Source organism: Vogesella sp. EB (assembly GCF_001037925.1).
GTDB classification, from domain to species: Bacteria; Pseudomonadota; Gammaproteobacteria; order Burkholderiales; family Chromobacteriaceae; genus Vogesella; species Vogesella indigofera.
On the sequence record NZ_LFDT01000007.1, the window covers coordinates 1 to 109,393 of the forward strand.

A 109,393-nucleotide genomic window follows, 5' to 3' on the forward strand; every position below is an offset into this window, starting at 1 on the left:
CAGCTGGGCCTGCGCGCCGACGTGCAGGCGGCGCGGGAACGGGTCGAGGCCAGCCGCGGCAACGTCGCCGCGGCGCGTGCCGACTTCTATCCCGATGTCCGCCTCAACCTGATGGCCGGGCTGTCGGCGCAGGAGCTGGGCGACCTGTTCAGCCCCGGCGCACGCGTGCTGCGGCTGGCACCGGCGCTGACACTGCCGCTGTTCAGCAACGGCGAGCTGAACGCGCGCCTCGACAGCCGCAGCGCCGAGCTGGAAGCCGCCATCGCCAGCTACAACCAGACGCTGCTGAACGCGATCCGCGACACCGCCGACCACAGCAGTCAGCTGGCACGACTGCGCCAGGCCGAGGCCGCCAAGCAGCAGGCGCTGCTCGCCCGCCGCGACAGCGTCGCCAAGGTGCAAAGCCGCGCCAGCGCCGGTCTGGCCACCCCCGCCAGCCTGCTGGCGGAGCAGCGCCAGCTGACCCAGACCCGCCTCGCCGCGCTCGAACTGCACACCCAGCGCCTGCAAAGCCAGGCCGCCCTGATCCGCACGCTGGGCACCGCCCCGGCGGCCGCCCGCTGAATTCCGGAGCAAGAAGATAATGAACAACACCACCCCGACTACCGCCCCCAATACCGCCCGCCGCACCGCCCTCACCCGCCTGAGCGTGGCGCTGGCCATCGCCGGCCTCGCCGCCGGTGCTTACTGGTTCCTTGCGCTGCGCCACCACCAGGCCACCGACGACGCCTACGTCGCCGGCAACCTGATCCCGGTATCGTCGCAGGTGGCCGGCAGCATCGTCGCCATCCACGCCGACGACACCCAGAGCGTCAAGGCCGGCGACCTGCTGCTGACGCTGGACCGCAACGACGCGCAGCTGGCCTACGCCCGCGCCGCGGCCGAACTGGCGCAGGCGGTGCGCCAGACGCGGCAGCTGATCTCGGTCAGCGGCAAGTCCGACGCGCTGGTGGCGCAGCGCGCGGCCGATGTCGCCCGTGCCGAGGCCGATGTCGCCCGCGCCAGCGGCGATCTGGCGCGCCGCGAGGCCGCCGCCCGCGATCAGGCCATCGCCGGTGAAGAACTGCAGCACGCCCGCGATGCGGCCAACAGTGCCCCGCATCGCACTGACCGCCGCCCGCGCCGCGCTGAAGGTCGGCGAGGAAGAGCAGCAGGCCAGCCGCGCGCTGGTGCTCAGCGACAGCGCCGAGCAACAACCGGCGGTGGCGCGCGCCGCCGCCGCGTTGCGCGAGAGCTATCTGGCGCTGGCACGCACCGAGATCCGCGCCCCGGTCGCCGGCCAGATCGCGCGCCGCAGCGCGCAGCCGGGCGCCCGCATCCAGCCCGGTACCCCGCTGCTGGCGGTGGCGGCGCTGGACAGCGCCTGGGTCGACGCCAACTTCAAGGAAGGCCAGCTGCGCGAGCTGCGCATCGGCCAGCCGGTCGAGCTGCACGCCGACCTGTACGGCGATGATGTCACCTATCACGGCACGGTCGCCGGCCTCGCCGCCGGCACCGGCAGCGTGTTCTCGCTGCTGCCGGCGCAGAACGCCACCGGCAACTGGATCAAGGTAGTGCAGCGCGTGCCGGTACGCATCGCGCTGCAGCCGCAGGAGCTGCAGCAGCACCCGCTGCGTCTCGGCCTGTCGATGTCGGTCAGCGTTGACACCAGCCAGCAGGACGGCCCGCTGCTGACCGCCGCCCGCCGCAATCCGGCGCTGAGCACCAGCGTGTTCGAGCGCCAGCTGGCGCAGGCCGACCAGGCGGTGGCCAAAATCATTGCGGCCAACCTTGGCCGCTAAGGGAGCGTGATCATGTCGCATCCCCCACTGGAAGGACGCTCGCGCACGCTGGTCACCCTGGCGCTGTCGCTGGCCACCTTCATGCAGGTGCTGGACACCACCATCGCCAACGTGGCGATTCCCACCATCGCCGGTGATCTGGGCGCGTCCACCAGCCAGGGCACCTGGGTGATCACCTCCTTCGGCGTCGCCAATGCCATCTCGGTGCCGATCACCGGCTGGCTGGCCAAGCGCGTCGGCGAGGTGCGGCTGTTCCTGCTGGCCACCATCGGCTTCGTGATCAGCTCGTGGCTGTGCGGCCTGGCGCCGAGCCTGGAACTGCTGATCCTGTTCCGCGTGCTGCAGGGCCTGCTGGCGGGGCCGATGATCCCGCTGTCGCAAAGCCTGCTGCTGCAGAGCTATCCGCCGGACAAGCGCGCCATCGCCATGGCGCTGTGGACGATGACCATCATCGTGGCGCCGATCTTCGGCCCCATCCTCGGCGGCTGGCTGTCGGACAACTGGCACTGGAGCTGGATCTTCTACATCAACATCCCGATCGGCGCCGCCGCCGCCGCGCTGGCCTGGCGCGAGCTGCGCCATCGCGAAACCACCATCCTGCAGCTGCCGATCGACAAGGTGGGGCTGATCCTGCTGGTACTCGGCGTCGGCTGCCTGCAGATGATGCTGGACCGCGGCAAGGAGCTGGACTGGTTCCACTCCGGCGAGATCGTGCTGTACGGCATCATCGCGCTGCTGGCGCTGTCCTACCTGGTGGTGTGGGAGCTGACCGACCAGCACCCGGTGATCGACCTGTCGCTGTTCCGCGACCGCAATTTCAGCGTCGGGGTGATCTCGGTCAGCGTCGGTTTCATGCTGTACTTCGGCGCCATCGTGCTGATGCCGCTGCTGATGCAGACGCAGATGGGCTACACCGCCACCGAAGCCGGCCTCGCCACCGCACCGATCGGCATCCTGCCGGTGCTGCTGTCGCCGCTGATCGGCAAGAACGCGCACAAGCTGGACATGCGCTGGGTGGTGACCTTCAGCTTCCTGATGTTTGCCGCGTGTTTTTACTGGCGCTACAGCACCTTCAATCCGGCCATGGATTTCGCCAGCGTGGCGTGGCCGCAGTTCGTGCAGGGTTTTGCCATCGCCGGCTTCTTCATGCCGCTGACCACCATCACCCTGTCCAACATGAAGCCGCAACAGCTGGCCAGCGCTTCCAGCCTGTCCAACTTCATGCGCACGCTGGCCGGCTCCATCGGCGCCTCGCTGACCACCTGGCAGTGGGAACACCGCGAAGGCTTGCACCATACCCAGCTGACCGAACACGTCAGCCTGTATGACAGCGCCACCCGTGACACGCTGGCGGCGATGCAGCAGGCCGGGCTGAGCGCCGAGCAGGCAGCGGCGGTGATCGCGGGTGACATCAGCCGCCAGGGGCTGTTCATCGGTGCCAACGAGGTGTTCTGGCTGGCCACGGTACTGTTCCTGCTGCTGACCGGGCTGGTCTGGCTGTCGCGGCCGCCGAAAGCGGCGGCCGGGGTGGTAGTGGTCGACGCCGGCCACTGAGCGGCATCAAGGTTGGCCGCAAGCACGACCGGCAACACCAATGAAAACAGGGCATGGTGATCACCATGCCCTGTTTGCCTGACTGCCCAGCTATGGCTTAGCGGCGCTTAGTGGCTGAGGTGCACCAGCCGGTCCAGCAGGCCCATCACCTCTTCGGACGACTGTTCCATGGTCGCCAGCGCCTGCGATGCCGCGCTGTAGTCGGCGGCGTAGAACGCCTGCAGTGCCGCCTTGCCGCTTTCGTGCACCCGTGCGTGCGGTGCTTCCAGCTGGCCGTAGCTGGTCTGGTCGCGGCATTGCTGATGGCCGCGGCCCTCGTAGTACCACTTGCCGAGACGGCAGTGGGTGTGGCCGGACAGCTGGCCGGCGTCCAGGGTGTGGTAGCCGATGAAAGCCTTGTAGATCTCCATCTTGTAGACGACGTGATCCAGCTTCACTACTTCCATGAAGCTGGCGTTGGTGCCGGCGGTGATCGCCTTCGCCATCTGCTCGCTGCCGTCGACCAGTTTCTTGATCGCCACCGCGATTTCCTCGCCGGTGTGGCGATACTTCTCCGCCTGCTCCGCCGCCTCGCTGACCTGCTGCTTGGTGTCGCTGGACGCCTTCTCCACGTCGCCCACCAGGCTGGCGATTTCGTTGGTCGCCTGCGAGGTGCGCTCCGCCAGCTTGCGCACTTCGTCGGCCACCACGGCAAAGCCGCGGCCCTGCTCGCCGGCGCGCGCCGCCTCGATCGCCGCGTTCAGCGCCAGCAGGTTGGTCTGGTCGGCCACGTCCTTGATCAGCTGCACGAACTGGCGGATTTCGCCGGTCTTGCTGTTGAGGGTGTCCATCTGCCGCGCGGTCAGCTGCTGCGCGTTGGCGATGTCGCTGAAGCTGTTGGCGAGGGTGTCGACCACGTTGCGGGTGTGGTCGAGGCCGGCCGCGGTGTCGGTGGCCAGGCTGAAGCAGCCTTCCATGTCCTCGGCCAGCTTGCTGAAGCTGCCGCGCAGCTGCGCGACACCGTCACAGAACTGCCCGAACGGCTGGCGGTAGCTGTGGCGCTTTTGCTGGGCGAGCTCGTTTTCGCGGCTCAGTTGTTCGCAGTTGCCCAGCGCCTGGCGCGCCTGCTCCAGTTGCTGCTGCAGTGTCGCGCGCTCCTGATCCAGGGTGGCGAGGCGTTCTTCCAGTGCGGCGATCTTTTTCTTGCTGTTGCCAAACATGTTTATGTTATCTCCAAGTCCCGGATGCGGCGCAAACTCGCCGCAATGGTGTGACGACAGGTCATCGGCCAGCCCTGCGGCTGGCCAACCCGTGAATATTACCGCCTGGCCGCCGGCTTGACGATGGCTTTCCGGACGGCATGGCGTACGGATTTCCGGATGCCGCCGCGGCAGCGGTTCGGTTTTGCGATGACCGGCGGCGGCAAGTGCTTGTTATCGCAGCCGCTTGTCACTGGCACGAATAGTGCAAGGCAGGAACACCGCAACGGTGCGCCTGGCGCGCCATGTTAAGCGCGGGGTGCAACAAAAATGGCACCCCGCCGTGCCGCAATTTTGCTGACGCCGGCCATGGCCTGTGTTAGAACCGGAATCCTGTCATCCCATGTTGGCCGCAACGCTTTTTTCCGCCATGTCTGTCCGTATCCGCAAACCGCTGTTCCTGAGCTGCCTGTTGCTGGGGCTGGTGCTGCTGTGCAGTACGCTGACCTACCAGTTTTCGGTGCAGCACGGCATCGACGCCCTGCGCGAGCAGGGCAACCGCCAGCTGGAGCTGCACACCCGCGGCGTGGAAAGCGAGATCGAACGCTTCGTGTGGCTGCCCGGCCTGCTGCAGCTCAACCCGGTGACGCTGCAGCTGCTGCAGTCGCCGGACGCCAGCCACCAGCTGGAGGTCAACCGCTACCTGGCGGCGATGAACGAGCGCAGCGGCACGCTGGCGGTCTACGTGCTGGACAGCGGCGGCCGCGTGCTGGCGTCCAGCAACTGGCGCCGCAGCGACAGCTATGTCGGCGAAGACCTGTCGTTCCGCCCCTACTACACCGACGCCATGGCCGGCCGCCCCGGCCGCTTCTACGGCATCGGCAGCACCATCGGCGAGGCCGGCTACTACCTGTCCAGCCCGCTGCGCGTCAACGGCCGCATCGCCGGCGTGGCGGTGGTCAAGGTCCGTCTCGGCCAGCTGGAGGCCGGCTGGCGCAAGGCCGGCGCCGACGTGTTCATCGCCGATGAAAACGGCGTCATCATCCTTGCCTCCAAGCCGCGCTGGCGACTGAACGTGATCCACCCGCTGTCGCAGGAGCGGCGCAACCAGCTGGCGCAGAGCCTGCAATACCACTGGGCGTCACTGCCGCTGCTGCAGCTGAAATCGCGGCGCACGCTGTCGCCGGGGCTGGACCGCTGGGAGCTGTCCGACCCCGACGTCGCCGCGCCGGAAGGCCGCCTGTTCCTGGCGCAGTCGCGCACCCTCAACGACACCCGCTGGCAGCTGACCCTGCTCAGCCCGCTGGCGGCGGTGAAGGCGGCGGCGTGGACGCACGCGATGCTGGCGGCCACCATCGTCGCGGTGCTGACGCTGCTGCTGATCGCGTGGAACGAGCGGCGCAAGGTGATCGCCACCCGCCTGTCGGCGCGCGAGGCGCTGCAGGCGGCCAACAGCGAGCTGGAACGCCGCATCGAAGAGCGTACCGCCGACCTGTCCGCCAGCAACGAGCGCCTGCTGGCCGAAATCCGCGAGCGCGAACTGGCAGAGCAGACGCTGCGCAAGGCGCAGAACGAGCTGATCCAGGCCGGCAAGCTGGCGGTGATCGGCCAGATGTCGACCAGCATCGCCCACGAGCTGAACCAGCCGCTGGCGGCGCTGCGCACGCTGTCCGGCAACACCGTCAAATTCCTCGCCCGCGGCGCCTACGACACCGCTGCGGCCAACCTCAAGACCATCGGCGAGCTGGTGGAGCGCATGGGCAAGATCACCGGCTCGCTGCGCTCCTTCGCGCGCCGCTCCGAACACGCCGATGGCCAGGCGCGACTGGAAACCGCGGTCGACGCTGCGCTGTTCCTGCTGCAGCCGCGGCTGTCGCGCCACCCGGTCACGGTGCAGCGCGAATTCGACGACGTGCTGCTGGCCATCGACCAGACGCGGCTGGAGCAGATCCTGGTCAACCTGATCGGTAACGCGCTGGACGCGCTGCAAGGCGTGCCCGCCGCCTGCGTGCGGCTGAGCGGCCAGCGCGACGGCGGCCGCTACCAGCTGACCGTGGCCGACAACGGCGGCGGCCTGCCGGAGCAGGTGCGCCAGCATCTGTTCGAACCCTTTTTCACCACCAAGCCGCAGGGCAGCGGGCTGGGACTGGGGCTGACCCTGTCCGCCAGCCTCGCCGCGGCGGCCAACGGGACACTGCAGGCACAGCCGCTGCCACAAGGCGCCGCCTTCGTGCTGCAATTGCCGCTGTGCCCGGAACAGGAACTCCATCATGTCTGAAGCATTGCGCGTCCTGATCGTAGAAGACGATCCCCATGTCCTGCTCGGCTGCCAGCAGGCGCTGACGCTGGAAGACATCCCGGTCACCGGCGTCGCCAGCGCCGAAGCCGCGCTGCCGCTGATCGACGGCCAGTTCCCCGGCATCGTGATCAGCGACATCCGCCTGCCCGGCATCGACGGCCTGACCCTGATGCAACAGCTGAAGGCGCAGGACCGCAGCCTGCCGGTGGTGCTGATCACCGGCCACGGCGACGTCAGCATGGCGGTGCAGGCGATGAAGGACGGCGCCTACGATTTCATGGAAAAACCGTTCTCGCCGGAGCGGCTGGTGGAGGTCGCCCGCCGCGCGCTGGAGCAGCGCCGGCTGAGCCTGGAGGTGGAAAGCCTGCGCCGCCAGCTGGACGGCAAGCAGACGCTGGAACAGCGCCTGATCGGCCGCTCCGCCGCGATGTGCCAGCTGCGCGAGCTGATCCTCAACGTCGCCGACACCGGCGCCAACGTGCTGATCAACGGCGAGACCGGCACCGGCAAGGAGCTGGTTGCCAGCTGCCTGCACGAATTCAGCCGCCGCCAGCAGCACAACTACGTGGCGATCAACTGCGGCGGCCTGCCGGAACACCTGTTCGAGAGCGAAATCTTCGGCCACGAGGCCAACGCCTTCACCGGCGCCGGCAAGCGCCGCATCGGCAAGATCGAGCACGCGCACAAGGGCACGCTGTTCCTCGACGAAGTCGAGACCATGCCGATCAACCTGCAGATCAAGCTGCTGCGCGTGCTGCAGGAACACAAGCTGGAACGCCTCGGCAGCAACCAGATGGTCGATGTCGACTGCCGCCTGATCGCCGCCACCAAGGAAGACCTGGGCGAGCTGTCGCAACAGGGCAAGTTCCGCGCCGACTTCTACTACCGCCTCAACGTGGTGACACTGGAAATCCCGCCGCTGCGCGAACGGCGCGAGGACATTCCGCTGCTGTTCGAGTGCTTCTTGCAGCAGGCGGCGCTGCGCTTCGACCGCGAGCCGCTGGAAGTGGACCGCAAGACGCTGTCGCGGCTGATGGCGCACGACTGGCCCGGTAACGTGCGCGAGCTGCGCAACGTCGCCGAACGCTACGCGCTGGGGCTGCCTGCGTTCAAGGACAGCGGCGACGGCCACAACTCGCCCAGCCTCGCCGAGTGTGTGGAGGCCTATGAAAAGAGCCTGGTCGTGGAGGCGCTGCGCCGCCACGGCGGCAACCTGACCCAGGCCAGCGCCGCGCTGGGCACCCCGAAGACCACGCTGTTCGACAAGGTGAAGAAGTACGGGCTGCAGGGCAGCAACTAAGCCCCTGCCCCTACCCGCCGCCACAAAAAAAAGGCAGCCCGTCCACGGGCTGCCTTTTTCGTGCGCTCAGCCTTGCGGCCAACGTTGGCCGCAAGCCGGCAGCGTTCAGATGTCTTCGTCCTCGATCACCAGGTCGCCGAAGTCGGCGTCGTTCAGCGGATCGCCCAGCCCGGCGGCGACCAGGTCTTCGCGCGTCAGCAGGAACACGAAACCGTCACCGCTTTGCGTTTCCATCCACATGAACGGCAGGCTCGGGTAGGCCGCTTCCAGCACGTCGCGGTTGTGGCCGATCTCGACCAGCAGCACACCCTGCGGATTGAGCAGGCGCGCCGCGTTCTGCAGGATGACGTGGGTGGCATCCAGCCCGTCTTCACCGGAGCCCAGCGCCAGTTCCGGCTCGTGCAGGTATTCCGCCGGCAGCGCGTCCACCGATTCGGCGTCGACATACGGCGGGTTGGAGATGATCAGGTCGTACGGCTCTTCCAAGCCTTCCACCAGGTCGCTGTGGATCAGCTGGATGCGGTCTTCCAGACCGTAGTTCTGCACGTTGATGCTGGCCACTTCCAGCGCGTCCAGCGAGATGTCGACGGCGTCGATGTCGGCGTCCGGATAGTGGTGCGCCAGCTGGATTGCCAGGCAGCCGGAACCGGTGCACAGGTCCAGCGCGCGGTGTACCAGTTCCGGGTGTTCGATCCACGGCTCCAGCTGCTCGCCCAGCAGCTCGAAGATGAAGGAGCGCGGCACGATCACGCGCTCGTCGACGTAGAAGTTGAACTCGCCCTGCCATGCCTCGTTGGTGAGATAGGCCACCGGCACCCGCTCTTCGGCGCGGCGTTCGATCATCGCCACCACCTGCTGCACCTCGCGTGGCAGCAGCTGGGCGTCGAGGAAGGGTTCCAGGCGATCGATCGGCAGCTTCAGCGTCGACAGGATCAGGTAGGCCGCCTCGTCGTAGGCATTGCTGGTGCCGTGGCCGTAGGTCAGCCCGGCATCGGTAAAGCGCGACACGGCAAAGCGCAGCAGGTCGCGGACGGTTTGAAAAGTGCTGGCAGCTTCGGCGTACATGGCATTCCCTTTAAAAAGCCGGCGGCACGAGCGCGTCGTGCCGCCTTGATAATGCGAAAGGTTGGCCGCGGCCAACCTTGGTCTGATCAGACCGCCATCGTGGCGGTCAACTGGCGGCGATTATCGCTCAGAACGGCAGCGCTGCGCTGGTTTCCTTGGCCAGCACGCGGCGGAAGTCGTTCTGGATGCGCTCCAGCGCCGCCTGGTTGTCGGCCTCGAAACGCAGCACGATCACCGGAGTGGTGTTGGAGGCGCGCATCAGGCCGAAGCCGTCGGCGTATTCCACGCGCAGGCCGTCGATGGTGATGATGTCCTCGGCGCCGTCGAACTGTGCCGTCTGCTGCAGGCGTGCGATCAGCGCATGGTTCTCGCCTTCCGCGGTCTTCAGGTTCAGCTCCGGCGTCGACAGCGCGTTGGGCAGCGCATTGAGCACTGCCGACGGATCGGCGACCTTGGACAGGATTTCCAGCAGGCGCGCGCCGGCGTACAGGCCGTCGTCAAAACCGTACCAGCGCTCCTTGAAGAACACGTGGCCGGACATCTCGCCGGCGAGGCCGGCGTCCGGGTTGGCTTTCAGCGCCGCCTTCATGAAGCTGTGGCCGGTGCGGTTGATCATCGGCACGCCACCGGCGGCGGTGATCGCCGGCGCCAGCAGGCGGGTGCACTTCACGTCGTAGATGATCTTGCTGCCCGGCTGTCGCGACAGCACGTCCTGCGCGAACAGGATCAGCTGGCGGTCGGGCCAGATGATGCTGCCGTCCTTGGTGACCACGCCCAGACGGTCGCCGTCGCCGTCGAAGGCGAGGCCGATCTCGGCGTCGGTGTCACGCAGCGCGCGGATCACGTCCTGCAGGTTTTCCGGCTTGGCCGGATCGGGGTGGTGGTTGGGGAAAGTGCCATCCACCTCGCAGAACAGCTTGTGCACCTCGCAGCCGAGACCGCGGAACAGCTCCGGCGCGAAATCGCCGGCCACGCCGTTGCCGCAGTCGACCACCACCTTCATCGGCCGCGCCAGCTTGATGTCGCCGGTGATGCGATCGAGGTAGGCGTCGACGATGTCGTGCGTGCTGTAGCCGCCGTGGCCGTCGGCAAAGTCGTTGTCGACGATGCGCTGGTACAGCTTCTGGATCCAGTCGCCGGCGAGGGTGTCGCCGTCCAGCATCATCTTGAAGCCGTTGTAGTCCGGCGGGTTGTGGCTGCCGGTGACCATCACGCCGGAGAAGGTTTCCAGCTGGTAGGCGGCGAAGTACAGCATCGGCGTGGCGACGCGGCCAACGTCGATCACGTCGACGCCGGCGGCGCGGATGCCGTCGGACAGCGCATGGCATAGCTCGGCGCCGGACAGGCGGCCATCACGGCCGACGCAGATGGTGCCGACCTTGCGTTCGCGCGCTTCAGAGCCGATGGCGCGGCCGATCAGGCGGGCGGCGTCGGCGGTGAGGGTGTCGCCGACGATGCCGCGGATGTCATAGGCCTTGAAAATGGAGGGAGAGATGGTCATTGCTCAAACCCGATCAGGAGTAGAAGGTTGGCCGCAACCGCCGGCGCGCTGCCGGCGGCCGGGAAGTTCATTATAGCGACTGGCTCAGCTGTACCAGCGCGTCCAGCTTGGCGCGCGCCGCGCCGCTGTCGATCACGCTGCGAGCCAGCGCCACGCCATCGGCGAGGCTGGCCGTAATGCCAGCGGTGTAGATCGCCGCCGCGGCATTGAGCAGCACGATGTCGCGCGTCGGGCCGGACTGGCCGTCGAGCACGGCCAGCAGCATGGTTTTCGACTGCTCGGCGCTGTCGGCGCGCAGCGCGGCCAGTGGCGCGTGGGCGATGCCGAAATCGGCCGGGTCGATGCGGTATTCGCGGATGGCGCCGTCCTTCAGCTCGGCGATGCTGGTATAGCCGGACAGGGTGATCTCGTCGAGGCCGTCTTCGCCGTGCACGATCATCACGTGGCGGCTGCCCAGCTCGCGCAGCACGCGCGCCTGGATACCGACCAGATCGGGGTGGAACACGCCCATCACCTGGTTGGGGGCGCCGGCCGGGTTGGTCAGCGGGCCGAGGATATTGAAGATGGTGCGTACTGCCAGCTCGCGCCGCACCGGCGCCACGTACTTCATCGCGCTGTGGTAATTGGGCGCGAACATGAAGCCGACGCCGATGTCGTCGATGCAGCGGCCGACCTGCTCCGGGCTGAGGTTGAGGTTGACGCCGAGCGCCTCCAGCACGTCGGCGCTGCCGGAGCTGGACGACACCGAACGGCCGCCGTGCTTGGCGACGCGGGCGCCGGCCGCCGCCGACACGAAGGCGGCGGTGGTGGAGATGTTGAAGGTGTGGCTCTTGTCACCGCCGGTACCACAGGTATCCACCAGCCGCGTGGTGTCGCTCACCGGCACACGGGTGGCGAACTCGCGCATCACCTGTGCCGCGGCGGCGATTTCCGACACGCTTTCCGTTTTCACGCGCAGGCCGATCAGGATGGCGGCGATCAGCGTCGGCGGCACTTCGCCGCGCATGATCTGGCGCATCAGGTCCAGCATTTCATCGTGGAACAGTTCGTTCTGGTCGATCAGGCGATTGAGGGCGGCCTGCGGTGTGATCATCTTCTTTATCTCCGGCGTCTGCGGCGCTGTGCGGTTTAGGCGAATTCTTTCAGGAAGTTGTCCAGCATCCGGTGGCCGTGCTGGGTGAGGATGGACTCGGGGTGGAACTGCACACCCTCGATCGGCAGCGTCTTGTGGCGCACGCCCATGATCTCGCCATCATCGGTCCAGGCGGTGATCTCCAGGCACTCCGGCAGCGACTCGCGCTCGATCACCAGCGAATGGTAACGGGTGCAGGTCACCGGGTTGGGAATGTCGCGGAACATGCCGATATCGTGGTGCGACACCGGCGACACCTTGCCGTGCATCAGCTGCTTGGCGTGAATGATCTTGCCGCCAAAGGCCTGGCCAATGCTCTGGTGGCCGAGGCAGACGCCCATGATCGGCAGCTTGCCGGCGAAGTGGTGGATGGCCGGCACCGAGATGCCGGCTTCGTTCGGCGTGCACGGGCCGGGCGACAGCACCAGGTACTGCGGCGCCAGCGCCTCGATTTCTTCCAGCGTGATTTCATCGTTGCGGAAGACCTTGACTTCCTGTCCCAGCTCGCCGAAGTACTGCACGAGGTTGTAGGTGAAGGAGTCGTAGTTGTCGATCATTAATAGCATAATGGCATTAAACCTTTGATTTTAAAGGGCGTCGCTTCTTTATGCGCTATTTTGATACCCGCTTTGATACCCGATATTTTTACTGCTGGGCTGGCTGGAATCGACAAGCAACAATCGCGCCGTCCTGAAATTCTGAGCACCAGTACCTTACCACAAACAGTGCGAAAATCATGAGGCGCGATACCCAAGCCGATACCCGATCAGGCTGCTTTCTGCTGCCTTTCGTTGATCCACTCCACCACTTTGGATTCCAGCCAGCCAACACGATTCAGGCCAAGGCTCATCTGCTTCGGGAACTCACCCGCCTTGATCCGGCGGTAGATAGTAGGGATGGACAGGCTTGTCCGTGTGGCCACCTCTTGGATGGTCAGAATGCGGTCTTCAGTCATTGGTATGTGCTCCACGTAAAAAAGGCCATCATCAGGCGGCCATGCTTGCTTCATTCTTCAGTCTGGCCTCAGCCAAACCATCCTCTCTAACTCAGGCTTGCAGTGTCGTTCTTGGTGAAGCCGACTCCCCGCTGCCAGACGGTGACACCGCCCAGCACCAGACGCACGGCGCCACGCTTGCGAGCTTCCGTGACGCGGTTGTAGAGCTTGCGGCCAACCTTGTTGCGGTGCCGCTGGCGGCAGACCTCGCGACCCAGCGTGGCCGGCTTGGCCGCGTCCTTGCCCGGGTCGTGCACGAACACGCGGCAGGCTGGACAGCTGACGCCGGCGGACTCGTAGCGCCAAGCGGCGATGTGAATCAGCTGGCGCTCACGCAGTGCCTTCAGCAGGTGTTGCATGGAGCGTAGGTCGGTAATGCCGAGCTGGGCCTGCAGCTCGGTGCGGGTCAGGCCGGCCGGCGCCTGCTGGAGCAGCTGCAGCGCGCGGCGTTGGTTGGGACCGAGACGGGCGGTGTTCATGGTTCACCCCCGTCGCTCTCAACCAGATCGTCCGGGTAGCACGAGCCGGTACCGCCGCACTCACCGCAGGTTCCGGACTCGTAGCCGCCGCCGGCTGGCAGCAGACCACCAATCATCCCGTGTCCGTTGCACGCTTCGCACAGTGGCACGCGGCGTGGCGTGATGTGGTGGTCGGCGTATTCCATGTAGGCGGGGATCATGCGGCACCGCCTTTCGCCTCGGCGATGGCTGCGCGCCCTTGCTCCCACCAGTCCGGTCCAGTACCAGCCTTGTATGCCTGCCGGCCAACAGCCTTCTCCAGCGCTGCCAACAGCTGGTCGCGCTGCTGCTCCACCTCCAGCCGCTTCTGGTTCTCGGCGGTTAGCGTCAGCTCAAGGTCGGTGGCTGGGCTGGGTGATGCCTCACCGGCGATGGCGCGGCGCAGCTTGTGGTATTCCTGCTTTCCGATAACAAGGCATGTTCCCTTGCCGGTAGCCTTTCCGCCATGCGCGTGCCATTCATCGTTAATTTCGCCTTCCTGCATGATGCGCTTTGGCGTTGTTGCGGCAGTCTTCATGCCGTTCAGCATGTCGATTGCCTTGCCAACAATGTGCATCATCTGGTGCGTCGCGCCAGCCGTCGGAACTGGGAGCTTATTTATCCATTTCTGGTGGCTCTCCAGTAGGGTCACCACTTCCATCAGTAGCTGCTGGTTCACCGCCTGCGCGCCGTGTTGGGTCTGGTCGCTCATGCTGCCTCCCGCACCATCTGGATCACGTTGTCGCGGCTGCCGGCCGGCAGATTGGCCAGCACCAGAGCGGCTTCGAGTTCGCGGATGCGCGCGTCAGCCGCGGCGAGCTGTTGTTCGGTCAGGTCTACGCGCTCTTCCAGAGCATCGGCGGACACTCTCAAACAGCCACACTCATACTGCAGGGCTTCAATCTGGCGGCTCTGGCCAGCCAGCAGTTCGGCCACCACAGGATGAATAGGGATGATTTTGGTGATGTTTTTCATGCTGCGTCCTTCACAAGAGAAAGGCCGCACTGGGCGGCCTGGGTAATGTTGTCGATGGCTTCGCGGATCCGCTTGGCCTTGTCTGGTGAGATTGTTCTGGCCAGCTGCAACCCATTCACCATCAGCCGCAACCGTTCCAGTCCTGCCCGTCTGGCGTCGCCGTAGACTGGGTAGGCATTCGACCGGACGAACACCGGGCCGATGCTACCGACGTCCGGGAAGTGGTAGCCAGCGGCCATGTGCCAGCCGTCGGTGTCACGGGCAAAGCCAAGCCGCAGGACATAGCCCGGCATGGGTTCAGCGCGTATCCAGTGGCAGTCTGCGGGGTGGTAGGCGTTGGGGTTGTTGCTCAGGCGTGCCAGCGGCAGGGCCGGCGCGTCGTCTGCGGTGAACAGGTCGAGCTGGCTGGGCATGGTCGGTGTCCTAGTCGATTACGATGCCAGCAGCACCGTGCGGCCACCGCGGATGTCCATCGGTGACACGATGCCAATCTGCTCCATACCCTCGATCAGCCGTGCCGCGCGGTTGTAGCCGATGCGCAGATGGCGTTGGATTGAGGAGATAGATGCCCTGCCCGTTTGCATCACGGCCTGGCAGGCATCGTGGAACAACGGGTCACCCTGGCCATCGTCACCGGTTGCCGCTGACGAGGTGCGCGACACACGGCTGGATTGCTGATCACCACCGAACAGGTCCGGCTGGGCCACCACGTGCACCTCGACCTCTTCCTGCAGCAGCTCGGCCAGAACGGCGCATTCGTCCTTGCTGGGCTGGAAGCTGCACTGCCACGTCAGCTGGATCTGGAAGCCATCCACCGGCTCGATCTGGAACTTGCTGACACGGACGCCATGGAAACGGCAACCGGCAATATCCAGCTCGCAGTCCTGCACCTCGTGCTTGTACTTAAGCGGTTCCAGCATCTGGTTACGGACAGCACCGGTATCGGGCAAGAACAGGAACCCTTCGAGCCCATCGTCAAAGAAGCTCAGAGCCGCACTTCCGGTTTTCGCCGTTAATTTGAGGTCCAAAGCGAGGGTTTTTTCCTCGTCCGGACCTTCCTTGCGAGCGTTGAAGTGTTTGATTTCTGCTTGGCCTCGGTATTCAAAAGAGGACATCTGCTCTACTCCTCGATAGCTGCAATCCGCTCCAGATGGTGTTTCTGTAGCGTGCTGATGTGAATGCCCATGCCGTACGATTTGTAGCGGCTCTGCATGTCGGTGATGAAATTGCGATCCCAGTCGCGGGTCGCGTTGAGTTCGGCGTCGGCCAGCAGCTTTTCCAGTCGCTTCTGCGTGTAGCGCTCGCTGGCCGGCCGACTATCGATCGGGCCGGCCATGGGTCACGCCGCCTTCTGCTGCTCGCCGGTGGCCACTGTGCGGATATGTGCCACCAGCGCCCGGCAGATTGGAATGAAGTCGTCTTCGTGGAACAGCCGCGCCGCGCCTTCCTGCGTGGCGGCGAAGCCCAAGCTGGCCAGCAGCTGTACCGACACGCTGAAGCCCAAGCGCTCGTTGATCATGCCCAGGCGCAGGGTCGGGGCACCGCGCGGCGCTGCGTCTTCCTGGTTGGCCGCAACGGGCGGCTGGGCGAATAGATCCGGCGCCGCCTCTTCCAGCACAGAAGCTGCAGGTACTGCAGGCGTAGCAGGTTGTGCAGCCTTGGCCGCAGCCGCGGCGGCTGTGGCAGCTTCCATCGCCTCACGCTGCTGGCGTTCGCGTTCTTCACGCTCACGCTCGGCCTGCTGGTGAGCATCAAGGCGCGACTTGATCAGCAGGGCCAGATCGTCTGGCGACTTGTACACGATCAGCGCCTCGTCGGCGAACAGGAACAGGTGGCCTGCAGCTAGGGTGCGCAATGTTTTAAGGTTGGCCGCCAGCTTGTCGGCGATGGCATTGGCCTCCACCTTCAACCGCGCCAGCTCGGTGCCAGCCGCATCGCGCAGGCTGGCCAGCGTGCGCTTACCCTTGATTGCGCCGGCAAAGTCGCCGGCCATCGCCGGCATGTAGGCCTTGCCGATGGTGGCGTTCAGGCTGACCACGTGCGCTGTCAGCTGCTGCTTGGCGTCCAGGATGATGCTGTCGCGGATGGCGTCCTTGCGCTGTTTCACCAGCTTTTCCAGATCCAGCCGCACCTTGCGCGCCTCGGCGCTGATGTCGTCGATAGCCTTGAACAGCTGGTCGATGCTGGTGGTCTGGCTCAGTGCGTGTTCCTTGGCTGCGGCCAGACGCGCCTCCACCTCGCCGCACCACTTCACCGACTGCTCGGCGTCGGCAAAGTCCTGGTCAGTCTCCAGCGTGCGGTTCACGCTGCGGATAGCCGTCAGCGCCGTTTCCTTGAACTCGGACAGGTTGGAGGCCGTCACCATGCCGGTGACCTCGATGCGCAGCGCCGGCAGGGTCTCGGGCGCCTTGCCGGTCAGGTTGGCAGGTTGTTCGGCATCTGGCTTGTACTCGGCCAGATCCTGAGCGAACTGCTTCCAGCCTGCCAGCAGCTGGTCACGGCGCTCCGGTACCGACTCATACCAGCAACCCAGCGTCTTGCCTTCCGTACCGTCCGAGGTGGTGAAGTACGCACGCTTGGCGCCAGATACCAGCAGCTGTTGCTCCAGCTGCGCCCAGTAGTGCGGCTCAAGGTCGTTCGCCTTCACGGTGGCGGCCAGGCTCTCGTTCCACAGCTTGTTTTCCCAGATCACGTCTTCCAGCATGGTGATGCCGTCGAAACTGGCCAGCAGCGGCAGGCCTTCCACCTCCTGCACGCCGGTGGCCGGGTAAAGGTCTTCGCCAATCAGCTCTTCAATCAGTGGGCGGGCCTGTGCTTCGGCTTCATGGCCGGCATCAAACAGGCGCTGCTTGGCTGCATCGACCTCTTCAGCCACACCGCTGGCTTTCGCACGCAGCAGCTCGGTGCGAGTGGTGTACTTGCTGACGCCCAGCATGGCCGCGGCCTCGCTGGCGGTGAAGTATTTGGCGCGAGTGGCCAGCCATTCCGGCGAGCCCTGTACCAGGTCAAGCGTTTTCATAGGTCTTCCCTTCCTCGCCGCCGCATGCACGCAGGCGGGTTTCTTGTTCGTCGGTCATGGTGTTGCGGGATTTGATCTTGGCGATGACGTCGTCTGCTGAGCGGCGCCCGCTTTCGATCAGGCTCTTCCACTGCTCGAAGTTCTCTTCGAACTTGTCAGCCGGATACGGCTCCAGCGCCTTGGGCACCACCTCGGCCTGTGGCGTGATGTCCTTTTCGCGGATGCGCTCGGCGTCGTCCTCGTCGCTGATGCCGCCAAAGCCGAAGGCCATGCGGGCGCACTGGATCATGGCCTTGTGGCGCAGCATCCGGCGCGGGTGCGACTGCCACGGGCCGCCGCCGGTCTTCTTGCACTCGGCCATGTACTCGGTGATGCGGATCGGGCGGGTGCGGTCCTTGCGGTAGATGACGCAGGTGCAGCTCTGCTCGCCATCCATTTCAAAGTCCATGCCGTCAAACTGGGGATGCTCGTTGATGATGCGTGCCCAGCCGTCCACCCCCACCACCGGCACAATTCCGCCGTTCTTGTCAGGGAAGGCGTAGATCTCCTTGGTCCAGGGATTCAGGCCAAACTGGTTGGCTACGATCAGCAGTGCGGTCATTTGCGCATCGGTGACCTGCCCCTTGAATGCGGTCTGTTTCAATGTGGTCAGCAGTTCTTCGCCGCCATCCAATTTGAAGCGCTGGGACAGCTGGCTGGTCAGCGTGGTAAGTGCGGTGCTCATGTTTTACTCCATGAAAAAAGCCGCACGGTGGCGGCCTGGTCGGGTTGCTGTTCGGCAGCTGTCATGCTGCCTCTTTCTTCACTTGGACTTCGGCGACCAGATCAACCCACTCACGGGCGGCCTTGGCCAGGTTGGGATACAGCGCGCTGACCACCGGATCGTGGTCAAACGCGGCGCGGAGAAGCTGCTTGCCGACGAAGGCGTGGAACTCGGCCAGCAGCGCTTCGCTGCCGGCGTCGTGCAGGCTTTCCACGAAGCTGTCCGCCAGCTGGGCGCGGCGCTTCTCGTCTTCCAGCAGCAGGTCGGCTTCGGCCTCGATGGCAAGGATCAGGCACTCGTCGCGGCCCTGTGCGGCCAGGTACTGGCCAAGGCTGGCGACGACGGGGCATGGGGTCGTTGCGGTATTCATGGCAATTGCTCCACGGCTTGGGCGATGCCCATCACGACAAAGAAAATGGTCAGCGCCAACAGGCTGCGCACGACCGACATCACTAAGGCCTTCATCACGCACTCACCTTGACTGCTTGGCCGCCACCCTTGACCAAGCGCAGGGCCGGCACCAGGCGAACCACGGGACGGCGGCGATCGCGCATGGCCACTAGGCCGGTGGCTTTCTCTACGGCCTCGATTGCATCCGGGCTGCTGGCGCAGGCGGGGTGCAGAATGATGCGGGCTACAGGCTGACGAGCTGGACAGCTACGCCCCTGATTGCAGTCGCCGGTGCACGGCGGGCACGATTTGAGTGACATAGCTGCCTCCAGAAAAAAGAAGCCCCGCACATGGCGGGGCAAGACACAACATCGAGGAGAAAAGGTTGGCCGCTTACGGCGGCCAGTCGTGCAAGCCGTTGGTTCAGGCCGCTCTCGCCTGTGTCCTACACCGAAACGCACTGCACTTCTTGGGCGATGCGCTTCGGTGTTGGGCCTCGATCTGAAGCCCGGTGCTACGCCATCAACACCCCTACCCTTCCCCTACGTCTTGGCTCCCCGAGCCCTCCCGCTTGCCACCCTCCGCTTCATCGCGCAGCACCGCTGGCCGTATCCGGGTTGTGTGCTGACGGTTGCCGCTCAATCGCAGTCTGCTTGCCTGCAGCGCTGCGCCGGTGAACGGTTCCGTATTCGTGGGTTGTTTAAGATCGTGCACGGTGTTGCTGTGCTGTTAGGCGAATATTAGGCATTGCCTTTCTTTTCGTCAATAGCCAATGACTAACTTTTATGAAAGTCGTTGCCTAACAGGGGCCAACAAAGAGAGGTAAAGGCTTACAGGGTGTTGCGTGGACAACAAAAAACCCGCCGAAGCGGGTTTTTATTGCGGCAAGCATTTCAGGGCTGGGGCTTAAACCCCCGATAAATCCAGCGAATCGTTATGGCTGAGGACCACATCGCGACGATAAAAGCAGTAGCTGCCCACATGTGGGTTGGGTTTCCATAATCCTCGAAGGTGTACTGTGCACCAATCCAAAATGCAATCACAGCAATGGCCGCCCCTACTCTCCTAAACCCACTCGCAGGAAGCGAGGCATGCCTGTAGTAGGCAAGCATTGAGACCAGCGGTAGGACCGACATGCCGGCAAGAAAGTAGAGGTTGCTAGGGTAAGGCATCCGATATGCGACAAACCCACACCCTGCCAGAGATAGCAGCAGCGCAATGACCGATCTGGACCACAAGGGAATTACTCTGATCTTCATTGCAACAAAGTTCAGTGCCATAGCGACCAACAGGCTGAGGAACGTAGCCATCAGCAGGGCGCCAAACACAACACCATTATCATATTCCATGCCTAGCTCACTATCATTAGCTTCATAGGTCATTCATCTTGACGGAGACTCCTGCCATTACTTCCGTGTGCACTGCATCACAACCTTTGCCCCGGACTTCTCTTCAGCTGCAGTGCGCAACATGCCGGCGATTGCACTCTGGCACGCCTCCTCAGATATGGCATCCATTACGAAAGTAGACGCCAAAACTGGGTTGTATGTAACCGCTCTCCATGCAAGCGTCTCAGCGACACTCTGCCTTGAGCACCGAGCAAACGACTTGTACTCCGCATCAACATTCGCAACCATAAAGTTGCAGCCACGCTCACTTGCCATGTCTACCTGCAAGAGTACCGTATCATTCAGCGGGCTAACCATCTGGTAGTACCGCCCGCCACTAAGCCCACCCATGGTCGCGCACCCAGTCATCGCCACGACCACCATCCCTGCCAATACCATCTTTTTCATACCGCTAAACCTCCCCGAGAAATAGCTTCTATCCACCACAAATCGACTCGCAAGGAATCCCGTCCTTGTCACCATCCAGCCGGCCAAGCCCGCACTGCTTCAGGTAGAAGTACGCCTCGTCACAGCTAGTCATCTGGCGGCAAACCGTCTTGCCACTGCAGCTGTACTTGCCACCCTGCTGCTTGTTGGCCGCCTTGATAATCGGATCCTGCGGCACCGCGGCCTTCGCCGTAGCGCCGCCGTGGCGCCACTTGCTCGGTTCGATCGGATTCGGGTCTGTCCACAACCCGGCGCGGTTGGCGCGCGCCTGCTTTTCGGCAGCGAAATAGGACTGCTCACGCGCGTACTGGGTGTAGACCCAAGCCATGCCGGCCTTCACCTGGACGAGATTGGCGTCCACACCGCCCACCGCCACCCGCGCTACGGTGCGGCCGTACTTGTCGGTCGTCTCCGGCTGCAGAGTCACCTGCTTGCCATACACCATCGCTGACAGTGCTTGTTTCGACCGCTCGCCGAACGGTTGATTTTTCTCCGGCGCGTCGATCTGCGCGAGGCGGACCTTGATCTGCTTCTTCTCGGACGTCAGGCAGGTGACCGTGTCGCCGTCGGAAACGCCGACGACCCGGCAGGAAATATCAGCGGCCATGGCAACGTTGGCCGCAAGGAGGGCCATCAGGAAAGGGATCAGCTTCATGGTGGGTGTCTGTGCTGCAAGTGGGAAACCTGCATTATATGACTTTTGCGTAGTGATGTCGGGGCGTAAAAAAACCCGCCGGGGCGGGTTTCTCTATCAGGCCATGATCGGATGGTCGTGATCATTTCCTTGTGCATCATGAACAGAAATTTTCAAACCAAGTGTTTTGAATACTCCTGCCAACGTGTGCAGGGTAGGGTTTCCACCGGGGCTTAGAGCTCGTGAAAGGCTTTCTCGCTTTACACCTGACGTTTTGGCTACCTTGCTGATGCCTTTCGCCTCAACAACAGCGCGAAGGGCAAGAAGAAGCTCATCTTCAGTGTCGCTTTCCTCAAAGGCAGCTTGCAGATACTCGACCATAAACTCATGGTCGCTCGCCAGTTGTTCGCGAAGCCACTCATCATGGCTACGGCTGGTCATGGTTCTCTCCTGGAGTGATAGTCGCGCAAGAAATCAACCGCGCGATCTATGTCTCGGTCTTGGGTGCCTTTGTCTCCGCCACATAGCAGGACAATGATCTTGCTGCCGTCTCGCAAAAAGTAGAGACGATACCCTGGACCAAAGTCTAGTCTTGCTTCGAACACACCTTCTCTCGTGTGCTTGTGATCACCAAGATTTCCCAGCTTGAACCGGTCAATGCGCTGAACGATTCTAGCCATTGTCTTCTTGTCCAGACCCATAAGCCAATTAGCAAATGGGTCTGCGCCGTTTTCTTGAAGGTAGTGTTCGACTGTCAGCATATCACGTGATCTAAAGGTCACAAATTTATAGTTTCAATCGCAACGATTGATTACATTGTTGCCACGCACAACTACAAGCAAGCCATTAACTGGCTTACTTCACAAATTAAAACTCACCGACACCACCAGCCCCACCACATGTAGTGCATCCGGATCCTCCGGCGACACGGTCAGATCCTTGTAGACGTCCTGGTTGTCCGATCGCACCAACACCGACCCGTCCATCTGCGCGAATAGCCGCTTCACGTAGCATTGCGTGCCGCGGCAGATCACGTGCACCTTGCCGTTGGCGATCTCTGACGTGCGGTGCACGATCAGGCTGGCGCCGTCCGGGATCGTCGGCTCCATGCTGTCGCCGGCGGCCACGATCGAGAACAGGCTGTCCGGCTTGAAGCCGTTCTTCATCGCCCAACCGCTGCGGCAGTAGTTCGGCGTGCCCTCAGTGTCGATCTCGAACACGGGCTCACCGCTGCCGGCCGACGCTTTCACCCGGTAGCGCGGGATGGCAAAGACTTCGTGCTGGATGTCATCGTCGGACTCCACGACCACCACGGGGCGCTGTGGGGTGGTGATGGCTGGGCCGAGTGCAGATTGAAAGGAATCGCCGCCACGGCCGATTCCCCAGTGATCTGGACCAACAACGTCCGAGAAGTAGGAAATTAGGCTGTCGATATGCGTCTTGCTGATGCGGCCAGTCTTCAGCCATCCCTGCACTGATGGCGGCTTCACGCCAAAAGCTCGCGCGACGTCAGCTTTACTGACGCCTTTCATTCTGATGGCCTCGGCTAGTGCCTGGCCCAATCGTTCACCGTTATGCATTGGCTAATTATCACTATCACATGCCACATTAGCCAATAGCTTGCATTATTGTTAGCCATTGACTTATAGTGTGGGCATTACAGACATGGAATGCCCGAAATGACTAATTCTGCACTTGACCGTGCCTGGAAAATCGCCGGCAGCAAGGCCGCGCTTGCAAAGCTTGCAGGCGTGAAGCCCCCAGTTATCCAGCAGTGGCTAAAAGGTGAGCGCCCCATCCCGCCGGCGCGATGTGTCCTTATTGAAAAAGGCACTGGTGGCGCCGTAACGCGCCAAGAGCTGCGCCCTGACGACTGGCTGCAGCTGTGGCCAGAGCTGAATAAGGCTGCATGAGTTCAGGCTACACCGTTCTCGATACCGCATCTGCATAACGAAAGGCGTCCACTCATGAGCCAAAACCCCTACAGCCACATCACTGCATCCGCCCAGGCCATCGCCAAGGGCTACCACAACGGTATCGCCGGGCTGGCACTGGCGATGCACAAGAACCCGACGATCTTCGCCAACAAGCTGAACCCGAACTGCGACACCAATCAGCTGACGCTGGAAGAGGCCGCAGAGATCACCGATCGCACGCAGAACCCGGCCATTGCCGACGCACTGGCGGCGCTGGTGGGCCGCGTGACTGTCGCCCTGCCCTGCGGCCAACCTTCCCTGCGCGAGCTGTCCCGCGACTTCTGCCACCTGGCCAAGGAGTGTGGCGACGTCGGCCAGCAGATCAACGAATCCGAGCATCCGGAAAGCGAATGGGGTGAGCAGCTGAGCCCGTCCGAGCGCAAGCGGATCGCCAAGGAGCTGCGTGATCTGCTGTCGGTGACAGCCGGGCTGTTGCAGCAGGTGGAGGGGTGAGCATGGAGATCCGAGAAATTCGTCATGGCCACCTGTTCTGCGGCCTCGGCGGTGGCGCCAAGGGCTTCAACAAGGCGCAGCCGCGTGTCGGTAACCTGCAAGCACGCTTTCGCTGCCTCGGTGGTATCGACGTCGACGCGGCTGCCATCCGCGACTTCGACCGCATCGTCGGTGTGCCAGGTACCGTCATGGACCTGTTTGACCGCTCGCAGTACATCGACTTCCACGGCAAGGAACCGCCAGCAGACTGGAGAGAGGCCACGCCGGCCGACATCCGCCGCGCCATGGGCAATGAAAGCCCGCACATCTGGTTTCTGTCCGCCCCCTGCAAGGGTTTCAGTGGCCTGCTGAATGAATCGCGCAGCAAAACTGCCAAGTACCAGGCGCTGAATCGCCTGACCCTGCGCGGGATCTGGCTCGCCCTAGAGGCCTATGCCGACGATCCGGCCGAGCTGATCGTGTTCGAGAACGTGCCACGCATCGCCAACCGCGGCCGGCACCTGCTGGACCAGATTGGCGGCCTGTTGCGCGCCTACGGCTACGCCGTGGCCGAGACTACACACGACTGCGGCGAGATCGGAGGCTTGGCACAAAGCCGCAAGCGCTTCCTGCTGGTTGCCCGACACATCGAGAAGGTCGCTCCGTTCCTGTACGAACCGGAGAAAAAGCGCCTTGAGGCTGTCGGCACCGTGCTCGGCCGCATGCCGATGCCTGGCGACCTTTCCTGCGGCCCCATGCACCGCGTGCCCTCGCTGCAGTGGAAGACTTGGGTGCGGCTCGCCTTTGTCGAGGCTGGCGGCGACTGGCGCAGCCTGAACCGGCTGGCCGTCGAGGATGGTCAGCTGCGCGATTACCTGCTGGTACCAGAGTACCGATCCGGCTACCTCGGCGTGAACGGCTGGCACGAGCCGGCTGGCACGATTGCCGGCCGCAGCGGCCCTTCCAATGGTGCATTCTCCATCGCTGACCCACGCACCCACATGGCCGAGTACAGCCAGTACGGCGTGTTGCCCTGGTCCAGCCACTCCGGCGCAAGCAGCAGCCAGTCGGCGCCAGGTGGAGGCAAGTATTCGGTCGCCGATCCACGTGCAGAGAAGGTGCGTCACAACAACGTGTTCCGTGTCGTCAGCTTTGACCAAGCCGCTGGCACCGTCACGGGCGGTCACGGCCCGAGCTCAGGCGGACAAGCAGTCGCAGACCCCCGCCCGGGCTGGAATCGTCACGGGGGCAACCTCGCGGTGATGGATTGGGCCGAGCCGTCGAATACGGTGATCGCCGGCGGCAAGGGAGTGCAAGGCGGCTGGCTGTCGGTAGCGGATCCGCGTACCGGACTGAATCGTCGCGAACGCGGCGATCACTACCTGACCGGCGGCCATTACGGCGTACTGGGTTGGGATCAAACAAGCGGTGCGGTTTCGGCTGCCGCCGGCCACGACAACGGCCGCTGGAGCGTAGCCGACCCGCGCATGCCAGAGCCGAACGAGAAGCTGCAGTGCGTTATCCGCTCGCTGGATGGCACTTGGCACCGGCCATTTACCACGCTGGAGCTTGCCGCGCTGCAAAGCCTCATCGAGCCAGAAGAGTACCTGGAGCTGGATGGTCTGAGCGACAGCGACTGGCGTGAGCGCATCGGCAACATGGTGCCACCCGAAGCGGCCACCGCTATTGCCGAGGTGATGGGCACCACCCTGCTGCTGGCCTGGTCTGGCGAAACCTTCGTTCTGTCGGCCACGCCGATCTGGGTGCGGCCGGTGGCAATGGCACTTTCGGTGCAGGGGGCGGCATGAGCAAGAAGACCAACGTCTGGATGCCGCTCTACATCGCCGATTACCTGGCGGATACGACGCGGCTGACCACCGAGCAGCACGGTGCCTACCTGCTGCTGATCATGGACTACTGGCGCAACGGCGCGCTGCCGGACGACGACGGCGCGCTGGCCAACATCACCCGGCTGACCATGCCGCAGTGGAAGAAGCACCGTGCAGTCATGGCTCGGCTGTTCCATATCGAGGCTGGAGAGTGGCGCCACAAGCGGATCGATAGCGAGCTGGTAGCAGCTGCAGCGAATGCTACCAAGCATGAGGAACGAGCCAAGAAAGCAGCTGCTGCACGATGGGGTAAGGATAGCAAAAGCAATGCTCCAAGCAATGCTACAAGCACACCTCAAGCAGAGCTTGATCAATGCCCATCACCATCACCATCACCTTCACCTAAACCCACTACGTCACCTAGCGGTGACTTCGTGGGTGAGCGGCACACGCACAACCCAGATGGCCCGGTTGGCATCCTGGTGCCAGACGATTTCGAGCCCTGCCGCAAAGCTGCAGCCACCGCCAACACCCTTGGCCTGGTACTGACGCTGGAGGTCGAACGCTTCACTGCGCACTACCAGTCCCGCAGCGAGGTACGCCGCGACCTGCAAGCTTGGCAGGCACAGTTTCGCAAGTGGCTGCTGGACCAGCAGCAGTTCAACGCTGACCGCGACAAGGTCACGAACGCCAGGGCGCAGGCTGCTGCCCGCTCTGGCAACACCCGCCAAGATGCCACCGCCGCAGCCTGCGACACGCTGGGCGTTGGCAGCCAGTACCTGACCGGAGGAAAGACCCATGCACAAATCGCCGATTAGCCAGGCCACCGTGGCCAACATCTTCCGCGTTCTGCGCGGCCGCTTCGGCACTGCCTTCGTGGACAAATTCCGCAGCGGTGTCCGCGTCGAAGATGGCCCGTTCGCAGGCAAGGACGCCGGCCTGCTGGAGACCATGGACGTGTGGGCCAATGAGCTGGCCGGTCTGTCGATGGCTGACATCGAGCACGGCCTGTCGATCAAGTTCAAGTTCCCGCCCAGCTGTGACGAGTTCGTCCAGGCCTGCGTGCAGCGCGACTACTCCGCCCAAGCACACAACACCGTGCCCGCCCTGCCGCCGGTAGCCATCACCGAGCTTGACCGCCAAGCAGCCAGGAAGCACATGGCCACGGTCACCAGCACCGTGCGCAGCATGAGCTTCCCGCAAGGCAACGCCAAGCGCGTGGACTGGGCGGAACGGATCGCCCGTGATGTGGCCGCCGGCAACTACACCGGCGGCGCCTACGGTGCCCGCATGGCGGCAGAAGCGCTGTTGGATGCGCGCAAGCCGATTCCGGCCTCGCTGGTGAAATTCCTGCCGAATCCGAACAAGCAAGACAGCTCGGAGGCCGCATGAGTAACGTCGTGAAATTCAAGGTGCCGGGTACGCCGGTCGGCAAGGGCCGGCCACGTGTATCCACCCGCGGTGGCAAGTTCGCCCGCATGTACACGCCGGAGAAAACCGCCAGCTACGAGAACCTGGTCGCGCTGGCTGCGCAGGAAGCCATGGTTGGCCGCAACCTGATCGACGGCCCTGTCGACGTGGAGCTGGTGATCCTGCTGCCGGTACCGGCCAGCTGGTCCAAAAAGAAGCAGGCAGCAGCCCTGCAAGGCCAGGTATACCCGACCAAGAAGCCGGACATCGACAACGTCGAGAAGGCGATCTTCGACGCGATCAACGGCGTGGTATGGCACGACGACGTGCAGGTCTGCGACGTCAGCAAGCGCAAGCGCTACGCTGAGGTGCCGGGTGTACACGTGGTGGTGAAGCCAATTGAAGGCGCGCTGTTCGCGGCCTGATCAGACGACAAGGGGGATGATCATGATTGAACCTGCAGCAGCCCTGCAGCACTGGGCAAAATGGGCGGTCGATACCGGCAACTGGCGCCAGACCTGCGCCGGCATCGAGAAGCACTACGCCAACAACCCGGAGCGCTATGTGCATGCCGACGATGCCGAAAAGCGCTTCCGCTTCAAATACGACCAGCGTACTGGCGAACTGGTGGAACGGCTGGTGAACACCTTGCCCGATCAGGAAAAGCTGGTGCTGCGCGCGCGCCATGTGCACTTCCCGCATCTGGCTGACGATATCGTCGCCCGCCGACTTGCCATGTCCGCCCGAGCGTTCGACACCACCCTGCTGGCGGCCACCGTTCGCTTCGGCCGGATCTGGCGCGAGTCGCACCGGGTGGCAGCATGAAGCGGCCCCGCGGACACGGGCTGGCGCGGAAGCTGGCCGATGTACTGGCGGATGCGCCGCGTCCGATGCTGCTGGGTGAGCTGGAAGCGGCGCTGGATTTCGAGCACCAGCCGGCCGAGATCATGAGCGTGCTGGTGAAGCTGCGGCGGGCTGGGAAGGTGACGACCAACCTTCAGGAGCGCGAGGGGCCAGGACGAAGAGTTGCCAGAGCGTACCACCTGACCCAAAATGCGCTTCAAATCTGAAACGCATAGGAGAAGAATTATGGATGAAGTACGCAAGCGCCTCGGTCTGAAAGAATCTGACCAGATCAAGCAAGTCTCGCGCCGCGATAAAGGCCATCTTGGGCAGACCGAGGAGTGTACCTACGACATCCTCTCCGAAACGGGTGAGCTGATTTGTAAGGCCCGCGTTGAAGAGCATCAGCCAGTAGGGAAACTTCGTGCAAAGCCAACATTTTCCTTGGTACGGCTGAATAAGGATGGCGGCTCACCTGAGCATCTTGGCAGCTGGCAGAACGGCTAAATTCGGCATATATGCCAACGCACCCCATGACATCCAGTAAAACCAAGGGTGTGCTATCTTGACGTCGTGGTGGTCGAGCTATGCCCACCGGAAACTCAGCCCACCCCGCCATGATGCGGGGTGTTTTTTTGCGACACCACATGAGGCTTTGAACGTGCTCATGTGCCGAACCAGCCCCGCCAGAGAGCGGGGCTTTTTGCTTTCTGCTGGGTTGGCCAGCAGGCCGTGAAACCTGACTGGTTTTCCAAGGCACCACTTCACGCCGAGGAGGCGAAAGCCTCATGGCACTGACCGCAAAGCAATCTCGATTCGTTGACGAGTACCTGATCGATCTGAACGCTACGCAGGCGGCGCTGAGAGCCGGCTACAGCAAGCGAACAGCCGGCCAAATTGGTGACGAGAACCTTAAAAAACCTGAAATCCAGAAGGCTATCCAGCAGCGCATGCAGGAGCGCCAGGCACGGACACAGATCAGCGCCGACATGGTGCTCAGGCGCTGGTGGGAGATTGCCACGGCTGACCCGAACGAGCTTGTGTCGTATCGGCGCGTCTGCTGCCGGCATTGCTTTGGGGTTGGCCACAAGTACCAGTGGGCGGATGAGCTGGAATATCAGCGAGCCGCCCAGCAGGCCGAGAAGGATGCCGCCGAGGCAGATCGCCACGCCGTACCGCCGAGTGATGAAGGTGGTTACGGCTTCGACAGAACCCTGCGACCCCACCCGAAATGTCCGGAGTGCAAAGGCGAAGGCCACGGCGAGGTGTTTGTGAACGACACCCGAGACCTGCCAGCAGCAGCCAGGCCGCTCTATGCCGGCGTGAAGGTCACCAAGGATGGGCTGGAAGTGAAGCTGCAGGACCAGGGCAAGGCACTGGAGAACGTGGCGCGGCATCTGGGCATGTTCAACGACAAAAAAACGCTGCTTGGCCCTGACGGCGGCCCAATACAGATGGTTGGCCGCATTGAGCTGGTGAGTATGGATGACGACGGCGAGGATTAAGCTACCCAAGAAGCTGATACCGGTCTTTTCCGGACAGGCTGACGTTCGTGGCGCTTACGGCGGCCGCGGCTCAGCCAAGACACGCAGCTTCGCCAAGATGGCCGCCGTGCGCGGCTACATGTACGGGATGAGCGGCGTCAGCGGCATTCTCCTGTGTGCCCGGCAGTTCATGAACTCGCTGGAGGACTCCTCGCTTGAGGAGGTCAAGCGCGCCATCGAAGATGAGCCGTTTCTGCGCTCGTATTACGAGATCGGCGACAAATACATCCGCAGCAAGGATGGCCGCATCGCGTTTGCCTTTGCCGGTCTGGATCGCAACATCGCGTCCATCAAGTCGAAAGGCCGCCTGCTGCTGTGCTGGGTGGACGAGGCCGAGCCGGTCACCGACGAAGCGTGGTCGACGCTGATCCCGACCCTGCGCGAGGAAGGCGAGGACTGGAACGCCGAGCTGTGGGTGACGTGGAACCCCAAGCGCAAGAATGCTCCGGTTGACCGACGCTTCCGTTTCTCCACTGACCCGTTGGTCAAAGTGGTACAGCTGAACTGGAAGGACAACCCGAAGTTTCCCGAGAAGCTGGAGCGTGAGCGCCAGCGTGATCTGCAGGAGCGGCCAGACCAGTACGGCCATATCTGGGAGGGTGAATACGTGCAAGCCGTCGAGGGCGCCTACTACGCCGCCAGTCTGCTGCTGGCCCGCGAGCAAGGCCGTATCGGCCGTGTTGCCGCTGACCCGCTGATGACCATCCGCGTGTTCTGCGACATCGGCGGTACCGGAGCCCGCGCCGACGCCTTCACCATGTGGGTGGCGCAGTTCATCGGCAAGGAAATCCGCATCCTGGACTACTACGAGGCTGTCGGCCAGCCGCTGGCCTCGCACCTAGTGTGGATGCGCAGTCGTGGTTATACGCCGGACAGAGCGCAGATCTGGTTGCCACACGACGGGGACACGCAGGATAAGGTGTTCGACGTCTCGTACAACAGCGCCCTCACCTCCGCCGGCTACACGGTGACGGTGGTGCCCAATCAAGGCAAGGGCGCGGCCAAGGCTCGTATCGAGGCTGGCCGCCGGCTGTTTCCGTCCATGTGGTTCAACGAGCCAACGACGGAGGCCGGTATCAGCGCACTGGGCTGGTACCACGAGAAGCGGGACGAGGCGCGCGGCATTGGCCTTGGCCCTGAGCATGACTGGGCCAGTCATGGCGCTGACGCCTTCGGGCTGATGTGTGTAGCTTATGAAGAGCCAAGAACCTCTGTTGATGACAGCGAAGACGCCTATAACGGCGCCGGCGGGTGGATGGGATGATGGAAAAAGATAATGACGTGGTTTCGCGCTGCAAAAAAGCGCTAGAAAAGTCGGTGGAGTCGGACAGCCACAACCGTGATGCCTGGCTGGAGAACCTTACCTTCGCCCGCCTTTCCGAACAGTGGCCGGAACAGATCAAGAAAGAGCGTGAGCTTGAGCGCCGCCCTTGCCTGACCATCAACAAGCTGCCGGCCTTCATTCGTCAGGTGGTGAATGACTGCCGGCAGAATCGCCCTTCCATCAAGGTGCATCCGGTAGATGATCGCGCCGACGTGGATACCGCCGAGGTGATCAACGGCATCATCCGGCACATTGAGCAGTCCAGCGATGCCGACGTGGCCTACGACACCGCCGTCGATCTGTCGGCCAGCTGCGGCTATGGCTACATCCGCGTGGATGTGGACTATGCCTATGACGACACCTTTGACATGGACATCAAGATCGATGCCGTGGTGAACCCCCTGCTTGTTCATCGTGACCACAGCTCCAGCAAGCACGACTCCAGCGACTGGAGCTATTGCATTATCGAGTCATGGATGAGCAAGGAGGAGTTCGAGCGCAAATATCCAGGTAAAGCGGAGCGCAGTTTCGAAGGCCTCAGCAGCGACTGGTACAACACCGACGATGGTGTGATGGTGTGCGAATACTGGGAGCGGAAGGAAGAGGCTAAAACCGTGCTGATGCTGAGCGATCAGCAGGTGCTGGACGAGGACGCTTACCTGTCCAACCTAGAGTTTTTCGAAGCATCCGGCCTTGCCATCGTTGATGAGAGAACGGTTCGCAGCTTTAAGGTGGTGCAGTACATCATCGGTGCTGATGAAGTGCTGGAAACCAACCCGTGGGCGGGTCGCTATATCCCCATCGTGCCGGTGTATGGCGAAGAGGTAAACAAAGAAGGTAAGCGCTACTTCCGCGCCCTAATCGAGGATGCCAAAGACCCGCAGCGCATGTACAACTACTGGCGCACGGCGATGACCGAGACGGTGGCGCTTGCTCCGAAGGCACCATTCATTGGCCCCAAGGGCGCATTCGAAAGCGACAAGGGGAAATGGGCGTCCGCGAACACCAAGAACCACGCCTACATCGGATACGACGGTGGTATCGCACCACAGCGACAACCGCCGCCATCACCCGACGCCGCGGCTATGCAGTTGGCCGCAACTGCCAGCGAGGACATGAAAGCGGTAATGGGGCTATACGACGCCAGTCTGGGCGCCCGTTCGAATGAAACCAGTGGACGCGCCATCATGGCCCGTCAGCGTGAGGGCGACACCTCCACCTTCCATATCATCGACAACCTGACCCGGGCGATTCGCCACGTCGGCCGCATCGTGCTGGACCTGATTCCCCATGTGTACACCCGGCCGCGCATCGTGCGCATCATTGGAGCAGACCAGCAGCCAAAGTCAGTGCCAGTGAATCAGCAAGTGCCGGACAAGCAGGCAGATGGCGGCATGCGGGTATACGACCTGACCAAGGGCAAATACGACCTGACCGTAACGGTTGGCCCGAGCTTCAACAGCAAGCGCGAGGAAGCCGCCACGCAGATGATCGAGTTTGTGCGCGCCTACCCTGCGGCTGCACCAGTGCTGGGGGACCTGCTGGCCAAGAATCTGGATTGGCCGGAAGCGCAGGAGATTGCCAAGCGACTGCAGGCACTATTGCCGCCGCCAGTACAAGGCCAGAATCCGCAGCTCACACAGATGCAACAGGCCATCCAGGTTTTGCAGAGCAAGCTGCAACAGGCTGAGCAGGACAAGTCGATGGAGGCACGGAAGCTGGACATCGACGCCTACAACGCTGAAACAAACCGGCTCAAAGCGATGGGCGGCGCAATGACACCGGAAATGGTGCAAGGACTGATCATCCAGACCATGCAGCAATTGATGGCCTCGCCGGACGTTTTGCCACCGCAGCAACCGGCACCTGCTCCACAGATGCCACCGCAGGCACCGCCGCCTGCCGGCATGCCGCCACCACAGCCGCCGCAAGGCGGTTTTTTCATGCAGCCACCCAGCCCGTCCGTGTGACGGGTTCTCTTTTTCAAGGACTGACACATGGACGAAATGACCAATCCCGACGAGGAAGTCATCGATCAAGCTGCCGGCGCAGCCGACGACGGCCAAGCAGGCGACAGCTTCGACAGCGGCGAAGTCGAAAACAATGCCGATGATGGCGAAGGCCAGACCGGCGAAGAAGGTGCCGAGGGCGCGGAGGTCGATACCGAGGAAGTCGAGATCGACGGCAAGCGCTATGCCGTGCCAAAGGAGCTGAAAGACAAGATCCTGATGCACGGCGACTACACCCGGAAGACGCAGGAAGTTGCAGAGCAGCGTCGCGTACTGGAACAGGAGGCTCAAGAGTTCGGCCATCGCCAGGAACGCATCATGTCTCACATGCAGGAGCATGCGCAGCTGATTGCCATTTCTGAGCAACTGGCACAGTACGACCAGATCAACTGGCAGGCACTGAACCAGGAAGACCCGCAGCAGGCACAGGCGCTGTTTTTCCAGCGCCAGCAGCTGCAAGAAGCTCAGCAACAGCTGGGTGCAAGACTCTCACAAGCAGAACAGCAGTTTGCCCTCGAAAAGCAGCAGGAAACTGCCAAGCGAATCGAACAAGGTCGCGCGGTTCTGGCGAAAGAGATTCCAGGCTGGAACCCGGAAATGGCCGGGAAAGTTCGCAGCTTTGGCGTGCAAGTGTTTGGCAGCGAAGAGGCAATGAGCAAGAGCCTCGATCTGGCAGACCCGCGCAACATCAAGATGCTGCACCTGGCGCGCATCGGCTTTGAGGCCCAGCAGAAGGCTACCCAGAAGCCAAAGCCCGCCCCCGCCAAACCGGTAACCAAGGTGTCGTCTGGCTCCAATGCGGTACAGAAACCGCCCGAGAAGATGACCGATGCCGAGTGGTATCGCTGGCGTCAAAGCCAGAAAAAATCGTAAACCAATGCCCGCCTTTATGGCGGGCTCTTTCGTTTGGAGAACCTGAAATATGGGCAACACTGTACTGACTCACCAGATGATCGCTCGCGAAGCCGCCGCCATGCTGATGGAGGCTTCTCCGTTCATCGGCAATATCAACCGTGGCCGCGAGGAAGACTTCGGCAGCAACACCCGCGGCTACAAGGCTGGCGACACCGTGAAGGTGCGCATCCCGCCGGCCAGCAAGGTGTTTGACGGCGCCACCTTCGCCGGTGGCGGCAACGCCCCGGATCAGACCGAAACCTACATCAACCTGACCGTCGACACGCAGAAGCACGTGCCGCTGACCTTCACCACCAAGGAAAAGGTACTGAACCTCACTGAGTTCAAGGACCGTTTCCTGCGCCCCGCCATGGAAACACTGGCCTCGGTGGTGAGTGCCGACCTGATGGCCAAAGCATATCTCGGCATCCCGAACCTGGTTGGTACTGCCGGCAGCTTGCCGACCACCATGAAAACCTTCGGCCAGGCGCGTGCCAGCCTGGAGCGTTACCTAGCGCCAACCGACGGCAACCGTACCGCGATCATCTCCAGCGACGTCAACACCGAGATGGTAGATAGCTCCAAGGCGCTGTTCAATCCGAACAAGCGTATCGCAGACCAGTACACCACCGGCGTTCTGGGTGATGCCCAAGGCCTGCACTTCTTCGAGTCGCAGTCCCTGCCGACCCACACCAACGGCAGCAAGGTGGCCGGCGTAACCATCAACGGTGCCAGCCAATCTGGTAACACGCTCAACATCGGCGGGCTGACTGGTGGCGACACCATCAAGAAGGGTTCGGTATTCACCATCGCCGGTGTGTATGCGATGAACCCGCTGTCCGGCGTGGCTTACCCGCAGCTGCGTCAGTTCGTCGTAACGGCAGATTTCACCGCCGCCGGCACCACTGGTTCGATCAGCATCTTCCCGGCCATTGGCGCGGTTGCACCGGGCGCCACGGTGTCGGCCACTCCTGCAAACGGTGCTGCACTGACTTTTGTGGGTGCTGCCAGCACTGGCTACCGCCAGGATCTGGTGTTCCAGAAGGACGCCTTCGCCGCAGCCTTCGTACCGCTGCCGGTGATTGCCTCCTGCGAGGGCTACACCGCCCGCGCCGGCGACATGTCGGTACGTGTGATGACCTTCGGCGACGGCAAGTCCGACCAGGAGCATACCCGCATCGACGTTATGTACGGCTTTGCCACTGTTCGTGGTGACCACGCCGTGCGCGTCACCGAGTAACCAACCTGCCCCGCTTCGGCGGGGCAGCCCACTTCAGGAGACTGACATGTCCGAAGTCCAGGAATACCCGAAGGCTCTCTACAAAGGCGACGAGTTCAAGATCGTGCCCGACAAGGCCGCCGAATCGAACGCCCGTAAGGATGGCTTCAAGGGTTATCACGAGCAGGAAGCCGAACAGTCCGGCGGCAAGACGCAGGCGCGCGGTAGCCGCAAGCCTGACGACAAGCAGGAACAGTCCGGCGGCCAGGTAGCTGGCGCCGGTGAACAACAGCAACCTGGACAGGGTGAATAACCATGAGCGTGTCGACGTATGGCGAGCTGAGCAACCTGATCGTCCAGCGCTTGGCACGTTCGGTTGCCCCTGAACGCATTGCCGAGTTTGTGCTGCTGGCCGAGGTGCTGCTGAACCGGAAGCTACGCCTATCCGGTATGCAGGCAGTAGCACCGCTGGTCATTGCTGCCAACGCCAACACAGCGGCGGTGCCGACTGGCTTTCTTGCGGCCCAACGTCTGACACTGGAAGACGGCAGTGAAGTGCAGCCGGTTTCTCTGGACGCCATGACTTTCCGGACGCTGACCGGGCAGCCGGCAACATTCACGGTTACTGGCGATGTGGGCTTTCAGTTCGACATCAAGGCCAACCGCGATTACACCGGCACCCTGCGCTATTACAAGCGCCAGTCTCTGGATACTGCGAACAGCGCCAGTACCAACTGGCTACTGGTTAATGGCCCAGATTGCTACCTATACGCGGCACTGGTTTCGGCGAACGACGCTTTCAAAAACCCATCTGGTGTGGCAACAGCCACGGACTTTCTGGATGCGGCCGTTCGCAGCCTGGAAGAATCCGACAAGAAACAACGCAACGAGAGTAACGATGTGCTGGGCTGCGATGTGGCCCTGTGCGGTTTGCAAGGCTCATTCTTTGGTGGCTGACATGCTGGTACCGCTCAACAACTTCGCGCCAGACCTTGATCCGACCACGCCAGGCATCATGGTGGACTGCGACAACCTGCTGCCGACGCTCAAGGGCTACCGCGCGGCGCCGTCGCCGGTCAGTTTGGGCATGCCGGCGCTGACTGCCGCCTGCCGCGGCCTGATCGTTGTGCGCAAGCTGGACAACACCTGGCGCATTTTCGCCGGCACGGGTGCGGCGCTGTATGAGGCAACCGGCAACACCTGGACCGATCGCTCCAAGGTCGGCGGCTACAGCAACCCCGCCGAATCGCGCTGGCGCTTCGCTCAGTTCGGCAACGTCACGCTTGCGGCCAACCGCTCTGACCCGATGCAGCAGGCGCTGGACGCTGGCTTTGATGACGTGTCGACGGCACCAACAGCAGCGATCATCGAGACGGTGGCCGGCTTCGTGATGGCATTCGACACCGTGGATGGCACCTACGGTGACCGGCCGGATGGCTGGTGGTGCTCTGCCCTGCGCAATCAGGCTGACTGGACGCCGGCCATTGCTACCCAAGCCGCCAACGGTCGGTTGCTGGACACGCCCGGGCCGGTGCGTGCCGGCCGGCGCCTTGGCGCCGATATTGTCGCCTACAAGGAGCGCTCCATGTACCTGGGGCGCTATGTCGGCCCGCCGGTAATCTGGACCTGGACGCTGATCCCGGGTGAGATCGGCGCACTGTCGCAAGAAGCGGTGATCGATATCGGCACGGCGCACGTTTTTCTTGGCGCCGACGACTTCTACCTCTTCGACGGCACGCGGCCAACGCCGATTGGCGCATCGCTGCGCGAGTGGTTCTTCGCCGATCTGGATCCGGCCTATCAGTACCGCGTGCAGTCTCTGCACGACCGCACCAACGCCCTGGCGTACTGGTTCTACCCCACCGTCGGCAGTGACGGGGCGCTCACCAAGTGGGTGGCGTACCACTACAAGGCAAACAAGTGGGGGTGCGGCTCTCTCGCGATCGAGGCGGCCAGCGAGTACCTGAACGGTGCCATCACCTTCGATTCCCTGGGCGACCTGTTTGCCACCTACGACGACATCCCACCCATCGCCTACGACTCTCCGTACTGGACGGAGTCATCGGCACTGATGTCGGTGGTCAACAGCAGCCATGCCCTGCAGTCACTAGAGGGCACCGCCGGTACCGCCACGTTAACGACCGGCGATCTTGGTGATGACGAGGTGTTCACCACGCTGACCAGGGTGAGGCCGCGCTTTATCACCGCTCCGGCCAGTGCAGAGCTGGATCACTTGGTGCATGACACGCTGGATGCGGCACCGACCCAGGTTGAGAGCTCTGCACTGAACGGCGGCAAGTTTGACGCGCTGTGGTCTGCCCGCTGGCACCGGCTGCAAATCACCACCTCTGGCGACATGGAAATCATGGCGCTGGCGGCACAGTTCCAGGAGGACGGCAGCGAATGAACCAGCTACCTGAGCGGCCAATGCTGCCGCAGACCACAGACCAGAAGTGGCCGGAACGGCTGACCTTCCAGTTGACGATGCTGCTGGCTGACATCAACCGCTCCGTCAACCGGTTAACCGGCGGTCGCATGGTGGCGGTGCTGGCACTGGATGCGGCGCCGACGGCTGGGCTGTGGGGGATTGGCGACGAGGTGCGCAACAGCAACCCGCAGGAGTTGGGCACACCCGGCAGCAAATACATCCTGCGTGGCTGGATCTGCACCGCCGCGGGTGAGCCAGGCACCTGGAAAGAACAACGAACTTTGACAGGTAACTGAACATGGCGACGAACAGTAGCTTTCTGACTGGCAATTACCAGGCCGCCAGCGCGCCCAATACCGTTGGCTGGGGTGCAGCGCCCACCGACATCAAGAACCTGCCCAATGCCCTGATGCAACAGGGCTGGAACATGGCGTCGCAACCCTATCAGCAATACGGTGGCGACCGTCTGGCCAACTTCTCCGGCGAGCAGAACAAGGCCATGGACATGATCACCAATCGCGCGACGAATGGTGATCCGACGATGCAGGCCGGCGCCGGGATGGTGCAGAACACGCTGAACGGCCAGTACATGAGCCCGGACAGCAACCCGTGGCTGAAAGGCACCTACGACGCCATGGCCGGCCGCATGTCTGACGCCTACGCCCGCGGCACAGGCGCCCAGACCATGGCGCAATTCAACAACGCCGGCGCCTACGGCGGCAGCGCCATGCAGGAGGTGCAGCAGGCCAACAATACTGCCTTCGCCGACTCGCTGGGCCAGCTGGCCAACCAGGTGTATGGCGACAACTACCAGCAGGAACGTGGCCGCCAGCTGCAGGCCGGCCTGATGGCGCCGACCTACGGCAATCAGGCCTACACCGACGCCGCGGCACTGCAAGGCGTTGGCGCGGCCAAGCAGGCGCAGGATCAGTCCAAGCTCGACATGAACTACAGCGACTGGCAGAACGCCAAAAACTGGGGTTACACCGGCTACGACATGTTGAGCGGCATGCTCGGCAGTTCCAGCAATGCACAGCAGCTGGCGCAGAACGCCGACCAGTTCAACCGACAGAACAGCGGCGGCAGCAATGCGGCCAACTGGATCGGCGGTGGCCTGGGGTTGCTTGGCACGCTGGGCAACACCAACGTCGGTGGTTCGTCGTTGCTTGATCATGCATGGAGTGGCCTCTCCAGCCTTTGGGAGTAAGCGATGAAAAAGACAGCCAAACAGCTGGCCGCCGCCGGCCGGGGTGGCGACACACGCCTTGCCCACCTGACGCCTGGCGAGGTAGTTGTACCTCGGAAGATCGCCCCGCTGGCACTGGGGCTATTGAGTGAAGCCGGCATTAATCCGGAGCGTTACCAAGTTGGCCGCAAGGCCAACTCGCGCAACCCGGCAACAGGCTTGCTGGAATTCCGCTACGACGACGGCAGCTCACCGGAAAGCGATGATGCCGGCGACACTGCGGACGATGCTGGATCGCAGAACAGTCAAAGCGACATCGATGCTGCCAAATCCATGATGGACACCAACAATGCCCAGCTCGGCTACGCCAAGGGTGTCGGCGAAATCTCGCCCGGCACGCTCGGCCGCATGCGTGACAACATGCGCGAATCCGGGTACCGCGGTACCGGCATCAGCGACACCATGGGCAAGATGGGTGTCGGCTACTTCGACCGAGCCAAGCAGCTCGGCTATGGCACGGCGCTGGGTTCTGCCGGCGCCAGCGCGCTGAACAAGCTCGGTGCGCTCGGTGCCGGCATGCTGATGGGACCTGGCGGCGCCATCCTCGGCGGCACACTCGGCACCGCGCTCACCGCCGACAACATGAACCAGTGGGGCGAGCAGTTTGCCCGTAGCGTGGTCGGCGGCATCGCCGGGCCGATGGGTAGTGCGCTGGCCGGGTCGCAGTTGGCTCCGCTTGGCAGCATGGCTGCGCAGAAGCTGGCCAGCAAGGCTATGGATTACGCCATGGCAAACCAAACGCCCGGTGTGCCAGGCGGTCGGCCTGCGGCCACGCAAGCTGACGGCCGCCAAGGCGGTATCGCCGGTCTGCTGGATGCTGATAGCTACCAGTCCGCGCCGGCCACGGCCATGGCGGCCAATGCTGGCTACAGCTACACGCCCGGCGCAGTGACTAGAGCGGCGTGGGATCCGGTGCAATGGGGTAACCAGTACGACCCACTGAGGGGGTGATATGAACCTGATGGAATTGAACGACTACTTCCGCCGCGATGCGGGGAAGTCGCCCCTGATGGGCTTGCTGGACGACTCCGGTTACAGCCTGGCACAGCCAGAGGTTGGCCGCACTCTGGAACCCGCGGCACCAAACTTCGATTTCTCGCCGAACGAGAAGCAGAACAAGCAGGCGTTGTTCTCGTCGCTGGCCAACATGGGCGCCGCGATGCTGGCCAACAACCGCGGCAACTTCGGTCAGTCGCTTGGCCACGGCCTCGCCGCGCAGCAGCAGGGCTACCGTGGCGCGCTTGATCGTGCATCGGACGAGAACGTGCAGCAGTTCAGGACCGGCATGCTCAAAGATGACTGGCAGGCCAAGCAGCAGGAGCGCCAGCGCCAGGCGGCACTGCGCCGCGGCCTGTCTGAGCTGCCACAGGGTGCGGACTACTGGAGGAACGCTGCCGAGCTGTACGCCAGCGCCGGCGACATGGAAACCGCCCTCAAGCTGCAAGAATACGGTTCCGGCGGCAAGCCGACTGACGCCCAGAAGAACTTCCAGTTCCTGATCGACAACGGCGTCGACCGGAAGCAGGCGATGCAGGTGTTCACGCCGTTCGCACCGACACCGATGCAGTACTTCCCCGGTAGTGACTACAAACCGGCTGTCGTGTTCAACCCGGGGAATGGGCAGTTCACTGCCACAGAGGCGCCGCCAGCGGCAGAGGCACCTGATCCGCTGGCGCCATGGAGCAACCTGCCACCGCAAAAGGCGGACGCCATGAAGCCGCGGGTGTACGAGCAGGCGAACAAGCAGCTGGAAGAGCTGCGCAACCAAGTTGCCCAAGGCCGCACCACCATGACAGACCTGAACCGCTTTGGCCAACTCAACCAGGAGCAGGCCACTGGCGGACTGCTGGACAAGGGGCTGCCGGACTGGATGACAACCGATGACCAGAAGCAGGAAATGCTGGCCATTCAGTCACGCCTCGCACCACAAGTGCGGCCGGCCGGCTCCGGCTCGACGTCAGATCGCGACCTGCAGCTGTACCTGCAGTCACTGCCCGGCATCGACAAATCCGGGAACGTAAACAAGTCCATCCGTGAGCAGTTCGGCAAAACCCTCAGCGCGGCCGAGAAAAAGCTCGCCGCCGCCGAGCAGTACCTTGCCGAGCGTGGCCACCTGAACGGCTTCGATCAGTTCTACGCAGGGCAAGGCAAGGCACCGGCTGCCGGCGGTCAGCCTACACGACAGGCAGGAGCGTCGATTCCACCATCCGCCGTCGACTACCTGCGTCGCAACATCAAGCTGAACCCTCGCCTGGCACAGCAGTTTGACGCCAAGTACGGCCAAGGCGCGGCCGCATCAATTATGGGGCGCTGACATGAAAAGCTTCAGAGACCCCGGCTATGACCAGCTGGAGCAAAACCTCGCGCCGGACATGGCGGGGTTCTTGCGCACCATTCGTGTTAACGGTGAGCGCAGCAACGCGGATCAAGTCAGCTCCGCCGGCGCGCGATCGGTTTACCAGATCATCCCGGAAACCCGGGCACGCATCATCAAGCAGGCCGGCTTCGACCCGTGGGCATCGCCACAGAATGCCGTGCGCGGTGCCGCCATTGTGGCCAAGGATGCGATGCGCTGGGCAAAGGGCGATCCGGTGCGCGCGGCCGGCTACTACCACGCCGGCGGCAACACCGCCCAGTGGGGGCCAAAGACGGCTGCGTACATGCAGCGCACAGGGGGCAACATGAATCCGTTCGACCAGTTCGACACCAAGCAGACGCCGGTGGCCAACCCGTTCGACCGCTTCGACGGCACAGATCAGAAGCCAGCACGCAAGCCGATGCGGATCATCGACAACGCGAAGCCGGACAAGAACCTGCTGGACGAATACAGCCTGCCGGAACGCGCCATTATTGGCGCCGGCAAGGCCGCAACCGACTTCCTGCACGGTATCGGAATCGGTGACTCGCTGGGGCTGGTGCGCGGCGACGAGAAGGCGGACAAGCAGCTGATGAGCGATCCTGCCGCAATCACCGGCAACATGCTGGGGCAAGCCGGCATCATGTACACCGGCGGCAAGGCGTTGCAGACGCTGGGCACCGGTGCGCAGTTGCTGACCAAGGGGCGCGACCTGACCAAGGTTGGCCAGCTGGTACAAAAAGGTGGCCAGCTGCTGCAGAAAGGCGGCAACGCCGTGATCAACCCCAGCACCTACAAACAGGCAGCGCTGGTCGGCGGTGGCTACGGCTTGGTGTCGCAACCGGGCGGTATTGACCAACGCCTGATCAACGCCGCGGCGGGCGCCGCCGGCGGCACTGCGGGGCTGGCTTTTGGCCGTGGCCTCGGTAACGTTGGCCGCAAAGTGAAAGGCGCCTTCACGCCGTCGCAGCAGGTTGAGACCACCCTCACCACCCAGCTGCAGGCCAAGGGCATCGACTTCAACGCCCTGCCCCGTGCCATCCAGCAGCAGCTGGTGAAGGCCGGCAAGCAGTCGCGAGACCTCGGCAACCTGGATACCGAGCAGCTGGCACGGCTGGCCGACTTCGAAAAGCTGGGCATCAAGCCGACCCGCGGCTGGCTGACCCGTGATGCCAAGGACTGGTGGACGGAGAACAACCTGAACACCGTCGACAGCCAGCTGGCCGCCCGCTACAAGGACGCCAACCAGGCGCTGCTGGAAGGGGTGCGGGATGGCACCAGCCAGGCTACAGACTACGACCTCGGCAACCGGCTGCAGGACACCTTATCCGGCTACGATGCCATGCTGAAAAGCAACGTGGATCAGCTGTACGGTGCCGCGCGCAACGCTGCCGGTCGTGACCTGCCGCTGGACCCGCACCGCTTCGTGAACGATGCCACCATCGAGCTGGACCAGCAGATGCTGGGCAGCAAGCTGCCGGCGGATACGCTTAACTGGTTCCAGAAGGCCACCAGCGGCAAGGAGCCGTTCGACATGGGCACCGCGCTGCAGCGACTGCAGGCGATCAATGGCCGGCTGTCCAGCACCAGCGACATGGCCGAGGCCAAGGCGCTCGGCATCGTGAAGAAGCACCTGACCGATGCCATCGACGGCTACGGCGGCACCGGTACCGGCAACCTGCCGCGCGTCGGCGGTGATCAGCAGCAGGAACTGGCCGCCGCCTTCCGTCAGGCACGCACGGCCGCGGCGGATCGCTTCCGCTTTCAGGAATCGAACCCGCTGGTGGATCAGGTATTGAAGGGGAAATTCACGCCAGAGAAGCTGCCAGACATGCTGGGCAGCATGAAGGTGGATGACCTGAAAGGGCTGGCCGCACTGGAGTATCAGCGCGGCATGCCGCTGCTGTCGACGCTGCGGGACGCGGCCAAGGTGTATGTGCGGGATGCCGCAACTCTGCAGGCGGAAACCGGCGGCAGCTTTACGGTGGCCGGCCTGCGTCGTGCGCTGGATCGCATCGGGCCGGAGAAAGGCAAGATCCTGTTCGGCGCCGATGGGTGGGATCAATATCACCGGATACTCACCGCCGCCGGCAACATCCACAACGCGCCAATCAAGCCGGCAGGGTCCAGCACGGCGCCGAACATGCTACGTCTGCTGTCGCAAACGCCCATCCCTGGCATGCCCTGGATGATCAACGCGACAACGACGGCCGTCAGCAAGGCAAACCAGATGGCCAACGTTGGCCGCGCGCTGAATCCGACGATTCAGCTGCCACCGGTAGCCGGCCAGCTGTCCAGCCGGTTGCCCCTGCTATCGGTGCCCGGCCTGCTGACACTGGAGGAGGCGCAGCGCTGATCAGTCCTCGTCTGCCCTGCTCCACAGCACCCAGCGGCGGATCCGGCTACCGCGCGGCAAGTGTCGCTTGGCCAGCTGGATCAGCCACTGTTCGAAAGACACGATCAGCCACAGGAAGAAGCCAGCGCCAGCAAAGCCGATGGCCTTCTGCATGAAGTTTTCCATTTAACTCCTCTCGGCTGAACGCCGGGACAATGACAAAAGTATAGCCCGCCAATGGCGGGCTTTTGCTTTTTGGGGGAGAGATATGCCAATTCCAGACTCTATCGATGATCTCGATCCGTCTGCAGCGAACAACTCGCCGGGCGGCAGCGAACCGATCGGGCCAAACCTTGACAGTTACCTGCGTGCGCACGCGGCGATCATTCGCCAGGTATCGGATGCCAGCAAGGTGGAAACCCAGATCCACGGCGCCACCAGCAAGGCCACGCCGGTTGATGCCGACGAGCTGCCGATTGCCGACAGTGAGGCATTGTTTGGCCGGAAGAAGCTAACTTTTGCCAGTCTGAAGGCGTGGGTGAAGTCTTTGGTGCAGGCCGGATTGACGATGACAGGGGTACTCAAATTTGCCGCTGGCGGAAGCATCGCATCGGCCGCGACAGTCGATCTGGCCTCAGCAACAGGTAACACAGTGCATATCACCGGCACGACTGGCATCAGCGCCTGGGCCATGACAGCCGGCCAGTTCATGCAGGTGATTTTCGACGGCGCGCTGACGCTGGCACACCACGCCACGAACAACAACTTGCAGGGTGGCACCACCATCACCACGGCTGCTGGTGACCGCGCTTTCCTCTACTACGACGGCACAACCGTCTACGTGTTCCAATACATCCGGGCTGATGGCACGCCTCTGGTAGGCCAGCGGATGACGCTTACGGCTGCAGTTGCGACTACCAGCGGCACGGTGATCGACCTGACCGGCTTCCCGAGCTGGGCAAAGCGCATCACCGTATTGCCCCATAACGTCAGTACCAACGGCAACAACAACTACCTGCTGCAGCTTGGCACACCATCCGGCATCGAGAATACGGGCTACAGCAACAACGTAAATGCAGTAACAGGCAGCAGCATTGTAACTGTGTCTTCTACCAGCGGAATTCTTCTGAGCGGTGCGTCTGGCACGTCAACCTCTGTTAGCGGCGCCATCCGGATGAGGCTTCAGTCAGGGAATGTGTGGGAAATCGAAGGCGACACAATTCGTAATGGCGAGGCGACTAACAACAAGACAGTCGGCAACAAAACGCTGGCCGGCGTGCTGGATCGGATTCGGCTTACCACTACCACGGCTGTTGACACCTTCGACGCCGGCAGCGTCTCTCTTCTGATCGAGGGCTACTGATATGCAGCGCATTGAATTCGACGTAACAACTGGCGAGAAGCGCGTTGTTCAACTGACAGCCGAAGAAATTGCAGAGATCCAGAAAACTGCCGCGGCTATTCCTGCCAACATTCCATCCGAGGTGACACGCTACCAGGCATTGGCTGCGCTCCACCTCGCCGGATTGCTGGGGAATGTGGAAGCAATGATGGCCGACGCCGCGACCGACAAGCTCACAGTTATTGCGTGGCAGAATGCGCAGGCATTCAAGCGCAACAGCCCGATGGTGCTGGATATGGCGCAACAACTTAACCTGACTGATCAACAGCTGGACGACTTATTTATCAGCGCCTCGCAAATCGAATGACCCGCCCAGTGCGGGTCAAATTGTTTCTGGCCCGCCACTCGGCGGGCTTTTTCATTCCAAGGGGGAGTGATGCAGGAAATCCAGGAAGCAGCACACGCCGCGGCGAAGAGCCCGGCATCGTATGGCCTTTTGACCTACTTGTGGGTGTTCGCGCTGGCGCTGCTCGGCGGTGTGGCCGGCGCCATCCGGCGCGCCAGGGCTGACGGCAAGATCAGCATGGCCGAGATCATCGGCGAGCTGGCCATCAGCGCCTTCGCCGGCATCGTCACCTTCTACCTGTGCGAGTGGGCCGGCCTGTCCCAGCTACTGAGTGCGGCGATGGTCGGTATTTCTGGCCACATGGGCAGCCGTGCCATCTTCACGTTCGAAAAAGTGTGGTCCGCCAAACTGGGAGCGACTGCCGATGCTGACCGTTGAGAAGCTAATAGCCATCATGCCCGAAGCCCGGCCGCGCGCCGGGCTTTTTGTTGCCCCACTCAATGCCTCAATGGCGGAGTTCAAGATCATCACCCCGCTTCGTGCCGCGGCGTTCCTTGCCCAGGTCGGGCACGAGTCTGACCGGCTGCGTTACACGCGCGAACTGGGTGGCAGCGATTATCTGGACAAGTACGACACCGGCCGACTGGCGGCACGTCTCGGCAACACGCCACAGAACGATGATGACGGGCAGCGCTACTGCGGCCGTGGCCTGATTCAGATCACCGGGCGGCGCAACTACGAGCTGTGCGGCTTCGGGTTGGGTATTGACCTGATCGCGCAACCTGAGCTGCTGGAACAGCCGGAGTTGGCATGTCGTTCTGCCGCGTGGTTCTGGCACAACGAGAATCTGAACGCTCTGGCAGACAAGCGCGCATTCGACACCATCACCCGTCGCATCAACGGTGGCCAGAATGGCCGAGAAGATCGAATCGCCCTGTACCAGCGGGCGCTGAAGGTGCTGGCGTAGGCCGCAGAAAGGAAACCATGCTCCAGATCATCTACCGCTGGCTGGCACTTCTGGCCCTGGCAGGCGCCCTGCTCGCCTTCGGCTGGGTCAAAGGCGCCAGCCACGTGCAGGACAAGCTGGATGCGGCCAACCTTTCGGCGACCGCAAGAACCGCCATCGTCCGCCAGCGGCAGGCCGAGGCAACCGTCCAGGTACTGACCAAATACGTCGACCGCGTGCGAACCGTACACGCTGCCGGCGAGACCATCATCAAAGAGGTACCCGTCTATGTCCCGTCTGATAGCCCTGCTCTGCCTGGTGGCTTCCGCGTGCTCCACGACGCCGCCGCCCTCGGCGAGCTTCCCGACCCCGCCCGAGTTGCTGATGCGCCCGCCGTCCCCGCTCAAGATGCTGCCGCCACTGTCGCGGCCAACTATCTTACCTGCAGGGAAAACGCCGAGCAGCTGACGGCATTGCAAGCATGGGTGGTCAGTCAGCAGCAGTAGCCTTGCTTGCGGCCAGGGATTCAGCAGGAATGCTGTCGATGTAGTCGGCCCAGGCCTGCATCATGGCGCGGCGTTCAGGCATGTACTCGGCATGGTTGTACGCCGCTTTTACCTTGTTTCTCTCGGCATGCGCCAGCTGCCGCTCAATCACATCAGGCCGATACCCACGTTCATGCAGGATGGTCGAGGCGGTGGCCCTGAAATCGTGACCGGTAACCTCCCCCGAGCCATACCCCATATGCTCCAGCGCCCGGTTGATCGTTGTCGCACTGATCGACGCTTCCGGCCGCCTCACATTCGGGAATAGCAGCTCACCGGCGCCGGTAATACGGTGCAGCTCTTTCAGCAGCGCCAGCGCCTGGGCAGGCAGCGGTACCACATGCATGCGCTTCATCTTCATGCGGCCGGCGGGGATGCGCCATTCCGCTGCTTCAATGTTGAACTCTGACCATGCTGCAAGCCGCAGCTCCGCTGTCCTGGTGAACAGGTACATCAGCAGCCAGATCGCGATGACGGTGGTGCGGTTGCCGTTGTAGGCCAGCAGCTTCGCCTTCAAGTCGGCAATGTCCTCGGGTGACAACGGCCGGCTGTGGTTGATCTCTGGCCGATGCAGCGCGCCCTTCAGCGCGGCGGCAGGGTCGTAGTCAGCACGCAATGTGGAAGCTGCATAGCGGAAGATGGCCGAACACCACTGCCTGACCTGCATGGCCAAGACGATGGCGCCCCGCTCCTCCATCCTCTGCATGACAGTGAGGATGTCCTGGGCACTGACATCACGAATGGGCAGACTGCCGAACGACGGGAAGACGTTCTTCTCCAGGGCGTAGGATGCCTGCTTGTAGGTGTACGGTTTCCACTGCGGCTGTTTCTTCTCCAGCCACTCACGGCCGATGGCCTCGAGCGTGTTTGCGTTCTGCTTGATCTGGCTGGCCTTGGCCGCCTGACGGACATGAGCAGGATGCCGGCCGGACTTCACCAGCTCGCGAGCGGTATCGCGCTCTGCCCGGGCATCCGACAGGGACAGCGCAGGGTACTCGCCGATGGCGAACACGTTTTCCTTCAACTTGCCGGATTCATCCGGCAGCCGATACCGGTAGCGCCACAGCTTTGAGCCGGTAGGCTTTACCTCAAGATATAGGCCGTTGCTGTCTGTCAGCTTGATCGGCTTATCGCTGGGTTTGGTCTGTCTGATTTTGACGTCGGTGAGTGCCATGAAAAAGCGGGTATCGGGATTTGGTACCCGCAAAAATACCCGCTTTTTTCTGATCTGTCATGATACTGGGTGATAGGAGGTGACACAGGAAGCCCAACAAAATCAGGCCTTGTGGCGGGGGTGTGATACGCGGTGATATGGTGTGATACGGCAATGATCTTAATCGATCATCAGTAGCATAGCGGGTCTACAAGCCTTATTCCTGGCGGCTTACGGTGCCGCATCTATGGGTTTTAATCCTATCTTTTATCCTGTTTTGCCGTGGACTTTATGGGAAGTCAGCGCAACAGACTGACAGGATAACATGATGGAATTCAGGCTGCCTCCTGGTGCCAGCATCTCTGGCTAGCGTGAGGTGTGCGACCAATCTCGATTGGACGAGTGAGTCCCTCCTTGATTGATCGTGACGATCCTTTGATTGACCACTACAAGGTGATGTCGCTCAAGGCTTTTGGGCCGTGCCTCTCAGCATGCCCAGTTGAATCTCGGTCTCGGGTAGCGCTGGCGCAAAAAGATGCCGGGTCGTTTTGTATGGAAAGCACTTTTTGTGCAACAAGATCTGGCGCTGGATGCTGTCGACGCAAAATGGCTCTCCGCTGCGCCAGTGGGTGACGACCACTCTGGGATCCCGATAGCCCAGCAGTACGCACGGCAGATAATGCAGCCCCAGCAAAACCGCCGCGCGCGCGCGGTGGTTGCCGTCCATGATGATGCCGGTTTCCCTATCGACGGGAATGGGCGTCGTCCACATGCCCGCCTGGGCGATGGCGGCCGCCAGCCGGTGCACGGCCTCCTCATCGACCTCTTCGGAAGGAAGGAAGAAGTCCACCGGCTTGAGAGCCACACAGTAGGACGGGTAATCACGCATTTGTCTGCTCCCTGGAGATGGTTTCAATGGCTGGCACAAGCACCTCGACCTCCCGCTCAGCGTTGCAGCATGGCCGTCTCCTGGACCACGCCATCGACGATGACGTGACCGGCGCCCTGCGAGCAGCGTTCGATGCGGGCGTCGATCTTGTACACCGCACGCAGCATGTCGACCGTGATCACCTCTTCGCACAGGCCGCTGCCCTGCCCGCTACCGCCGGCGATCACCAGCGCCTGGTCGGCGAAACGCAGGGCCTGGTTGAGATCGTGGATCGCGATGAACACGATCATCCCCTGCTCGCGCGCCAGTTGGCGCATGAATCCGAGCACCTGCATCTGCCGGTGCAGATCAAGCGCGCTGGTCGGTTCGTCCATCAGCAGCACTTCCGGATCGCGCGCCAGCGTCTGCGCGATCGATACCAGTTGGCGCTGCCCGCCGCTCAGCTCCCCGAGGTTGCGAAACGCCAGCGCATCGATGCCGAGCGCGGCCAGGATGTCGTCGATGCGCGCCAGATCCGTGTCGTGCACCGCCCAGGACGGCGTCTGCTGCTTGCGCGCCAGCAGCACCGACTCGTACACCGTCAGCCGCGCGTTGGCACTGATGTCCTGCGGCATGTAGCAGATGCCGTCCCGGCCCTTGCTAGACCCTTCCAGCAGCACGCGTCCGGGGCCGTCGATCAGCCCGGCGATGCGCTTGAACAGGGTGGATTTGCCGGCCGCGTTGGGGCCGATGACCGCCACCACCTCACCGCCCAGGAAGACCGGGGTGGTGATGCCGGAGATGACTTCGTGGCGGCCATAGCTGGCGCCGAGATTTTCCAAACGTAGTGTCACCATGCGTTCTTTTTGCTGCCGAGTATGAGTGAAATGAAGAACGGCATGCCGATGAGCGAGGTGACCACCCCGATGGGGAAGATCGCCCCCGGGATCAGCGTCTTGCTCACCACGGAGCTCGCGGACAGCATCAGCGCGCCGGCCAGCATCGACGCCGGCAGGAAGAAGCGCTGGTCCTCGCCGATCAGCATGCGTGCAATGTGCGGGCCGACCAGGCCGACGAAGCCGATGGAGCCGACGAAGGCCACCGGAAACGCGGCCAGCAGGCTGACCAGGATCAGGGTCTGGAAACGCAGCCGGCGCACGTTCACGCCGAAGCTGGCAGCCTTGTCGTCGCCCAGGCGCAGCGCGGTGAGCGCCCACGCGCGCCTGGCGAAGACCGGCAGCGTGACCAGAATCACCAGGCACACCACGCCGAGCTTGGGCCAGGTGGCCTTGGTCAGGCTGCCCATGGTCCAGAACACCACGGCGGCCACCGCCTGCTCGCTGGCGAAGTATTGCGCCAGCGCCAGCAGCGCGTTGAAGGTGAACACCAGCGCGATGCCGAGCAGCACGATGGTCTCGGCGCTCACGCCGCGGCGCAGGCTCAGCACATGGATCAGCATCGCCGACAGCATCGCCATCAGGAAGGCGTTGAGCGGCACCATGTACTCGGCCGCAGCCGGAAACAGCTTGAGCCCGAATGCCAGCCCCAGGGCCGCGCCGAAGCTGGCGGCGGCGGAAATGCCGAGCGTGAACGGGCTGGCCAGCGGGTTGTTGAGGATGGTCTGCATCTGCGCGCCGGCCAGCGACAGCGCGGCGCCCACCGCCAGCGCCATCAGCGCCACCGGCAGACGGATCTCCCACAGCACCACCCGGGTCTGCAAGGCGGCGCTGTCCGGACGGAACAGCGCGTGCATCACGTCGCCCAGGCTGTAGCTGGCCGGGCCAAGCGCCAGATCGAGCAGCAGGCTCAACAGCAGCAGGATGGCGAAGCCCCCCAGCATCAGGCGCTTCTTCTGCACCAGCCCGCGGTACGTCGCACTCCGGTTGGGGGTGCTCATGTCGGCGGCGCTCATGATTGCCCCTCCTTATCGTGCAGGCTCACGAAATAGCCCGGCTGGTACGGAATCGGCAGGAAGCGCTCGTGCAGCTCGCGGAAGGTGGCATCCGGGTCGAGATCGGCGAACAGCTCGGGGTGGAACCACTTGGCCAGCTGCTGGATCGCCACGAACTGGTACGGGCTGTTATAGAACTGGTGCCAGATGGCGTGGAATGCGTGGTTCCGCTTGGCCGTGATGCCGGCGTAGGCTGGGCGGCTCAGGTAGGCGGCCAACTTGTGTGCTGCTTGCGTCAAGTTGGCCCCCGGTCCCACGCCCACCCAGCTGCCATTCGGCACGAACGCCTCCCAGTTGGCACTGGTCACCACCACCTGCTCAGGATCGGCGGCGATCACCTGCTCCGGGTTCAGCTGACCGAACGTGCCACGGATCGCCTGCTTGGCGACGTTGTCGCCGCCCGCGATCTCCACGAAGCGTCCGAAGTTCTCGTTGCCGAAGCTCAGACAGCAGTCCTCGGTGTAGCCGCCGATGCGCTCGATGAACACCCTGGGGCGCGCAGGCTGGCGGGCCTCGATCACGTCGGTGACGCGCTTGACCTGCTCGTTGTGGAACGCGATGAATGCTTCGGCGCGCTGTTCCTTGCCGAACAGCTTGCCGAACAGACGCATGGTCGGCTCGGTGTTTTCCATCGGGGCGTGGCGGAAATCCACGTACACCACCGGAATGCCGAGCGCGGCCAACTTTTCAATATAGCGCGCGTCTTCGGTGGCGCGCTGGGCCTCGATGTTCATCACGATCACGTCGGGCTTGAGCGAGATCGCCTGCTCGATATCGAAGGTGCCGTCCTCGAAGCCGCCGAAAGTGGGAAGGTCGGCGATCCCGGGAAACTTGCGCAGGTAGGCGCGATAGGTGTCCGGATCGGACTGGATCAGATCCTTGCGCCAGCCGGCGATACGCTTGAGCGGGTTGTCGGTATCGAGCGCGGCCACCAGGTACAGCTGGCGCCCCTCACCCAGGATCACGCGCTGCACCGGCAGGCGTACCTGCACCTTGCGCCCGGCCAGGTCGGTGACCGTGGTGCGCCCCTCGGCAAGCACCGCGGACGCATCCGTCTTGGCCGGTCCCGTCATGAAGAACAGCCCCCCCAGCGCCGCCATCAGGCCGAGCGCCACGAGTACCACCAGCGCCCGTCGGCGTTGAAATAGCATGGTCAATATCCTCAAAAAAATAACTGCTTCATATTGGATTCGTCTCTCGGCATCCCGGGGCCGCCGGAAAACGAAGCGGCGACTACGCGCCCTGCTGCTGAGGCGCGGGCATACGCTCCTTCCGCACCAGCAGCACCGCCGCCACGGCCAGCAGATAGCACGCCGCCACATAGAAGTAGGTGTATTGCAGCCCGAAGCTCTGTGTCAGCCAGCCACCCAGTGCGATGCCGGTGATGGACGAGAACTGTGCGGTGCTCTGCGCCACCCCGAGCACGTAGCCCTGCCCCAGGCTGCCGGCCGACCTGGAGATCAGCGCCATCAGCACCGGCGTGGTCGCGCCAAGCAGCACGCCCCAGGCAAAGTGGATGGCAAAGAAGGCTCCGATGTCGCGCGTGATGCCGGCGGCAGCCGCCAACACCGCGCAGGCCATCGCCACATGGCCGATGCGGCGCAGCGCCAACGGCAAGCTGGCGTGCTCGAAGTAGCGCGCCCACAGCGAGGCGGACACGACGAAACCGAGCGCCAGCAGCCCATAGCACAAGCCCACCAGCCAGTTGCTCACCCCGAACACCGAACTCACGTACAGCGAGAACGGCGTCTGGGTGACCATGCGACTGACCAGCAGGATGCCGGTCACCGCCAGCAGCCCGGCGATCGGCGCGCGACGCCACGCGGAGGAAAGGTCGGCCGGCACCGTGGTGGTAGCAGGTACGGCCCTGGCGGCCGGCGCCACGCTAGGCAGCAACAGCGCCACGGCGGCGGCGCAGGCGGCGCACAGCACGGCGGCGCCGATGTTGATCCAGCGGAAGTTGGCATGGTCCAGGATCAGGCCGCCCATCACCGCACCGGCCAGCGATCCGACGTTGGTGGACACCTGCAGATAGGCGAACAGGCGTGCCCGGCGTGCCGGCGACTCGATACTGACGCCATAGGCCTGCGCTGGCGCGATGAAGCCGGCGCAGGCCCCCTGCACGAAGCGCAAGGCCAGTATGGTCCACACATCCTGCGCGTAGGCCAGCGCCAACTGGGTCAGCGCGAGGCCGAGCAAGGCGCGGATCATCATCAGCTTGTGGCCGAAACGGTCACCGACCCGGCCCCAGAACGCACTGGTAAGCACGATGCCGAGCATCGGTCCGACATAGACGGCGACCCCCGCAAAGCCGAACTCCCAAGCGGAGGGGCTGAGCGCTTTCAGATGCAGCGGCCAGAACGGGCCGCTCATCTCCATGGCCCCCATCGACACCAGTTGAATCACGAACAGCAGGTGGACCAGGCGCGACGCCGGCCTCGATGCGACGACATTCGACATGACTCAAGCCATCCGCAGCGGATTGGGCAGCTCGTGCTGCAGCCGGTAGTCGGCGTACTTGAGCAAGTGCATGCGCAGCACCGAACGGGTGGACCACGGCTGCGCCAGGAAGGCCGTACGCTCGCGCAGCCACAGTTCCGGTTCGACACGCGCCTGGATGGCGTCGAACGCGGCTTCTGTTTCTTCACGCAGGATTTCCCACAAGCGCGTCGGGGCCAGCGAGTATTGACGCGTCAGCAGCAAGGCCACTTCGTGCAGATGGCAGACGAAGCATGCATCCACCACGAACGTGCGTACCGGCTCGATATCGTCGCTGAACACGGTCGGCAAAATTCCCGGATGCACGTAAGGCTTCAGTTCATAACCGCGCGCATTCAGCAGCGGCGCGTAAGTACGGCCATCGCCGAAGTCGCGAATGAGCAAGCTCCTGGGCATACCGTCCGCATCGAACAGCACCGAGGTATTCTGCTGATGCGCCTCGAGCGCAATGCCGTACAGCAGGTAGATGCTCAGCACCGGCCGGGTAACCACGCGCGCATAGAGGCGGAAATAGGCTTCCACCGCCAAGGCAGGGTCATCCGCCGCCCCGGCGCGCTCGATCAGCTCGGTAATGAGCGGGCGGCCGCTAGCCGGCCCGTCGGTCAGCAAGGCCGCCACGGTGATCGGCAGCAGGCCGTCATTACGGTCGAACGCTTCCTTGCTGGCGCGATACGCGACAGACAGGTGGCGGCCGGAGCGATCTTCCTGTTTCACCGCGTGCTTGTAATGGAGCGCCACCTCTTCCGGGAAGATCTCAAGGGTGTGGCCGAAGCCGTTTTCGGCTGCCAGAATGCGCTGGATCACGGCGCTGATGCGCGGCCCCATGTGGATCGACTTGGCCTGCAGGCTGCGCTGTTCGCTGGTCAGCCACAGCGCCATCGGCAACTTGATGAACGGTACCGTGCCCTGCAGCTGCGGCATCATGGTGCGGAACGACATGGTCGGACGCGTTTCGACATCGGGGCCCTCCAGAATCAGGATGCCCTCCTCGATCTCGGTGGCGTACTCCTTGCCTACGAAATGGTCGAGGTGCCAGGAGTGGATCGGCAACGGCAGCCAGTCGGCTTCGTTCAGTCGCCTGGCGTTCAGACCCGCTTTCCAGTCGGCCCACAATGTCGGGAACTGTTCGGCAAACCAGTCGTGGTAGCCAGACACGTGCGGCATTCGCTCAACATAAGCGTGATCCGCATGCAGCGCGGCGATGCGCACGGAAACCGTGGCGTTGAACTCGGGCGACAGCGCCGCCACTTGCTCCGGGTTCAGGTCCGGCTTGGATTTCCAGGTCGGATAGAACGGGTGCCCCTCAAGCGAGCCCCATTGATCGAGTAACACCGCCGCTTCGCCGGTAGCGGCATGCCGGCGCAGATAGTCGGCAAACCCCTTGGCACCGGTCGCGGCAATGCGCTCGGCCAGTTCGGCGTTCCACGCTTCACGGTAGATGCGCGCCAGTGCGTCATTCGCAACGCTGTTGGCCATGTCGGCTTTCAGCCCGGCCACGCCGTCGTCGCTGGGTGCGAAGTCGAAGCTGTCTCGCAGAATGTCGATCAGTTGCGCCGCCGTCTCGATCGCCGTGTGCGCACCCTTGTGTTCGATCAGGGTAATGGCGCCGTGGTTGATGAAGGTGTTGGCCGGCGCCGCGTGCAGGTCATCGAAATAGACCAGCGCCATCCGCTGCCACAGCGGCAGCCAGGCGCCCTGCCCGTGCGGGGCGAACACCAGCATGTCCTTGTCGATGATCTTCTCGGCGAACAGGCAGCGCACCACGCGGCGCAGTGCATTGCGCTCGGCGTTGCATAGCGCGGCGGCTTCGCGTTCGGCGTGGAAGGCATTATCGGATTGCAGTCGTTTCAGATTGGTTTTCATTGGTATCAGGCCGGCCAGGTTTGCGGAAAATAATCGAGGGCGGAACTGCGCAGGCCTCCCATGTAGGCCACGTTCCAGTTGAAGATTTCTTCGATGTACGGCAGCTTGAGTTCCAGACGCCGGCCCATCTCGACCAGCACCGCCAGACCGAACGCGACGTCCTCGTGGAAGGCGCGGTTCTTCTTGTCGATCACGTAGCCGTCCGCGGTTTTCACCATCGGTGCCAGAATCGAGTCGTAAGCCTGATTGCTGCGCAGCACCGACAGCATGGTGCGGGGATCGCGGATCTGCTCCTGATAGGCTTCGACGATTTCCTGCCTGAGCGGCTGCACCGACGACATGTCCACGCCCAGGCGCTGCTCGACCGCCTTGCACAACAGCTGGCTCTCCTCATCGCAGCGTTCAAGGAAATACGCGCCCAGTTCGGGGCAGTCGGTCCACCAGCACAGCGGTTCGGCGAACGGCTTGTCGTGCCACTGCGCATACGGCCCGATCAGACCGTAGACCACCGACGGATGCATGATCGGATTGCCGGGGGTCAGCGTGATTTCCAGGTAGTGCGCGAGCAGTTCCACCGGCGCCGCGTACAGGCGCTGCAGGTGCGCCAGCAGCGCCTGACGCGCAGGCCCGCTTTCACGCTGGTGCGTACCGACGTACAGCGTGCTCTTCGCCCCGCCCATCCGGACCGAAACACCGGGCTGCAGCGCATAGGCGGTATGCGGCACGTCCTTCATGCCCCAGATCACCGCGTTGGGCCGCGCCGCCAGTGCCTTCTCGGCCAGCCAGTCGAAACCGCAGAAACCCGGAATCGCCCCGACGTACACCGGCTTGTGCGTGGGCAGGCTGCCGGCAATCGCGTGCAACAGCGCCGGCCGGGCCTGTGCCGGCACGGTGATGATCACCACGTCGGCATCGGCCAGAGTCGCGTCCGGGTCGCCCGACACGACATCCAGGCGCGCCGACAGCGTTCCGCCTTCTGGCAGCAGCGCGCTGATGCCGGCGTGAGCGTGGCGCTCGATCACTTCCCGGTTGTTCGTGAGCAGCGACACCCGGATGCCGGGCCGTTGCTTGAACAGCACCGCGCTCAGATGACCGGTTCGGCCGCCACCGCAAATGACGACGTTGAGCGGGACCATCATGCGGCGCTCCGTTGCAGCAGGGTCGGCTGCGCATCCTCGATTTCGTCCGGGCTCAACCAGTCGTCCAGTTGCGCCCAGATTTGCGGGTCGAGCAGATTGCGCTCCTGCAACCAGCTCTCGTTGTACACGGTGTGCAGGTATTTCTCGCCACCGTCCGCTACCGCCGCCACCACGTTGCCGCCGATCAAGCCGCTGTGGATGAATTCCAGTGCCTTGTAGATCACGCCGCCGGTGGAGCCGCCGACCAGCAGCCCGGTACGCTGGGCGATGTAGCGCGCGGTTTCGAACGCTTGCGTGTCGGACACTTGCACGCCGAGGTCGATGCAGCTGTAGTCGAGCACCAAGCCGACGGTGTCGCCGGCCGGCGTGCCGGTGCCGGATTGGTAATAAGGATGGCCAGGCTGGCCGAACACGATGGAGCCGGCCGGCTCGACCGCGATGGTCTTGGTGTGCGGGTTGTGCACTTTCAGGCCGCGCGCGATGCCGGTCATCGAACCACCGGTACCGACGCAGCCGACATAGGCATCCACGCCACCCACCTCTTCGATCACCTCGCGCACGAAGTCGGAATAGCCGCCAGCGTTGGCCGCATTGTCCGACTGGTTCATGAACACCGCGCCTGGGATCTGGCTGGCAAGCTCGGCCGCCAGACGCTGGCGCTCCACCACCGCCACCTCGTCCTCGCGGAAGTTGCCTTCGACGTAGCGGATCTCGGCGCCAAGCGCACGCATCACCGCGATCTTGTCCTGCGCGGCGTGGTGATCCACCACCGCAATAAAGCGCAGACCGAACTCGATGGCGGCGATCGCCAGCCCGCAACCGGTGTTGCCGGAGGAGGACTCCACCACCACGCCCCCCGGTTTGAGGCGGCCCGCCTTGAGCGCCGCAATCACCATATTGCGCGCCATGCGGTCCTTGATGCTGCCACCGGGGTTGTTCTTCTCGATCTTGAGCAGCAGCTTGGAATGTTTGGCAGGAATGGAAATGCTCAGAACCGGGGTATTGCCGATCAGATCGGTCACTTTATTCAGAATCATCTCGTTACTCCATTCGATCGTCAGGGGAAACCACCGGCGCACCGGCCGCGTCGTAGGTCACGGTGACGCGGCGCGGCATCGGGTGGCGGTGAAATTCGTTTTCCAGCAGGTCCATCTGGTAGCCGGCGGTGTTGGCGTACACCAGCAGGTCGCCGGCCTGCGGCATCGTGTTGAAAGCGATCAGGCGGTTAGTGATCACGTCGTCGTCCAGGCAGCTGTGGCCCGCGATGTAGGCTCGCACCGGCTGCCCCCCGCTGGCACGGGAAACCAGGATCGGATCGACCAAGTACTCGGACGCGAACCAGGTTTCGCAGGCACTGAAGCTGCTGCCTTCGACGAAGACCACCGGATTGCCGCTCGCCAATTGCTTGACCCGGGTGACCCTGAACACCGACACGGCACTCTGGTCAGCCAGGCTGCGCCCCGGTTCGAGCGCCAGTGTCAGCTGCTGGGTGTTGAGGTATCCGGCAATTGACAAACCATCCACGCAAGGCGCCGCCAGTAGCCTGTCCAGCCACTCGCAGGCGCCCAGGCGCCCGCCGTATGGATAGAACGACTCGGGCACCTTGCCGGTGCGGTAGTCGTCGCCGCTCTGCGCACGCAGGAATGCCTCGTAGGCATCGGCATCGACATAGCGGATCGGCAGGCCGCCACCAATGTCGATGATTTTCGGATCAAGCCCCAGTCCGCGCGCCGCCTCGACGTAGCGGGTCAGTTCTCGCAGCGCCTGCACACGTGGCTCAAAGCCATAACCGCCCAGGTGAAAATGGAAGCCCTCGAAGGAGAACCGCTGCTTCTGCTCTGAAAGGTGCCGCAGACACTGCAACAGCTCATCCCCTCCCATGCCGAAGCGGCTTGCCGACGAGGCGGCTGGCCGGTAGCGCAGCAGCACTCGCGCCACGCTCCCCGGGGCGGCCCTGTGCAGGCACGCCGCCAGCTCCGCCAATTCCTCGGCCGAATCCACCGAGATCAACGCCACATTGGCGATGAGTTCGGCGTGGAATTCGCGGGTCTTGGCAGGGCCGGTAGCGCACAGTCTGGCGGGGGCCACGCCGGCACGCAGGGCGTCCCGCATCTCGTAAACACTGGACACATCCACGCCGATACCGGCCTCTACCGCGGCGCGCACCAACGCCTGCGACTTATTGACCTTGGCCCCGTAAAACACGTCGAAGCGCACCTGATGCTTACGCAATACCGCGCGCAACGCCTCGACGTTCTGTTTCAGGATGTGCGGCCAAACGATATTGAGTGGCGAACCATAGCGTTCGACCAGGTCCAACAGCGACTGCGGCGAGGAATAAACGATATCCGCAACGGCCGGATCCAGGATGGGCCGGAGCACACCGGGCGTCCAAGCCTTCAGGCTCCCGGTTTCGGCCTCAAGCAGCTGAGTATGGCTTTGCATAGTCGACCTCCCCCACCCGGTTCAGAAATCCACCGTAGCGGACAGCTGCAGCGTGCGAGGCGCCCCTTGCGAGAGGGTGCTGTAGGAGGCCACGCCCGACCAGTAATCGCGGTTGAACACGTTCTGAACGCCGGCCCGGAACGTGGTGGGCTTGCCGTCAATCTTGGTGCGATAGCGCGTGCCGACGTCGACCTTGGTCCAGGACGGAAGGCTTTGCGTATTGGCCTGATTGACGTATTGCTTGCCCGTATAGGCCACGCCGCCCGTCAGCGTGAGTCCCGACAGCCACGGCGTGTCCCATTCGGCATTCAGGTTGGCCTGCACCGATGGAACGCCAACCGGCTCTTTGCCGCGGGTTGCGCTGCTGTTGGTCTTGGTCAGCTCGGCGTCGAGCAAGGTGACGCCAGCAAACAGCCGTACCGACTTCGCCACTTCGCCGGCGACATTAAATTCCAGACCACGGTTGCGCTGCTCGGCGTCAACCGCGAACACGCCGTTGGTGAGCTGGCCATTCGGCTTCGTGATCTGGAAAGCGCTCACCGTGGTCATCAGGCCACCGTGATCGATCTTCACCCCGACCTCGTACTGCTTCGACTTGTAGGGTGCGAACACCTCCCCCGAGTTGGATGCCGTCGCCGGCGCGATGTCTCCCTTGCTCAGCCCTTCGATACGGTTGGCGTAAAGCGAGACCTTTTCCCATGGCTTGAAGACGATGCCGAACAACGGCGTCACCGCACTCTTGTCGTAGGAGGACGTCACGGCCCCGGTGGTCGCGTTGAAGTTGTCCGATTCGACCTGCTGCCGGCGCACGCCGACCATGAGCTGCAGACGCTCGTCGAGCATGGATAGCGTGTCGGCCAGGGCGACGCCGGACAGCGTGGTTTCGGACACTTTCGGTACCAAGGACGGCGCGCTCACGTTCTGGCTCGGGCTGTCCACCGGCGAGTAGATGTTCGACAGCACGGCCGTCCCGCTAGTGGAGCCCCGCGCCAACTGGTCACGATAGGTGCTGGCCTGCAGGGTGACCGCATGACGAACCGGGCCGGTATCGAAGCGGGCCCGCGCGCCCGCGTCGGCCGTGAAGCGCTCGATGTCGAACTTGAAGTGCATCGGCGTCGCCGTGGTATCGCCCGCGGCGTTCAGGATCGTCGGCGTCTGATCGGACAGGCGCGATACTTCCGTGTGGGCGGCGCCGACATTGGCAAACAGCGCCAGCTTGTCGCTCAGCTCGTATTCGGTGCGCAACATGGCCGAGCGGTCGTTGATCTTCGACCACGCCCACTGCTGGGTCACGTTGTTCTGGCCGTCCGGCGCCGACGGCACGGCGACGCCGGCGGCGACCAGAAACGGCCGCGACGGCGCGTCGAACTCCTCCTGCTGGCTGATCAGGTCCAGCGTCGCCTTGAAGCGCTCGCCCTGATAGTCGAGCGACAAGGCCCCGACATCCGCGGTGCGGGACTGCTTGTCCACGGCGGTGTCGCCCTGGTGGTGGCTGCCATTGAAACGCACGCCAAACTGCTCATCCGCGCCGAAACGCCGGCTGACATCGAGATGCCCGCCCCCCTGTGTATCCGACGCGTAGTCGGCGGTGAACCGGGTCAGGTCCTGGGCGAGCGCCCGCTTTGGCACCACGTTGATCACGCCGCCGACGCCACTGTTCGGCGACATGCCGTACAGCAGCGCGGCCGGCCCCTTGATCACCTCGACCCGCTCGGCGTACTCGGTGAACACCCGGTAGTTGGGCGCCACACCATAGAGCCCGTCGAGCGCGACTTCCCCCAGATTCCCCTCGCCAATCGGAAAACCCCGGATGAAGAACGAATCGACCACGCCCCCGGTCTGGCTGGCGCGGACGGACGCATCCTTGGCCAGCACATCGGCCACCGTTGCCGCCTGCTGGTCCTGTATCGCCTGCGAGGTATAGCTGCTGATGCTGAACGGCGACTTCATCGCGTCCGCATTGCCCAGCAAGCCCAAGCGCCCCCCACGGGCAACCTGGCCGCCGGCATAAGGCCGGGAAAGCACCCTGGACAGGTCCGCGCTGACCTGCACCGCCGGGAGCTCGGCGACTTCTTCGGCATAGGCATGGCCTGCAAACCCGACCGCCAGCACCCCGGAGAGGGCCAGACGCGTGGCAAAAGCCAGCGGCTTGAGCAGGGATGCTGTTGTGGTAACCGGAGCGGCTGAATGGGAAAGAGATAAAGGAGACTGGGGCTGCATGGCGAGCGATTTCCTGTTTTGTTAAGCGATAACTTTAACTATCGGATGACTGCTCACGACAATAATGCAAATGCAAATGATTTGCAACAACAAATGCATTTCGATTAAAACTGCTGTCAAACAAGATGACTTAATGGTGGGCGTGACGGCAGGAAGCAGTCGCCCAACGCGGCGCAGGCGCTGTGACAAGCGCCGGGCACCAGCAAACCGGCACGAGCCAAGTGCCGTTTGACGGATCATTTCCATGCAGGGAGACGGAAGGTTTTGCGGAAGAAATCGTGTGGAGGGTGCGCGTGTGGATGGCGCCTACAGCCAGCCGCGCGAGTACGAGCAGGCAGAACAGGCAACGCATCGCCGAGGCCGCCGGAGCGACCACTACCGCCAGTCAGACTGGCACTACTGCACAACGCGCCCGATGCGGCACACGGCAAGCAAGCCGTCTCAGGGGCGGCTGGCCGCGCCAGTGCTGGCGACCGCGCTTGCGGCCAACCTTTGAGCAGGCATGGGCAAAACAAAGCGCCGGCAGATGCCGGCGCGGGAAAGGGCAGCATGGCGGCACACGCTGGCGCCACCACGGTGATGGCTCAGACTTACTTGCGCAACTGGCCCAGCGCGCCCTGCAGGTCCTTCAGCACTTCTGCGCCACCGTTGGCCGCAAACTTGTCGAAGGCCGGCTTGGCTTTCTCGCGCATGCGCTTCAGCTCGGCGTCGCTGACCATGTTGATCTTCATGCCTTGCTGGGTCAGGAATTTCACGCTGCGCATCGCCTCGGCGCGGGAATCCTTGCGCTCGAAGGTGCGCGATGCCAGTGCAGCGTCCTGCAGGATCTTCTGCTCGTCGCGGGACAGGCCGTCCCACCACTTCTTGCTGGCGGTCATCACCCACGGGCTGTACACGTGCTTGGTCACCGACAGGTACTTCTGCACTTCGTAGAACTTGCTGGACTGGATGGTGTTGACCGGGTTTTCCTGGCCGTCCACGGCGCGGGTTTCCAGTGCGGTGAACAGCTCGGCGAAGGCCAGCGGCACGGCATTGGCGCCGAAGCTGTTGAACATGTCGATGTACACCGGGTTCTGCATCACGCGCAGCTTGATGCCCTGGAAGTCCTCGAAGCGGGTGATCGGCCGCTTGGTGTTGGTCACGTTGCGAAAGCCGTTTTCCCAGTAGGTCAGGCCGACCAGGCCCTTGGCCGGCAGCCTGGCGATCAGTTTCTGCCCGAACGGGCCGTCCAGCACGGTGTCGGCCTCCTTCTCGTTGGCGAACAGGAACGGCAGGTCGTAGACGCCGAAGTCCTTTTCCACCCCCACCAGCGTGGCGGTGGAGCCGACCATCATTTCCTGCGCGCCGCCAATCAGCGCGTTCTGCATCTGCACGTCGTTGCCGAGGCTGGCGGAGCCGAAGCCCTTCACCTTCAGCTTGCCGCCAGAGCGCTTGGCCACTTCGTCGGCAAACAGCTTCACCGCGCGGCCCTGGTTGCTGTCTTCGGCCAGGCCGTAGCCAAAGCGGATGATGCGCGGTTTGATGTCGGCAGCCAGCGCCTGCGGCGCGGCCAGGGCACCGGCGGTGATCAGGCAGGCCAGCAGCGGTTTGAACAGTGTTTTCATGAGTCTCTCCTCGGTTGTGTTGTTACAGCTGTGATCGGGCTGGCTTGCGCTCAGCGGAAGAACTGGGCGGGAACGGTGACCACTTCCGGCACCGCCACCAGCAGGCTAAGCAGCAGCAGGTAGGTCAGCAGGAACGGCCACACGCCGCGGGTTGCCGATTCCATCGAAATGCGCGCCACGCCGCATACCACGTTGAGCACGGTACATACCGGTGGCGTGATCAGCCCGATGGAGCCGACCAGCACGAACATCACGCCAAAATAGGTGCTATCGATGCCTGCCTGCTGCACCAGCGGCATCATCACCGGCCCCAGCACCAGAATGGTCGGGGTCAGGTCCATCACGATGCCGACTACCAGCAACAGCACCATCATGGCGGCCATCAGCAGCCGCGGCTGCTCCATCAGCGGCCCCAGCATCTCGGCGATCTGTGCCGGCAAATCGGCCAGCGTGATCATGTACGACGACACCAGCGCGGCAGCGCACAGGAACATCACCGTGGCAGTGGTGCGTGCGGCGTGCACGAAGACCGGCTGCAATACCGACAGCTTCAGCTCGCGGTACACCAGCAGGCTGACCAGCAGCGAATACATCGCCGCCACCACCGCCGCCTCGGTCGGGGTGAAAATGCCGAACTTCAAGCCGCCGATGATGATTACCGGCAGCATCAGCGCCCAGACCCCGTCGCGCAGCGCGTAGCGACGCTGTGCCCAGCTCTGCTTCGGTTGCGGAGTGACATTCATGCCGCGCGACACCAGCAGCCAGGTCAGCACCAGGCCGACGCCCATCAGCAGCCCCGGCACGATACCGGCGAGGAACAGCGCGGTAATCGAGGTGTTGGTGGTGACGCCGAAGATGATGAACGGCATGCTCGGCGGAATGATCGGCGCGATGATGCCGCCGGACGCGATCAGGCCGGAGGCCCGCTCCACCGGGTAGCCGTGGTCGCGCATCATCGGGATCAGCAGCGTGGCCAAGGCCGCGGTATCGGCGATGGCGGAGCCGGACAGGCTGGCCAGCAATACCGAGGCGGCGATGGCGACAAAACCGAGGCCGCCGGGGATGTGGCCGACAAAGGCCACCGCCAGATTGATGATGCGGCGCGAGATGCCGCCGGCGTTCATCAGCTCGCCGGCGAGGATGAAGAACGGCACCGCCATCAGCGGAAAGTTGTCGGCGCCGGACAGCAGGTTCTGCGCCACCAGCTGCGCGTCGAAGAAATCGAGGTGGAACATCAGCGCGATGCCGGTCAGCATCAGGGCAAAGGCCACCGGCATGCCCAGTGCCATGCAGGCAAATAGCACGGCCAGAAAAATCACGATCGTCATGGTGTATTCCTTACAGGTCCTGGCCGGTGGAGTGGGTGTCCGGGCTACCGGGGATTTGTGCCTGCGGGTGGCGACGGACGATGCGGTAAAGGTTGGCCGCAATCAGCAACAGCATGGCCACGGCGCACAACAGCCCGGCGCCGGCAAACAGCGCCATCGGGAAGCCGAGCACGGTGGAGTAGGTTTCCAGCCCGATCAGGGTCTGGCTCCAGCTGCCTTGCAGGAACAGCCACAGCGCATACAGCATCAGCAGATGGCTGAGCACGGCACAGCCGCGGCGCCACGCCGGCGACAGCCGCGCCTGCACCATTTCCACGCCGAGGTGCGAGTTCTGCCGCACCGCGAGAATGGCACCGAGAAACACCAGCCACACGAACATCAGCCGCGACACTTCCTCGGCGGCGGCGATGCCGGAATCGAACACGTAGCGCAGCACCACGTTGCCGAACACCAGCGCCACCATCACAACCAGTGCCAAGGCCATCAGCCATTCAACAAGCCGTTCGAGACGGGATAGGCAGTTATGCATGATTGCTCCTCACGACAGTGCAGCCAGCTGCTGCAGGATGTGCCGGACCAGCTCGTCCGGCGGCAAGGTGATGTCGCCGGCAATGGCGCGTTCGTCCGCCGCCGGCGGCTGCAGATCGGCAAACTGGCTGTCGATCAGGCCCAGCGGCATGAAATGGCCCTGCCGCGCCTGCATCCGCTGCCCGATCAGCGCGCGGCTGCCGTGCAGGTGCACGAACACGGTGGCGGCAGCGCCCTCGCGCAGCAGGTCGCGGTAGCGCCGTTTCAGCGCCGAACAGGACAACACCAGCCCGCGGCCATCCGCAGCGGCGGCGGCGAGCTGGTCGCGCAGCGTTTCCAGCCACAGCTGGCGGTCGGCATCGGTCAGCGGCGTGCCCGCCTCCATCCGCGCCACATTGTGCGGCGGATGGAAGTCGTCGCCTTCGACAAAGCCGGTGTCCAGCGCCGCGGCCAGGCGGCGACCGATCTCGCTCTTGCCGCAGCCGCACACGCCCATCACCACAATCATCGGTGCTTTATTCATGTTAGCGTTAACATATTCAGGTTAATGAAAAGCCGCATCGCGCGGCCACTGGTGTCCGGTGCTTGAGCAAAGCGGCACCGGGTGCTAAGGTTGCTCGAAGGTTAGCGCTAACATTCGGCAAGGTAAAGCAGTTTTGATCGTGCAGCGCAACATCGAATCCGGCGATGCAAGCCGCCCTCCCCCTTACAATGGCAGCCCATGAGCGAACGCAAACCCCGCACCGGCCAGAGCCGGACCACCTTGAGCGATGTTGCCAACCATATCGGTGTCAGCGCCATCACCATTTCCCGCGCGCTGAACAAGCCGGAGCTGGTCTCGGAAGCGCTGCGCCAACGCATCGACGACGCCGTGCAGCTGCTGGGCTATGTCCCCAACCGCGCCGCGCGCGCGCTGGCGTCGGCCAAGTCGCACAGCGTGGTGGTGCTGGTGCCGTCGCTGTCCAACACCGTGTTTGTCGACACCCTCGCCGCCATCCACGACACGCTGCACCCGGCCGGCTACCAGATGCTGATCGGCGACACCCGCTACTCGCCGCAGGCAGAGGAAAAGCTGCTGCGCACCTATCTGGAATACAACCCGGACGGCATCCTGATCACCGGCTTCGACCACACCCCGGCAGCGCAGACGCTGCTGCAGACCGCCGCCATTCCTACAGTGCACATGATGGAACTGGCGGAACAGGGCGACAGCCCCTGCGTCGGTTTCTCCCAGTTCGACAGCGGCTACGCCCTCACCCGCTTCCTGCTGGACAAGGGCTATCGCCGCATCGCCTTTCTGGCGGCACAGCTGGATCCGCGCACCCTCAAGCGCGGCGAGGGCTACCGTGCCGCGCTGCGCGAAGCCGGCCTGTACCAGCCGCACCGCGAACTGGCCGAGGCCAGCCCGTCCTCGGTCGGGCTTGGTTCGCGGCTGCTGGATCGCCTGCTGCAGCAGGCGCCGGACTGCGACGCCGTGTTCTGCAACAACGACGACCTGGCACTGGGCGTGCTGTTCCAGTGCCAGCGCCGCCACATCGCCATCCCGCAGCAGTTGGCCATCGCCGGCTTCAACGGCCTGGACGCCTCGGCGTGGAGCAATCCGTCGCTGACCACGGTCGACACCCCACGCTACGACATCGGCAAGGCCGCGGCCGCCATGCTGCTGCAGCTGATGGCGGGCAAGGCACCGGCGGCGACGCGAGTCGATCTCGGCTACCGGCTGCTGGCGCGCGACAGCACCTGAGAACCTGTTCAATGTCTGCTGTGATTGTTTTCAATGGGCCGACACCGCGTTAAAAACGCCTTCGGAATGCTTGTTTATTTCCAGTTAAACGCCGCTTCCTCAGCCGTTTTCGCCTGGTCTCGCGTGAGCGCGCGAGACTTTGAACAGGTTCTGAGCGGCACGCCTTGCCTTGCGGCCAACCTTGGCCGCAAGCGTCACCGACCCTTGCCCCGCCGCCACAGGTAAAGGCCGATCAGCGCGCCGGCCATGTCGGCCACCACGTCGCCCGCCTCGGCGCTGCGGGTCAGCGTCAGGCTGCCCTGCGCCAGCTCGGACAGCAGCGCCCAGCCCAGGCACAGCCACAAGGTTGGCCGCAGCGGCGGCCGCTGGCGGGCGGCGAAGCTGCGCGCCAGCAGCCACGCCCACACCGCGAACAGCAGCGCGTGGCCCAGTTTGTCGAAATGGGGAATCGCCGACGGCGTGCCGGCCGGCTTCAGCAACAACAGGTAAACGGAGAACAGCCACCAGCCGGCGGCGGCCAGACTGCGACGTAACGGGAGCGACAACACGGCTTCACCTCATCTCGATTGCCGCCCGTCGCCGCGCGGCCCTAAGAACGTGTTCACGATCTCGCGCACCCCCGCGAGACAAGGCGAAAACGGCTGAGGAAGCGGCGTTTACCTGGATGTAAACCCGCATGCCGAAGCGGTTTTCAACGCGGTATCGCCCCACGGATATCAGCCGCAGCCGATCGTGAACAGGTTCTAACCCGGCCGGCCTGCCAACGGGCAGACCGGCCCCCTCTCCGCCCTAGTGTGCGACGGCGATCATCTGCACCGCGCGCAGCGCCGACAGTTCGCGGCCGCCGGCGTAGCTGACCGACGACTGCAGGTCTTCCTGCAGCTCGTGCAGCAGGCGGGCGATGCTGCCCTTGTACTCGACCAGGATCTTCTTGCCTTCCACGTTCTTGTACTCGCCCTTGTTGAACTGCGAGGCACTGCCGAAGTATTCCTTGTAGTGCTTGCCGTCGATCTCGACGATCTCGCCCGCCGATTCGTCGTAGCCGGCAAACAGCGAGCCGGCCATCACCATGCTCGCGCCGCAGGCCAGCGCCTTGGCCACGTCGCCGTGCTCGACGATGCCGCCATCGGCAATCAGCGGCACCGATACCGCCGCGGCGCAGTCGCGCACGGTGGCCACCATCGGGCGGTGGAAGCCGGTCTTGTTCTTGGTGATGCACACCCGTCCGCCGGCGATGCCGGCCTTGATCGCGTCACAGCCCCACGCTTCGAGATCGCGCGCCGCCTCGGCGGTGGCGATGTTGCCGCCGATCAGGAAGCTGTGCGGGAATTCGCGCTTGATGAAACGGATCATGCGCTCCGCCTTCACGCACCAGCCGTTGGCCACGTCGAGGGTGATGTATTCCGGGCTCAACCCGGCGGCCTTGAGCCCGGCCAGCTGCTGCAGGGTGTCGCCGTTGACGCCGACGCTGATCGAGGCGAACAGGCCCTTGGCCTGCATGTCGCGCACGAAGGCCACGGCGTCGACATCGAAGCGGTGCATGGTGTAGAACCAGTTGCGGCGCGCAAAGTATTCGCAGGTCTCGGCATCGACCACGCTCTTCATGTTGGCCGCATAGAGCGGCATCGCGAAACGGCGCGGGCCGAACTGCACGGAGGTATCGCACTCCTTGCGGCTGTCTACGATGGTTTTTTTCGGAACGAGATACACATCGCCGTAATTGAGTTCGGTGTTGATCATCAGCTGTCACTCCAAATTGCATTCGGGAAACCATTCGCGGAATGGTGCTGCACCACCGTTCCGGATAGCGGTGCAGGTTTCGGGAGCCCCCAAATAAAAAAGCGAAAGCCGGGCGGCTTTCGCTTGCAATTTTCCCGCCCTGCGGCGCTGTCGGGCGCAGGGCAAACGGTACTGACTATACGCAGCGCAAAATCCGGGCGTCAAGCGTTAATTGTCGAGCCAGGACAGGATCGGACGCCACGCCTCGATGTCGCGCCGCACACGTACCGGTGGCAGATCGAACAGCGTTAGCCCGGCGCCGGCGGCCTGCACGTAGAACTGGGTGTCGCGGATCCAGCCCAGCACCGGCACCTGGTAGCGCGACAGGAAGTTTTCCAGCTCGCGTGCGGAGCGGGTGCGCGGATCGACACGCATGCCGACCACGCCGACAAAGGTCTTTTCCTTGCGCACCGCCTTTTCCGCCAGCAAGGCGTCAAAAAACTCGCTGCTGGCCCACATGTCGAACGGCGACGGCTGGATCGGCACGATGACGCGGTCGACCTTCTTCACCAGCGCGCGCAGCCGTTTGCCGTCCAGTCCGGCCGGGCTGTCGAGGATCACCACCTGGGTGTCCTTCGGCGGCTTGGCCAGACCCTCGATCATCTGCCAGCCCTGGATAGCCGGCGCCGCCGGCGGCCGCTGCGCCAGCCAGCTCAGCGACGACTGCTGCTTGTCGATATCACCCAGCATCACCTTGGTCGACTGCGACGCGTAAAAACCGGCGATATTGGTCGACAGCGTCGACTTGCCGCTGCCGCCCTTGGGGTTTGCCACCAGTATCGAATACGCCATAACACCTTTCACTGTACTTGCTTGCCGGTCGCGGCGACGCCACTACCCGCCGGGCATTTTATGATAAAAGACAGCAGGCCACGCGGCCTCACTACCCCCACCCGCAACAAAGGATAAGCACACCATGCCGTACGACGCCATTTTGCTGGACATGGACGGACTGATGATCGACACCGAGCAGCTCTGTGCCCAGGCCTGGCGCGATGCCGCCAGCGAGCTGGGCACCCGCATCGGCGAGGACACCCTGCACCAGCTGGTCGGCCTCAGCCACCAGCACTGCCTGCGCTATCTGCAACAGCACCCCGAGCTGTCCGCGCACATGCCGGCGCTGGCGCTGCTGAACCGGCAGTACTACCACCAGCAGCTGCAGCACGGCGACATTCCGCTCAAGCCCGGCATCACCGCGCTGCTGGACTGGCTACGGCAGCAGGCGATCCCCTGCGCCGTCGGCACCGCCACCGAAGGACCGCTGGCGCAGCTGAAGCTGCAACGCAGCCAGCTGGCACCCTATTTCCAGCACGTGGTCAGCGCCAGCGACGTCGCCAACAGCAAGCCGGCACCGGACATCTACCTGGCGGCGGCGGCACGGCTGCAGGTGGAACCGGCGCGCTGCATCGTGCTGGAAGACTCGGTGCATGGCGCCAGCGCCGCGCTGGCGGCCAACATGCGGGTGATCATCGTGCCGGATATCGTGCAGCCGCCCGCCTCCATGGCAAAACAGGCCCTGGCGGTATGCAAGGACCTGTTTGCCGCGCGGGCGTTGTTGCAGCAGCTGCGGGACGTGTAGAACCCGTTCAATGTCTGCTGCGTTTCGGCGATACCGCGTTAAAAATGCCTTCGGCATGCGTGTTTACATCTAGGTAAACGCCGCTTCCTCAGGCATTTTTGCCTTGTCTCACACTAGCTCACGAGACCTTGAACAGATTCTTAGCCCTCGTTGGCGTTGATCTGCGCCACCAGTTCGCCCAGCACGCGTTCGGCCTGGTCGTTGTCGACCTGGCAAGTGCCGGCGGCTTCGTGGCCGCCACCGCCGTACTTCAGCATCAGCTCGCCAACGCTGGTGCGGTTGCTGCGGTCGAGGATCGATTTGCCGGTGGCAAACACGGTGTTCTGCTGGTTCAGCCCCCACAGCACGTGGATGGAGATGTTGGCCTGCGGGTACAGCGCGTAGATCATGAAGCGGTTGATCGGGTGGATCAGCGTCTCGTTGCGCAGGTCCAGCACCACCACCTTGCCCTCGACGCGGGCGCAGCGCTGGATCTGCGCCTTGGCCTGTGCCTCGTGCTCGAAGTACAGCTCGACCCGCTCGCGCACGTCCGGCAGCTGCAGGATCTCTTCGATGGAGTGGTCGCGGCAGTACTTGATCAGGTCCATCATCAATGTGTAGTTGCTGATGCGAAACTCGCGGAAACGGCCAAGGCCGGTACGGGCATCCATCAGGAAATTGAGCAACACCCAGCCGCTCGGATCGAGGATCTCCTCGCGCGAAAACTGCGCGGCGTCGGCCTTGTCCACCGCCGCCATCATGTCATCGGCGATCATCGGGAAGCGCTGCTTGCCGCCGTAGTAGTTGTACACCACGCGCGCGGCGGACGGCGCCGCGGCGTCGATGATGTGGTTCTGCTTGCCGGAGGCGTTGCGCAGGGTTTCGGACAGGTGGTGGTCAAAGGCCAGATGCGCGGCTTCGACGTATGGCAGGTTGGTGGTGATGTCGCGGTCGGTGATGTCGACCTTGCCGTCCTGCATGTCTTTCGGGTGCACGAACTTGATGTCGTTGATCAGCCCGAGCTCGTTGAGCAACACCGCGCAGACCAGACCATCGAAATCACTGCGCGTCACCAGACGAAACTGTCCTGTTGTCATTTCTGTTTCCCTGCCCTGTTTCCATGAATGATGATTCGATCGGGCCGCCTGCCGCCACGATCAATGCTGTCGGCAACTGTACCGCAGTCGGCAAGGGCGTGATAGCCCTGCCAGCTTGTCAGCCACTACCCGGCACCGCATAATCCTGACATATTGTTCCGCCCCCCCGGCCTTGCCGCTTGAAATCGCGGCCGTGGCCGCCATTTCAGCAGACACAGCGCAGTGATTCCGGTGCCGGCCAGTGCAGAAGCGCGGCCCGTCTTCACCGCCCCCGCAGCAGGTCTGCCACCAGCCAGACCGCTTTTGAGAGACAAAGAAAGGCACCATGCTGTACGCAATCACAGGCACCGACGCCCCCGACTCCCTCGACAACCGCCTGGCGGCACGGCCGGAACACCTGGCCCGCCTGCAGGCACTGCAGAACGACGGCCGGCTGCTGCTAGCAGGGCCGTTTCCGGCCATCGACAGCAACGACCCTGGCCCGGCCGGCTTCACCGGCAGCCTGATCGTCGCCGAATTCGACTCGCTGGCCGCGGCCGAGCAATGGGCGAAGGCCGACCCCTATGTTGCCGCCGGCGTCTACGCCAGCGTCAGCGTCAAGCCGTTCCGCAAAGTGCTGCCGGCATGAGCGCCATCATCGAAATCATGCGCAAGCGTCTGACGGCACTGGCGCCGGAACACCTCGACATCGAGGACGACAGCGCCTCCCATGCCGGCCACGCCGGCGCCAAGAGCGGCGGCCACTACAATGTGCTGATCGTCAGCGCCTGTTTCAGCGGCAAGTCGCGCATCGAGCGGCAACGGATGGTGTACGATGCGCTCGGCGACTTGATGCAGCAGGGCATTCACGCCCTGGCACTCAAAACCCTTACTCCGGACGATCTCTGAAATCCACTCCATGAAGAAATCACTCACTATCGCGGCCCTGCTGCTGGCTGCCGTCGGCAGCACCCCGAGCCTGGCCGCACCGGTAGCCACCGTCAACGGCACCGCCATCGACAGCAGCACCCTGGACCAGGCGGTGAAGCAGGTCATCGGCAGCAGCAACGGCCAGCTGAAAGACAGCCCGGCGCTGCGCGAAGAAGTGCGCCAGCGCCTGATCAACCGCGAGCTGATCGTGCAGGCGGCCACCAAGGCCGGCCTCGACAAGAAGCCGGAATTCCAGCAACAGCTGACCGAAGCACGCACCGAATTGCTGCAGCAGGCATTCTTCAAGCAGAGCATCAGCACCAGCCCGGTGTCGGACAGCGCGCTGAAGGCGGCCTACCAGCAGTACAGCGAACGCTTTAACGGCGTGAAGGAAGTGAAAGTCCGCCAGATCATCGTCAACAGCGAAGCCGACGCCAACAGCGTACTGGCCGAGCTGAAAAAAGGCGCCAAGTTCGAAACCCTGGCCGCCAGCAAATCCACCCACCAGCCAAGCCGTGAACGCGGTGGCGATCTGGGCTGGGGAAATCTGGCCTCGATGGAACCGCCACTGGCCGCCGCGCTCCAAGCCATTCCCAAAGGCAAATTCAGCGCCCAGCCGCTGCGCTCCGGCCTCGGCTGGCACCTGTTCAAGGTAGAGGACATCCGCGACGCGAAGCCGCTGCCTTTTGAAACCGTCAAGCCGCAGATCGCCCGCGACCTGCAGGACAAAGCGATTAGTGACGCGATCGGCGAATTGCGTCAGAAAGCCAACATTCAATAACCACTGGAAACCCCGATGAACTTCCCTTTGAAAAAAACCCTGATTGCCGTCAGCCTGCTGACCGCCACTGCCGCCGCGTTCGCCACTTCGGTCAATGGCGTTGCCATCAGCCAGCAGCGTATTGATGCCATCACCCGCATGATGGAAGCGCAAGGCCAGAAATCGACGCCGGAAATGGCGCAAATGGTCAAGGACCAGCTGATCACCGCTGAAATCCTGCGTCAGGAAGCGGTGAAGAAGGGGCTGGACAAGTCCGCCGACTACCTCGCCGAGATCGAGAACGCCAAGGCGATGGCACTGGCCAACCGCCTGATCAAGGAACACCTGCGCACCAACCCGGTGACCGATGCCCAGGCCCGTGCCGAGTACGACAAGGTGAAAGCCGAGTTCCCGGAGCGCAAGAGCTTTGACGCCAGCCACATCCTGGTGAAGACCGAAGCCGAAGCCAAGGCCGTGATCGACGCGCTGAAAAAAGGCAAGCCGTTCGCGCAGCTGGCCAAGGAAAAATCGCTGGATCCGGGCTCCAAGGACAACGGTGGCAACCTGGGCTGGAACGAGCCGGGCACCTTCGTGGCCCCGTTCTCCGAGGCGATGGTGAAGCTGGCCAAGGGCCAGGTGACTGCCACCCCGGTGAAGACCGATTTCGGCTTCCACGTCATCAAGCTGAACGACGTGAAAGTGGAAGCGGCGCCACCGCTGGAAACCCTGCGTCCACAGCTGGAGCAGCGCATCCAGTCGCAGCGCATCGAAGCACTGATCAAGTCGCTGAAGGCCAGCGCCAAGGTGCAGTAAGAAGGCTCAGTAAGCCCGCGTGCTTCCGCCATGAAAAAACCGGCCGCTGGCCGGTTTTTTCATGGCTAAGCGAGCCGCACGACGTTCAGTCGTCGTCCTGCTCCGCCCAGCCCGGCTCGCGCTTCTCGTTGAAGGCACGCACGCCTTCCAGCTGTTCCGCACTGCCGATCAGCGCCAGGAAGGCCGCCTTTTCCGCCGCCAGCTGTGCGGCCAACGTTTGCGCAGGACTGGCTTCGATCAGCCGCCGTGCGGCGTGGATCGCCTGTGGCGACTGCTCGCGCACCCGCGCCGCCAGGCTCAGCGCCACGATCTTGGCCAGCCCGCTTTCCACCACCTCTTCCACCAGCCCGATGGCCAGCGCCTTGTCGGCGGTCACGAACTCGCCGCCGAGAATGAGCCGCTTCGCCCATGGCACGCCGACGCGGTCGGTCAGCGCCTTGGTGCCGCCGGCACAGGGAATCAGCCCGACACGCGCCTCCGGCAGCCCGAGGCTGGCACCGCGCTCGGCCACGATGTAGTCGCAGGCCAGCGCGCACTCCAGCCCGCCGCCCAGCGCGAAGCCGTTCACCGCCGCCACCGTCACGCCGGGATAGTGGCGCACCGCGTCAAACGCCAGCGCAAAGGCGTCTGCCACCTTGCCAGCCTGCGCGGCCGCGCCGTCGCCAAACAGCGCGAGATCGGCACCGGCCGAGAAGTAGCGCTCGCCGGCGCCGGTCAGCACCACCGCGCGGATGGCGGTGTCGGCCGCCAGCGCGTCCATCGCCCGGGCCAGCTCCTGCAACGACTCTATCGTCCACACATTGGCCGGCGGGTTGTTGATCGTGACAATTGCTGATTGCCCAAGACGTTCGACAATGATTTTTTGTGTCATGTGGCACTCCTCCAGCCTCGACAAAGCCCAGCTGAAGCGCAATATTCAACAGCGTTATTCACCGTGGATTCACCGAAAAAAATGGCTACCTTGTGAGCATTGACGCGGGTTTGCTAGCTTTAACCATGGACTATGTTGCTGATTTTGCAAGTTTCGCCCCGCCGGGCAAATGGCGGCGCAATTTGCTGCCAGCCATTCAATAGACCGCGTTTACAAATGGCCGACCGCGACAAGTTCCGCGCCGCGGCCGGGCCCGGCTGCTACACTAGCGGCCATCTTTTTTGCCTGCGTTGTCACCCATGCTGGAAATCAGTCTGCTGTCCCTGTTTCTTGCCGGCCTGCTTGGCGGCGTGCACTGCCTCGGCATGTGTGGCGGCATCGTCACCGCCATTTCGCTGGGCAAGTCGCAAACGGCGCCGCTGTGGCACCTGCTGTGCTACAACGTTGGCCGCATCGGCAGCTATGTCTGTGCCGGCGCGCTGCTCGGCGGCCTGGCGCAGTGGGGGCTGAGCCAGGCGGCGTACCAGCCGCTGCAAACCGCGCTGTTCATTGCGGCCAACCTGCTGCTGATCCTGCTCGGTCTGTACCTGGCCGGTCTGTCCGCCGCCATCACCCGCATCGAACACCTCGGGCGGCCGCTGTGGCGGCGCCTGCAGCCGCTGACCCGCCGCTACCTGCCGGTGCGCACCGCCCGCCAGGCACTGCTGGCCGGTGCGATCTGGGGCTGGCTGCCGTGCGGGCTGGTCTATACCGCCAGCATCGCCGCGCTGGCCTCCGGCGGTGCCGGCCAGGGTGCGCTGGTGATGCTGGCCTTCGGCCTTGGCACCCTGCCCAACCTGCTGCTGATGGGGCTGTTTGCCAGCAAGCTGCAGCAGCTGAAACAGCAACGGCCAGTCCGCCTGGTGGCGGGACTGGCCGTGATGGCACTCGGTGGCTGGCACCTGTGGCTGCTGCTTACATCGACTGGCTAAGCGCGGTCACGTTGCTGCGGAACATCTCCAGATAGCTGCGCGCGCCGGGCTGGCTGGACAGCGCATCGGAGTACAGCTTGCCGCCGACCTTGACGCCGGCTTCTTTCGCCAGCTGGTCGATCAGGCGCCGGTCGGACATGTTCTCGATGAACACCGCCTTCACCTGTTCCTTTTTCACCTGACGGATCAGCTGCGCCACCGACTTGGCCGAGGCCTCGGCGTCGGTGCTCACCCCTTGCGGCGCCATGAAGCGGATCGCGTAGCGCTGGCCGAGGTAGGCGAAGGCATCGTGCGAGGTCAGCACCTTGCGCCGCGCCGCCGGCACCGCGGCAAACTGCTTGCCGGCCCAGCTGTCCAGCTCCTGCAGTCGCGCCTTGTAGGCGGCAGCGCGCTCGCGGTAGTAAGCGGCGCCGGCGGCATCGGCGCGGCTGAGGCCGGCGGCGATGTTGTCGACATAGCGCAGCACGTGCTGCGGGTTGTGCCAGGCGTGCGGATCGGCACGGCCGTGGTCATGGCCATGCTCGTCGTGGCCGTGCTCGTCTTCCGCCACCTCTAGCGGCTTGATGCCGTTGCCGGCGGTCACGGTCACGCCCTTGAAGTTGGCCGACTTGTTCAGACGATTGATCCAGCCTTCGAAACCGAGGCCGTTGACCACGAATACCTTGGCCTCGGCCAGCTTCTTGACATCGGCCGGCTTGGGCTGGAACACATGGGCGTCCTGGTCGGTACCAACCAGCGACACCACGCTGACGCGCTCGCCACCGACTTCGCGGGTGATGTCGGCCATGATGCTGAAGCTGGCGACCACCGGCAGGTTGGCCCACGCCGCCAGCGGCGACAACAGCAGGCTGCTCACAATAATTTTCCGTACGTTCACGCGCTCAACTCTCCAAATGACGTTGCCGCAGCAGGCGGGGCAACACGCCGCCCTGCGGGGCAACAAACAGCGAAACGATATAGAACAGGCCGGCCAGCAGGATGATGCACGGCCCGGACGGCAGCTCGACGTGATAGGACAGCAGCAGCCCACCCATGCCCGCCAGCGCGGCGATCAGGAAGGCCGCCAGCAGCATGCCGCCGACGGTGGCCGCCCACAGCCGCGAGCAGATCGCCGGCAGCATCATCAGCCCCACCGACATCAGCGTGCCCAGCGCCTGGAAGCCCGACACCAGATTCAGCACCACCAGCAGCAGGAACAACAGGTGCCACACGCTGCCGTGGCCGCCGACCGCACGCAGGAACACCGGATCGAGGCTTTCCAGCAGCAGCGGGCGATAGATCACCGCCAGCGTCAGCAGCGTCACGCTGGCGACGCTGGCCACCAGCAGCAGCGCGGCATCGTCCACTGCCAGCACCGAGCCGAACAGCAGGTGCATCAGGTCGACATTGCTGCCGCTGCTGGACACCAGCAGCACGCCGATGGCCAGCGACAGCAGATAGAAGGCGGCAAAGCTCGCGTCTTCCTTGATCTCGGTAAAGCGCGTCGCCAGCCCGGCAAAGCCGGCCACCAGCACGCCGGCGACAAAGCCGCCGAGGCTCATCGCCGGCAGACTCAGACCGGCAATGAGGAAGCCGACCGCGGCGCCAGGCAGCACCGCGTGGCTCATCGCGTCGCCGACCAGGCTCATGCGCCGCATCACCAGGAACAGGCCGACCGGCGCGCTACCCAGCGCCAGCGCCAGGCACGCCACCAGCGCGCGGCGCATGAAGGCGAATTCGACAAAGGGCGCCAGCACCCATTGGTACAGGAAATCGATCACTGAATTACTCCATCCACGCGGCACACCGGGGCATTGGCCGACCAGTGCGCGGCGGTATCGCTGGCGCGGCGCAGCTTGTCCGCGGTCAGCACCTCGGCGGTGTCGCCCCAGGCGATCACCTCGCGCGCCATCAGCAGCGTCTGCGGAAAGTGCTCGCGCACCTGCTGCTCGTCGTGCAGCACCGCGATCACGGTGCGCCCTTCCGTCTTCCAGCGTTCTACCAGCGCCAGCAGGTCGGCGGTGGTGGCGGCGTCGACGGCGTTGAACGGTTCGTCGAGCAGAATCAGCGGCGCGTCCTGCACCAGGATGCGGGCGAACAGCACGCGCTGGAACTGGCCGCTGGACAGCGCCGCGATCGGACGGGTGGCGAAGTCCTCCAGACCGACGGTCACCAGCGCGTTCCACGACGCGTCGTCATCGTTGCGGCCAACCTTGCCGAACAGGCCGCTGCGCTGCCAGTGACCGCTGGACACCAGATCGATCACCGACACCGGCAGCGAACGGTCGATTTCCGACTGCTGCGGCAGATAGGCCATGTCGCGACGTGCCACGCCGCGCATCAGCACGCGGCCGGCATCCGGCTTCAGCGCGCCCATGATGGCTTTCAGCAAGGTGCTCTTGCCGGCGCCGTTGGGGCCGAAGATCGCCGTGGCCTGGCCGTCGGCAAAACTGCCGCTGACGTGGTGCACGGCGGGGTGGCGACGGTAGGATACCGTCAGGTTTTCCAGGCGGATCATGCCACCTCCTGCAATGCCCAGTGCACCAGCAGCCACAACGCGGCCAGCGGCAGCGCGGCCAGCAGCAGACGCTGGCCGGCGGACAGCGACAGCAGGCGCCAGCGCGGCAGGTGCGAGGTTTCTCCGGCGGCATGCGGGTGCGGATGGGAGTGGGCATGCGCGGCGCCGTGTGCGTGCGCATGATCGTGCGAATGGTGCTCGTGCTGATGGGAAGGTGTCATGCCGCTCATGCCCCGTTCTCGCTGCCGGCCGGCAATACGCAGGCCTGGATGGCGGCTTCCAGCGCGTCGGCGTCGATCTGGCTGCCGATCACCTCGAAGCGGCTGTCGCGGCGCCACGCCACCTGGTTGGCCGCCCACTGCCCTTCGGTCCAGTTCAGCCACAGCCAGGTATCCAGCACGCGGAACACGCCCTTGGCGCGCACCAGGCCGTCGACCAGCTGCGGCAGGCGGTCGAACAAGTCGGTCAGCGCCTCGCCGGAGAACTCCGCTTCCGGCGCGAAAGTCCAGCCCTGCGACTGCCAGCCGGAAGCATCGCCCGGCCGTACCGCCGGCCGGTAGCGCGACTTGTTCTGCACCGCGGCGTCCAGCCACGCAGGATCGGCGGCGCCGTCGCAGATCTCGGCGATCAGCGACTTGGGCGGAAACAGCGCGGCGGCCTTGTCGCGGTATGCGGCCAACGTTGGCGCGTCGGCGAGGTCGCACTTGGTGGCCAGCAGCACGTCGGCAATCATCACCTGGTCGCGGTACAGCGGCTGGCGGAAGTAGTCGTTGTTGGCGAACTGGCGTGGATCGACCAGCGTCATCACCGCGCCCACTTCCAGCGCGTTGCCCAGCGGCTCGGCGCGCAACTCGTCGATCAGCCCGGCGGCGTGAGCGAGGCCGCTGGCCTCGATGATCAGCCGGTCCGGCCGCTCACGGCGCAACAGGTTGGCGACGGTGACCGTCATCTGCGGCCCGGCGACGCAGCACAGGCAGCCGCCAGCGATCTCGGCAATCGGCAGCTCGCCGTTGTCCAGCACCGCGCCGTCGATGCCGATCTCGCCGAACTCGTTGACGATGATCGCCCATTTTTCATGTTGTGGCCGCTGCGCGATCAGGTGGCGCAGCGCCGTGGTCTTGCCCACCCCGAGAAAGCCGGTGAGCACGTTGACAGTGGTTTTTTTCATACTCGACATGCCTGGCACAGTCCGGTCAGTAAAAGGTTTTGTTGTGCGATGGCAAAGCCCTGCGCTGCCGCCTGCTGTCGCAGTGTGTCCAGCGCCGGCGCCGCCTCCAGCTCGTTGACGCTGCCACAGGCGGTGCACACCAGGATCAGCCCTTCGTGGCAGCAGCCGACGTGGCTGCACACGATATAACCGTTGAGCGCGTCGACCTTGTGCAGCAGACCGGCTTCCACCAGGAAGTCCAGCGCCCGGTACACCGTCGGCGGTGCGGCAATGCCGCGCTCGCGCTGCAGATCGGCCAGCACCTGATAGGCCTTGACCACGCCTTCGTGCGCCAGCACCAGCTCCAGCACCTGACGGCGCAGCGCGGTCAGCTTCACGCCTTGTTGCTGGCACTGGTGGTCGGCCGCGGCCATAAAGCCAGCTTTATCCATGACAAGTCACCGGGAGTTAAAAGAATGAGGGAGACAATTAGCAGCAATTCTTAAATGTTACTATATAACAACACCGTTAACAACTGTTAACCGCCCGCCGCTTCGATGGTGCAGTGCGGTGTGCTAAGCTGTCGGCATTGATTGCCTACCCCATCCGTAAGGAGCCTGCAGATGAAACAGCTACTGCTCACCGTGTTGTCCTGTACCGTGCTACTGAGCCCGGCATTTGCCGCCGACCCGGTCGCCCAGCGCCAGGAAATCTTCAAGCAGTACAAGCAAACCGTCGGCACCATGGCCAAGACCGTGAAGGGCGAAACGCCGTACAGCAAGGACGAGTTCGCCAAGCTGGCCGCGCACCTGGATGCGCTGGCGCAGCAGCCCTGGCAGCACTTCCCGGCCGGCAGCGACAAGGGCAAGACCGACGCCCGCGCCGAGATCTGGAGCAAGCCGCAAGACTGGAAAGCCGCCATCGACAAGCACAAGACCGAGACCGCCAAGCTGAAGCAGACCGCCGCCGGCGGTGACCTCGCCGCGATCAAGGCGCAGTTTGGCGCCACCCAGAAAACCTGCAAGGCCTGTCACGACAGCTTCCGCAACGACTGAGTCCGGCGTCCGCCACCGCGTTCAGCCCCGAGCGGGGCTGAACTTTTTTGGGCGCCCGGCGCCCAATGGCCACCCTCCCCACCCGCATCAAGATCATGAAAAAAATTCTCCTGCTTGCCACCCTCGCCCTCCTTGCCACCACCAGCCAGGCCGGCCCCGGCGAAGACCGCCAGAAAGCCTTCAAACAGGTACTGCGCAGCTTCGAGCCGATGGGGGTGATGCTGCGCGGCAGCGGCTATCGCAAGGATGTGTTCATCAAGCACGCCGACGCGCTGAAAGCGGTCGCAGCGGCCCCGTTCAGCCAGTTCAAGCCGGGCACCATCGACGACGTCAGCCGCGCCAAGCCGGCGATCTGGAGCGAGCCGGCAAAATGGAAGGCCGAACAGGACAAGTTCCTGCTCGCGGTTGACCAGCTGCAGAAAACCGCGCGCGGCGACGACCTCGCCGCCATCCGCCGCGATTACGGCGCCGTGGCCGCCAGCTGCAAGGCCTGTCACGACAGCTTCCGCGGCCCGATGCGCTAAGCGGCGCAGCACCCAAGCAAAAACCGCCAGCCCTTATCGGCTGGCGGTTTTTTCATGACCGCTGACGACTCAGGCCGCCATGCTGGCCGCCAGCCACGGTACGCCACCAAACACCAGCAGCGCCACCAGCAGCAACAGCAACAGCGCCAGCCACAGCGGCGCAAAGCGCAACGGTGCGGCATCGGCCGGCAGCGCCTTCATCCCGCTCAGCATCGGGCGCACCAGATCGGTGTTGCGGCCAACCTTGTAGAACAGCACCGCCAGCACATGCACCGCCGCCAGCAGCAGCAATACGTCAAACGACGACTTGTGCCAGCCGGTAACCTGCTCGGCCAGCTCGCCGTCGATCAGCACCTTCAGCGGGCCGTCGTAGAGGTAGCTGTTGACGTCTGCGGCAAACAGCCCCAGCCCGGCCTGCAGCAACAGCGCCAGCAGCAGCGCCAGCACCATCCAGCCGCCCAGCGGGTTGTGTCCCGGCTGCGCCATCACCGGCAGCTGCCCGGCCAGATAGGCACGGATACGCGCCGGCCCGGCGAGAAAACTGCTGAAGCGCGCCGTCTGGCTACCACACAGCCCCCACAGCACGCGGAACAACAGCAGCACCAGCATCAGCATGCCAAGGCGCAGATGCCATTCCATCCAGTCGCCGCCCTGCTCGCCGGTGAACCACAGCCCGGCAAAAACCGGCAACATCGTCCAGTGAAACAGCCGCGTCGGCACATCCCACACCTTGATCATCCTGCTCATGTTTGCTGCATCCTTTCCTGTTTGCGCGACTGGCGGCCAAGCCCGGCATTGTTCACCCAAAGCCGGGCCGCCACCAGAGCGCGCGTTACGAAGCGTCATTTTCGGTTAAAATCGCCATCTTTTGTTGCAACGCCAACAGGCGCAATCGTTACCGCGCGGCCCACAGCCCGCGTCCTGCTCATGTGGAGAAGAAATACATGCACCAATCCAGCCTTATCCAGGAACTGCAAGCTCGCGGCCTGATCGCCCAGCAAACCGACGCGGCGGCACTCGACGAACTGCTGGCTAAGGAAAGTGTGACCTTGTATTGCGGCTTCGACCCGACCGCCGACAGCCTCCACCTCGGCCACCTGGTACCGGTGCTGGTACTGCGCCGCTTCCAGCAAGCCGGCCACCGCCCGATCGCCCTCGTCGGCGGCGCCACCGGCATGATCGGCGACCCCAGCTTCAAGGCCACCGAGCGCAAGCTGAACACTCCGGACGTGATCGCAGGCTGGGTCGACAAGATCCGTGGCCAGGTATCGCCGTTCCTGAGCTTTGAAGGCGATAACGCCGCGATCATGGCCAACAACTACGACTGGTTTGGCGGCATGGGCGCGCTGGAGTTCCTGCGCGACATCGGCAAGCACTTCTCGGTCAACCAGATGATCAAGAAGGAATCGGTACAGCAGCGCATCAGCCGCGAAGACCAGGGCATCAGCTACACCGAATTCAGCTACAGCCTGCTGCAGGGCTACGATTTCACCGAGCTGAACCGCCGCCACGGCTGCAGGCTGCAGATCGGCGGCTCCGACCAGTGGGGCAACATCACCGCCGGCACCGACCTCACCCGCCGCATCAACCAGCAACACGTGTTCGGCCTGACCCTGCCGCTGGTGACCAAGGCCGACGGCACCAAGTTCGGCAAGACCGAAGGCGGCGCGATCTGGCTGGACGCGAGCAAGACCTCGCCGTACGCGTTCTACCAGTTCTGGCTGAATACCGCCGACGCCGACGTGTACAAGTTCCTGCGCTACTTCAGCTTCCTGTCGGTGGCCGAGATCGCCGCCATCGAAGAGCAGGACAAGGCCAGCGGCAGCAAGCCGCAAGCGCAGCGCATCCTGGCGGAACAGGTCACCGCGCTGGTGCACGGCCAGGATGCCGTGGCCGCCGCGCAGCGCATCAGCGCCAGCCTGTTCTCCGGCAGCCTGCACGAGCTGACCGCGTCCGACTTCGCGCAGCTGGCACAGGACGGCATGCCCAGCCTGCAACTGCCACGCGACAGCAGCGGCCTGATCGACGCGCTGGTGGCCGGCGGCCTGGCCAAGTCCAAATCGGAAGCGCGCACCTTCATCCAGAGCGGCGCCGTCAGCGTCAACGGCACCAAGATCGACAGCCTCGAACACCAGATCAGCGACGGCGAGCGCCTGTTCGGCCACTACAGCCTGCTCAAGCGCGGCAAGAAGCACCACACCCTGCTCTGCTGGCAATAAGCAACTGCGGCCAACGTTGGCCGCAGCTTGCCGCCGACAGCCATGCCTTTGCATGGCTGTTTTCATTTCTGCCACCGAATCGGGAAAATTAACTATTCAGCGTAGGCAAGGCTATCTATTATCCGTAATGACATCAGCAAAACAATAATTGCCGCGCCGGCGCAGCCGCCACCGGCCACCGCAGCACCCGGGACAACACCGCACGACAAGGCCTGACCTGAACCACCGCGGGCAGCGACGACGCCGCCCGCCATTTGCCGGGGTGAGCAAGGGCATGACACAACACCGCAATCGCAATACCACGCAGCTGCCCGGCCTGGTCTGGCCGTTCATTGCCGTTGCCCTGCTGCTGGCGGCACTGGGCGGCGTCAGCCTGGAGATCCAGTCCGCGGTGCGTTCCTACGTCAGCGGCGAGAGCCTGTGGTCCAAAGGGCAAAAAGATGCCATCTACTATCTCACCCTGTACGCCGACAGTCATGACGAACGCCACTTCCACCAGTACCAGACCGCCATCGCCATCCCGCTCGGCGACCACGCCGCGCGCATGGCGCTGGAACAGCCGGTGCCGGATCTGGCGCTGGCCCGCGCCGGCTTCCTGCAGGGCGGCAACCACCCGCAGGACATTGCCGGCCTGATCTGGCTGTACCAGAACTTCCGCCAGTTCAGCCACCTGCAACAGGCGATTGCGCACTGGGAATTCGGCGACCGCAACCTGCAGGCGCTGACCGGGCTGGCCGAGCAGATGCACTTCCAGATCAGCGGCGGGCTGGCCAGCCCGCGCGACATTGTCGAGTGGAAGGCGGAAATCTACGCCATCAACGACCGCCTCACCCCGATGGAGAAAGCCTTTTCCGACACCCTCGGCCAAGGCTCGCGCGTCATCCAGCGGCTATTGCTGGCCGCCAACCTGGCCAGCGCCGCGCTGCTGATCCTGCTGGCGCTGTTTCGCACCCGCAAGCTGCTGGGCCAGCGCCAGTCCTTCGAAAGCGCGCTGCAGGCGGAAAAGGAACGCGCGCAGGTCACCCTCGCCTCCATCGGCGACGCGGTGATCACCACCGACGCCGACGGCCTGACCGCCTACATGAACCCGGCGGCGGAACAGCTGACCGCGTGGACGGTGGCGCAGGCGCAGGGGCTGCCGCTCGGCTCGCTGTTCCGCATCGTCGACGAGGACTCCCAGCAGGAAGGGCTGGCGCTGATCGAGCAGATCCTGGCCGGCGGCCACAGCCACGGCAGCAGCAGCCACTCCCAGCTGATGGTGCGCCTGGACGGCAGCGCGGTGTCGGTGGCGCTGGTGGCGGCGCCGATCCACAGCGACGGCCAGATCAGCGGGGCGGTGCTGGTACTGCACGACATGACGCGGGAGCGGCAGTACATCGCCAGCCTGTCGTGGCAAGCCTCGCACGATGCACTGACCGGTCTGGCCAACCGCCGCGAGTTCGAATACCGACTGGAGCAGGCACTGGCCAATCTCGACCGCCAGCACGAAGGCCACCAGCAACACGCGCTGATGTTCCTCGACCTTGACCAGTTCAAGGTGGTCAACGACACCTGCGGCCACGCCGCCGGCGACGAGCTGCTGCGCCAGATCTGCCTGCTGCTGCAGCAGCGGCTGCGCGACAGCGACACCCTCGCCCGCCTCGGCGGCGACGAGTTCGGCATCCTGCTGGAGCAATGCCCGGTCGATGCCGCGCTACAGATTGCCGAAAGCCTGCGCCAGACGGTACAGGACCTGCATTTCGTGTGGGGCGGCCGCCCGTTCAACGTCAGTGTCAGCATCGGCCTGGTACACATCACCGGCGCACTGACCACGCTTGCCGAGGCGCTGCGCGCCGCCGACGTTGCCTGCTACATGGCCAAGGAAAAGGGGCGCAACCGGGTACAGCTCTACCATCCGGACGATTCGGAACTGTCGCTGCGCTTTGGCGAGATGGCCTGGGTGCAGCGCATCCACCTGGCGCTGGAGGAGCAGCGGCTGTGCCTGTACGCGCAGGAAATCGCACCGCTGGGCCGCGACAGCGACAGTGGCAGCCATGTCGAGCTGCTGCTGCGCCTGCACGACGAGGTTGGCCGCCTGGTGCCGCCGATCAGCTTCATCCCGGCGGCGGAGCGCTACGGGCTGATGCCGCTGATCGACCGCTGGGTGGTGCAGAACGCGTTCACCATCCTCGCCGCGCGGCTGCGCTGCTACAAGGCAACGCCGATCGGCACCTGCGCCATCAACCTGTCCGGCACCACCATCGGCGACCAGGCGTTTCTGGACTTCCTGCGCGAGCAGTTCCGCCTGCATGCGATCCCGCCGCGCATGATCTGCTTCGAGATCACCGAGACCAGCGCCATCGCCAATCTCGCCAGCGCCATCCACTTCATCACCGAGCTGCAGACCCTCGGCTGCCGCTTCTCGCTGGACGACTTCGGCGCCGGCATGTCCTCGTTCACCTACCTGAAGCACCTGCCGGTGGACTACCTGAAGATCGACGGCGGCTTCGTCAAGGACATGCTCGACGACCCGATCGACCGCGCCATGGTCGAGGTCATCAACCACATCGGCCACGTGATGGGCAAGCGCACCATTGCCGAATTCGTGGAAACACCGGCGATGCTGCAGGCGCTGGCCGACATCGGCGTCGACTACGCGCAGGGTTACGCCGTGGCCAAGCCGCAGCCGTTCAACTGCGACTGCGAGCTGCAGCACGACTTCCGCCGCGTCTGCGCGACACCTGCGGGGGTTGCGCCCGCCATCACGCAGTCTGCCGTGCCGCCACAGCCGGCCAACAGCAGCCAGGGCGCGACGCCGTGAACCGCGAGTTCGTGCGCAGCGGCGCATTACGCAGCCCGCACAGCTATCCGGAATGGGCGCAGCAGCTGCTTGCCGACTGCGCCGCCGCCAGGCAGCGCGTGGTGCGGCACGAGTTCTACCAGCGGCTGCGCGATGCCGAGCTCGGCGATGACGCACTGCGGCTGTTCCTGATCGGGGTGTGGCCGGTGGTCGAGCAGTTTCCGCTGTACATGGCGCAAAACCTGCTCAAGACCCGCTATGGCCGCCATCGCGGCGAAGACATGGCGCGGCGGTTTCTGGTGCGCAACATCCGTGTCGAGCAGAACCACGCCGACTACTGGCTCGCGTGGGCCGCCGCCTGCGGCATCGCGGCGACCGAGCTGCAGGCGCAGCGGGTGCCGGAGCCATTGCAGCAACTCGGCCACTGGTGCCGGCACAACAGCCGCCACCACTCGCTACTGCTGGCGCTGGCCGCCACCAATTACGCCATCGATGGCGCCACCGGCGAGTGGACGCAACTGGTCTGCGCGCCGGGCATCTATGAAGCCTCGCTGCCCGCGATGCAGCGTAAGAGCGCGATGCGCTGGCTGAAGCTGCACGCCCGCTACGACGACGATCACCCGTGGGAAGCGCTGGACATCGTCTGCACCCTGGCAGGGCGCGACGCCGACGCCGGCACGCGCCGAGCGCTGCAAGCCGCCATCGGCAACAGCTACCACTACATGCAGCTGGCCCTCGACTGCTGCCTGCAACAGGAACAGGCCGTGCCGGGCTAGCCGGTGCGCCAGCCCAGGGTTGGCCGCATCAACCGACGCTGACGCGCAGGTCGCAACCACCCTCTGCCGCCACGTCGTGATAGCGCAGCAGCCCCGGCACATCGGCCGGTAGCGCCTCGTCCACCGGTTTGCCCTGCAGCAGCGCCAGTGCCGGCCGCACCACCGCCGCCAGCAAGGCTTCGTTGCTATCCAGCGCCGCCAGCTGCAGCGTATAAGTCCACTCCGCGCCGAAGTGGGATTCGCTCTCCTCCCACCACAGCAGGCGGTTGCCGCGGTTTTCCCACGGCTGCCACGCGCTGGCCGGGAAGCCAACAAAGGCATCGTACTCAAAGGCAAACTCACAGGCCCAGTGCGCCACGTGCAGCACCGCGCCCACCGGCGTGCCATCCTGTTGCAGCGGCACGCCGTCACCGGCAAGGCTGACCTGGTAATTGAGCCAGCCGCCGATGAATTCCTTCCTTTTCTTGTTGCGCACGATCAGCGGCAGGCTGCTGGCCAGTGCCACCCGCCCCAGCGCCGGCACTTGCTGCACGCTTTCCTCGACACTGCCAAGCTTGTGGCACAGCTTGGCCGCGCCGAGCACCTCGCCCAGCAGCGCATCCAGCTGCTGTTGCAGGGCCTTGGCGTGACGCCATTGTTCGTTACTGATGGCAGCGGGCTGGGCGTCATGGTTCATGCGATGGTGTCCTTGTATTGCGAAATCAAAAACAACAACGGCGCCCACTGGCGCCGTTGTCGGAGTGTTGCGGCCAACCTTACACGCCGGCCTCGTGAGCCTGCACGTCAGCGTGATAGCTGGAACGCACCATGGCACCGACGGCGGCGTGCTTGAAGCCCATTTCGTAGGCACGGGTTTCGTACTGTTTGAACACGTCCGGATGCACGTAGCGCAACACCGGCAGGTGACCGTCGGTCGGCTGCAGGTACTGGCCGATGGTGATCATGTCGATATCGTGGGCGCGCATGTCGGCCATCACTTCGTACACTTCTTCATCGGTTTCGCCGAGGCCGACCATGATGCCGGACTTGGTGCGCACTTCCGGATTACGCGCCTTGTACTCTTTCAGCAGCGTCAGCGAGTGCTGGTAGTCGGAGCCGGGACGGGCCTGCTTGTACAGGCGTGGCGCGGTTTCCAGGTTGTGGTTCATCACGTCCGGCGGTGTGGCGCTGAGGATGTCCAGCGCGATGTCAAGACGGCCGCGGAAGTCCGGCACCAGCACCTCGATCTGGGTGCCCGGCGACTGCTTGCGCACTTCGCTGATGCAGTCGGCAAAGTGCTGGGCACCGCCGTCGCGCAGGTCGTCACGGTCGACCGAGGTCACCACCACGTAGCGCAGCTTGAGCGCGGCCACGGTTTCGGCGAGGTGGATCGGTTCCTGCGCGTCCAGCGGGTTCGGGCGGCCGTGGCCGACGTCACAGAACGGGCAGCGGCGGGTACAGATGTCGCCCATGATCATGAAGGTGGCGGTGCCCTTGCTGAAGCATTCGCCGATGTTCGGGCAGGTCGCCTCTTCACAGACGGTGTGCAGCTTCTGCTCGCGCAGGATCTGCTTGATCTCGTTGAAACGCTGGCCATTGGGCAGCTTGGCGCGAATCCACTCCGGCTTTTTGAGCTTTTCGTCGAGCGGCACGATCTTGATCGGAATGCGTGCCGTCTTGTCAGCGCCTTTGTGTTTTACGCCAACCTGGTTTTCCAGTTTCATGCTGTCTCCTTCATCACCGTCAGGTGTCGCTCCAGCTGCGGCAGCAGCCGTTCGGCGGCTTGCGCAACGGTCAGCGCAACGCCTTGTTCTTTGATTTGCGTGACCTTGAGGCCGGCATAGCCGCAAGGGTTGATCCACAGGAACGGCGTCAGGTCCATGTCCACGTTCAGGCTCAGCCCGTGGTAGACGGCACCGTTCTTGATGCGCAGGCCCAGCGATGCGATCTTCTCGCCGCCGACATAGACCCCGGGGGCGTTGACATCGCCGTAGGCGGCAATGCCCAGCTCACCCAGCATGTCGATGATCGCCTGCTCGATGCGGCGCACCAGCTCACGCACGCCGATGCCCATACGCTTGAAATCGATCAGCAGGTAGACCACCAGCTGGCCGGGGCCGTGGTAGGTGACCTGGCCGCCGCGATCGCACTTCACCACCTCGATGCTGCTGGGCATGATCAGGTGCTCCGGCTTGCCGGCCAGGCCCAGGGTGTACACCGGCGGGTGCTCGACACACCACAACTCGTCCGGCGTTGCTTGCGTGCGGCTGTCGGTGAAGGCCTGCATGGCCTGCCAGGTCGGCGTGTAGTCGACCAGACCCAGCTGTTTGACGAGGCGGCTCATCACTTACAGCGCAAACTTGACGAGGGAATGGCTGGACAGCGCGCGGTAGATGTCGTCCAGCTGCTCGCGCGACATCGCGGTCACGGTGATGGTCAGCGACACGTAACGGCCACTGGAGCTGTCACGCGCCACGATGTCGGTGATGTCCAGATCCGGCGCGTGCAGGCGCACCACTTCGAAAATGGTGGGGTGGAAGTCCGGATGCTGCTCGCCCATCACCTTGATCGGGAAGCGGCACGGAAACTCCATCAACTCTTTCTGCTCTTCACTCATGGTTCTGTACTCGAATATTCCTGATGTTCAAGGTTGGCCGCAGTCAGGTGCGGCCAACCTTGCGTGGCGCCTTACCAGCCCAGCCACAACTTGAGGCTATCCCACAGGCGGCTGAAGAAGCCACCCTCTTCCACCGCCTTCAAGGCCTGTACCGGGCGCTCCAGCAGTACCTTGCCGTCCAGCGACACGGTCAGCTTGCCGACTTCCTGGCCCTGCTTGATCGGCGCGATCACCGGCTGCAACGTTTTCATTTCCGCCTTCAGGCGGCTGGTTGCGCCCTTGCTGACGGTGATGTGCACGTCGCGGTCAAAGCCGATGGCCAGCGTCGAGGCGGCCCCCTTGTATACCGGCAGCGTCGAGACGGTTTGTCCGGCAGTATACAATTTGGGCGTTTCGAAAAACTGCAAGCCGTAGTTGAGCAATTTCGAGCTTTCCACCGCGCGCGCTTCCGGGCTGGCGGTGCCGACCACAACCGACAGCACGCGGCGGCCGTCGCGGCGGCTGGAGGCGATCAGGTTGTAACCGGCGCCCTCGGTGTGACCGGTCTTCATGCCGTCCACGTTCGGGTCGCGGTACAGCAGCAGGTTGCGGTTCGGCTGGGTGATGTTGTTATAGGTAAACGACTTGATCGAATAGGTCGGGTAGTACTGCGGGAAATCATGGATGATCGCCGCCGACAGCGTCGCCAGATCGCGCACCGAGGTAAAGTGCTCGGGGTCCGGCAGACCGGTGGAATTCTTGAAGTTGCTGGCCTTCATGCCCAGGCGCTTGGCCTCGGCCGTCATCATCTGCGCGAACACTTGTTCGCTGCCGGCAATGGCTTCGGCCAGTGTCACGCAGGCGTCGTTGCCGGACTGCACGATCATGCCCTTGATCAGGTTGTCGACCGTGACCGGCACTTTCGGGTCGAGGAACATGCGCGAGCCTTCCTGCTTCCAGCCCACCTGCGACACGGTCAGCATCTGGTCCAGCGTCAGGCGTTTTTCCTTCAGCGCCTTGAAGGTGAGATAGGCCGTCATCAGCTTGGTCAGCGAGGCAGGTTCGACACGCATGTCCGGATCGCGGGCCGCGATGATCTGGCCACTCTGATAGTCCATCAGAAAATACGCTTTCCCCGCGATTTCCGGAACCGGCGGCACGAAAGCGGTACTGGCCTGGGCCAGCGTGGAGAGAGACAAGGCGGCTACAAGCAGTGCAGAGGTAATCTTTTTCATCAGAGGCAAAACACGATTAGGGTGGGTTCAAGGCAAAGCAGGCGGGGATTATACACCCAAGCCCGCGCTTCATTCGCGCCGCGACGCAGGTTTTTCTTTACAAAACAAGCCCGCGCACTGCGCCGACCGCCGCCGCAATGCAGCAATCTTTGCCTTACGGCGCTTTTCGCTGGCACTTGGTTCCTGTTAATCTGGTGATTCACAAAAAAAGACATCATCCGGACACCGATCACCATGCCGCATCCCAAGGACTATCTAGAACGCATTCTTACTTCCAACGTCTACGACGTGGCCATCGAGAGCCCGCTGGACGTGGCGGCCAACCTCAGCCGCCGCACCGGCAACACCATTCTGCTCAAGCGCGAAGACTTGCAGCCGGTGTTCTCGTTCAAGCTGCGCGGCGCCTACAACAAGATGTCCAAGCTGACGCCGGAACAGCTGGCCCGCGGCGTGATTACCGCCAGCGCCGGCAACCACGCGCAGGGCGTAGCGCTGTCGGCGCAGCGCATCGGCTGTGAAGCCACCATCGTGATGCCGGTCACCACCCCGCAGGTGAAGATCGACGGCGTCACCCGTCGCGGCGGCAAGGTGGTGCTGGCCGGCGAATCGTTCAGCGACGCCTACCAGCACACCATGAAACTGGTGGCCGAAAACGGCATGACCTACATCCCGCCGTTTGACGACCCGGACGTGATCGCCGGCCAGGGCACCATCGGCATGGAAATCCTGCGCCAGCACCCCGGCCCGATCGACGCGGTGTTCGTCGCCATCGGCGGCGGCGGCCTCGCCGCCGGCGTCGCCAGCTACATCAAGCGGCTGAAGCCGGAAATCAAGATCATCGGCGTGCAGCCGGTCGATTCCGACGCCATGAAGCAGTCGATCGAGGCCGGCCACCGCGTCGAGCTGAAGGATGTCGGTCTGTTCGCCGATGGCGTGGCGGTGAAGCTGGTGGGTGAGGAAACCTTCCGAATCTGCCGCGAGCTGCTGGACGAGATCATGCTGGTCGATACCGACGCCATCTGCGCCGCGATCAAGGACATCTTCGAGGACACCCGCTCCATCACCGAACCGGCCGGCGCGCTGGCGGTGGCGGCGGTCAAGACCTATATCGAGCGCGAAGGCTGCAGCGGCAAGACCTTTGTCGCCATCAACTGCGGCGCCAACATGAACTTCGACCGCCTGCGCCACGTGTCGGAGCGCTCCGAACTTGGCGAGCGCCGTGAGGCGGTGATCGCGGTCACCATCCCGGAGAAGCCGGGCAGCTTCAAGAAGTTCTGCAGCGTGGTCGGCAACCGCAACATCACCGAATTCAACTACCGCTTTGCCGATCCGAGCATCGCCCACGTGTTTGTCGGGGTGCAGATCAGCGGCAAGGAAGACGTTGCCCGCATCGTGGCCGACCTGCAAGCCAACGAGCTGGACGGGCTGGACCTGACCGACAACGAGCTGGCCAAGCTGCACATCCGCCATCTGGTCGGCGGCCACGCGCCGCAGCTGAAAGACGAGCGCGTGTTCCGCTTCGAGTTCCCGGAACGTCCGGGCGCGCTGATGCGCTTCCTGGATGCGATGCACACCAACTGGAACATCAGCCTGTTCCACTACCGCAACCATGGCGCCGACTACGCGCGCGTGCTGGTCGGCATCCAGGTGCCAAGCGAGGACAATGCCGCGTTCCAGCAATTCCTCGACAGCCTCGGCTACCCGTGCGTGGAAGAAACCAACAACCCGGCGTACAAGCTGTTCCTCGGCAAGACCGTCCGCTGAACCACCCCGCCCGCTTGCGGCCAACCTTGTCCCAAGGTTGGCCGCAAGCCATTACCGGAGACTGCAGCAATCATGATCAAGGCCGTACTGTTTGACCTTGACGGCACCCTCGCCGACACCGCCCGCGACCTGGGCGCCGCCCTCAACCGCCTGCTGGCCGAAGAAGGCCTGCCGCCGCAACCGTATGCCGCAGTGCGCCCGATCGCCAGCCACGGCGCCCGCGGCCTGGTCAGCCTCGGCTTCGGCATCGACAAGAGCCACCCGCGCTTCGAGGAATACCGGCTGCGCTTCCTCGACCTGTACGAACACAGCTTTGCCGACGAAACGGTGCTGTTTGACGACATCAACGCGCTGCTGCGCGAGATCGACGCCCGCGGCCTGAAGTGGGGCATCGTCACCAACAAGCCGATGCGCTTTACCGACCGGCTGGTGCCGGCGCTGCCGTTTGCGGTGCCACCGGCGGTGGTGGTCAGCGGCGACACCGTCGGCGTCGCCAAGCCGGATCCGGCACCGATGCTGCACGCGGCCCAGCAAATCGACATCGCGCCGGAGCACTGCCTGTATGTCGGCGATGCCGAGCGCGACATCCAGGCCGGCCGCGCGGTCGGCATGAAAACGGTACTGGTCAACTGGGGCTATATCGCCGACAGCGACGACACCGACAGCTGGCAGGCCGACATCACCATCGACCAGCCACTGGCGCTGCTGCCTCACCTGTCCTGACACAACAAGGCCGCCATGCCATCTCGGCATTGCGGCCAACCTTTTGCCACGTTCACCTGCGGTACGGCGCCTCAGCCGGGCAATACCTCCAGCGGCGGCGGTGACTCGCCCGGCACTTCATGCTGGTGCCAGCGCACATAGCAGTTCAGGCCACAGTAGTGCGCCACATAGTCGGTTACCTCGCACTCGCCACTATCGGGCGGCAGGCTGTCGAGACAGACGCTGCACTCCAACACGGTATCCATGACACACTCCCTGCAATCAACAACCCTGTTTTAACGCTAGGCCAGCCAGCGCAGCTGGGGAAATCAATTATCGCAATGTCGTCAATAGCTTAGCCGCGAATCACCCTACCGCAACACCGCACGGCAGCTTTCCCCCCTTGGCCAGCAAGCAGCGCGGCACGCCGCGATATCCACCACGGCACGCTTCAAGCTCTTATAATGCCAAGTTGATAAAAACAGCCTGCCGACCACACTCATGCGTTCTCTACCGACTCTGCTGCCACTCTTGCTGTGCCTCCCCCATCTGGCCCAGGCTGCCGACACCGATGAATGGCGCTATACCGTGCAGCGTGGCGACACGCTGTGGAGCATCGCCCGTCAGCACCTGCGCTCGATTGCCCACGTCCCGGCGCTGCAGCAGAAAAACGCCATTCGCGATCCTTATGTCCTGACGCCCGGCAGCGTGGTGCGCATTCCAACGCAGTGGATGCGGCAACACACCGGCAAGGCCACGGTGACCGACCTGATCGGCAGCGCCAGCCTCGGCAACGGCAAGCAGCAAACGGCACTGGTCAACGGCAACAGCTATCCGCTGCAGGCCGGCCACATCATCAGCACCGGCCCCAACAGCCTGCTGAAGCTGCTGCTGGAAGACGGCAGTCTGGTCAGCATCGGCGCCAATGCCCGCTTCACCATCCAGCAGGCGGTGCACTACCCGAGCACCGGCGCCAACGCCACCTGGCTGAATATCGAACGCGGCAGCGTCGACAACCATGTCAGCAAGAACCCGCTGATGCCCAATCGCCACACCATCCAGACACCGAGCGCGATTACCGCGGTGCGCGGCACCGTCTTCCGCGTCCATGTCGACGGCGACCGCCGTTCCGCCACCGAGGTGAGCGAGGGCCAGGTGGAGGTCAGCGCCGCCGGCTACAGCGAACAGATCGGCGGCGGCTTCGGCAGCGTCACCCGTCGCGGCGAGGTACCGGGCAAGAGCACGGCGCTGCCGCCTCCGCCAGAGCTCGGCCAGCTGGGCGGCACGCAGGCGTTTTCTCCCGCCATCCTGCAGTGGCCACCGGTGGCGGGCATCAGCCGCTATCCCGTGCAATTGCTGCGCACCGCCCCGGAACGCCGCATCGTCGGTGACACGACGGCCGTCAGCAATCACAGCTATCCGGCGCTGGACAACGGCGAGTACCGGCTGCTGGCGCGCAGCGAGCTGGACAACGGCCTGCAAGGCCGCGTTGCCAGCCAGGACTTCCGCGTCCACGCCTTCCCGACCCCGCCGCTGGTCGTCAGCCCGGCCCCCGACACCCGCCTGCGTGGCCTTGAAGTGCGTTTTGTGGTCAGCGGCGATGCCGGCAGCCGCTACCGGCTACGGCTGGCGCGGGACGCGGCGTTCAGCCAGCCGCTGCTGCATGACTTCTCGCGGCAGGACAATCGCCTCACCCTGCCGGAGGGCGGTCACTGGTTCTGGCAGATCGCCCGCCTGGACGCCAGCCAGCAGCCCGGCCCCTACAGCCAGACCTACCAGCTGCAGGCCGGCACCGGCTGGTGGCGGGCCAGCCACTACCGCGGCACCACGCTCAGTGCCCGCCCCTACCCGCTGGCCAATGCCCGCTACCAGCTGCGACTGACCCAGCTCGACCAGCCGCAGGCACCGCTGCAACTGGATGGCGATAGCCCGCGCTGGCAGCTGGCGGAGCGCCTGTTCCCCGGCCGCTACCGGGTCAGCTATCGCGTCACCACCCCCGATGGCTATCTGGCACAAGAGCCGGATGACATCTTGCTGCTAGACTGAACAGCATGCGCCCACACACTCCCAAGCGCCTGCCCGCCTTCATCCTGCCGGCACTGGTGCTGCTGGTCAGCCTGCTGCCCAACCGCCTCGACCTCTGGTTTCAGGACCGGCTCGGGCAGCTGCTGGCGCAAGCGGCCAGCGACGATATCGTCATCGTGGCCATCGACGAGAAAAGCCTGGCCGAGCTGGGGCGCTGGCCGTGGCCGCGCGAACTGCTGGCCGGCGCCATCGACAAACTGGGTAATGCCCGGGCCGTCGGCCTCGATCTGGTGCTGGCCGAACCGTCGGCCAACCCCGAATCCGATCAGGCGCTGGCCGAGGCCCTGCGCCGCAACGGCAAGGTGTTCCTGCCCGCCGTCCCCGAGGTCAGCAACAACCAGCTGGTGGAAACCCTGCCGCTGCGGATGTTTGCCGAGGCCGCCAAGGGCATCGGCATGATGGATTACCCGCTGGATCAGGACGGTCTGATCCGCCGCACCTATCTCGCCAGCGGCCTGGGCCAGCCACGCTGGCCGGCATTTACCGCACTACTGGCCGGCCTGCCGCCCCCGGTCATGGCGCTGGACACACCGGTTCTCAACAATCGCTGGCAGCGCCACGACGAACGCCTGCTGCCGCATCTGGACGGCGAGCTCGGTTTTCCCAGCCTCTCCTTTGTCGACATCCTCAACCACAACGGCAACATCGAGGCGCTGACCGGCAAGACCGTACTCATCGGCGCCACCGCCTCCGGCCTCGGCGACAGCCACCTGACACCGATGCAGGCCGACTGGCCGGCAACCAGCGGCGTCGTCATCAACGCCGCCACCACCCAGGCGCTGCAAAGCCAGAGCCTGGTCCGCCCGCTGGACACCGCCTATCTGCCGCCGCTGCTGCTCGGGCTGACACTGCTGTGGCAATGCCTGCTGCGACGGCGCTACCGCGAAAAAAGCATCCAGGCCGTCGCCATCTACAGTGCCACCCTGCTGGCAGGCGCCGTATTGCTGCTGCAACTGCAGCAGCTATATCTGCCGCTGGCCTCGCTGATCACGCTGCTCATGCTGGCCACGGTGACCGACTACTTCCTGCAGCAGAGCCACTTCAAGCGCCTCGCCCTCACCGACAAGCTGACCGGCCTCGCCAACCGCCACCACTTTGACGATCGCTTCATATTCACCCTGCAACAGGCACAACTGACACGCAAACCGCTGGCGCTGCTCATCATCGATGTCGACTACTTCAAGCGCTACAACGACCACTACGGCCACGCCGCCGGTGACGACGTGCTGAAAAAGATCGCCACCGTCGTCGAAAAAGCCGTCCGCAACAGCCATGACCTCGCCGCCCGCATCGGCGGCGAGGAGTTCGCCATCCTGCTGCCCGGCGCCACTCCCGAGCAGGCACTGGACATTGCCGCCACCCTGCGCCAGCAACTGCTGCTGCTGCAGATCCCTCACCAGCAAAGCCCGGTTGGCCGCGCCTCGTGCAGCATCGGCGTGCTGTCGCAAGTGCCGCAGGCAGACGACACCACGCGCAGCCTGTTCGAAAAGGCCGACAAGGCACTGTACGCCGCCAAGCACAACGGCCGCGACCGCGCCGAAATCGCGAATTGAATCAAGCCACTGCTGGCGCGTGGCTATACCTTCAGGTATACTGAAATTCTTCAGACTGTGGGGGCGACCTGGTTTCGACGGGGGTTGCGAAGCAGAAGAGGGCATACCGGGATCTCAGACTTCCCGTAAAACACTGAATTTATTTAGTCGCAAACGACGAAAACTACGCTCTAGCAGCCTAACGGCCGGCTAGACACTACAACGGTTCGCAGATGGGCCGGGGGCGTCAAAACCCTGTAGTGTCACTTTACATCTGCTAGTGTTGTGTCGGGTTACTTGGCACAATGCGAACCAAAAGGTAACTCGCCAAAGCTCAGCCTGTCCGTCGGCGTAGTGGAGGTTAAATCCAAATGACACGACTAAGTATGTAGAACTCTCTGTGTAGGATTTCCGGACGCGGGTTCGATTCCCGCCGCCTCCACCACCGGATACAAAAGCCATTGAAGATCAGTAAGTTACTGGTTTTTAATGGCTTTTTTCTTTGCCTGTTACCTGTGGGTGCTACACAATGACCGACAAAGCCATGTCTAGAACAACCCATGTAGTCCGCCGTGGAGCAACCTACTACTTCCGCCTCAGGGTCCCTGCGGACCTTGTAGATCACTACGGGAAGCAAGAGATAACCTTTAGTCTAAAGACCAAGGATCAGGCAGAAGCCAATGTAACTTCGCGTTATTTTTGGCACAGTTTTGCGCGATTTTTGTCACAGGCAACCACCCTACTCCACCACATAATTTGCGCTTGTTTTGGCACAAACCCGGCACCATCGCCGGGCTTTGCCATTGACCGTTAGAACAGCCCGCCCATTACCGCCGGCTCCCAGTTCGTGATCACCAGCTCCCTGCTGGTTTGCGGTGTGCCCTGGGCATTGCCGGTGCTGTACTTGATGTCCAGCCCTTCCATCCAGAAGCCCTTGAACGCCTCGCGAATGTCGGGGTGGTCGTTGATGCTGACCATCATCTTGCCCTTGCACGTCCGCATCGCCTCGGCCAGCTGCAGGTACTGGTCGAACTCGAACGGTACGCCGTAGCCTTCGGTCTGCCAGTACGGGGGATCGGCGTAGAAGAAGGTGTGCGCGCGGTCGTAGCGCTTCAGGCAGTCCTGCCACGGCAGCCGCTCAATATTGGTACCGGACAGCCGCAGGTGCGCGGCGCTCAGGTTTTCTTCGATCCGGCACAAGTTGAACATCGGCGCAGTGGTGGCGGTGCCGTAGTGCTGGCCGTCGACCTTGCCGCCGAAGGCGTGGTGCTGCAGATAGAAGAAGCGCGCCGCGCGCTGGATGTCGGTCAGCGTCTCCGGGCGGGTCATCTGCTGCCACTTGAACACCTCGCGGCTGCTCAGTGCCCACTTGAATTGCCGCACGAACTCTTCCAGGTGGTGTTGCACCACCCGGTAGAGGTTCACCAGCTCGCCGTTGACGTCGTTGAGCACCTCCACCGGCGCCGGCACCTGGCGCAGAAAGTACAGCGCCGCGCCGCCAGAAAACAGCTCCACGTAGCACTCGTGCGGCGGGAACAGCGGGAATAACTTGTCAGCCAGGCGGCGCTTGCCGCCGAGCCAAGGAATGATCGGACTGGCGTCCATCGGATTCTCCAGGTCGTGGCACTCGGCGGTGCTCGGAGGGGAGGCTCTCGGCCTTCAGGTGGTTCATCGTGCCGCAACGCGGGCACTTGATGGTGAGGGTGATGTACTGGCCTTCGGCCAGTTTGCGGCGGCACTCGCCGCAGCGGATGTCATTTTTCATCTGCAAGTGTCAAAAAAACCGCTAAACTTGCCGCGCTTTCAGCGCTGAAGGTGGCAGCCTTGGGTTGACTTGCAGGCCTGAACTGCGGGTCAGCTGTTCGGGAGGGTGTTCGTAGCACCCTCCCGTTCGCTGTCTCTTACTCCTACTTGGTGACCGGTCTACGGTCTCGTCAGCCACGGTAGCATTGCCGCCGTCGGTCTCATTCGATGCCCGCCGCCGTAATGAACAGCCCATCCAGCTGCGGTTCGCTCAAGCCAAGCTGCTTCGCCATCGCCTGCACAAACGGACTTTGCCGCTTGAACGTCAGCGCATCCTGCCATGCCAGTACCAGCATCCGGTCGGTCTCCGGTGCCGCGATCAGCGCCTCCACCTCGTCCAGCCAGCCGGCCTGATACAGTGCCGCCCGCGCCTGGAAGCGGGTCACCTCTTGCGGGACTGTCACGGGTACCGGCGACCAGCCTGGAAACTGCCAAATCTGCCGCGCGTCTTGCGGCGCAGTTGGCACCTCGATGCCCGCAGGCAATCCGCCGACATCACCACTGAATGCCCCGATGTATGTGCCATCCGGTGTAACCATAATGATCGTTTTCATTACGCAAAAGCCCTCACTACAAGTCGCCAGCTAGAAGAAGTCAGTGTCGCGTACGCACCCGTCGTGCCGTTGACTGCGGGCCACAGTGCAGCGTTAGCGCCGTAGCGGATATACACGTTGGTGGCGTCTTTGCGCGCATTGCAGCCATAGGCATTTGCCGCCGTGCTGTTCAGGTTGGTCAGCGGCATTTCGATGACGGCACCGACGGCATAGCCGTTATCTGCTGTTTTACAAACCAGCTGTCCCGTCACCAGTTTTGGTTCGACGCCAAGCCCATGTGCCAGTGTAAGTAGCCCGCCTGCTGTAATGACTTGCTCGGTACTGACATATTCCTTTGTGAGCCTCTGGTTACTTTCCAGCGTACTGACCCGCGCAGTCAGCGCGACCAGGTCACTGGCCAGTTGCGCTGCATCGACGGCACCGGGGTTGATCACGGAGCCGAACAGCTTCACGATCCAGCAGCCGGTGACGTTGAGGGGTCTGGTTTCCGATGCGGTGCGTGGCGCGCCGTTAACACCGTCAGAAATGGGCGCACCAGCCGTGTTTGCCGACGCTATCGGTCGATAGTTCTGTACCCCTGACCCTCCCAGCGAGTCTGTCCCCAACGGCAGCGCAAACGTATGCCCCTGGAATGCATCCGGCTGAATCGCCCCCGCCACCGCCGCCGACATCGTGCCGTCGCCACGCAGGAACACTGCCCCCAGCGAACCGGCATGCTTGCCGTTGTAGTCCGGCAGCCGGAAGGTGGTCGCGCCATCACCGGTGGAATAGCAGCCGCGCTTGGTCGGGTCGGCCAGCCACACCGCATCGCTCACCACCGGCACGGTGCCGGCGGCGATCATCGCCCACACATCGGGATAGGTGGCACGGTTGAGCAGCTGGCCATCGTTAGGGCCGTAGCCTGCCGGAATGCCGGCACGGGTGCCTTGCCACCACTTCACTTCCAGCAGGTAGCCGCCAGACTGGCCGGCGATCTCTTCGACTTGCCGCAGGGTCGGCGCCTGATCCGGGTGTACGGCATCCGGCACCTGCAGCGCGCCGCCGGTCGATGCCAGCAACAGCCAGGCATCGAGCGCCTGGCTGTACATCACCAGGCAGCGGCCGCCGGTGACAATCTCACCGCCCTGCAGCGGCAGCACTGCCAGCCCGCGCACCGGCTTGGCGGGCAGCTCGTTGGGACTGAAGGTCACTGCGCCGGTGTTGCTATGTGCCGCCGAGAAGCGCAGCACCATGCCGTCGACCAGCTCGGTGACAGCGGGTGTGTAGTCAACTGCGACGGTATTGGCCGTGCCAGTCGCCTGGGCGTAGCTGGCGGCATCACGCCGGCCAACCACCTTGATGGCACTCAGCAACTGGTCAAACTCGCCAGCATCCGGCGCAATGCCGGCACTGGTCAGCACCGCCACCAGCTCTTTGCTCCAGCTCTCAAAATCCGCTGCATCCAGCTGGGTGCCATCCTGGTAGTTGTTCTCAGGCGTCCCGTTCGTCCATTCCTTTAGCGGATTCATGACTATCCCTCGTAGTAAAACAGGCAGCGGGTATCTGCCGGCTTCAGGTCGTTAAACAGTGCTTCGATGATCGGATCGGAGACCATGGTCAGGCGCTCGCCACAGCGCGAGCTGCCACAACGGGCATGCCAGATCCGCACCGGCTGGCCGCTGACGTGTACCGTCCACAGCCATTGCGTATCCGGGTGGCGCAGGCGCATGCCGCACCAGGTGTTACCCAGCACGCGGGCGCCTTGCTCCTCGATGTCGATCCGGTAGCCGAGGCCCGCCGCGATGCGTGTGAAGTACGGGATGGACAGCCCGCCGGTTTCGCGCAGGCGGGACAGGATGCGCGCCACGCGCGAGGCATAAGGCGCGCCGAACTCCGGCTCGATGGCGAGGTTGCGCTCCCACAGCGTCAGTTGGTCGCCGGCCGAGATCGGCGACAGCGCACCGACCAGTGCCGCAAAGCTGCCCGCCAGATCGTCCAGCACCTTGCCCGCCGCCTGGGCACGCAGGCCCACACGCTGCCCGTTCGGGTCGTAGGCGACCGGCGGCAGCAGGCGCAACAGCAGCTGGGCGTGGCGGCGGCTGGTCATGGCATCAACTCCACGGTGACCACACCCAGCGTCAGCCACTCCACCACGTTGGCGTCGACGGTGGCCGCGACGTTGCCGGCCGGCGCAATCACCTCGCGGTCGGACACGCCGGCCAGCGTGGAAATAATGGTTTCAATGCTGGACTTGATCGCGGTTTCGCCAGGGATCAGCCGTCCGAAATAGACCTGCAATGCAGAAGCGATGGCGGCGGCCACCTGCTCGCGGGTATAGCCGGCCAGCAGCTTGAGACGGACGTGGATGGCCACCGGCTGCAGGGTCGGCGCCAGTACCAGGTAGTTCTTGCCGGTGACGTTGCGCTGCTCGGCGAGGTACAGCCGCACCGCCTCGATCAGTTCGGCCGACGGCAAGGCGCCGTTGGCAGCGAGGATCACCACGTCCACCGTGCCCAGGCCGCGCCGGGTCGGGAAACACCAGGCTTGCTCCACCCCCGGCACCTGCTTGGCCCAGCGTGGCCAGTCGTACTTGTTGCCGCCGGCCGGCGGGCGGCGGATCAGCTCCAGATAACGCGCACGCAGCGAGGCGATGGTCTCCTGCGGCTGGCCTCCATCCATGCCCTCCAGCGTGGCTTTCAGCTGGAAGCCCTCCGGCGCCACCTGCAGGGTGATCGCCGTGCCATCGGCGGCATTGCCCTCGGTACCAGCTACCAGAGCAACCGCAGCCGGCTGCGCCACGCCATCCACGTCGGCGACGGCCTCGGCCGTGGTGCGATAACTGCTGCCGTCGCCACGCAAGCCGATGGTGCCAACCGGTACCGTGGCACCGGCCAGCCCCTGCAGCACCATACGGCCCTGCGCCGAGGTCGCCGGCTTCAGGCTCAAGCCACGATCCCGCGCATACAGCAGCAGGATGTCGTCGTCGCAGTCCTCGGCGGACAGCTGGCGGCGCAGCCACGCTTGGTGCGAATAGGTGCCTTCTACCACGCTACCGACGGCACTGGCGTGCTGGTAATTATCGGAATCGGGCGTGATGTGTTGGCTGCTGTCGTTGCTGCTCAGCTCGCGCAGGTAGTCGTCACGGATGACGGGCAAAGTCTTGAGGGTAAACGTCATGACACGGGCACCCAAGTGTTGAGCGGTACCGCATTGCCGTTGGCATCGGTCAGCGCGCCCTCGACGACGATAAAACCACGATCCCGGCGGACGGCAGCGACCTGCAGCACCAATGCGCGGCGATCATCCAGAATCGGCTGCAGCGCCTCGCGCACGTAGGCCTCGCCCAGCTGCCGCACCCGCGCCACATCCTTCTCGCGGGACAACAGGTGCAGGCGGGAGCCGAAGGTCTTGTCATGCCACAGGCTGCCAAGCGGCGTGGTCAGGCGCAGGTAGACGGCGTTTTCCAGGCTGGTGACCTGGGTGCCGTCGTAATCGCGGGTTTGGGGGGAGATGAAAGCGTCCATACCCGGAATTGTCCGGGCATGGTGGGGATGGGGTTAGCTGATGGGTGTCAGTAGGCAGAGCAAGTTGACTTCTTATGCTTGAGGCAGTTTCCGTTGAGCATGGAACGGTAGGATGAAAACGCCTTGCAAAAGATGGTCAATAACATCCAATGCCAGTCCCAACTGAACTTGATCATGCGGTTTAACCTCATGTGCCGCATTGTTACCCAAGGTTCGGAGTTGATGAAGAATCAAGGCGCCAGCATTCGTCATCACTCCATCTGTAACTAGTCCATCAATCTTATCGGCAAGAGTACGGCCAGCGACCTGCTTAATGTTACAGACTGTTTCAACAATCGCGCGGATTCCGATTCCTGCCAAGATTCGCTGGTTGCTGTTCAGCGCAGCCAGTGTTTCGAGATAAATGTGCCTCAGATGATCGGGCAAGAGCTTATCGTCATTGACCGGCGGCCTTCCTTCGTTAGGGTTTGGGTATACATCAACCTTAATATCCGGATAAGAGTTAAAGTCATCATCTACCCATACATCGTCTGAATTCTCCGCTGTTTTACGGAAGTGAATCGACTCACACCCGCAACACTGAACAATCTGATAACTGTTATCCCAGGCTAAATACAATGTTGAGTTGTCTACGACGACGTCCGACTCCGCAACATCACATAGGATGTCGTGGTTGGTGTCTTTCATACACTCACTGCACGGCACTTTGACTCTTATTCCGGCCTGCTTGTTTTTGGTAACGGTTGCCATACGTCCTGAGTCCACTCAATTTAAATTGATATACACATAATGATGCGCTAGATTTTATGAATTTTAAATAGGCATGCCCGTCACCCCACCCGAATAGTTGTGCTTGTGGCCATGCAGGCTTGTCCCGCTGGCCACCACATCCCCGTTAGTGGTGTAGCTGCCATCCGTCTGGTTAACGTCGCCCTGGAACGAGGCGCCGTCGCCACCACTGATCGCCATGCCGCCGTTACCGGTCAGCTTGCCTTGGGCGGTGACTTGCTCGCTGGCCTGCAATAGTGGCGTCTCGAAACTCGCGCCCTCGCTGGCGTTGACGCTGTAGTTCTTGCAGCTCACCTCGTAGCGGTCGCAGTCCACCGCCACCACCCGGCCCTGCTTGATATGGACGTGGGCGCCTTCGGCCGAGTAGATCGCGGTTTCGCCCGACTTCAGGCTCTTCATGCGCAGGCTGCCGTGCTCGGTGGCGATCACGATGGAGTGCGAGGTTTTGCCGCCGACCGGTACCGCCACCGCCATGGTGCCGGGTGGCGGGCAGCTGGTCAGGCCGAAGTGCTGGAACAGCTCGATGCCGTCCTGGCCTTCGCTGGGTAGTCCCTTCAACTGCACCAGCATCACCGGGCCGTCGGTGCTGGCTAGTGTGATCACGCCCCGGTACACCTGGCGCACCCGTGCCGCTGCAGCGGCAATGCGGCGATCAATATCTTTCCACATCGACAATCTCTCCCGGCCCGGTGGCCTTCTTCTTGCGGCCCTTGCGTTTGCCGCCGCGCTTGCCCTGGGGAATGGCGAACACCTGCCACACGCCGTCCTCCTTCAGCGTCAGCTGCGTGTGCCGTGCCTGGCCACGGCCACCGACCAGCTTGCGCTGCACCAGGAAGAACACGCCATGGATGCCCTTGGTTTCCCACTGCAGCACCACCCGCTGACCGGGGCTTCCACAGCTGGCCGCTCTCGGTGCGGTGTCCCGGCACCTCAACCTGCAGTGTCAGCCCGTTCAGCCGGCTGTCGGCCTGCAGCTTGCGGGCGTAGTTGTTGGCCATCTCGGCATTGTCGGCATCGCCACAGGTCACGATACGGGGCCGGTACAGGCTGACGCCCCGGTCGCGCACCTTGGCCTTGATCGCGTGCTGGCCTTCGGCCTGGCCGGTGCCAGCCACTGCGCGGACTGCGGCGAGCCTATCCCGCATAAGCGCCAGCAAGCAGCACCGGGCTGCACCCGCTGCGTTGATTGCCAAAGCACGCACGAAAGGCCAACCCGATGACGTTATCGCTGGAGCTGTGGCAGGTGATCACCTTGCTGCTGGCCATCCTGGGCAGTTTCTGGACCGTGGCCAAGATTCTGGCCGGTCAGGTTGGCCGCAACATCGACGAGAAGTTCAAGGCGGTGTCCGAGTCGCAGAAGACCACCATCAGCACGCTGGAAGAACAGCGCGCCAAGCTGGTCGACCTTGAAAAAGACTTGCTGAAGCTGATGGGCACGCTGCCGCTGGAGTACGTGCGCCGCGAAGACTTCATCCGTAACCAGACCACTATCGAAGCCAAGCTGGATGGCGTGGCGCATAGCCTGCAGCAGATGGCGTTAAAGGGAAAACCATGATCGGTGCCATTGATACCGCTAAAGCCCGCCGCGAGTCCATGCGCTGGGCCGTACTCCTCACCCTCAACAATGCGCGCCCCATCGGCGCCCACGAGGCGCTGATCCTGTCCACCATCCAGAGCATTTACTCGGACGCCACCCAGCGCGAGCTGCGCTGCGAGCTGGACTACCTGCGCGACCGTTCGCTACTCAGCATCAAGGTCGAGCCGCACGGCCCGTGGTCTGCCGACCTGACGCGGCTGGGGGTGGACATCGTGGAGTACACCGTGGACTGCCAGCCGGGCATCGCCCGTCCGGCCAAGTATTTCTGAGGCCGCCATGCCACCACGTTCCAAAATCACCACGCTGCCCGCCGAGGTCAAAGCCTGGCTGGATGGTGCCCTGGTCGAAGGCGACTTCTCCGGTTACGAGGCGCTGGCCGACACGCTGCGCGCCAAGGGCTACGACATCAGCAAAAGCGCCATCCACCGCTACGGTCAGGAGTTTGAAGACAAGCTGGCGGCGCTGAAGATGGCCAGCCAGCAGGCGCGTGCCGTGGTCGAGGCGGCGCCGGACAACGAAGGCGCGGTCAACGAGGCGCTGATGCGGCTGGTGCAGGAAAAGCTGTTCCAGCTGCTGATGGCACAGGACGGCCGGATCGACCTGCCCAAGGTGGCCAAGGCCGTGGCCGAGCTGGGCAAGGCCAGCGTGGTGCAGAAGAAATGGCAGGCCGAGGTGCGCGACAAGGCGCGGGCGGTGGCCGAGGCCGCCGAGTCGCTGGCCAGCAAGGGCGGCCTGACCGGTGCCACGGTGCAGCAGATCCGCAAGATGATCCTGGGGATTGCCGAATGACGCTCCCCATTCAGCTGCCCAGCACCGCCGGCGCCGACATCCCGGCGGTGCTGCTGCCGTACCAGCAGCGCTGGGTGGCCGACCCGTCGCCGCTCAAGGTCATCGAGAAGTCGCGCCGTACCGGTCTGACCTGGGGCGAGGCCGCCGACGATGTGCTGACCGCCGCCGCCGAGAAGCCGGCCGGCGGCCAGAACGTCTACTACATCGCCTACAACCAGGACATGACCGCGGAGTACATCGAAGCCTGCGCCATGTGGTGCAAGGCGTTCGACTATGCCGCCGGCCAGGTCGAGGAAGGCATCTGGGACGACGAGGCCGACCGCGACAAGAACATCAAGACCTACACCATCCGCTTTCCATCTGGCCACCGCATCGTGGCGCTGTCGTCGCGGCCAAGGGCGTCCGCTTCGACATCCAGTCGGTGTCCGCCAGCGGCGGCCGCGATCTGGCACGCACCGGTATCCCGTACCAGAACGGTGAGCAGATCACCGATACCGGCGGGCGCGGCAAGAGCTTCAGCGTCACCGCCATCTTCTGGGGCGACGACTACGAGACCCGTCTGAAGGCGTTCCTGCAGGCGGTCGACGAGGGGGGCGCCGGCGAGTTCGTGCACCCGGTGTACGGGCCGCTGGCCGAATGCCACATCAACGAGTGGAGCGAAGAGCACAGCACCGAGCTGGTAGACGGCTGCAGCATGCGGCTGACGGTAGTGGTGGGTGGTGCGCGGCAGTCGCTGTTCGAACGCGAGCTGCCGGCCGCCAAGGCCGCTGGTGCGGCCAACCTTGCCGATGCCGCACGTGGTCTGGCCATCAGCAACTTTGCCGCCGCCTTCGCCTACGTCGCCGCTCTGCAGGGCAGCTTCGCCCGCATCAATGCCTGGAAGAACAACCTGCTGTCGGTGATGAACGACGCGCGCGGTCTGGCCGGCATGGTCACTAACTCCGTCAGCCAGCTGATCAGCGTGCCGCAGGACTTCGCCGCCGATCTGGCCAGTGTGCTGAACGGGCTGGTCGACCTGCGCTGGGTGTCCGGCAGCAGTGGCGAATTCAGTGCCTTGCGCAGCAGCTTCGGCGAGATCGTCAAACTGCCGGCCAAGAGCGCCGACAGCGGCGTGGCGGCGGATCTGATCAACCGCCCGTACCCGGCGGACGTGGCCAAAACCACCGCCATGGTGCAGGCACTGGTGGCCACCGAGCTGGCCACGGTGACGGCCGGCGTGCTGCAGGACGAGGCGGAAACCGCCAGTCTGTCGCCGCTGCAGATCGAAAGCCTGGTCAACAACGCCCGCGAAGAGCTGCAGGCCACCATCGACGCCTATCGCGAGCTGTATCCGCTGGAAGAGTCGGTACCGGCGGTGGAAGCGCTCAAGGCCACCGCCCACAACCTGCTGCTGGCTGCTGTGGCCGTGATCAACAGCCGGCCGCCGCTGATCCGCCGCGAGGTGGAAGCCAGTGGCAACCTGCACCTGGTCGCGCACTGGTGGTATGGCGACAGCAGCCGTGCGGCGGAATTGGCACGCCTCAATCCGCAGGTACGCAACCCCAACTTCATCACCGCCGGCGAGGTGCTGCATGCCTACGCGCGCTGATAACGAGGCGGTGTCGCTGGTGGTCGGCGGCAAGCTCCACAGCAACTGGAGCCGCTACGACATCGACTCCGACCTGATGAAGGCCGACGACGGCTGGACGTTCGAGCTGTTCACCGGCGGCGAGGCGCTGCCGGACTCGGTGCAGGAGGGCGCGCCGATGGAGGTACACGTTGGCCGCGAACGGGTGATGGTCGGCTTCATCGACGACATCGTGGAGACCGACAGCCGCGAGAACCTGTCGGTCAGCCTCACCGGCCGCGACCTGGTCGGCCAGCTGCTGGACTGCTCGGCGCCGATCTTTGCCGCCAACCAGGTCACCCTGGAGAACATCATCAAGCAGGTGGCGCTGCCGCTGGGCATCAAGCGCTACCGCATCGAAGCCGAGCACATGCAGCGCCACGACCGTGTCGCCATCGACCCCGGCGTCAGCGCCTGGGATGCCATCCGCGAAGCCGCAGAGGTGGCCGGGCTGTGGCCGTGGCTGGAGCCGGACGGCACGCTGGTGGTCGGTGGCCCGGACTACACCCGGCCGCCGGTGGCGACGCTGATCCTGTCGCGCAGCCAGGCGGAGAAGAACAACGTAATCAGCATCAGCCGTACCCGCAGCATGGCCGACCGCGCCAGCGAGATCACCGTGCTGGCGCAGGAGCATGTAGGTGCCTCCGTGGCCGACGTGGTCACGCGCAGCGGCAATCGCCGCCTCGCGCTGCGCCAGTTCCAGCTCCTGTGCCCGGTCAGCCTTCACTGCACGTAAGTCATTACCCTTGCCATCAAAGAGTGAGCGATTCACGTCATAGCAGAAGCCATCTGTTTGGGTAAAGAAAACAGGAATTGATAGGGCGTAGTTACCAGCTTTGTGGACATCTACTGCAGCCCGAATGACCCCTGACCGGCTGCGCCGCCACGTAGCCGGCACCGACCATGGCACCACCGGCGGTGGCCCAGCCATTGACCACGCGGCCGCCCATCTGCATCGCACGCTGGGCGCGGGAGGCACCCTCCATCTCGCGGCGCAGGGCGGTGACCTTGCCGCGCATGGCATCCGGCGCGCGGCCCTGCTCGCTGGAGGAAGCAAATACTCCCACCACACCACAACTTCGCGCTATTTTTGGCACAGTTTTGCGCGATTTTTGTCACAGGCAACCACCCTGCCCCACTGCATAATTTGCGCTTGTTTTGGCACAAACCCGGCACCATCGCCGGGCTTTGCCATTGACCGTTAGAACAGCCCGCCCATTACCGCCGGCTCCCAGTTCGTGATCACCAGCTCCCTGCTGGTTTGCGGTGTGCCCTGGGCATTGCCGGTGCTGTACTTGATGTCCAGCCCTTCCATCCAGAAGCCCTTGAACGCCTCGCGAATGTCGGGGTGGTCGTTGATGCTGACCATCACCTTGCCCTTGCACGTCCGCATCATCTCGGCCAGCTGCAGGTACTGGTCGAAGTCGAACGGCACGCCATAGCCTTCGGTCTGCCAGTACGGTGGGGCGGCGTAGAAGAAGCTGTGCGTGCGGTCGTAAGCCATTCGAGGTTGACCTGAACAACGTGCCTAGTGACTTTGCTGTGATTGGACGGGTGGTTTGGTACGGACGCCAGATTTGATTGGTCCAAAATAATCAGTCAGAACTAACTGATCGTTGTGACAAAAAGGCCGCGAAAGATCGCGGCCTTGCTGTTTCTGGAACGCTAAACGGGTTTTGAGCGTTAAACGACGACACGCCCCGCAAAGCCGCGCCACGTCTGGTTTCTTCCCACATCATCCCGCTTCATCCCACCGCCTCCCGCTGTGCCAATACTCCCACCACACCACAACAACCACCCTGCTCCACTGCATAATTTGCGCTTGTTTTGACACAACCCGGCACCATCGCAAGGTGCCAGCCACTGGCCACGCCCCACCACCCTACTTAGTCTGCGCTCCATCTGCATAAACTGTTAAAACCAGCCATATCACGATATTAATCGTCTAAAAATCCGATTTTTCATGATTAACACGGTAATTTCACGATATTTCAGGAACTTGTCAGACTGAGATAGTCAATCAATAGCCAACCCAGGTAAACCGGGCCAGCCTATATGGCCGCATCCGCGCTGGCCAACATCCCGTTTCCGGACTACACCGGGTTAACGATCCTTGTCATTGACTGTTTGATTCATAAAAGGAAAGCGATGCCGCACGATATCTCCCTGATCTCCACTATCGCCGCCGGGCTGGGCCTGGCCATGCTGTTCGGCTATGCCGCCACCCGACTGGCCATGCCACCACTGGTCGGCTATTTGCTGGCGGGGGTGCTGATCGGCCCTTCCACGCCCGGTTTTGTTGCCGATGTGGCGCTGGCCGGTCAATTGGCCGAGATCGGCGTGATGTTGCTGATGTTTGGCGTCGGCCTGCACTTCTCGCTGTCGGACCTGATGGCGGTGAAGCGCATTTCGGTGCCGGGCGCCATCGTACAGATCGCGGTGGCCACCGCGCTGGGAGCGGCGACAGCCCTGTACTGGGGCTGGCCGGCGGGTGAGGCTCTGGTGTTCGGCTTGTGCCTGTCGGTGGCCAGTACCGTGGTGCTGCTACGGGCGCTGGAGGACCGGGGGGTGCTGGACAGCGTCAACGGTCGCATCGCCGTCGGCTGGCTGATCGTCGAAGACCTCGCCATGGTGCTGGTGCTGGTACTGCTGCCACCACTGAGCGGCCTGCTCGGCGGCGAGGCCGCGAGCGGCGCCAGCAACGGCATGGGCATGACGCTGCTGATCACCCTGGCCAAGGTCGCGGCCTTCATCGCGCTGATGCTGATCGTCGGCCGCCGCCTGTTTCCGCGGCTGCTGTGGCTGGTGGCGCGCACTGGTTCGCGCGAACTGTTCACGCTGTGCGTGATCGCCGCGGCGCTGTGTGTGGCACTGGGCTCGGCCAAGCTGTTCGACGTGTCGTTCGCACTGGGCGCCTTCTTTGCTGGCATGATGATGCGCGAGTCGGAGTTCAGCCACCGCGCCGCCGACGAGTCGCTGCCGCTGCGCGATGCCTTCTCGGTGCTGTTCTTCGTGTCAGTGGGCATGCTGTTCGATCCGGCGATCCTGCTGCAGGAGCCGCTGAAGGTGCTGGCGGTGGTCGCCATCATCATGCTGGGGAAAACCATTGCCGCCATCGCGCTGGTGCTGCTGTTCCGCTATCCGCTGAATACCGCGCTGACGGTCGGCGTCAGCCTGGCGCAGATCGGCGAGTTTTCCTTCATTCTTGCCGGCCTCGGCATGAGCCTGGGCCTGCTGTCGGCAGCCGGGCAAAGCCTGATCCTGGCCGGCGCACTGATCTCGATCGCGCTCAACGCCGCGCTGTTTGGCTGCATTGCCCCGCTGCAGAACTGGCTGCGCCGGCACTCGCCGCTGGCACAGAAGCTGGAACGGCGCGACGATCCGCTGGCCGAGCTGCCGATGTCGGTCGACCAGGCGCTGCTCAGCGGCCAGGTGGTGCTGGTGGGCTACGGTCAGGTGGGGCAGCGCATCGCCAGCCAGCTCGACCGGCTGGCGATCCCGTACGTGGTCGCCGACGAGAACCGCGAGCTGATCGAAGCGCTGCGCGCCAGCCACATTCCGGCGGTATGCGGCGATGCCGCCGAGGCGGCGGTGCTGATCCAGGCGCATGTCGCCCGCGCCAGCATGCTGGTGGTGACCGCGCCGGACATCTTCAAAACCCGGCAGATGATCCAGATTGCCCGCACCCTGAATCCGGTGATCGAGGTCATCCTGCGCACCGGCAACGAGGAGGAAGGCATGCTACTGGAGAGCGAGCATCGCGGCCATGTGTTCCTGGAAAAACAGGTGCTGGCCGACGGCATGGCGCAGCACATTGCCGG

Annotated in this window: 122 protein-coding genes, 1 other RNA gene and 3 pseudogenes (1 of these 126 cut by a window edge); 58 read left to right on the forward strand and 68 right to left on the reverse strand. The window is 63.7% G+C overall.

The features are described from left to right. The 4 genes and pseudogenes from ACG97_RS05755 to ACG97_RS05765 form a co-directional block, all read left to right on the forward strand. The coding region (locus tag ACG97_RS05755; RefSeq protein WP_047966397.1) for a TolC family protein at window positions 1-564 on the forward strand (564 nt) is incomplete at its 5' end. Window positions 565-583: 19 nt separating this feature from the next. Beyond that, window positions 584-832 (forward strand): annotated as a pseudogene (locus ACG97_RS18005) (EmrA/EmrK family multidrug efflux transporter periplasmic adaptor subunit); the annotation flags it as partial. 259 nt (window positions 833-1,091) lie between these two features. Beyond that, complete coding sequence (locus tag ACG97_RS18010; RefSeq protein WP_238377266.1) at window positions 1,092-1,781, forward strand: HlyD family efflux transporter periplasmic adaptor subunit; 690 nt, start codon at window positions 1,092-1,094, stop codon at window positions 1,779-1,781. Between the two features lie 12 nt (window positions 1,782-1,793). Further along, window positions 1,794-3,335, forward strand: coding sequence for a DHA2 family efflux MFS transporter permease subunit (locus ACG97_RS05765; protein WP_047966398.1), 1,542 nt, complete (start codon window positions 1,794-1,796; stop codon window positions 3,333-3,335). A gap of 107 nt (window positions 3,336-3,442) precedes the next feature. Here ACG97_RS05765 and ACG97_RS18195 read toward each other — a convergent pair whose 3' ends face one another. Beyond that, window positions 3,443-4,534, reverse strand: a complete 1,092-nt coding sequence (locus ACG97_RS18195; protein WP_082133658.1) for a methyl-accepting chemotaxis protein — start codon at window positions 4,532-4,534, stop codon at window positions 3,443-3,445. Between the two features lie 409 nt (window positions 4,535-4,943). Between ACG97_RS18195 and ACG97_RS05775 the strand changes: the two genes are divergently transcribed. Both ACG97_RS05775 and ACG97_RS05780 read left to right on the forward strand, forming a co-directional pair. Next, window positions 4,944-6,791 carry an ATP-binding protein gene (locus tag ACG97_RS05775; RefSeq protein WP_156167973.1) on the forward strand — a complete coding sequence of 616 codons (1,848 nt, stop codon included), beginning with the start codon at window positions 4,944-4,946 and terminating at the stop codon, window positions 6,789-6,791. After that, window positions 6,784-8,112, forward strand: coding sequence for a sigma-54 dependent transcriptional regulator (locus ACG97_RS05780; protein ID WP_047966401.1), 1,329 nt, complete (start codon window positions 6,784-6,786; stop codon window positions 8,110-8,112). The genes ACG97_RS05775 and ACG97_RS05780 overlap by 8 nt, the downstream gene beginning before the upstream one ends. 177 nt (window positions 8,113-8,289) lie before the next feature. Here the strand turns inward: ACG97_RS05780 and prmB are convergent. From prmB to ACG97_RS17155, 20 genes and pseudogenes are all read right to left on the reverse strand, one after another. Beyond that, window positions 8,290-9,177: pseudogene (prmB, locus tag ACG97_RS05785) on the reverse strand (50S ribosomal protein L3 N(5)-glutamine methyltransferase); the annotation flags it as partial. 127 nt (window positions 9,178-9,304) lie between these two features. Beyond that, entirely contained in the window at window positions 9,305-10,678 is a 1,374-nt protein-coding gene (locus tag ACG97_RS05790; protein WP_047966403.1) for a phosphomannomutase/phosphoglucomutase, read from the reverse strand. A 70-nt stretch (window positions 10,679-10,748) separates the two neighbouring features. Next, a complete protein-coding gene (trpD, locus tag ACG97_RS05795; protein ID WP_047966404.1) occupies window positions 10,749-11,771 on the reverse strand; it encodes an anthranilate phosphoribosyltransferase in 1,023 nt (340 codons plus the stop codon). Between the two features lie 35 nt (window positions 11,772-11,806). After that, window positions 11,807-12,376, reverse strand: coding sequence for an aminodeoxychorismate/anthranilate synthase component II (locus ACG97_RS05800; RefSeq protein WP_047966405.1), 570 nt, complete (start codon window positions 12,374-12,376; stop codon window positions 11,807-11,809). 200 nt (window positions 12,377-12,576) lie between these two features. Further along, complete coding sequence (locus ACG97_RS05805) at window positions 12,577-12,765, reverse strand: AlpA family transcriptional regulator (RefSeq protein WP_047966527.1); 189 nt, start codon at window positions 12,763-12,765, stop codon at window positions 12,577-12,579. Between the two features lie 86 nt (window positions 12,766-12,851). Next, entirely contained in the window at window positions 12,852-13,283 is a 432-nt protein-coding gene (locus ACG97_RS05810) for a hypothetical protein (RefSeq protein WP_047966406.1), read from the reverse strand. After that, complete coding sequence (locus ACG97_RS17525; RefSeq protein WP_156167974.1) at window positions 13,280-13,483, reverse strand: hypothetical protein; 204 nt, start codon at window positions 13,481-13,483, stop codon at window positions 13,280-13,282. The genes ACG97_RS05810 and ACG97_RS17525 overlap by 4 nt, the downstream gene beginning before the upstream one ends. Continuing rightward, the gene (locus ACG97_RS05815; RefSeq protein ID WP_047966407.1) at window positions 13,480-14,013 is read right to left on the reverse strand and encodes a hypothetical protein; all 534 of its coding nucleotides are present in this window, start codon (window positions 14,011-14,013) and stop codon (window positions 13,480-13,482) included. The genes ACG97_RS17525 and ACG97_RS05815 overlap by 4 nt, the downstream gene beginning before the upstream one ends. Continuing rightward, complete coding sequence (locus tag ACG97_RS05820) at window positions 14,010-14,276, reverse strand: hypothetical protein (RefSeq protein ID WP_047966408.1); 267 nt, start codon at window positions 14,274-14,276, stop codon at window positions 14,010-14,012. The genes ACG97_RS05815 and ACG97_RS05820 overlap by 4 nt, the downstream gene beginning before the upstream one ends. Beyond that, entirely contained in the window at window positions 14,273-14,689 is a 417-nt protein-coding gene (locus ACG97_RS05825) for a hypothetical protein (RefSeq protein ID WP_047966409.1), read from the reverse strand. The genes ACG97_RS05820 and ACG97_RS05825 overlap by 4 nt, the downstream gene beginning before the upstream one ends. Before the next feature lie 18 nt (window positions 14,690-14,707). Beyond that, complete coding sequence (locus ACG97_RS18200) at window positions 14,708-15,391, reverse strand: DNA translocase FtsK (RefSeq protein WP_082133659.1); 684 nt, start codon at window positions 15,389-15,391, stop codon at window positions 14,708-14,710. A 5-nt stretch (window positions 15,392-15,396) separates the two neighbouring features. Next, entirely contained in the window at window positions 15,397-15,612 is a 216-nt protein-coding gene (locus tag ACG97_RS05835) for a hypothetical protein (protein ID WP_047966411.1), read from the reverse strand. A 3-nt stretch (window positions 15,613-15,615) separates the two neighbouring features. Continuing rightward, a complete protein-coding gene (locus tag ACG97_RS05840; RefSeq protein ID WP_047966412.1) occupies window positions 15,616-17,295 on the reverse strand; it encodes a YqaJ viral recombinase family protein in 1,680 nt (559 codons plus the stop codon). Beyond that, window positions 17,282-18,019, reverse strand: coding sequence for a phage recombination protein Bet (gene bet / locus ACG97_RS05845; protein ID WP_047966413.1), 738 nt, complete (start codon window positions 18,017-18,019; stop codon window positions 17,282-17,284). Before bet ends, ACG97_RS05840 begins: the two co-directional genes overlap by 14 nt. Window positions 18,020-18,080: 61 nt before the next feature. Beyond that, entirely contained in the window at window positions 18,081-18,428 is a 348-nt protein-coding gene (locus tag ACG97_RS05850; protein ID WP_047966414.1) for a hypothetical protein, read from the reverse strand. Between the two features lie 913 nt (window positions 18,429-19,341). After that, the gene (locus ACG97_RS05855; RefSeq protein WP_047966415.1) at window positions 19,342-19,830 is read right to left on the reverse strand and encodes a hypothetical protein; all 489 of its coding nucleotides are present in this window, start codon (window positions 19,828-19,830) and stop codon (window positions 19,342-19,344) included. A 442-nt stretch (window positions 19,831-20,272) separates the two neighbouring features. Continuing rightward, complete coding sequence (locus tag ACG97_RS05865; protein ID WP_047966417.1) at window positions 20,273-20,938, reverse strand: thermonuclease family protein; 666 nt, start codon at window positions 20,936-20,938, stop codon at window positions 20,273-20,275. Between the two features lie 96 nt (window positions 20,939-21,034). After that, on the reverse strand, window positions 21,035-21,358 hold the full coding sequence (locus ACG97_RS17150; RefSeq protein ID WP_082133660.1) for an addiction module antidote protein: 324 nt from the start codon (window positions 21,356-21,358) through the stop codon (window positions 21,035-21,037). Beyond that, on the reverse strand, window positions 21,355-21,678 hold the full coding sequence (locus ACG97_RS05870) for a type II toxin-antitoxin system RelE/ParE family toxin (RefSeq protein ID WP_047966418.1): 324 nt from the start codon (window positions 21,676-21,678) through the stop codon (window positions 21,355-21,357). The genes ACG97_RS17150 and ACG97_RS05870 overlap by 4 nt, the downstream gene beginning before the upstream one ends. A gap of 99 nt (window positions 21,679-21,777) precedes the next feature. Further along, window positions 21,778-22,449 (reverse strand): S24 family peptidase, encoded by a 672-nt coding sequence (locus ACG97_RS17155; RefSeq protein ID WP_162199001.1) that lies wholly within the window; start codon window positions 22,447-22,449, stop codon window positions 21,778-21,780. A gap of 147 nt (window positions 22,450-22,596) precedes the next feature. On the opposite strand from ACG97_RS17155, the gene ACG97_RS17160 reads away from it, so the two are divergent. The 19 genes from ACG97_RS17160 to ACG97_RS05960 all read left to right on the forward strand — a co-directional run bounded on the left by ACG97_RS17160 (window position 22,597) and on the right by ACG97_RS05960 (window position 38,032). Further along, a complete protein-coding gene (locus ACG97_RS17160) occupies window positions 22,597-22,830 on the forward strand; it encodes a YdaS family helix-turn-helix protein (RefSeq protein ID WP_082133669.1) in 234 nt (77 codons plus the stop codon). 54 nt (window positions 22,831-22,884) lie between these two features. Continuing rightward, a complete protein-coding gene (locus ACG97_RS16890; protein ID WP_053068081.1) occupies window positions 22,885-23,346 on the forward strand; it encodes a phage regulatory CII family protein in 462 nt (153 codons plus the stop codon). A 2-nt stretch (window positions 23,347-23,348) separates the two neighbouring features. After that, on the forward strand, window positions 23,349-25,133 hold the full coding sequence (locus ACG97_RS05885) for a DNA cytosine methyltransferase (RefSeq protein WP_047966420.1): 1,785 nt from the start codon (window positions 23,349-23,351) through the stop codon (window positions 25,131-25,133). After that, on the forward strand, window positions 25,130-25,972 hold the full coding sequence (locus ACG97_RS16895; RefSeq protein ID WP_053068082.1) for a DUF1376 domain-containing protein: 843 nt from the start codon (window positions 25,130-25,132) through the stop codon (window positions 25,970-25,972). The genes ACG97_RS05885 and ACG97_RS16895 overlap by 4 nt, the downstream gene beginning before the upstream one ends. Continuing rightward, complete coding sequence (locus ACG97_RS05895; protein ID WP_047966421.1) at window positions 25,953-26,546, forward strand: hypothetical protein; 594 nt, start codon at window positions 25,953-25,955, stop codon at window positions 26,544-26,546. The genes ACG97_RS16895 and ACG97_RS05895 overlap by 20 nt, the downstream gene beginning before the upstream one ends. Beyond that, window positions 26,543-26,989 carry a RusA family crossover junction endodeoxyribonuclease gene (locus ACG97_RS05900; protein WP_047966422.1) on the forward strand — a complete coding sequence of 149 codons (447 nt, stop codon included), beginning with the start codon at window positions 26,543-26,545 and terminating at the stop codon, window positions 26,987-26,989. Before ACG97_RS05895 ends, ACG97_RS05900 begins: the two co-directional genes overlap by 4 nt. A gap of 22 nt (window positions 26,990-27,011) precedes the next feature. Next, window positions 27,012-27,389: a hypothetical protein gene (locus tag ACG97_RS05905; protein WP_156167975.1), complete on the forward strand. Its 378-nt coding sequence runs from the start codon at window positions 27,012-27,014 to the stop codon at window positions 27,387-27,389. Continuing rightward, window positions 27,386-27,634 carry a hypothetical protein gene (locus tag ACG97_RS05910; RefSeq protein ID WP_047966424.1) on the forward strand — a complete coding sequence of 83 codons (249 nt, stop codon included), beginning with the start codon at window positions 27,386-27,388 and terminating at the stop codon, window positions 27,632-27,634. The genes ACG97_RS05905 and ACG97_RS05910 overlap by 4 nt, the downstream gene beginning before the upstream one ends. Before the next feature lie 19 nt (window positions 27,635-27,653). Beyond that, window positions 27,654-27,914, forward strand: coding sequence for a hypothetical protein (locus tag ACG97_RS17530; RefSeq protein WP_156167976.1), 261 nt, complete (start codon window positions 27,654-27,656; stop codon window positions 27,912-27,914). A gap of 281 nt (window positions 27,915-28,195) precedes the next feature. Further along, window positions 28,196-28,912, forward strand: coding sequence for a terminase small subunit (locus ACG97_RS05915; protein WP_047966425.1), 717 nt, complete (start codon window positions 28,196-28,198; stop codon window positions 28,910-28,912). Beyond that, window positions 28,893-30,215 carry a PBSX family phage terminase large subunit gene (locus tag ACG97_RS05920; RefSeq protein WP_047966426.1) on the forward strand — a complete coding sequence of 441 codons (1,323 nt, stop codon included), beginning with the start codon at window positions 28,893-28,895 and terminating at the stop codon, window positions 30,213-30,215. The genes ACG97_RS05915 and ACG97_RS05920 overlap by 20 nt, the downstream gene beginning before the upstream one ends. Further along, window positions 30,212-32,245 (forward strand): portal protein, encoded by a 2,034-nt coding sequence (locus ACG97_RS05925; protein WP_053068084.1) that lies wholly within the window; start codon window positions 30,212-30,214, stop codon window positions 32,243-32,245. The genes ACG97_RS05920 and ACG97_RS05925 overlap by 4 nt, the downstream gene beginning before the upstream one ends. Window positions 32,246-32,272: 27 nt before the next feature. Then, window positions 32,273-33,157: a hypothetical protein gene (locus tag ACG97_RS05930; protein WP_047966427.1), complete on the forward strand. Its 885-nt coding sequence runs from the start codon at window positions 32,273-32,275 to the stop codon at window positions 33,155-33,157. Window positions 33,158-33,206: 49 nt separating this feature from the next. Further along, window positions 33,207-34,418, forward strand: coding sequence for a P22 phage major capsid protein family protein (locus ACG97_RS05935; protein ID WP_047966428.1), 1,212 nt, complete (start codon window positions 33,207-33,209; stop codon window positions 34,416-34,418). 46 nt (window positions 34,419-34,464) lie between these two features. Next, window positions 34,465-34,710, forward strand: coding sequence for a hypothetical protein (locus tag ACG97_RS05940; RefSeq protein WP_047966429.1), 246 nt, complete (start codon window positions 34,465-34,467; stop codon window positions 34,708-34,710). A 2-nt stretch (window positions 34,711-34,712) separates the two neighbouring features. Beyond that, entirely contained in the window at window positions 34,713-35,354 is a 642-nt protein-coding gene (locus ACG97_RS05945; protein ID WP_047966430.1) for a hypothetical protein, read from the forward strand. A gap of 1 nt (window position 35,355) precedes the next feature. Beyond that, complete coding sequence (locus ACG97_RS05950) at window positions 35,356-36,804, forward strand: hypothetical protein (protein ID WP_053068085.1); 1,449 nt, start codon at window positions 35,356-35,358, stop codon at window positions 36,802-36,804. Window positions 36,805-36,824: 20 nt separating this feature from the next. Further along, entirely contained in the window at window positions 36,825-37,121 is a 297-nt protein-coding gene (locus tag ACG97_RS05955; protein ID WP_053068086.1) for a hypothetical protein, read from the forward strand. A 2-nt stretch (window positions 37,122-37,123) separates the two neighbouring features. Further along, window positions 37,124-38,032, forward strand: a complete 909-nt coding sequence (locus ACG97_RS05960; RefSeq protein WP_047966431.1) for a hypothetical protein — start codon at window positions 37,124-37,126, stop codon at window positions 38,030-38,032. Between the two features lie 430 nt (window positions 38,033-38,462). Here the strand turns inward: ACG97_RS05960 and ACG97_RS18240 are convergent, their stop codons facing one another. Next, entirely contained in the window at window positions 38,463-38,627 is a 165-nt protein-coding gene (locus ACG97_RS18240; protein WP_156167983.1) for a hypothetical protein, read from the reverse strand. 396 nt (window positions 38,628-39,023) lie between these two features. On the opposite strand from ACG97_RS18240, the gene ACG97_RS05970 reads away from it, so the two are divergent. Both ACG97_RS05970 and ACG97_RS05975 read left to right on the forward strand, forming a co-directional pair. Then, window positions 39,024-40,385 (forward strand): hypothetical protein, encoded by a 1,362-nt coding sequence (locus tag ACG97_RS05970; RefSeq protein WP_047966433.1) that lies wholly within the window; start codon window positions 39,024-39,026, stop codon window positions 40,383-40,385. Window position 40,386: 1 nt separating this feature from the next. Beyond that, window positions 40,387-42,783: a lytic transglycosylase domain-containing protein gene (locus tag ACG97_RS05975; protein ID WP_047966434.1), complete on the forward strand. Its 2,397-nt coding sequence runs from the start codon at window positions 40,387-40,389 to the stop codon at window positions 42,781-42,783. On the opposite strand, the gene ACG97_RS17540 is transcribed toward ACG97_RS05975, so the two are convergent. Next, window positions 42,784-42,948 carry a hypothetical protein gene (locus tag ACG97_RS17540; protein WP_156167977.1) on the reverse strand — a complete coding sequence of 55 codons (165 nt, stop codon included), beginning with the start codon at window positions 42,946-42,948 and terminating at the stop codon, window positions 42,784-42,786. Window positions 42,949-43,030: 82 nt separating this feature from the next. Here ACG97_RS17540 and ACG97_RS16900 point away from each other — a divergent pair, with 82 nt between their 5' ends. The 5 genes from ACG97_RS16900 to ACG97_RS06000 all read left to right on the forward strand — a co-directional run bounded on the left by ACG97_RS16900 (window position 43,031) and on the right by ACG97_RS06000 (window position 45,902). Next, entirely contained in the window at window positions 43,031-44,125 is a 1,095-nt protein-coding gene (locus ACG97_RS16900; protein WP_053068087.1) for a hypothetical protein, read from the forward strand. Between the two features lies 1 nt (window position 44,126). Beyond that, window positions 44,127-44,471 (forward strand): hypothetical protein, encoded by a 345-nt coding sequence (locus ACG97_RS05985; protein WP_047966435.1) that lies wholly within the window; start codon window positions 44,127-44,129, stop codon window positions 44,469-44,471. A gap of 69 nt (window positions 44,472-44,540) precedes the next feature. Beyond that, window positions 44,541-44,888, forward strand: coding sequence for a phage holin family protein (locus ACG97_RS05990; protein ID WP_047966436.1), 348 nt, complete (start codon window positions 44,541-44,543; stop codon window positions 44,886-44,888). After that, a complete protein-coding gene (locus ACG97_RS05995; RefSeq protein WP_047966534.1) occupies window positions 44,875-45,417 on the forward strand; it encodes a glycoside hydrolase family 19 protein in 543 nt (180 codons plus the stop codon). Before ACG97_RS05990 ends, ACG97_RS05995 begins: the two co-directional genes overlap by 14 nt. A gap of 17 nt (window positions 45,418-45,434) precedes the next feature. Next, entirely contained in the window at window positions 45,435-45,902 is a 468-nt protein-coding gene (locus tag ACG97_RS06000) for a hypothetical protein (RefSeq protein WP_047966437.1), read from the forward strand. Here the strand turns inward: ACG97_RS06000 and ACG97_RS06005 are convergent. From ACG97_RS06005 to ACG97_RS06075, 15 genes are all read right to left on the reverse strand, one after another. Beyond that, entirely contained in the window at window positions 45,886-47,115 is a 1,230-nt protein-coding gene (locus tag ACG97_RS06005; RefSeq protein ID WP_047966438.1) for an integrase arm-type DNA-binding domain-containing protein, read from the reverse strand. The genes ACG97_RS06000 and ACG97_RS06005 overlap by 17 nt on opposite strands. A gap of 442 nt (window positions 47,116-47,557) precedes the next feature. After that, window positions 47,558-47,983: a ParB N-terminal domain-containing protein gene (locus ACG97_RS06010; RefSeq protein ID WP_047966439.1), complete on the reverse strand. Its 426-nt coding sequence runs from the start codon at window positions 47,981-47,983 to the stop codon at window positions 47,558-47,560. A gap of 56 nt (window positions 47,984-48,039) precedes the next feature. Further along, window positions 48,040-48,819 carry an ABC transporter ATP-binding protein gene (locus ACG97_RS06015; RefSeq protein ID WP_047966440.1) on the reverse strand — a complete coding sequence of 260 codons (780 nt, stop codon included), beginning with the start codon at window positions 48,817-48,819 and terminating at the stop codon, window positions 48,040-48,042. Continuing rightward, window positions 48,813-49,874 carry an iron ABC transporter permease gene (locus ACG97_RS06020; RefSeq protein ID WP_047966441.1) on the reverse strand — a complete coding sequence of 354 codons (1,062 nt, stop codon included), beginning with the start codon at window positions 49,872-49,874 and terminating at the stop codon, window positions 48,813-48,815. Before ACG97_RS06020 ends, ACG97_RS06015 begins: the two co-directional genes overlap by 7 nt. Beyond that, window positions 49,871-51,064: an ABC transporter substrate-binding protein gene (locus tag ACG97_RS06025; RefSeq protein ID WP_047966442.1), complete on the reverse strand. Its 1,194-nt coding sequence runs from the start codon at window positions 51,062-51,064 to the stop codon at window positions 49,871-49,873. The genes ACG97_RS06020 and ACG97_RS06025 overlap by 4 nt, the downstream gene beginning before the upstream one ends. Before the next feature lie 82 nt (window positions 51,065-51,146). Continuing rightward, a complete protein-coding gene (locus ACG97_RS06030; RefSeq protein ID WP_047966443.1) occupies window positions 51,147-52,373 on the reverse strand; it encodes an MFS transporter in 1,227 nt (408 codons plus the stop codon). Between the two features lie 3 nt (window positions 52,374-52,376). Continuing rightward, window positions 52,377-54,275, reverse strand: a complete 1,899-nt coding sequence (locus ACG97_RS06035) for an IucA/IucC family siderophore biosynthesis protein (RefSeq protein WP_082133662.1) — start codon at window positions 54,273-54,275, stop codon at window positions 52,377-52,379. A 5-nt stretch (window positions 54,276-54,280) separates the two neighbouring features. After that, entirely contained in the window at window positions 54,281-55,414 is a 1,134-nt protein-coding gene (locus ACG97_RS06040) for an NAD/NADP-dependent octopine/nopaline dehydrogenase family protein (RefSeq protein ID WP_202902706.1), read from the reverse strand. Further along, window positions 55,411-56,451 (reverse strand): PLP-dependent cysteine synthase family protein, encoded by a 1,041-nt coding sequence (locus ACG97_RS06045; protein ID WP_047966444.1) that lies wholly within the window; start codon window positions 56,449-56,451, stop codon window positions 55,411-55,413. The genes ACG97_RS06040 and ACG97_RS06045 overlap by 4 nt, the downstream gene beginning before the upstream one ends. Before the next feature lie 4 nt (window positions 56,452-56,455). After that, window positions 56,456-57,859, reverse strand: a complete 1,404-nt coding sequence (locus ACG97_RS06050; RefSeq protein ID WP_047966445.1) for a Y4yA family PLP-dependent enzyme — start codon at window positions 57,857-57,859, stop codon at window positions 56,456-56,458. Window positions 57,860-57,880: 21 nt separating this feature from the next. Beyond that, window positions 57,881-60,079, reverse strand: coding sequence for a TonB-dependent siderophore receptor (locus ACG97_RS06055; protein WP_047966446.1), 2,199 nt, complete (start codon window positions 60,077-60,079; stop codon window positions 57,881-57,883). A gap of 590 nt (window positions 60,080-60,669) precedes the next feature. Then, complete coding sequence (locus tag ACG97_RS06060) at window positions 60,670-61,683, reverse strand: TRAP transporter substrate-binding protein (RefSeq protein ID WP_047966447.1); 1,014 nt, start codon at window positions 61,681-61,683, stop codon at window positions 60,670-60,672. Between the two features lie 50 nt (window positions 61,684-61,733). Next, complete coding sequence (locus tag ACG97_RS06065; protein ID WP_047966448.1) at window positions 61,734-63,011, reverse strand: TRAP transporter large permease; 1,278 nt, start codon at window positions 63,009-63,011, stop codon at window positions 61,734-61,736. A gap of 10 nt (window positions 63,012-63,021) precedes the next feature. Continuing rightward, window positions 63,022-63,540 (reverse strand): TRAP transporter small permease, encoded by a 519-nt coding sequence (locus ACG97_RS06070; RefSeq protein ID WP_047966449.1) that lies wholly within the window; start codon window positions 63,538-63,540, stop codon window positions 63,022-63,024. A 9-nt stretch (window positions 63,541-63,549) separates the two neighbouring features. After that, a complete protein-coding gene (locus ACG97_RS06075) occupies window positions 63,550-64,062 on the reverse strand; it encodes a gluconokinase (protein ID WP_047966450.1) in 513 nt (170 codons plus the stop codon). 198 nt (window positions 64,063-64,260) lie between these two features. Here ACG97_RS06075 and ACG97_RS06080 point away from each other — a divergent pair, with 198 nt between their 5' ends. Further along, on the forward strand, window positions 64,261-65,283 hold the full coding sequence (locus ACG97_RS06080) for a LacI family DNA-binding transcriptional regulator (RefSeq protein WP_047966451.1): 1,023 nt from the start codon (window positions 64,261-64,263) through the stop codon (window positions 65,281-65,283). Between the two features lie 194 nt (window positions 65,284-65,477). Here the strand turns inward: ACG97_RS06080 and ACG97_RS06085 are convergent, their stop codons facing one another. The 3 genes from ACG97_RS06085 to ACG97_RS06095 all read right to left on the reverse strand — a co-directional run bounded on the left by ACG97_RS06085 (window position 65,478) and on the right by ACG97_RS06095 (window position 67,854). Further along, on the reverse strand, window positions 65,478-65,828 hold the full coding sequence (locus tag ACG97_RS06085; RefSeq protein WP_047966452.1) for a VanZ family protein: 351 nt from the start codon (window positions 65,826-65,828) through the stop codon (window positions 65,478-65,480). A 244-nt stretch (window positions 65,829-66,072) separates the two neighbouring features. After that, the gene (locus ACG97_RS06090; protein WP_047966453.1) at window positions 66,073-67,023 is read right to left on the reverse strand and encodes a GMP reductase; all 951 of its coding nucleotides are present in this window, start codon (window positions 67,021-67,023) and stop codon (window positions 66,073-66,075) included. A 207-nt stretch (window positions 67,024-67,230) separates the two neighbouring features. Continuing rightward, window positions 67,231-67,854 carry a ParA family protein gene (locus tag ACG97_RS06095; RefSeq protein ID WP_047966454.1) on the reverse strand — a complete coding sequence of 208 codons (624 nt, stop codon included), beginning with the start codon at window positions 67,852-67,854 and terminating at the stop codon, window positions 67,231-67,233. Window positions 67,855-67,978: 124 nt separating this feature from the next. On the opposite strand from ACG97_RS06095, the gene ACG97_RS06100 reads away from it, so the two are divergent. Then, complete coding sequence (locus ACG97_RS06100) at window positions 67,979-68,641, forward strand: HAD family phosphatase (RefSeq protein WP_047966455.1); 663 nt, start codon at window positions 67,979-67,981, stop codon at window positions 68,639-68,641. 140 nt (window positions 68,642-68,781) lie between these two features. On the opposite strand, the gene ACG97_RS06105 is transcribed toward ACG97_RS06100, so the two are convergent. After that, window positions 68,782-69,717, reverse strand: coding sequence for an exopolyphosphatase (locus ACG97_RS06105; RefSeq protein WP_047966456.1), 936 nt, complete (start codon window positions 69,715-69,717; stop codon window positions 68,782-68,784). Window positions 69,718-70,042: 325 nt separating this feature from the next. On the opposite strand from ACG97_RS06105, the gene ACG97_RS06110 reads away from it, so the two are divergent. Genes ACG97_RS06110 through ACG97_RS06125 form a run of 4 tightly spaced genes read left to right on the forward strand, consistent with a single transcriptional unit; the run spans window position 70,043 to window position 72,199 of the window. Beyond that, window positions 70,043-70,345, forward strand: coding sequence for a YciI family protein (locus ACG97_RS06110; RefSeq protein WP_047966457.1), 303 nt, complete (start codon window positions 70,043-70,045; stop codon window positions 70,343-70,345). Beyond that, window positions 70,342-70,605, forward strand: a complete 264-nt coding sequence (locus tag ACG97_RS06115; protein WP_047966458.1) for a BolA family transcriptional regulator — start codon at window positions 70,342-70,344, stop codon at window positions 70,603-70,605. Before ACG97_RS06110 ends, ACG97_RS06115 begins: the two co-directional genes overlap by 4 nt. A 10-nt stretch (window positions 70,606-70,615) precedes the next feature. Then, complete coding sequence (locus tag ACG97_RS06120; protein ID WP_047966459.1) at window positions 70,616-71,407, forward strand: peptidyl-prolyl cis-trans isomerase; 792 nt, start codon at window positions 70,616-70,618, stop codon at window positions 71,405-71,407. 15 nt (window positions 71,408-71,422) lie between these two features. Continuing rightward, window positions 71,423-72,199 (forward strand): peptidylprolyl isomerase, encoded by a 777-nt coding sequence (locus ACG97_RS06125; RefSeq protein WP_238377268.1) that lies wholly within the window; start codon window positions 71,423-71,425, stop codon window positions 72,197-72,199. An 85-nt stretch (window positions 72,200-72,284) separates the two neighbouring features. Here ACG97_RS06125 and ACG97_RS06130 read toward each other — a convergent pair whose 3' ends face one another. Further along, window positions 72,285-73,070 carry an enoyl-CoA hydratase gene (locus tag ACG97_RS06130; RefSeq protein ID WP_047966460.1) on the reverse strand — a complete coding sequence of 262 codons (786 nt, stop codon included), beginning with the start codon at window positions 73,068-73,070 and terminating at the stop codon, window positions 72,285-72,287. 299 nt (window positions 73,071-73,369) lie between these two features. Between ACG97_RS06130 and ACG97_RS06135 the strand changes: the two genes are divergently transcribed. Then, a complete protein-coding gene (locus ACG97_RS06135) occupies window positions 73,370-74,041 on the forward strand; it encodes a sulfite exporter TauE/SafE family protein (RefSeq protein ID WP_047966461.1) in 672 nt (223 codons plus the stop codon). On the opposite strand, the gene ACG97_RS06140 is transcribed toward ACG97_RS06135, so the two are convergent. From ACG97_RS06140 to ACG97_RS06165, 6 genes are read right to left on the reverse strand one after another with little or no spacing between them, the layout of a single operon-like run. Next, complete coding sequence (locus tag ACG97_RS06140; protein ID WP_238377269.1) at window positions 74,025-74,897, reverse strand: metal ABC transporter solute-binding protein, Zn/Mn family; 873 nt, start codon at window positions 74,895-74,897, stop codon at window positions 74,025-74,027. The two genes, ACG97_RS06135 and ACG97_RS06140, sit on opposite strands and share 17 nt — an antisense overlap. Before the next feature lie 25 nt (window positions 74,898-74,922). Further along, complete coding sequence (locus tag ACG97_RS06145; protein WP_047966538.1) at window positions 74,923-75,747, reverse strand: metal ABC transporter permease; 825 nt, start codon at window positions 75,745-75,747, stop codon at window positions 74,923-74,925. A 50-nt stretch (window positions 75,748-75,797) separates the two neighbouring features. Continuing rightward, window positions 75,798-76,538, reverse strand: a complete 741-nt coding sequence (locus tag ACG97_RS06150; protein ID WP_047966463.1) for a metal ABC transporter ATP-binding protein — start codon at window positions 76,536-76,538, stop codon at window positions 75,798-75,800. Further along, window positions 76,535-76,759: a hypothetical protein gene (locus ACG97_RS06155; protein ID WP_156167978.1), complete on the reverse strand. Its 225-nt coding sequence runs from the start codon at window positions 76,757-76,759 to the stop codon at window positions 76,535-76,537. The genes ACG97_RS06150 and ACG97_RS06155 overlap by 4 nt, the downstream gene beginning before the upstream one ends. Before the next feature lie 5 nt (window positions 76,760-76,764). Further along, window positions 76,765-77,715: a GTP-binding protein gene (locus tag ACG97_RS06160; protein WP_047966465.1), complete on the reverse strand. Its 951-nt coding sequence runs from the start codon at window positions 77,713-77,715 to the stop codon at window positions 76,765-76,767. Then, window positions 77,703-78,137, reverse strand: coding sequence for a Fur family transcriptional regulator (locus tag ACG97_RS06165; protein WP_047966466.1), 435 nt, complete (start codon window positions 78,135-78,137; stop codon window positions 77,703-77,705). Before ACG97_RS06165 ends, ACG97_RS06160 begins: the two co-directional genes overlap by 13 nt. 171 nt (window positions 78,138-78,308) lie before the next feature. Between ACG97_RS06165 and ACG97_RS06170 the strand changes: the two genes are divergently transcribed. After that, window positions 78,309-78,740 (forward strand): cytochrome c, encoded by a 432-nt coding sequence (locus ACG97_RS06170; protein ID WP_047966467.1) that lies wholly within the window; start codon window positions 78,309-78,311, stop codon window positions 78,738-78,740. A gap of 95 nt (window positions 78,741-78,835) precedes the next feature. Further along, on the forward strand, window positions 78,836-79,264 hold the full coding sequence (locus ACG97_RS06175) for a cytochrome c (RefSeq protein ID WP_047966539.1): 429 nt from the start codon (window positions 78,836-78,838) through the stop codon (window positions 79,262-79,264). A 69-nt stretch (window positions 79,265-79,333) separates the two neighbouring features. On the opposite strand, the gene ACG97_RS06180 is transcribed toward ACG97_RS06175, so the two are convergent. After that, window positions 79,334-80,011, reverse strand: coding sequence for a cytochrome b/b6 domain-containing protein (locus tag ACG97_RS06180; protein WP_047966468.1), 678 nt, complete (start codon window positions 80,009-80,011; stop codon window positions 79,334-79,336). A gap of 197 nt (window positions 80,012-80,208) precedes the next feature. Here ACG97_RS06180 and tyrS point away from each other — a divergent pair, with 197 nt between their 5' ends. The 3 genes from tyrS (at window position 80,209) to ACG97_RS06195 (ending at window position 85,038) form a co-directional block, all read left to right on the forward strand. Further along, entirely contained in the window at window positions 80,209-81,483 is a 1,275-nt protein-coding gene (gene tyrS, locus ACG97_RS06185) for a tyrosine--tRNA ligase (protein WP_047966469.1), read from the forward strand. A gap of 274 nt (window positions 81,484-81,757) precedes the next feature. Next, window positions 81,758-84,283, forward strand: coding sequence for an EAL domain-containing protein (locus ACG97_RS06190; protein ID WP_082133664.1), 2,526 nt, complete (start codon window positions 81,758-81,760; stop codon window positions 84,281-84,283). After that, entirely contained in the window at window positions 84,280-85,038 is a 759-nt protein-coding gene (locus ACG97_RS06195; protein WP_047966470.1) for a TenA family transcriptional regulator, read from the forward strand. The genes ACG97_RS06190 and ACG97_RS06195 overlap by 4 nt, the downstream gene beginning before the upstream one ends. 28 nt (window positions 85,039-85,066) lie before the next feature. On the opposite strand, the gene ACG97_RS06200 is transcribed toward ACG97_RS06195, so the two are convergent. From ACG97_RS06200 to ACG97_RS06220, 5 genes are all read right to left on the reverse strand, one after another. Beyond that, window positions 85,067-85,714 (reverse strand): hypothetical protein, encoded by a 648-nt coding sequence (locus tag ACG97_RS06200; protein WP_047966471.1) that lies wholly within the window; start codon window positions 85,712-85,714, stop codon window positions 85,067-85,069. A 79-nt stretch (window positions 85,715-85,793) separates the two neighbouring features. Continuing rightward, window positions 85,794-86,741 carry a lipoyl synthase gene (gene lipA / locus ACG97_RS06205; RefSeq protein ID WP_047966472.1) on the reverse strand — a complete coding sequence of 316 codons (948 nt, stop codon included), beginning with the start codon at window positions 86,739-86,741 and terminating at the stop codon, window positions 85,794-85,796. Further along, window positions 86,738-87,361, reverse strand: a complete 624-nt coding sequence (lipB, locus tag ACG97_RS06210) for a lipoyl(octanoyl) transferase LipB (protein WP_047966473.1) — start codon at window positions 87,359-87,361, stop codon at window positions 86,738-86,740. Before lipB ends, lipA begins: the two co-directional genes overlap by 4 nt. 3 nt (window positions 87,362-87,364) lie before the next feature. Beyond that, window positions 87,365-87,634: a YbeD family protein gene (locus ACG97_RS06215; RefSeq protein WP_047966474.1), complete on the reverse strand. Its 270-nt coding sequence runs from the start codon at window positions 87,632-87,634 to the stop codon at window positions 87,365-87,367. A 71-nt stretch (window positions 87,635-87,705) separates the two neighbouring features. Beyond that, window positions 87,706-88,848 (reverse strand): D-alanyl-D-alanine carboxypeptidase family protein, encoded by a 1,143-nt coding sequence (locus ACG97_RS06220; protein WP_047966475.1) that lies wholly within the window; start codon window positions 88,846-88,848, stop codon window positions 87,706-87,708. Between the two features lie 234 nt (window positions 88,849-89,082). On the opposite strand from ACG97_RS06220, the gene ilvA reads away from it, so the two are divergent. Continuing rightward, window positions 89,083-90,612, forward strand: coding sequence for a threonine ammonia-lyase, biosynthetic (gene ilvA / locus ACG97_RS06225; RefSeq protein WP_047966476.1), 1,530 nt, complete (start codon window positions 89,083-89,085; stop codon window positions 90,610-90,612). Window positions 90,613-90,684: 72 nt separating this feature from the next. Next, window positions 90,685-91,335: an HAD family hydrolase gene (locus ACG97_RS06230; RefSeq protein WP_047966477.1), complete on the forward strand. Its 651-nt coding sequence runs from the start codon at window positions 90,685-90,687 to the stop codon at window positions 91,333-91,335. Window positions 91,336-91,406: 71 nt separating this feature from the next. Here the strand turns inward: ACG97_RS06230 and ACG97_RS17545 are convergent, their stop codons facing one another. After that, a complete protein-coding gene (locus ACG97_RS17545) occupies window positions 91,407-91,580 on the reverse strand; it encodes a DUF3330 domain-containing protein (RefSeq protein ID WP_156167979.1) in 174 nt (57 codons plus the stop codon). A gap of 235 nt (window positions 91,581-91,815) precedes the next feature. Between ACG97_RS17545 and ACG97_RS06235 the strand changes: the two genes are divergently transcribed. The 4 genes from ACG97_RS06235 to ACG97_RS18245 all read left to right on the forward strand — a co-directional run bounded on the left by ACG97_RS06235 (window position 91,816) and on the right by ACG97_RS18245 (window position 95,745). Next, on the forward strand, window positions 91,816-93,360 hold the full coding sequence (locus ACG97_RS06235; protein ID WP_082133665.1) for a FecR domain-containing protein: 1,545 nt from the start codon (window positions 91,816-91,818) through the stop codon (window positions 93,358-93,360). A gap of 5 nt (window positions 93,361-93,365) precedes the next feature. Then, window positions 93,366-94,952 (forward strand): CHASE2 domain-containing protein, encoded by a 1,587-nt coding sequence (locus tag ACG97_RS06240; protein WP_047966479.1) that lies wholly within the window; start codon window positions 93,366-93,368, stop codon window positions 94,950-94,952. A 59-nt stretch (window positions 94,953-95,011) separates the two neighbouring features. After that, window positions 95,012-95,376, forward strand: a transfer-messenger RNA (tmRNA) gene (gene ssrA, locus ACG97_RS17165). Window positions 95,377-95,475: 99 nt separating this feature from the next. Beyond that, a complete protein-coding gene (locus ACG97_RS18245) occupies window positions 95,476-95,745 on the forward strand; it encodes a DUF6538 domain-containing protein (RefSeq protein ID WP_369793032.1) in 270 nt (89 codons plus the stop codon). Here ACG97_RS18245 and ACG97_RS06245 read toward each other — a convergent pair. From ACG97_RS06245 to ACG97_RS16910, 10 genes are all read right to left on the reverse strand, one after another. Continuing rightward, window positions 95,742-96,536, reverse strand: a complete 795-nt coding sequence (locus ACG97_RS06245) for a DNA adenine methylase (protein ID WP_047966480.1) — start codon at window positions 96,534-96,536, stop codon at window positions 95,742-95,744. The two genes, ACG97_RS18245 and ACG97_RS06245, sit on opposite strands and share 4 nt — an antisense overlap. After that, complete coding sequence (locus ACG97_RS17170; protein WP_082133666.1) at window positions 96,484-96,696, reverse strand: Com family DNA-binding transcriptional regulator; 213 nt, start codon at window positions 96,694-96,696, stop codon at window positions 96,484-96,486. The genes ACG97_RS06245 and ACG97_RS17170 overlap by 53 nt, the downstream gene beginning before the upstream one ends. Window positions 96,697-96,895: 199 nt before the next feature. Then, window positions 96,896-97,288, reverse strand: coding sequence for a hypothetical protein (locus ACG97_RS06255; protein ID WP_047966482.1), 393 nt, complete (start codon window positions 97,286-97,288; stop codon window positions 96,896-96,898). After that, window positions 97,288-98,796, reverse strand: coding sequence for a phage tail protein (locus ACG97_RS16905; protein ID WP_053068088.1), 1,509 nt, complete (start codon window positions 98,794-98,796; stop codon window positions 97,288-97,290). The genes ACG97_RS06255 and ACG97_RS16905 overlap by 1 nt, the downstream gene beginning before the upstream one ends. 2 nt (window positions 98,797-98,798) lie before the next feature. Next, complete coding sequence (locus ACG97_RS06265) at window positions 98,799-99,374, reverse strand: YmfQ family protein (RefSeq protein ID WP_047966483.1); 576 nt, start codon at window positions 99,372-99,374, stop codon at window positions 98,799-98,801. Continuing rightward, on the reverse strand, window positions 99,371-100,444 hold the full coding sequence (locus ACG97_RS06270; RefSeq protein WP_047966484.1) for a baseplate J/gp47 family protein: 1,074 nt from the start codon (window positions 100,442-100,444) through the stop codon (window positions 99,371-99,373). The genes ACG97_RS06265 and ACG97_RS06270 overlap by 4 nt, the downstream gene beginning before the upstream one ends. Then, window positions 100,441-100,791, reverse strand: a complete 351-nt coding sequence (locus ACG97_RS06275; RefSeq protein ID WP_047966485.1) for a phage GP46 family protein — start codon at window positions 100,789-100,791, stop codon at window positions 100,441-100,443. Before ACG97_RS06275 ends, ACG97_RS06270 begins: the two co-directional genes overlap by 4 nt. Window positions 100,792-100,863: 72 nt before the next feature. Next, window positions 100,864-101,478, reverse strand: a complete 615-nt coding sequence (locus ACG97_RS17175; RefSeq protein ID WP_156167987.1) for a DUF4145 domain-containing protein — start codon at window positions 101,476-101,478, stop codon at window positions 100,864-100,866. Window positions 101,479-101,604: 126 nt separating this feature from the next. Then, the gene (locus ACG97_RS06280; protein ID WP_047966486.1) at window positions 101,605-102,249 is read right to left on the reverse strand and encodes a phage baseplate assembly protein V; all 645 of its coding nucleotides are present in this window, start codon (window positions 102,247-102,249) and stop codon (window positions 101,605-101,607) included. After that, window positions 102,233-102,454 carry a hypothetical protein gene (locus tag ACG97_RS16910; RefSeq protein ID WP_156167980.1) on the reverse strand — a complete coding sequence of 74 codons (222 nt, stop codon included), beginning with the start codon at window positions 102,452-102,454 and terminating at the stop codon, window positions 102,233-102,235. Before ACG97_RS16910 ends, ACG97_RS06280 begins: the two co-directional genes overlap by 17 nt. Before the next feature lie 250 nt (window positions 102,455-102,704). On the opposite strand from ACG97_RS16910, the pseudogene ACG97_RS17180 reads away from it, so the two are divergent. The 7 genes and pseudogenes from ACG97_RS17180 to ACG97_RS06310 form a co-directional block, all read left to right on the forward strand. Next, window positions 102,705-102,800 (forward strand): annotated as a pseudogene (locus tag ACG97_RS17180) (TraR/DksA C4-type zinc finger protein); the annotation flags it as partial. Continuing rightward, a complete protein-coding gene (locus ACG97_RS06290; protein WP_047966487.1) occupies window positions 102,797-103,135 on the forward strand; it encodes a hypothetical protein in 339 nt (112 codons plus the stop codon). The pseudogene ACG97_RS17180 and the gene ACG97_RS06290, both read left to right, overlap by 4 nt. Then, window positions 103,132-103,446, forward strand: a complete 315-nt coding sequence (locus ACG97_RS06295; protein ID WP_047966488.1) for a hypothetical protein — start codon at window positions 103,132-103,134, stop codon at window positions 103,444-103,446. The genes ACG97_RS06290 and ACG97_RS06295 overlap by 4 nt, the downstream gene beginning before the upstream one ends. 7 nt (window positions 103,447-103,453) lie before the next feature. Continuing rightward, the gene (locus ACG97_RS06300; protein WP_047966489.1) at window positions 103,454-103,966 is read left to right on the forward strand and encodes a DUF3486 family protein; all 513 of its coding nucleotides are present in this window, start codon (window positions 103,454-103,456) and stop codon (window positions 103,964-103,966) included. Then, the gene (locus ACG97_RS17185; RefSeq protein ID WP_238377270.1) at window positions 103,963-104,529 is read left to right on the forward strand and encodes a hypothetical protein; all 567 of its coding nucleotides are present in this window, start codon (window positions 103,963-103,965) and stop codon (window positions 104,527-104,529) included. Before ACG97_RS06300 ends, ACG97_RS17185 begins: the two co-directional genes overlap by 4 nt. Continuing rightward, window positions 104,412-105,554, forward strand: a complete 1,143-nt coding sequence (locus ACG97_RS06305) for a DNA circularization protein (RefSeq protein WP_238377275.1) — start codon at window positions 104,412-104,414, stop codon at window positions 105,552-105,554. Before ACG97_RS17185 ends, ACG97_RS06305 begins: the two co-directional genes overlap by 118 nt. Next, window positions 105,538-106,308 (forward strand): phage baseplate assembly protein, encoded by a 771-nt coding sequence (locus tag ACG97_RS06310; RefSeq protein ID WP_053068090.1) that lies wholly within the window; start codon window positions 105,538-105,540, stop codon window positions 106,306-106,308. The genes ACG97_RS06305 and ACG97_RS06310 overlap by 17 nt, the downstream gene beginning before the upstream one ends. Before the next feature lie 91 nt (window positions 106,309-106,399). Here ACG97_RS06310 and ACG97_RS06315 read toward each other — a convergent pair whose 3' ends face one another. Together ACG97_RS06315 and ACG97_RS06320 are read right to left on the reverse strand one after the other, a co-directional pair. After that, window positions 106,400-106,639 carry a hypothetical protein gene (locus ACG97_RS06315; protein ID WP_156167981.1) on the reverse strand — a complete coding sequence of 80 codons (240 nt, stop codon included), beginning with the start codon at window positions 106,637-106,639 and terminating at the stop codon, window positions 106,400-106,402. Window positions 106,640-106,773: 134 nt separating this feature from the next. Then, window positions 106,774-107,076 (reverse strand): hypothetical protein, encoded by a 303-nt coding sequence (locus ACG97_RS06320; RefSeq protein ID WP_202902707.1) that lies wholly within the window; start codon window positions 107,074-107,076, stop codon window positions 106,774-106,776. Between the two features lie 644 nt (window positions 107,077-107,720). Between ACG97_RS06320 and ybaL the strand changes: the two genes are divergently transcribed. Beyond that, window positions 107,721-109,393: the 5' portion of a YbaL family putative K(+) efflux transporter gene (gene ybaL / locus ACG97_RS06325; RefSeq protein WP_047966492.1), read on the forward strand. Its footprint extends 25 nt past the window's final position; 1,673 of the gene's 1,698 nt are visible here — the first part of the coding sequence; the start codon lies at window positions 107,721-107,723; the stop codon falls past the right edge of the window.

Coding starts and splice junctions, on each gene's coding strand:
- ACG97_RS06135 (WP_047966461.1), top strand. CDS start 73,370: ATGCTGGAAATCAGTCTGCTGTCCCTGTTTCTTGCCGGCCTGCTTGGC.
- ACG97_RS05910 (WP_047966424.1), top strand. CDS start 27,386: ATGAAGCGGCCCCGCGGACACGGGCTGGCGCGGAAGCTGGCCGATGTA.
- ACG97_RS06320 (WP_202902707.1), bottom strand. CDS start 107,076: ATGGCTTACGACCGCACGCACAGCTTCTTCTACGCCGCCCCACCGTAC.
- ACG97_RS06065 (WP_047966448.1), bottom strand. CDS start 63,011: ATGACGATCGTGATTTTTCTGGCCGTGCTATTTGCCTGCATGGCACTG.
- ACG97_RS06240 (WP_047966479.1), top strand. CDS start 93,366: ATGCGCCCACACACTCCCAAGCGCCTGCCCGCCTTCATCCTGCCGGCA.
- ACG97_RS05900 (WP_047966422.1), top strand. CDS start 26,543: ATGAGTAACGTCGTGAAATTCAAGGTGCCGGGTACGCCGGTCGGCAAG.
- ACG97_RS05765 (WP_047966398.1), top strand. CDS start 1,794: ATGTCGCATCCCCCACTGGAAGGACGCTCGCGCACGCTGGTCACCCTG.
- ACG97_RS06130 (WP_047966460.1), bottom strand. CDS start 73,070: ATGACACAAAAAATCATTGTCGAACGTCTTGGGCAATCAGCAATTGTC.
- ACG97_RS17160 (WP_082133669.1), top strand. CDS start 22,597: ATGACTAATTCTGCACTTGACCGTGCCTGGAAAATCGCCGGCAGCAAG.
- ACG97_RS05915 (WP_047966425.1), top strand. CDS start 28,196: ATGGCACTGACCGCAAAGCAATCTCGATTCGTTGACGAGTACCTGATC.
- ACG97_RS06100 (WP_047966455.1), top strand. CDS start 67,979: ATGCCGTACGACGCCATTTTGCTGGACATGGACGGACTGATGATCGAC.
- tyrS (WP_047966469.1), top strand. CDS start 80,209: ATGCACCAATCCAGCCTTATCCAGGAACTGCAAGCTCGCGGCCTGATC.
- ACG97_RS05970 (WP_047966433.1), top strand. CDS start 39,024: ATGAACCTGATGGAATTGAACGACTACTTCCGCCGCGATGCGGGGAAG.
- ACG97_RS05815 (WP_047966407.1), bottom strand. CDS start 14,013: ATGAGCGACCAGACCCAACACGGCGCGCAGGCGGTGAACCAGCAGCTA.
- ACG97_RS06310 (WP_053068090.1), top strand. CDS start 105,538: ATGCCTACGCGCGCTGATAACGAGGCGGTGTCGCTGGTGGTCGGCGGC.
- ACG97_RS06020 (WP_047966441.1), bottom strand. CDS start 49,874: ATGAGCGCCGCCGACATGAGCACCCCCAACCGGAGTGCGACGTACCGC.
- ACG97_RS05885 (WP_047966420.1), top strand. CDS start 23,349: ATGGAGATCCGAGAAATTCGTCATGGCCACCTGTTCTGCGGCCTCGGC.
- ACG97_RS05905 (WP_156167975.1), top strand. CDS start 27,012: ATGATTGAACCTGCAGCAGCCCTGCAGCACTGGGCAAAATGGGCGGTC.
- ACG97_RS06190 (WP_082133664.1), top strand. CDS start 81,758: ATGACACAACACCGCAATCGCAATACCACGCAGCTGCCCGGCCTGGTC.
- ACG97_RS05920 (WP_047966426.1), top strand. CDS start 28,893: ATGACGACGGCGAGGATTAAGCTACCCAAGAAGCTGATACCGGTCTTT.
- ACG97_RS06230 (WP_047966477.1), top strand. CDS start 90,685: ATGATCAAGGCCGTACTGTTTGACCTTGACGGCACCCTCGCCGACACC.
- ACG97_RS05930 (WP_047966427.1), top strand. CDS start 32,273: ATGGACGAAATGACCAATCCCGACGAGGAAGTCATCGATCAAGCTGCC.
- ACG97_RS05825 (WP_047966409.1), bottom strand. CDS start 14,689: ATGCCCAGCCAGCTCGACCTGTTCACCGCAGACGACGCGCCGGCCCTG.
- ACG97_RS05985 (WP_047966435.1), top strand. CDS start 44,127: ATGCAGCGCATTGAATTCGACGTAACAACTGGCGAGAAGCGCGTTGTT.
- ACG97_RS06235 (WP_082133665.1), top strand. CDS start 91,816: ATGCGTTCTCTACCGACTCTGCTGCCACTCTTGCTGTGCCTCCCCCAT.
- ACG97_RS06000 (WP_047966437.1), top strand. CDS start 45,435: ATGCTCCAGATCATCTACCGCTGGCTGGCACTTCTGGCCCTGGCAGGC.
- ACG97_RS06045 (WP_047966444.1), bottom strand. CDS start 56,451: ATGATTCTGAATAAAGTGACCGATCTGATCGGCAATACCCCGGTTCTG.
- ACG97_RS05940 (WP_047966429.1), top strand. CDS start 34,465: ATGTCCGAAGTCCAGGAATACCCGAAGGCTCTCTACAAAGGCGACGAG.
- trpD (WP_047966404.1), bottom strand. CDS start 11,771: ATGATCACACCGCAGGCCGCCCTCAATCGCCTGATCGACCAGAACGAA.
- ACG97_RS16900 (WP_053068087.1), top strand. CDS start 43,031: ATGCCAATTCCAGACTCTATCGATGATCTCGATCCGTCTGCAGCGAAC.
- ACG97_RS05855 (WP_047966415.1), bottom strand. CDS start 19,830: ATGACCTATGAAGCTAATGATAGTGAGCTAGGCATGGAATATGATAAT.
- ACG97_RS17175 (WP_156167987.1), bottom strand. CDS start 101,478: ATGAAAGACACCAACCACGACATCCTATGTGATGTTGCGGAGTCGGAC.
- ACG97_RS17185 (WP_238377270.1), top strand. CDS start 103,963: ATGACGCTCCCCATTCAGCTGCCCAGCACCGCCGGCGCCGACATCCCG.
- ACG97_RS06030 (WP_047966443.1), bottom strand. CDS start 52,373: ATGTCGAATGTCGTCGCATCGAGGCCGGCGTCGCGCCTGGTCCACCTG.
- ACG97_RS06155 (WP_156167978.1), bottom strand. CDS start 76,759: ATGACACCTTCCCATCAGCACGAGCACCATTCGCACGATCATGCGCAC.
- ACG97_RS06110 (WP_047966457.1), top strand. CDS start 70,043: ATGCTGTACGCAATCACAGGCACCGACGCCCCCGACTCCCTCGACAAC.
- ACG97_RS06255 (WP_047966482.1), bottom strand. CDS start 97,288: ATGAAAACGATCATTATGGTTACACCGGATGGCACATACATCGGGGCA.
- ACG97_RS05865 (WP_047966417.1), bottom strand. CDS start 20,938: ATGAAGCTGATCCCTTTCCTGATGGCCCTCCTTGCGGCCAACGTTGCC.
- ACG97_RS05925 (WP_053068084.1), top strand. CDS start 30,212: ATGATGGAAAAAGATAATGACGTGGTTTCGCGCTGCAAAAAAGCGCTA.
- ACG97_RS05850 (WP_047966414.1), bottom strand. CDS start 18,428: ATGAATACCGCAACGACCCCATGCCCCGTCGTCGCCAGCCTTGGCCAG.
- ACG97_RS05955 (WP_053068086.1), top strand. CDS start 36,825: ATGCTGCCGCAGACCACAGACCAGAAGTGGCCGGAACGGCTGACCTTC.
- ACG97_RS06265 (WP_047966483.1), bottom strand. CDS start 99,374: ATGACCAGCCGCCGCCACGCCCAGCTGCTGTTGCGCCTGCTGCCGCCG.
- ACG97_RS17525 (WP_156167974.1), bottom strand. CDS start 13,483: ATGATCCCCGCCTACATGGAATACGCCGACCACCACATCACGCCACGC.
- ACG97_RS05780 (WP_047966401.1), top strand. CDS start 6,784: ATGTCTGAAGCATTGCGCGTCCTGATCGTAGAAGACGATCCCCATGTC.
- ACG97_RS05820 (WP_047966408.1), bottom strand. CDS start 14,276: ATGAAAAACATCACCAAAATCATCCCTATTCATCCTGTGGTGGCCGAA.
- ACG97_RS06035 (WP_082133662.1), bottom strand. CDS start 54,275: ATGAAAACCAATCTGAAACGACTGCAATCCGATAATGCCTTCCACGCC.
- ACG97_RS17545 (WP_156167979.1), bottom strand. CDS start 91,580: ATGGATACCGTGTTGGAGTGCAGCGTCTGTCTCGACAGCCTGCCGCCC.
- ACG97_RS06280 (WP_047966486.1), bottom strand. CDS start 102,249: ATGTGGAAAGATATTGATCGCCGCATTGCCGCTGCAGCGGCACGGGTG.
- ACG97_RS05990 (WP_047966436.1), top strand. CDS start 44,541: ATGCAGGAAATCCAGGAAGCAGCACACGCCGCGGCGAAGAGCCCGGCA.
- ACG97_RS06105 (WP_047966456.1), bottom strand. CDS start 69,717: ATGACAACAGGACAGTTTCGTCTGGTGACGCGCAGTGATTTCGATGGT.
- ACG97_RS05840 (WP_047966412.1), bottom strand. CDS start 17,295: ATGAAAACGCTTGACCTGGTACAGGGCTCGCCGGAATGGCTGGCCACT.
- ACG97_RS06220 (WP_047966475.1), bottom strand. CDS start 88,848: ATGAAAAAGATTACCTCTGCACTGCTTGTAGCCGCCTTGTCTCTCTCC.
- ACG97_RS06005 (WP_047966438.1), bottom strand. CDS start 47,115: ATGGCACTCACCGACGTCAAAATCAGACAGACCAAACCCAGCGATAAG.
- ACG97_RS06050 (WP_047966445.1), bottom strand. CDS start 57,859: ATGCAAAGCCATACTCAGCTGCTTGAGGCCGAAACCGGGAGCCTGAAG.
- ACG97_RS05810 (WP_047966406.1), bottom strand. CDS start 13,283: ATGAACACCGCCCGTCTCGGTCCCAACCAACGCCGCGCGCTGCAGCTG.
- ACG97_RS06115 (WP_047966458.1), top strand. CDS start 70,342: ATGAGCGCCATCATCGAAATCATGCGCAAGCGTCTGACGGCACTGGCG.
- ACG97_RS06290 (WP_047966487.1), top strand. CDS start 102,797: ATGACGTTATCGCTGGAGCTGTGGCAGGTGATCACCTTGCTGCTGGCC.
- ACG97_RS06095 (WP_047966454.1), bottom strand. CDS start 67,854: ATGGCGTATTCGATACTGGTGGCAAACCCCAAGGGCGGCAGCGGCAAG.
- ACG97_RS06275 (WP_047966485.1), bottom strand. CDS start 100,791: ATGGACGCTTTCATCTCCCCCCAAACCCGCGATTACGACGGCACCCAG.
- ACG97_RS06125 (WP_238377268.1), top strand. CDS start 71,423: ATGAACTTCCCTTTGAAAAAAACCCTGATTGCCGTCAGCCTGCTGACC.
- ACG97_RS06170 (WP_047966467.1), top strand. CDS start 78,309: ATGAAACAGCTACTGCTCACCGTGTTGTCCTGTACCGTGCTACTGAGC.
- ACG97_RS06075 (WP_047966450.1), bottom strand. CDS start 64,062: ATGAATAAAGCACCGATGATTGTGGTGATGGGCGTGTGCGGCTGCGGC.
- ACG97_RS05870 (WP_047966418.1), bottom strand. CDS start 21,678: ATGCTGACAGTCGAACACTACCTTCAAGAAAACGGCGCAGACCCATTT.
- ACG97_RS18195 (WP_082133658.1), bottom strand. CDS start 4,534: ATGTTTGGCAACAGCAAGAAAAAGATCGCCGCACTGGAAGAACGCCTC.
- bet (WP_047966413.1), bottom strand. CDS start 18,019: ATGAGCACCGCACTTACCACGCTGACCAGCCAGCTGTCCCAGCGCTTC.
- ACG97_RS06245 (WP_047966480.1), bottom strand. CDS start 96,536: ATGGACGCCAGTCCGATCATTCCTTGGCTCGGCGGCAAGCGCCGCCTG.
- ACG97_RS17155 (WP_162199001.1), bottom strand. CDS start 22,449: ATGAAAGGCGTCAGTAAAGCTGACGTCGCGCGAGCTTTTGGCGTGAAG.
- ACG97_RS05935 (WP_047966428.1), top strand. CDS start 33,207: ATGGGCAACACTGTACTGACTCACCAGATGATCGCTCGCGAAGCCGCC.
- ACG97_RS06150 (WP_047966463.1), bottom strand. CDS start 76,538: ATGATCCGCCTGGAAAACCTGACGGTATCCTACCGTCGCCACCCCGCC.
- ACG97_RS18200 (WP_082133659.1), bottom strand. CDS start 15,391: ATGTCCTCTTTTGAATACCGAGGCCAAGCAGAAATCAAACACTTCAAC.
- ACG97_RS05960 (WP_047966431.1), top strand. CDS start 37,124: ATGGCGACGAACAGTAGCTTTCTGACTGGCAATTACCAGGCCGCCAGC.
- ACG97_RS17170 (WP_082133666.1), bottom strand. CDS start 96,696: ATGAAAAATGACATCCGCTGCGGCGAGTGCCGCCGCAAACTGGCCGAA.
- ACG97_RS06295 (WP_047966488.1), top strand. CDS start 103,132: ATGATCGGTGCCATTGATACCGCTAAAGCCCGCCGCGAGTCCATGCGC.
- ACG97_RS05800 (WP_047966405.1), bottom strand. CDS start 12,376: ATGCTATTAATGATCGACAACTACGACTCCTTCACCTACAACCTCGTG.
- ACG97_RS05995 (WP_047966534.1), top strand. CDS start 44,875: ATGCTGACCGTTGAGAAGCTAATAGCCATCATGCCCGAAGCCCGGCCG.
- ACG97_RS06165 (WP_047966466.1), bottom strand. CDS start 78,137: ATGGATAAAGCTGGCTTTATGGCCGCGGCCGACCACCAGTGCCAGCAA.
- ACG97_RS05945 (WP_047966430.1), top strand. CDS start 34,713: ATGAGCGTGTCGACGTATGGCGAGCTGAGCAACCTGATCGTCCAGCGC.
- lipA (WP_047966472.1), bottom strand. CDS start 86,741: ATGAAACTGGAAAACCAGGTTGGCGTAAAACACAAAGGCGCTGACAAG.
- ACG97_RS06145 (WP_047966538.1), bottom strand. CDS start 75,747: ATGCGCCGCGCGCTGGTGGCGTGCCTGGCGCTGGCGCTGGGTAGCGCG.
- ACG97_RS06200 (WP_047966471.1), bottom strand. CDS start 85,714: ATGAACCATGACGCCCAGCCCGCTGCCATCAGTAACGAACAATGGCGT.
- ACG97_RS05805 (WP_047966527.1), bottom strand. CDS start 12,765: ATGACTGAAGACCGCATTCTGACCATCCAAGAGGTGGCCACACGGACA.
- ACG97_RS06180 (WP_047966468.1), bottom strand. CDS start 80,011: ATGAGCAGGATGATCAAGGTGTGGGATGTGCCGACGCGGCTGTTTCAC.
- ACG97_RS06175 (WP_047966539.1), top strand. CDS start 78,836: ATGAAAAAAATTCTCCTGCTTGCCACCCTCGCCCTCCTTGCCACCACC.
- ACG97_RS06270 (WP_047966484.1), bottom strand. CDS start 100,444: ATGACGTTTACCCTCAAGACTTTGCCCGTCATCCGTGACGACTACCTG.
- ACG97_RS06070 (WP_047966449.1), bottom strand. CDS start 63,540: ATGCATAACTGCCTATCCCGTCTCGAACGGCTTGTTGAATGGCTGATG.
- ACG97_RS06080 (WP_047966451.1), top strand. CDS start 64,261: ATGAGCGAACGCAAACCCCGCACCGGCCAGAGCCGGACCACCTTGAGC.
- ACG97_RS17150 (WP_082133660.1), bottom strand. CDS start 21,358: ATGACCAGCCGTAGCCATGATGAGTGGCTTCGCGAACAACTGGCGAGC.
- ACG97_RS06025 (WP_047966442.1), bottom strand. CDS start 51,064: ATGCTATTTCAACGCCGACGGGCGCTGGTGGTACTCGTGGCGCTCGGC.
- ACG97_RS17530 (WP_156167976.1), top strand. CDS start 27,654: ATGGATGAAGTACGCAAGCGCCTCGGTCTGAAAGAATCTGACCAGATC.
- ACG97_RS06060 (WP_047966447.1), bottom strand. CDS start 61,683: ATGAAAACACTGTTCAAACCGCTGCTGGCCTGCCTGATCACCGCCGGT.
- ACG97_RS05895 (WP_047966421.1), top strand. CDS start 25,953: ATGCACAAATCGCCGATTAGCCAGGCCACCGTGGCCAACATCTTCCGC.
- ACG97_RS06015 (WP_047966440.1), bottom strand. CDS start 48,819: ATGGTGACACTACGTTTGGAAAATCTCGGCGCCAGCTATGGCCGCCAC.
- ACG97_RS06040 (WP_202902706.1), bottom strand. CDS start 55,414: ATGATGGTCCCGCTCAACGTCGTCATTTGCGGTGGCGGCCGAACCGGT.
- ACG97_RS16895 (WP_053068082.1), top strand. CDS start 25,130: ATGAGCAAGAAGACCAACGTCTGGATGCCGCTCTACATCGCCGATTAC.
- ACG97_RS06010 (WP_047966439.1), bottom strand. CDS start 47,983: ATGCGTGATTACCCGTCCTACTGTGTGGCTCTCAAGCCGGTGGACTTC.
- ACG97_RS06215 (WP_047966474.1), bottom strand. CDS start 87,634: ATGAGTGAAGAGCAGAAAGAGTTGATGGAGTTTCCGTGCCGCTTCCCG.
- ACG97_RS06055 (WP_047966446.1), bottom strand. CDS start 60,079: ATGCAGCCCCAGTCTCCTTTATCTCTTTCCCATTCAGCCGCTCCGGTT.
- ACG97_RS06300 (WP_047966489.1), top strand. CDS start 103,454: ATGCCACCACGTTCCAAAATCACCACGCTGCCCGCCGAGGTCAAAGCC.
- ACG97_RS17540 (WP_156167977.1), bottom strand. CDS start 42,948: ATGGAAAACTTCATGCAGAAGGCCATCGGCTTTGCTGGCGCTGGCTTC.
- ACG97_RS16905 (WP_053068088.1), bottom strand. CDS start 98,796: ATGAATCCGCTAAAGGAATGGACGAACGGGACGCCTGAGAACAACTAC.
- ACG97_RS16890 (WP_053068081.1), top strand. CDS start 22,885: ATGAGCCAAAACCCCTACAGCCACATCACTGCATCCGCCCAGGCCATC.
- ACG97_RS18245 (WP_369793032.1), top strand. CDS start 95,476: ATGTCTAGAACAACCCATGTAGTCCGCCGTGGAGCAACCTACTACTTC.
- ACG97_RS06090 (WP_047966453.1), bottom strand. CDS start 67,023: ATGATCAACACCGAACTCAATTACGGCGATGTGTATCTCGTTCCGAAA.
- ACG97_RS05975 (WP_047966434.1), top strand. CDS start 40,387: ATGAAAAGCTTCAGAGACCCCGGCTATGACCAGCTGGAGCAAAACCTC.
- ilvA (WP_047966476.1), top strand. CDS start 89,083: ATGCCGCATCCCAAGGACTATCTAGAACGCATTCTTACTTCCAACGTC.
- ACG97_RS05835 (WP_047966411.1), bottom strand. CDS start 15,612: ATGGCCGGCCCGATCGATAGTCGGCCGGCCAGCGAGCGCTACACGCAG.
- ACG97_RS05775 (WP_156167973.1), top strand. CDS start 4,944: ATGTCTGTCCGTATCCGCAAACCGCTGTTCCTGAGCTGCCTGTTGCTG.
- ACG97_RS05950 (WP_053068085.1), top strand. CDS start 35,356: ATGCTGGTACCGCTCAACAACTTCGCGCCAGACCTTGATCCGACCACG.
- ACG97_RS05790 (WP_047966403.1), bottom strand. CDS start 10,678: ATGACCATCTCTCCCTCCATTTTCAAGGCCTATGACATCCGCGGCATC.
- ACG97_RS06160 (WP_047966465.1), bottom strand. CDS start 77,715: ATGTCGAGTATGAAAAAAACCACTGTCAACGTGCTCACCGGCTTTCTC.
- ACG97_RS06120 (WP_047966459.1), top strand. CDS start 70,616: ATGAAGAAATCACTCACTATCGCGGCCCTGCTGCTGGCTGCCGTCGGC.
- lipB (WP_047966473.1), bottom strand. CDS start 87,361: ATGAGCCGCCTCGTCAAACAGCTGGGTCTGGTCGACTACACGCCGACC.